Source organism: Bradyrhizobium sp. AZCC 1721 (assembly GCF_036924715.1).
In the GTDB taxonomy this organism is placed as follows: Bacteria; Pseudomonadota; Alphaproteobacteria; order Rhizobiales; family Xanthobacteraceae; genus Bradyrhizobium.
On sequence record NZ_JAZHSB010000001.1, the window covers coordinates 6,488,424 to 6,602,708 of the forward strand.

Annotated in this window: 105 protein-coding genes and 1 pseudogene (2 of these 106 running past the window's edge); 46 read left to right on the forward strand and 60 right to left on the reverse strand. The window is 62.9% G+C overall.

What is annotated here, in order from left to right:
- The 5 genes in view from V1273_RS31005 to cysG are tightly spaced (at most 13 nt apart) and all read right to left on the reverse strand, a layout consistent with a single transcriptional unit that may run on beyond the window.
- Positions 1-6: the 5' end (the start) of a phosphoadenylyl-sulfate reductase gene (locus tag V1273_RS31005; RefSeq protein WP_442893781.1), read on the reverse strand. It extends 717 nt beyond the left edge of the window; the window shows 6 of its 723 coding nt (coding positions 1-6); the start codon lies at positions 4-6; the stop codon falls past the left edge of the window.
- Between the two features lie 5 nt (positions 7-11).
- A complete protein-coding gene (locus V1273_RS31010; protein WP_334365167.1) occupies positions 12-527 on the reverse strand; it encodes a DUF934 domain-containing protein in 516 nt (171 codons plus the stop codon).
- A complete protein-coding gene (locus V1273_RS31015) occupies positions 514-2,169 on the reverse strand; it encodes a nitrite/sulfite reductase (protein ID WP_334411829.1) in 1,656 nt (551 codons plus the stop codon). The genes V1273_RS31010 and V1273_RS31015 overlap by 14 nt, the downstream gene beginning before the upstream one ends.
- Positions 2,170-2,182: 13 nt before the next feature.
- Positions 2,183-2,494, reverse strand: coding sequence for a DUF2849 domain-containing protein (locus V1273_RS31020; protein WP_065747452.1), 312 nt, complete (start codon positions 2,492-2,494; stop codon positions 2,183-2,185).
- Positions 2,491-3,927 (reverse strand): siroheme synthase CysG, encoded by a 1,437-nt coding sequence (gene cysG / locus V1273_RS31025; protein ID WP_334411830.1) that lies wholly within the window; start codon positions 3,925-3,927, stop codon positions 2,491-2,493. Before cysG ends, V1273_RS31020 begins: the two co-directional genes overlap by 4 nt.
- Before the next feature lie 253 nt (positions 3,928-4,180).
- On the opposite strand from cysG, the gene cysD reads away from it, so the two are divergent.
- From cysD to V1273_RS31045, 4 genes are all read left to right on the forward strand, one after another.
- The gene (cysD, locus tag V1273_RS31030) at positions 4,181-4,975 is read left to right on the forward strand and encodes a sulfate adenylyltransferase subunit CysD (protein WP_028349295.1); all 795 of its coding nucleotides are present in this window, start codon (positions 4,181-4,183) and stop codon (positions 4,973-4,975) included.
- A 24-nt stretch (positions 4,976-4,999) separates the two neighbouring features.
- Positions 5,000-6,916, forward strand: coding sequence for an adenylyl-sulfate kinase (gene cysC, locus V1273_RS31035; RefSeq protein ID WP_334411831.1), 1,917 nt, complete (start codon positions 5,000-5,002; stop codon positions 6,914-6,916).
- Positions 6,917-7,115: 199 nt separating this feature from the next.
- Positions 7,116-9,278 (forward strand): malate synthase G, encoded by a 2,163-nt coding sequence (locus V1273_RS31040; RefSeq protein WP_334411832.1) that lies wholly within the window; start codon positions 7,116-7,118, stop codon positions 9,276-9,278.
- 95 nt (positions 9,279-9,373) lie between these two features.
- Positions 9,374-9,574, forward strand: coding sequence for a CsbD family protein (locus V1273_RS31045; RefSeq protein WP_028349298.1), 201 nt, complete (start codon positions 9,374-9,376; stop codon positions 9,572-9,574).
- Positions 9,575-9,636: 62 nt separating this feature from the next.
- Here the strand turns inward: V1273_RS31045 and V1273_RS31050 are convergent, their stop codons facing one another.
- Complete coding sequence (locus V1273_RS31050; protein WP_334411833.1) at positions 9,637-9,792, reverse strand: Thivi_2564 family membrane protein; 156 nt, start codon at positions 9,790-9,792, stop codon at positions 9,637-9,639.
- 208 nt (positions 9,793-10,000) lie between these two features.
- Here V1273_RS31050 and V1273_RS31055 point away from each other — a divergent pair, with 208 nt between their 5' ends.
- On the forward strand, positions 10,001-12,094 hold the full coding sequence (locus tag V1273_RS31055) for a methyl-accepting chemotaxis protein (RefSeq protein ID WP_334411834.1): 2,094 nt from the start codon (positions 10,001-10,003) through the stop codon (positions 12,092-12,094).
- 46 nt (positions 12,095-12,140) lie between these two features.
- On the opposite strand, the gene V1273_RS31060 is transcribed toward V1273_RS31055, so the two are convergent.
- Both V1273_RS31060 and V1273_RS31065 read right to left on the reverse strand, forming a co-directional pair.
- Complete coding sequence (locus V1273_RS31060) at positions 12,141-12,785, reverse strand: DUF2865 domain-containing protein (RefSeq protein WP_334411835.1); 645 nt, start codon at positions 12,783-12,785, stop codon at positions 12,141-12,143.
- A gap of 35 nt (positions 12,786-12,820) precedes the next feature.
- Positions 12,821-13,588: a L,D-transpeptidase gene (locus V1273_RS31065; RefSeq protein WP_334411836.1), complete on the reverse strand. Its 768-nt coding sequence runs from the start codon at positions 13,586-13,588 to the stop codon at positions 12,821-12,823.
- 296 nt (positions 13,589-13,884) lie between these two features.
- On the opposite strand from V1273_RS31065, the gene V1273_RS31070 reads away from it, so the two are divergent.
- From V1273_RS31070 to V1273_RS31080, 3 genes are all read left to right on the forward strand, one after another.
- A complete protein-coding gene (locus V1273_RS31070; RefSeq protein ID WP_334412294.1) occupies positions 13,885-14,988 on the forward strand; it encodes an AI-2E family transporter in 1,104 nt (367 codons plus the stop codon).
- Positions 14,989-15,054: 66 nt separating this feature from the next.
- Positions 15,055-15,414: a DUF883 family protein gene (locus V1273_RS31075; RefSeq protein WP_334411837.1), complete on the forward strand. Its 360-nt coding sequence runs from the start codon at positions 15,055-15,057 to the stop codon at positions 15,412-15,414.
- A 133-nt stretch (positions 15,415-15,547) separates the two neighbouring features.
- On the forward strand, positions 15,548-15,997 hold the full coding sequence (locus V1273_RS31080) for a hypothetical protein (RefSeq protein WP_334365177.1): 450 nt from the start codon (positions 15,548-15,550) through the stop codon (positions 15,995-15,997).
- A 134-nt stretch (positions 15,998-16,131) separates the two neighbouring features.
- Here V1273_RS31080 and V1273_RS31085 read toward each other — a convergent pair whose 3' ends face one another.
- The 5 genes from V1273_RS31085 to V1273_RS31105 all read right to left on the reverse strand — a co-directional run bounded on the left by V1273_RS31085 (position 16,132) and on the right by V1273_RS31105 (position 21,348).
- Positions 16,132-16,548, reverse strand: a complete 417-nt coding sequence (locus tag V1273_RS31085; RefSeq protein WP_334365178.1) for a hypothetical protein — start codon at positions 16,546-16,548, stop codon at positions 16,132-16,134.
- Positions 16,549-16,776: 228 nt separating this feature from the next.
- On the reverse strand, positions 16,777-18,051 hold the full coding sequence (locus V1273_RS31090) for an MFS transporter (RefSeq protein WP_334411838.1): 1,275 nt from the start codon (positions 18,049-18,051) through the stop codon (positions 16,777-16,779).
- A 450-nt stretch (positions 18,052-18,501) separates the two neighbouring features.
- Positions 18,502-19,113 carry a LabA-like NYN domain-containing protein gene (locus V1273_RS31095; RefSeq protein ID WP_334411839.1) on the reverse strand — a complete coding sequence of 204 codons (612 nt, stop codon included), beginning with the start codon at positions 19,111-19,113 and terminating at the stop codon, positions 18,502-18,504.
- 336 nt (positions 19,114-19,449) lie between these two features.
- A complete protein-coding gene (locus tag V1273_RS31100; RefSeq protein ID WP_334411840.1) occupies positions 19,450-20,409 on the reverse strand; it encodes a DUF808 domain-containing protein in 960 nt (319 codons plus the stop codon).
- A gap of 132 nt (positions 20,410-20,541) precedes the next feature.
- A complete protein-coding gene (locus V1273_RS31105; RefSeq protein ID WP_334365182.1) occupies positions 20,542-21,348 on the reverse strand; it encodes a response regulator in 807 nt (268 codons plus the stop codon).
- Between the two features lie 313 nt (positions 21,349-21,661).
- On the opposite strand from V1273_RS31105, the gene V1273_RS31110 reads away from it, so the two are divergent.
- Both V1273_RS31110 and V1273_RS31115 read left to right on the forward strand, forming a co-directional pair.
- A complete protein-coding gene (locus V1273_RS31110) occupies positions 21,662-21,853 on the forward strand; it encodes a NepR family anti-sigma factor (protein WP_028349309.1) in 192 nt (63 codons plus the stop codon).
- Positions 21,853-22,401, forward strand: a complete 549-nt coding sequence (locus V1273_RS31115; RefSeq protein WP_028349310.1) for a sigma-70 family RNA polymerase sigma factor — start codon at positions 21,853-21,855, stop codon at positions 22,399-22,401. Before V1273_RS31110 ends, V1273_RS31115 begins: the two co-directional genes overlap by 1 nt.
- Positions 22,402-22,534: 133 nt before the next feature.
- On the opposite strand, the gene V1273_RS31120 is transcribed toward V1273_RS31115, so the two are convergent.
- From V1273_RS31120 to urtA, 15 genes are all read right to left on the reverse strand, one after another.
- Positions 22,535-24,193 carry a CHASE domain-containing protein gene (locus V1273_RS31120; RefSeq protein WP_334365183.1) on the reverse strand — a complete coding sequence of 553 codons (1,659 nt, stop codon included), beginning with the start codon at positions 24,191-24,193 and terminating at the stop codon, positions 22,535-22,537.
- 355 nt (positions 24,194-24,548) lie between these two features.
- Positions 24,549-25,181 (reverse strand): urease accessory protein UreG, encoded by a 633-nt coding sequence (gene ureG, locus V1273_RS31125; protein WP_334411841.1) that lies wholly within the window; start codon positions 25,179-25,181, stop codon positions 24,549-24,551.
- A gap of 165 nt (positions 25,182-25,346) precedes the next feature.
- A complete protein-coding gene (locus V1273_RS31130) occupies positions 25,347-26,084 on the reverse strand; it encodes an urease accessory protein UreF (protein WP_334412295.1) in 738 nt (245 codons plus the stop codon).
- Positions 26,065-26,619, reverse strand: a complete 555-nt coding sequence (gene ureE / locus V1273_RS31135; protein ID WP_334365185.1) for an urease accessory protein UreE — start codon at positions 26,617-26,619, stop codon at positions 26,065-26,067. The genes V1273_RS31130 and ureE overlap by 20 nt, the downstream gene beginning before the upstream one ends.
- A gap of 51 nt (positions 26,620-26,670) precedes the next feature.
- Complete coding sequence (locus V1273_RS31140) at positions 26,671-26,970, reverse strand: putative quinol monooxygenase (RefSeq protein ID WP_028349315.1); 300 nt, start codon at positions 26,968-26,970, stop codon at positions 26,671-26,673.
- A 46-nt stretch (positions 26,971-27,016) separates the two neighbouring features.
- Entirely contained in the window at positions 27,017-28,732 is a 1,716-nt protein-coding gene (gene ureC, locus V1273_RS31145) for an urease subunit alpha (RefSeq protein ID WP_334411842.1), read from the reverse strand.
- Positions 28,733-28,881: 149 nt separating this feature from the next.
- Positions 28,882-29,337, reverse strand: coding sequence for an endonuclease domain-containing protein (locus V1273_RS31150; RefSeq protein ID WP_334411843.1), 456 nt, complete (start codon positions 29,335-29,337; stop codon positions 28,882-28,884).
- Positions 29,338-29,715: 378 nt separating this feature from the next.
- Complete coding sequence (locus tag V1273_RS31155) at positions 29,716-30,021, reverse strand: urease subunit beta (RefSeq protein WP_334380086.1); 306 nt, start codon at positions 30,019-30,021, stop codon at positions 29,716-29,718.
- Between the two features lie 9 nt (positions 30,022-30,030).
- Positions 30,031-30,333, reverse strand: a complete 303-nt coding sequence (locus V1273_RS31160; RefSeq protein ID WP_028349318.1) for an urease subunit gamma — start codon at positions 30,331-30,333, stop codon at positions 30,031-30,033.
- Positions 30,334-30,373: 40 nt separating this feature from the next.
- A complete protein-coding gene (locus V1273_RS31165; protein WP_334411844.1) occupies positions 30,374-31,210 on the reverse strand; it encodes an urease accessory protein UreD in 837 nt (278 codons plus the stop codon).
- Between the two features lie 36 nt (positions 31,211-31,246).
- Positions 31,247-31,942: an urea ABC transporter ATP-binding subunit UrtE gene (gene urtE / locus V1273_RS31170; protein WP_334365189.1), complete on the reverse strand. Its 696-nt coding sequence runs from the start codon at positions 31,940-31,942 to the stop codon at positions 31,247-31,249.
- Between the two features lie 161 nt (positions 31,943-32,103).
- Positions 32,104-32,865 carry an urea ABC transporter ATP-binding protein UrtD gene (gene urtD, locus V1273_RS31175; protein WP_334365190.1) on the reverse strand — a complete coding sequence of 254 codons (762 nt, stop codon included), beginning with the start codon at positions 32,863-32,865 and terminating at the stop codon, positions 32,104-32,106.
- Between the two features lie 4 nt (positions 32,866-32,869).
- Positions 32,870-34,036: an urea ABC transporter permease subunit UrtC gene (gene urtC / locus V1273_RS31180; protein ID WP_334365191.1), complete on the reverse strand. Its 1,167-nt coding sequence runs from the start codon at positions 34,034-34,036 to the stop codon at positions 32,870-32,872.
- Positions 34,033-35,646 (reverse strand): urea ABC transporter permease subunit UrtB, encoded by a 1,614-nt coding sequence (gene urtB / locus V1273_RS31185; RefSeq protein ID WP_334411845.1) that lies wholly within the window; start codon positions 35,644-35,646, stop codon positions 34,033-34,035. The genes urtC and urtB overlap by 4 nt, the downstream gene beginning before the upstream one ends.
- Before the next feature lie 186 nt (positions 35,647-35,832).
- A complete protein-coding gene (gene urtA / locus V1273_RS31190; protein WP_334365194.1) occupies positions 35,833-37,149 on the reverse strand; it encodes an urea ABC transporter substrate-binding protein in 1,317 nt (438 codons plus the stop codon).
- Between the two features lie 543 nt (positions 37,150-37,692).
- Between urtA and V1273_RS31195 the strand changes: the two genes are divergently transcribed.
- The 3 genes from V1273_RS31195 to V1273_RS31205 all read left to right on the forward strand — a co-directional run bounded on the left by V1273_RS31195 (position 37,693) and on the right by V1273_RS31205 (position 39,928).
- Entirely contained in the window at positions 37,693-39,135 is a 1,443-nt protein-coding gene (locus V1273_RS31195) for a DEAD/DEAH box helicase (protein ID WP_334365195.1), read from the forward strand.
- A gap of 23 nt (positions 39,136-39,158) precedes the next feature.
- A complete protein-coding gene (gene infA, locus V1273_RS31200; protein WP_334365196.1) occupies positions 39,159-39,446 on the forward strand; it encodes a translation initiation factor IF-1 in 288 nt (95 codons plus the stop codon).
- Between the two features lie 269 nt (positions 39,447-39,715).
- Positions 39,716-39,928, forward strand: a complete 213-nt coding sequence (locus V1273_RS31205; protein WP_002714433.1) for a cold-shock protein — start codon at positions 39,716-39,718, stop codon at positions 39,926-39,928.
- 128 nt (positions 39,929-40,056) lie between these two features.
- Here the strand turns inward: V1273_RS31205 and V1273_RS31210 are convergent, their stop codons facing one another.
- Positions 40,057-40,629 (reverse strand): TadE/TadG family type IV pilus assembly protein, encoded by a 573-nt coding sequence (locus tag V1273_RS31210; RefSeq protein ID WP_334365197.1) that lies wholly within the window; start codon positions 40,627-40,629, stop codon positions 40,057-40,059.
- Between the two features lie 19 nt (positions 40,630-40,648).
- Complete coding sequence (locus V1273_RS31215) at positions 40,649-41,188, reverse strand: TadE/TadG family type IV pilus assembly protein (protein ID WP_334411846.1); 540 nt, start codon at positions 41,186-41,188, stop codon at positions 40,649-40,651.
- On the opposite strand from V1273_RS31215, the gene V1273_RS31220 reads away from it, so the two are divergent.
- A complete protein-coding gene (locus V1273_RS31220) occupies positions 41,178-41,312 on the forward strand; it encodes a hypothetical protein (protein ID WP_334365200.1) in 135 nt (44 codons plus the stop codon). The genes V1273_RS31215 and V1273_RS31220 overlap by 11 nt on opposite strands.
- A gap of 72 nt (positions 41,313-41,384) precedes the next feature.
- Here V1273_RS31220 and V1273_RS31225 read toward each other — a convergent pair whose 3' ends face one another.
- From V1273_RS31225 to V1273_RS31235, 3 genes are all read right to left on the reverse strand, one after another.
- Positions 41,385-41,888 (reverse strand): pilus assembly protein N-terminal domain-containing protein, encoded by a 504-nt coding sequence (locus V1273_RS31225; RefSeq protein ID WP_334365201.1) that lies wholly within the window; start codon positions 41,886-41,888, stop codon positions 41,385-41,387.
- A gap of 136 nt (positions 41,889-42,024) precedes the next feature.
- Positions 42,025-42,855: a sterol desaturase family protein gene (locus V1273_RS31230; protein WP_334365202.1), complete on the reverse strand. Its 831-nt coding sequence runs from the start codon at positions 42,853-42,855 to the stop codon at positions 42,025-42,027.
- Positions 42,856-43,002: 147 nt separating this feature from the next.
- Positions 43,003-44,448: a hypothetical protein gene (locus V1273_RS31235; RefSeq protein WP_334411847.1), complete on the reverse strand. Its 1,446-nt coding sequence runs from the start codon at positions 44,446-44,448 to the stop codon at positions 43,003-43,005.
- 383 nt (positions 44,449-44,831) lie between these two features.
- Here V1273_RS31235 and V1273_RS31240 point away from each other — a divergent pair, with 383 nt between their 5' ends.
- The 10 genes and pseudogenes from V1273_RS31240 (at position 44,832) to V1273_RS31285 (ending at position 54,898) form a co-directional block, all read left to right on the forward strand.
- Positions 44,832-45,002 (forward strand): Flp family type IVb pilin, encoded by a 171-nt coding sequence (locus V1273_RS31240; protein ID WP_334380079.1) that lies wholly within the window; start codon positions 44,832-44,834, stop codon positions 45,000-45,002.
- A gap of 310 nt (positions 45,003-45,312) precedes the next feature.
- Positions 45,313-45,837, forward strand: a complete 525-nt coding sequence (locus V1273_RS31245) for an A24 family peptidase (protein ID WP_334365205.1) — start codon at positions 45,313-45,315, stop codon at positions 45,835-45,837.
- A 126-nt stretch (positions 45,838-45,963) separates the two neighbouring features.
- Positions 45,964-46,755, forward strand: a complete 792-nt coding sequence (cpaB, locus tag V1273_RS31250) for a Flp pilus assembly protein CpaB (protein WP_334365206.1) — start codon at positions 45,964-45,966, stop codon at positions 46,753-46,755.
- A gap of 17 nt (positions 46,756-46,772) precedes the next feature.
- Complete coding sequence (locus V1273_RS31255; protein ID WP_334369043.1) at positions 46,773-48,236, forward strand: type II and III secretion system protein family protein; 1,464 nt, start codon at positions 46,773-46,775, stop codon at positions 48,234-48,236.
- Positions 48,237-48,245: 9 nt separating this feature from the next.
- Positions 48,246-48,998: a CpaD family pilus assembly protein gene (locus V1273_RS31260; protein ID WP_334411848.1), complete on the forward strand. Its 753-nt coding sequence runs from the start codon at positions 48,246-48,248 to the stop codon at positions 48,996-48,998.
- A complete protein-coding gene (locus V1273_RS31265; protein ID WP_334411849.1) occupies positions 48,995-50,266 on the forward strand; it encodes an AAA family ATPase in 1,272 nt (423 codons plus the stop codon). Before V1273_RS31260 ends, V1273_RS31265 begins: the two co-directional genes overlap by 4 nt.
- Before the next feature lie 22 nt (positions 50,267-50,288).
- Entirely contained in the window at positions 50,289-51,755 is a 1,467-nt protein-coding gene (locus V1273_RS31270) for a CpaF family protein (RefSeq protein WP_334365209.1), read from the forward strand.
- Positions 51,756-51,762: 7 nt separating this feature from the next.
- A pseudogene (locus V1273_RS31275) lies at positions 51,763-52,742 on the forward strand (type II secretion system F family protein).
- 10 nt (positions 52,743-52,752) lie between these two features.
- Positions 52,753-53,727, forward strand: a complete 975-nt coding sequence (locus V1273_RS31280) for a type II secretion system F family protein (RefSeq protein ID WP_334365211.1) — start codon at positions 52,753-52,755, stop codon at positions 53,725-53,727.
- Between the two features lie 454 nt (positions 53,728-54,181).
- Positions 54,182-54,898 carry a hypothetical protein gene (locus V1273_RS31285; RefSeq protein WP_334365213.1) on the forward strand — a complete coding sequence of 239 codons (717 nt, stop codon included), beginning with the start codon at positions 54,182-54,184 and terminating at the stop codon, positions 54,896-54,898.
- A 41-nt stretch (positions 54,899-54,939) separates the two neighbouring features.
- Here the strand turns inward: V1273_RS31285 and V1273_RS31290 are convergent, their stop codons facing one another.
- Positions 54,940-55,776, reverse strand: coding sequence for a tetratricopeptide repeat protein (locus tag V1273_RS31290; RefSeq protein ID WP_334365214.1), 837 nt, complete (start codon positions 55,774-55,776; stop codon positions 54,940-54,942).
- A gap of 129 nt (positions 55,777-55,905) precedes the next feature.
- Between V1273_RS31290 and V1273_RS31295 the strand changes: the two genes are divergently transcribed.
- Entirely contained in the window at positions 55,906-57,288 is a 1,383-nt protein-coding gene (locus V1273_RS31295; protein WP_334411850.1) for a leucyl aminopeptidase family protein, read from the forward strand.
- Positions 57,281-58,123 (forward strand): C40 family peptidase, encoded by an 843-nt coding sequence (locus tag V1273_RS31300; protein ID WP_334411851.1) that lies wholly within the window; start codon positions 57,281-57,283, stop codon positions 58,121-58,123. The genes V1273_RS31295 and V1273_RS31300 overlap by 8 nt, the downstream gene beginning before the upstream one ends.
- A gap of 31 nt (positions 58,124-58,154) precedes the next feature.
- Here the strand turns inward: V1273_RS31300 and V1273_RS31305 are convergent, their stop codons facing one another.
- From V1273_RS31305 to V1273_RS31330, 6 genes are all read right to left on the reverse strand, one after another.
- Positions 58,155-59,780, reverse strand: a complete 1,626-nt coding sequence (locus V1273_RS31305) for an ABC transporter ATP-binding protein (protein ID WP_334369044.1) — start codon at positions 59,778-59,780, stop codon at positions 58,155-58,157.
- Positions 59,781-59,786: 6 nt separating this feature from the next.
- Complete coding sequence (locus tag V1273_RS31310) at positions 59,787-60,965, reverse strand: ABC transporter permease (RefSeq protein WP_334380074.1); 1,179 nt, start codon at positions 60,963-60,965, stop codon at positions 59,787-59,789.
- Complete coding sequence (locus V1273_RS31315) at positions 60,965-62,077, reverse strand: microcin C ABC transporter permease YejB (RefSeq protein WP_334380073.1); 1,113 nt, start codon at positions 62,075-62,077, stop codon at positions 60,965-60,967. The genes V1273_RS31310 and V1273_RS31315 overlap by 1 nt, the downstream gene beginning before the upstream one ends.
- The gene (locus tag V1273_RS31320) at positions 62,077-63,960 is read right to left on the reverse strand and encodes an extracellular solute-binding protein (protein ID WP_334411852.1); all 1,884 of its coding nucleotides are present in this window, start codon (positions 63,958-63,960) and stop codon (positions 62,077-62,079) included. The genes V1273_RS31315 and V1273_RS31320 overlap by 1 nt, the downstream gene beginning before the upstream one ends.
- A gap of 14 nt (positions 63,961-63,974) precedes the next feature.
- Positions 63,975-65,870 (reverse strand): extracellular solute-binding protein, encoded by a 1,896-nt coding sequence (locus V1273_RS31325; RefSeq protein ID WP_334411853.1) that lies wholly within the window; start codon positions 65,868-65,870, stop codon positions 63,975-63,977.
- 282 nt (positions 65,871-66,152) lie between these two features.
- On the reverse strand, positions 66,153-66,701 hold the full coding sequence (locus V1273_RS31330) for a c-type cytochrome (protein WP_334411854.1): 549 nt from the start codon (positions 66,699-66,701) through the stop codon (positions 66,153-66,155).
- Between the two features lie 200 nt (positions 66,702-66,901).
- Here V1273_RS31330 and V1273_RS31335 point away from each other — a divergent pair, with 200 nt between their 5' ends.
- Both V1273_RS31335 and V1273_RS31340 read left to right on the forward strand, forming a co-directional pair.
- Complete coding sequence (locus tag V1273_RS31335) at positions 66,902-67,648, forward strand: 3-deoxy-manno-octulosonate cytidylyltransferase (protein WP_334411855.1); 747 nt, start codon at positions 66,902-66,904, stop codon at positions 67,646-67,648.
- 119 nt (positions 67,649-67,767) lie between these two features.
- A complete protein-coding gene (locus tag V1273_RS31340) occupies positions 67,768-68,628 on the forward strand; it encodes a prephenate dehydratase (RefSeq protein WP_334365225.1) in 861 nt (286 codons plus the stop codon).
- Positions 68,629-69,334: 706 nt separating this feature from the next.
- Here the strand turns inward: V1273_RS31340 and V1273_RS31345 are convergent.
- Complete coding sequence (locus V1273_RS31345) at positions 69,335-70,354, reverse strand: LLM class flavin-dependent oxidoreductase (protein WP_334411856.1); 1,020 nt, start codon at positions 70,352-70,354, stop codon at positions 69,335-69,337.
- Positions 70,355-70,735: 381 nt separating this feature from the next.
- On the opposite strand from V1273_RS31345, the gene metF reads away from it, so the two are divergent.
- The 3 genes from metF to maiA all read left to right on the forward strand — a co-directional run bounded on the left by metF (position 70,736) and on the right by maiA (position 76,337).
- On the forward strand, positions 70,736-71,650 hold the full coding sequence (gene metF / locus V1273_RS31350) for a methylenetetrahydrofolate reductase [NAD(P)H] (protein ID WP_334411857.1): 915 nt from the start codon (positions 70,736-70,738) through the stop codon (positions 71,648-71,650).
- Between the two features lie 4 nt (positions 71,651-71,654).
- Complete coding sequence (metH, locus tag V1273_RS31355) at positions 71,655-75,515, forward strand: methionine synthase (protein ID WP_334412296.1); 3,861 nt, start codon at positions 71,655-71,657, stop codon at positions 75,513-75,515.
- A 159-nt stretch (positions 75,516-75,674) separates the two neighbouring features.
- Positions 75,675-76,337: a maleylacetoacetate isomerase gene (gene maiA, locus V1273_RS31360; RefSeq protein WP_334411858.1), complete on the forward strand. Its 663-nt coding sequence runs from the start codon at positions 75,675-75,677 to the stop codon at positions 76,335-76,337.
- Positions 76,338-76,472: 135 nt separating this feature from the next.
- On the opposite strand, the gene V1273_RS31365 is transcribed toward maiA, so the two are convergent.
- Complete coding sequence (locus V1273_RS31365; RefSeq protein ID WP_334411859.1) at positions 76,473-77,105, reverse strand: glutathione S-transferase family protein; 633 nt, start codon at positions 77,103-77,105, stop codon at positions 76,473-76,475.
- Positions 77,106-77,216: 111 nt separating this feature from the next.
- Here V1273_RS31365 and V1273_RS31370 point away from each other — a divergent pair, with 111 nt between their 5' ends.
- Entirely contained in the window at positions 77,217-77,636 is a 420-nt protein-coding gene (locus V1273_RS31370) for a DUF6636 domain-containing protein (RefSeq protein WP_334380064.1), read from the forward strand.
- 155 nt (positions 77,637-77,791) lie between these two features.
- Here the strand turns inward: V1273_RS31370 and V1273_RS31375 are convergent, their stop codons facing one another.
- The 7 genes from V1273_RS31375 to V1273_RS31405 form a co-directional block, all read right to left on the reverse strand.
- A complete protein-coding gene (locus V1273_RS31375) occupies positions 77,792-78,385 on the reverse strand; it encodes a GNAT family N-acetyltransferase (protein WP_334411860.1) in 594 nt (197 codons plus the stop codon).
- 6 nt (positions 78,386-78,391) lie between these two features.
- Positions 78,392-79,894, reverse strand: coding sequence for a glycerol kinase GlpK (gene glpK / locus V1273_RS31380; RefSeq protein ID WP_334411861.1), 1,503 nt, complete (start codon positions 79,892-79,894; stop codon positions 78,392-78,394).
- Between the two features lie 203 nt (positions 79,895-80,097).
- Positions 80,098-80,871 (reverse strand): SDR family NAD(P)-dependent oxidoreductase, encoded by a 774-nt coding sequence (locus tag V1273_RS31385; RefSeq protein ID WP_334411862.1) that lies wholly within the window; start codon positions 80,869-80,871, stop codon positions 80,098-80,100.
- Positions 80,872-81,043: 172 nt separating this feature from the next.
- Positions 81,044-82,183, reverse strand: coding sequence for a pimeloyl-CoA dehydrogenase small subunit (gene pimD / locus V1273_RS31390; protein ID WP_334411863.1), 1,140 nt, complete (start codon positions 82,181-82,183; stop codon positions 81,044-81,046).
- Between the two features lie 186 nt (positions 82,184-82,369).
- Positions 82,370-83,560 (reverse strand): pimeloyl-CoA dehydrogenase large subunit, encoded by a 1,191-nt coding sequence (gene pimC, locus V1273_RS31395; protein ID WP_334380059.1) that lies wholly within the window; start codon positions 83,558-83,560, stop codon positions 82,370-82,372.
- A gap of 179 nt (positions 83,561-83,739) precedes the next feature.
- Positions 83,740-85,431 (reverse strand): dicarboxylate--CoA ligase PimA, encoded by a 1,692-nt coding sequence (pimA, locus tag V1273_RS31400; protein ID WP_334411864.1) that lies wholly within the window; start codon positions 85,429-85,431, stop codon positions 83,740-83,742.
- Positions 85,432-85,629: 198 nt separating this feature from the next.
- Entirely contained in the window at positions 85,630-87,726 is a 2,097-nt protein-coding gene (locus V1273_RS31405) for a 3-hydroxyacyl-CoA dehydrogenase NAD-binding domain-containing protein (RefSeq protein ID WP_334365237.1), read from the reverse strand.
- Positions 87,727-87,893: 167 nt separating this feature from the next.
- On the opposite strand from V1273_RS31405, the gene V1273_RS31410 reads away from it, so the two are divergent.
- The 9 genes from V1273_RS31410 (at position 87,894) to V1273_RS31450 (ending at position 98,833) form a co-directional block, all read left to right on the forward strand.
- Positions 87,894-88,757: an IclR family transcriptional regulator gene (locus V1273_RS31410; protein ID WP_334365238.1), complete on the forward strand. Its 864-nt coding sequence runs from the start codon at positions 87,894-87,896 to the stop codon at positions 88,755-88,757.
- A gap of 69 nt (positions 88,758-88,826) precedes the next feature.
- Positions 88,827-89,624 (forward strand): ABC transporter ATP-binding protein, encoded by a 798-nt coding sequence (locus V1273_RS31415; protein WP_334411865.1) that lies wholly within the window; start codon positions 88,827-88,829, stop codon positions 89,622-89,624.
- A complete protein-coding gene (locus tag V1273_RS31420; RefSeq protein ID WP_334365240.1) occupies positions 89,621-90,334 on the forward strand; it encodes an ABC transporter ATP-binding protein in 714 nt (237 codons plus the stop codon). Before V1273_RS31415 ends, V1273_RS31420 begins: the two co-directional genes overlap by 4 nt.
- Before the next feature lie 11 nt (positions 90,335-90,345).
- Entirely contained in the window at positions 90,346-91,224 is an 879-nt protein-coding gene (locus V1273_RS31425; RefSeq protein WP_334365242.1) for a branched-chain amino acid ABC transporter permease, read from the forward strand.
- A 2-nt stretch (positions 91,225-91,226) separates the two neighbouring features.
- Entirely contained in the window at positions 91,227-92,240 is a 1,014-nt protein-coding gene (locus V1273_RS31430) for a branched-chain amino acid ABC transporter permease (protein WP_334365243.1), read from the forward strand.
- 236 nt (positions 92,241-92,476) lie between these two features.
- Positions 92,477-93,706 (forward strand): ABC transporter substrate-binding protein, encoded by a 1,230-nt coding sequence (locus tag V1273_RS31435; RefSeq protein ID WP_334365244.1) that lies wholly within the window; start codon positions 92,477-92,479, stop codon positions 93,704-93,706.
- 161 nt (positions 93,707-93,867) lie between these two features.
- Positions 93,868-95,094: an ABC transporter substrate-binding protein gene (locus V1273_RS31440; protein WP_334365245.1), complete on the forward strand. Its 1,227-nt coding sequence runs from the start codon at positions 93,868-93,870 to the stop codon at positions 95,092-95,094.
- A gap of 124 nt (positions 95,095-95,218) precedes the next feature.
- Positions 95,219-96,508: a glycerate kinase type-2 family protein gene (locus V1273_RS31445; RefSeq protein WP_334411866.1), complete on the forward strand. Its 1,290-nt coding sequence runs from the start codon at positions 95,219-95,221 to the stop codon at positions 96,506-96,508.
- 177 nt (positions 96,509-96,685) lie between these two features.
- Positions 96,686-98,833, forward strand: coding sequence for an EAL domain-containing protein (locus V1273_RS31450; protein WP_334411867.1), 2,148 nt, complete (start codon positions 96,686-96,688; stop codon positions 98,831-98,833).
- A 61-nt stretch (positions 98,834-98,894) separates the two neighbouring features.
- Here the strand turns inward: V1273_RS31450 and V1273_RS31455 are convergent, their stop codons facing one another.
- On the reverse strand, positions 98,895-99,413 hold the full coding sequence (locus V1273_RS31455; protein ID WP_334365247.1) for a MarR family winged helix-turn-helix transcriptional regulator: 519 nt from the start codon (positions 99,411-99,413) through the stop codon (positions 98,895-98,897).
- A 174-nt stretch (positions 99,414-99,587) separates the two neighbouring features.
- On the opposite strand from V1273_RS31455, the gene V1273_RS31460 reads away from it, so the two are divergent.
- Genes V1273_RS31460 through V1273_RS31470 form a run of 3 tightly spaced genes read left to right on the forward strand, consistent with a single transcriptional unit; the run spans position 99,588 to position 103,131 of the window.
- On the forward strand, positions 99,588-100,628 hold the full coding sequence (locus V1273_RS31460) for a branched-chain amino acid ABC transporter permease (protein WP_334380052.1): 1,041 nt from the start codon (positions 99,588-99,590) through the stop codon (positions 100,626-100,628).
- A 5-nt stretch (positions 100,629-100,633) separates the two neighbouring features.
- Entirely contained in the window at positions 100,634-102,403 is a 1,770-nt protein-coding gene (locus V1273_RS31465) for a branched-chain amino acid ABC transporter ATP-binding protein/permease (protein ID WP_334411868.1), read from the forward strand.
- A complete protein-coding gene (locus V1273_RS31470) occupies positions 102,400-103,131 on the forward strand; it encodes an ABC transporter ATP-binding protein (protein WP_334411869.1) in 732 nt (243 codons plus the stop codon). Before V1273_RS31465 ends, V1273_RS31470 begins: the two co-directional genes overlap by 4 nt.
- A gap of 68 nt (positions 103,132-103,199) precedes the next feature.
- Here V1273_RS31470 and V1273_RS31475 read toward each other — a convergent pair whose 3' ends face one another.
- The 9 genes from V1273_RS31475 to V1273_RS31515 all read right to left on the reverse strand — a co-directional run bounded on the left by V1273_RS31475 (position 103,200) and on the right by V1273_RS31515 (position 111,876).
- A complete protein-coding gene (locus V1273_RS31475; protein ID WP_334365252.1) occupies positions 103,200-104,351 on the reverse strand; it encodes an ABC transporter substrate-binding protein in 1,152 nt (383 codons plus the stop codon).
- A gap of 88 nt (positions 104,352-104,439) precedes the next feature.
- The gene (locus V1273_RS31480; RefSeq protein WP_065747528.1) at positions 104,440-104,859 is read right to left on the reverse strand and encodes an acyl-CoA thioesterase; all 420 of its coding nucleotides are present in this window, start codon (positions 104,857-104,859) and stop codon (positions 104,440-104,442) included.
- Between the two features lie 13 nt (positions 104,860-104,872).
- On the reverse strand, positions 104,873-105,634 hold the full coding sequence (locus tag V1273_RS31485) for an SDR family NAD(P)-dependent oxidoreductase (protein WP_213248619.1): 762 nt from the start codon (positions 105,632-105,634) through the stop codon (positions 104,873-104,875).
- A gap of 34 nt (positions 105,635-105,668) precedes the next feature.
- Positions 105,669-107,558 carry a feruloyl-CoA synthase gene (locus V1273_RS31490; protein ID WP_334411870.1) on the reverse strand — a complete coding sequence of 630 codons (1,890 nt, stop codon included), beginning with the start codon at positions 107,556-107,558 and terminating at the stop codon, positions 105,669-105,671.
- A gap of 1 nt (position 107,559) precedes the next feature.
- Positions 107,560-108,360 (reverse strand): crotonase/enoyl-CoA hydratase family protein, encoded by an 801-nt coding sequence (locus V1273_RS31495; protein WP_334365256.1) that lies wholly within the window; start codon positions 108,358-108,360, stop codon positions 107,560-107,562.
- Positions 108,361-108,470: 110 nt separating this feature from the next.
- A complete protein-coding gene (locus tag V1273_RS31500; protein ID WP_334411871.1) occupies positions 108,471-108,932 on the reverse strand; it encodes a DUF3237 domain-containing protein in 462 nt (153 codons plus the stop codon).
- Between the two features lie 16 nt (positions 108,933-108,948).
- Complete coding sequence (locus V1273_RS31505) at positions 108,949-110,265, reverse strand: TRAP transporter large permease (protein WP_334380045.1); 1,317 nt, start codon at positions 110,263-110,265, stop codon at positions 108,949-108,951.
- A 6-nt stretch (positions 110,266-110,271) separates the two neighbouring features.
- Entirely contained in the window at positions 110,272-110,781 is a 510-nt protein-coding gene (locus V1273_RS31510; protein WP_334380044.1) for a TRAP transporter small permease, read from the reverse strand.
- A gap of 78 nt (positions 110,782-110,859) precedes the next feature.
- Positions 110,860-111,876 (reverse strand): TRAP transporter substrate-binding protein, encoded by a 1,017-nt coding sequence (locus V1273_RS31515; RefSeq protein ID WP_334365261.1) that lies wholly within the window; start codon positions 111,874-111,876, stop codon positions 110,860-110,862.
- Positions 111,877-112,155: 279 nt separating this feature from the next.
- On the opposite strand from V1273_RS31515, the gene pobA reads away from it, so the two are divergent.
- Together pobA and V1273_RS31525 are read left to right on the forward strand one after the other, a co-directional pair.
- The gene (gene pobA, locus V1273_RS31520; RefSeq protein WP_334411872.1) at positions 112,156-113,325 is read left to right on the forward strand and encodes a 4-hydroxybenzoate 3-monooxygenase; all 1,170 of its coding nucleotides are present in this window, start codon (positions 112,156-112,158) and stop codon (positions 113,323-113,325) included.
- Positions 113,326-113,555: 230 nt separating this feature from the next.
- Positions 113,556-113,981 carry a PaaI family thioesterase gene (locus V1273_RS31525; protein ID WP_334411873.1) on the forward strand — a complete coding sequence of 142 codons (426 nt, stop codon included), beginning with the start codon at positions 113,556-113,558 and terminating at the stop codon, positions 113,979-113,981.
- A gap of 22 nt (positions 113,982-114,003) precedes the next feature.
- Here the strand turns inward: V1273_RS31525 and V1273_RS31530 are convergent, their stop codons facing one another.
- On the reverse strand, positions 114,004-114,285 hold the final stretch of the coding sequence (locus V1273_RS31530) for a LysR family transcriptional regulator (protein WP_334365265.1). Its footprint extends 612 nt past the window's final position; only the last 282 of its 894 coding nucleotides appear in the window; its start codon lies beyond the right edge, outside the window; the stop codon is at positions 114,004-114,006.

A 114,285-nucleotide genomic window follows, 5' to 3' on the forward strand; every position in this document is an offset into this window, starting at 1 on the left:
TGAAATCGTGCTCACTGGCCGGCACTCTCCGAATGACGCAACTGCATCCGCCGATTGAGCGCCGTGACGCGGCCATCGCCGGTCGGCTGGTAGAACACCGAATAGCGCTTCACGGTCTCGGCGAAGGCATCGGCGTCGGCATCCTTCTTCACCTCGAACGCGTCGAAGCCGGCACGCGACATGAACACGAACTGGTCGCGCAGCACCTGGCCGGTGGCGCGCAGCTCGCCGTCATAGCCATGCCGCTCGCGCAACAGGCGCGCCTGGCTGTAGGCACGGCCGTCGCGGAAGGTCGGGAATACCAGCGCGACGGCGGCCAAGCGATCGAGATGGGGCACGAGGTCGTCGACGGCACGGCTGTTCGGCCAGATCACGCCGGTTTTGCCGGCGCGCTTGAGAATGGCTTCCGGATCTTCGAGGAACCGCGCCGACGAAATGAGCACCGCTCCGTCGCCCGGCAATTCGGCGCCATCGGCAACATGGACGAACAGGTCGGTGGTGATTCTTCCGTTCTTAACGAGTGGCATAGACCCGCTCCTTGAATGGCTCGACGCCCAGACGCTTGACCGTATCGACGAACAGTTCTTCGGGACGGTCGCGGAGCGCGAGATAGGCTTCGACAATGTCTTCGATCACGTCGGCAACTTCCGCATAAGGGACAGCCGGGCCGATCAGCGCGCCCATCTGCGCGTTCTCGTCGGCGCGACCGCCGATCGTGATCTGGTAAAACTCCTCGCCGTTCTTCTCGACGCCGAGGATGCCGATGTGGCCGACGTGGTGATGGCCGCACGCGTTGATGCAGCCGGAGATGTTGATGTGCAGCCGGCCGATCATGTCGGCGGTGTCGTGGTTGGCAAAACGCCGGGTCAATTCCTGTGCGATCGGAATCGAGCGCGCGTTGGCGAGCGAGCAGTAGTCGAGCCCTGGGCAGGCGATGATATCGGTGACCAGATTGACGTTCGGCGTGGCGAGCCCGAGACGGTCGAGCGCCTTCCACAATTGCGGCAGGTCGCGCTTGGCAACATGCGGCAACGCCAGGTTCTGCTCGTGGCCGACGCGGATTTCGCCGAAGGAGTATTTGTCGGCGAGATCGGCGATCGCGTCCATCTGGTCGGCGGTGGCATCGCCGGGCGGGCCGCCCACCGGCTTCAGCGACAGCGTCACGATCGAGTAACCCTGCACCTTGTGCGGGGCCACCGAGTTCTTGCGCCAGCGCTCGAACAGCGGATCATGCGCGGCCTGCTTCAGCTCGTCCGGCATGTGCGGAAGCTTCTCGTAAGCCGGATAGGAGAAGCGCGAACGCACCTCCTCGATGACGGAATGGTCGAGGGTCAGGGCGCCGTGGCCCATCTGCCTCCATTCCTCGTCGACCTCACGTGCGAACTTCTCGATGCCGAGCTCATGCACCAGGATCTTGATGCGCGCCTTGTAGATGTTGTCGCGGCGGCCGTACTGGTTGTAGACGCGCAGGATCGCCTCGACATAGCTGAGAATGTCGCGGCCGGCTACGAACGGCTTGATGGTCTTGGCGATGAACGGCGTGCGGCCGAGGCCGCCGCCGACCAGCACCGCGAAGCCGGTCTCGCCGTCGGCGTTCTTGTGCAGGCGCAAGCCGATGTCATGGATCTTGATCGCGGCACGGTCGTGCTCGGATGCGGTGATCGCAATCTTGAACTTGCGCGGCAGGAACGAGAATTCCGGATGCAGCGTGGTGTGCTGACGCAGGATCTCCGACCAGATGCGGGGATCCTCGACCTCGCCGGGCGCGACGCCCGCCCATTGGTCCGAGGTGACGTTGCGCATGTTATTGCCCGAGGTCTGCATCGCGTGGATACCGACCTCGGCAAGCTCGGCCAGCGCATCGGGCAACTCGGCAAGCTTGATCCAGTTGAACTGGATGTTCTGCCGCGTGGTGAAATGGCCGTAACCGCGGTCGTAGCGGCGGGCAATATGGGCGAGCCGGCGCAACTGCTTCGACGACAACGTGCCATAGGGGATCGCGACGCGGAACATGTAGGCGTGCAATTGCAGGTACACGCCGTTCTGCAGCCGCAGCATCTTGAATTCGTCCTCGGTGAGTTCGCCCGAGAGGCGGCGCTTCACCTGATCGCGGAATTCCGAAACACGCTCGTTGATAAGCGTGCGGTCGAGTTCGTCATATGCATACATGATGGATCAGCCTTTAGGCCGGAAGAAGGTCGATGGTGAGACCCTTCGACCGGATGTGTTCGCGGAGATTGCCGGGCTTGACCACCCCGCCCTTGAGCTCGACCGGCGCGATATAGGCACCGACTGCGCCGACGTCATCAGCAGCGCTTTCGGCGAGCAACGCACGCGCATCGTCCGATGTGCTCACGATCGCAGCGTCGGACAGAGCGGTCGACCAACCCTGTTGTGCGGTCCGGTAGACCACGGCGCCATCCCAGGTGCGGTTGGCGGTCACTACCGACGGCCCGGTGATTCTGATTTTCTTTTGTTCGAGCGGAGAGGTCATTCGGCAGCATCCAATAGTTTTGAGATGACTTGATTGAGGTTGGACTGGCGCCACGGCGCGGAATGCGCGACGACGTCGCCGATGATGAGGACGGCGGGGCCGCCATCGATTTTTTCGACCAGCGCGGGAAGGTTTTCGAGCGTCCCGACCACGGCCTGCGCATCCGGCCGCGTTACGCGCGCGAACACGCCGACGGGCGTTTGCGGCAACCGGCCGGCAGCCAACAGGCCCGCGCGGACCGCCGGCGCGGCGGTCATGCCCATATAGACCACGATGGTCATCTTCTTGTCTGTCAGCACCGACCAGTCGACGTTCTCGGCATCCTTTGCCTTGTGCGCGGTCAGGAAAGTGATGCGCAGCGCTTCATGCCGATAGGTCAGCGGCACCTCGAACTGCGCGGCAGCGCCGAGGCCTGCGGTAATGCCCGGCACCACCGAATAGGCGACGCCTGCGGCGCGCAACACTTCGATCTCCTCGCCACCACGGCCGAAGATATAGGGATCGCCGCCCTTCAGCCGTACCGCGCGCTGTCCAGATTTTGCAGCCTCGATCAGCAGTTTGTTGATCGCATCCTGGCCGATGCCCGGCTTGCCGACACGGCGGCCAACGGGAATGCGCGAGGCGTCGCGGCGCACGCGATCGAGAATTTCCGGCGACACCAGCTCGTCGTAGAAAACCACGTCGGCATCCTGCAGCGCACGCAGCGCCTTGATGGTCAGCAGATCCGGATCGCCCGGCCCCGCACCGACCAGCGTCACCCTGCCCTCGGCCTTGCCGTCCTTGCTCGCGCCGGCGAAGACGGAGGGATCGGCGATTTCATTCAGCGCGGCTTCCGCCTCGGCCTTGCGCCCGGCCAGAACCAGCGCACCGATCGGACCGTCGATCACGCGCTCCCAGAAGCGGCGGCGCAGCGCAAATTCGGGAATGCGCGCATGCATCGATTTACGAAAGCTGCCGATGAGGGCGGCGAGATCGCCGATGCGCGCCGGCAGCACCGCTTCGATGCGCTCGCGCACGCGACGCGCAACCACCGGCGACGCGCCGCCGGTGCCGACGGCGACGACGACGTCGCCGCGATCGACGATCGCGGGAAAGATGAAAGTGGAATGAGCGAGATCGTCCATCACGTTGACGGGCAGACCGACCGCCTTCGCGCGCACTGACATCGCAACGCCGATATCACCAGCACCGGCGCAGAGCACTGCGATGACGCCTGAGAGATCGGCCGTGAGCGGATCGCCGGCTGCGCGTTCGATCCGTGCGGCAGCGGCCGCATCGAGTCCCGAAACGTCATGGCTGCCGTCGGTCGCATACCAGCGAATGTTTGCACCGGCCGATGCCAAGAGGCGCAGCTTCGCGCGCACGAGTTCGCCGGCTCCAACGAGCAGCACCACGCCGCTTTGCAGATCGAGAAACACGGGCAGAAATCGCATGCGAAACTCGCTTCCCCCACTTCGGGGTTGACTGGAATTATTTTCTATATATGTGTCGTTCAGCGCCCGCAAAGAGAAAATTTTTTCTTCTCTGTTGCATCGCGACTATAGAATTTTCGCCCACCAAGGCCAAGGCCCAGAGATGCATCTTCTCAACTCCGACTCCGCCAATGACCGGTTGCGTGGCGCCGACCGCAAAAGCGGCGCCACCGTCGAACAAATTTTCACCGATCGACGGCTGCCGCCGCCCTCGATGGATCATCTCGACGAGCTCGAGGCACAGAGCATCTACATTCTGCGCGAGGCGTTCGCGCGGTTGAAAAAACTCGCGCTGCTGTGGTCGCTCGGGAAAGATTCCAACGTGATGATCTGGCTGGCGCGCAAGGCCTTCTTCGGCCGCGTGCCGTTTCCGGCGCTTCACGTCGATACCGGCAAGAAATTTGCCGAGATGTACGCCTTCCGCGATCGCTTCGGAAAAGAGTGGGACCTCGATCTGAAGGTCGAACCCTGCCCGTCGATCGATGCCGTCGATCCAACGCTGCCGCCGGCCGCACGTTCGGCTGCCCGCAAGACCGAAGGGCTGAAGTGGGCACTGACCAAATATGGTTTCGACGGATTGATTGCCGGCATCCGCCGCGATGAGGAGGCCACGCGCGCCAAGGAGCGCGTGTTCTCGCCGCGCGGACTCGAAGGCGGCTGGGACGTGCGCGACCAGCCCCCGGAGTTCTGGGACCAGTTCAACGCATCAGTGCCGCAAGGCGCACATTTACGCGTCCATCCGATCCTGCATTGGACCGAGGCCGACATCTGGGCCTACACCAAGCGCGAAAACATTCCGATCATTCCGCTCTATCTCTCGAAGGACGGCAAGCGCTATCGCTCGCTGGGCGATCAGGACATCACCAATCCGGTAGCGTCGACCGCCTCCAGCATCGACGAGATCCTCGCCGAGCTCGACGGCACCAAGGTGCCGGAGCGCGCCGGCCGCGCGCTGGATCATGAAACCGAAGATGCTTTCGAGCGGCTGCGTGTCGCCGGCTATCTCTAACGGACATTTGCTGTGAGCGTTGCAATGAACATGATCCTGCCTGCCAGCGTTTCGGCAACACCGAACGGCACCACCCGCCCGCAAGTCCGCATCGTCATCGTCGGTCACGTCGATCACGGCAAATCCACGCTGGTCGGCCGCCTGCTGCACGAAACCGGCAGCCTGCCCGAGGGCAAGCTGGAGATGCTCAAAGCCGTCAGCGCACGACGCGGCATGCCGTTCGAATGGTCGTTCCTGCTCGATGCGCTGCAGACCGAACGCGACCAGGGCATCACCATCGACACCACGCAAATCCGCTTCCGCACCCGCTCGCGCGACGTCGTACTGATCGACGCGCCCGGCCATGCCGAATTCCTGCGCAACATGATCACCGGCGCCTCGCAGGCCGACGGTGCGGTGCTGATCATCGACGCGCTGGAAGGCGTACGCGACCAGACCCGGCGGCACGGCTATCTGCTGCATCTGTTGGGCATCAAGCAGGTCGCGATCGTCGTCAACAAGATGGACCGCGTCGATTTCAGCGCTGATCGCTTCAAGGAGATCAGCGACGAAATTTCGACCCATCTCATCGACCTTGGCGTGACGCCCTCGGCTGTGATTCCGATTTCCGCACGCGACGGCGACGGCGTTGCGGAGCAGACGCCACGGATCGGCTGGTACCAGGGACCAACCGTCGTCGAAGCGCTTGACGCGCTCGAGCCGGCGCGGCCGCTGGAGCAACTGGCGCTGCGGCTGCCGGTGCAGGCGATCTACAAGTTCGACGACCGCCGCATTGTTGCGGGCCGCATCGAGTCCGGACATCTGAGTGCCGGCGATGAAATCGTCATCATGCCCGCCGGCAAGATCGCGAAGATCAAGACGGTGGAGAGCTGGCCGGTGACGCCGCTGAAGGGCAGTCATGGCGCCGGTCGTTCGGTCGGCATCACGCTCGACCGCGAATTGTTCGTCGAGCGCGGCGATGTCATCGCCCATGCGGGAGCTACCCCGCGCGACACGCGGCGGATTCGCGCGCGCATTTTCTGGCTGCACGACAAGCCGCTGTCGAAGGGCGACCAGATCCTGATCCGCCTCGGCACGCGGGAAACCCGCGCCAGCGTGGTAGCGATCGAGAAGGCAGTCGATCCCGGTGAACTCTCCAACGAGGAGACCACGGCGATCGCGCGCAATCATGTCGGCGAAATCGACATCTCGCTGGCGCAGCCGATCGCGGCCGATCCCTATCAGGAAAATTCGCGCACCGGTCGGCTGGTAATCGAGGTCAATGGCCGCATCGCCGGCGGCGGCCTCGTGCTGTCGGTCGACGCCGGACAGCGCGCCGTTCCGATCGACATCGTGCCGGTGGAATCCGCATTGCGCCCCGAAGAGCGCTCAGCGCGCTACCGCCACAACGGCGCGGTGATTTGGCTGACCGGCTTGCCGGGTTCGGGCAAATCGACGCTGGCGCGCGCACTCGAGCGACGGCTGTTTTCGCGCGGCGGCTCGCCCATCCTGCTCGATGGCGACACGCTGCGCGCCGGCCTCAACGGCGATCTCGGCTTCTCGGCGCAGGACCGCACCGAGAACATCCGCCGGCTGGCGGAAGTTGCGACCCATCTGGCGCGCAACGGGCACATTGCCGTCGTCGCGGCGGTCTCGCCGTCGGCGGACGATCGCGCAGCCGCGCGCCGCATCGCCGACGCTTCGTTCCGCGAGATCTACGTCGCGACGCCTGCCGAAGTCTGCGAGAGCCGCGACCCCAAGGGCCACTACGCCAAGGCGCGCGCCGGCACGCTGCAGGCGTTCACCGGGATCGGCAACGACTACCAGCCGCCGGCCCAGGCGGAGCTGCGCATCGACACCTCTGCGCGCTCAGTTTCGGACGCAACCGACGAGATCGAGCGAATGCTGGCGGAGACCGGCATTCTGTTCGACGAATTGGTGGATCTGGCGGCGAACATCTAAAAGCGTTTTCGAGCGAAGTGGACACCGGTTCGCGTGAAGAAAACGCGTCCAAATAAGGCCTTCCACTTCTTTTTGGGGCCTTCTCATCGACCCGGCTTTAGGGCTAAAAGGGCGGCCAATGCCGCCCCTTTGGCGCGTTTTCTGCTGCTTTTCACCGGAAAGCAGCCTGTAAACGCCATTTCTTTTGAGAAAGCCCGTCATGAATCGTGTCGATGCCCACGGATTGAAGATCGCCCCTGTCCTGTTCGACTTCATCGCTAAGGAGGCGACCCCCAAGACCGGGATTGCGCCCGATGCATTCTGGGCCGGCGTCGCCGCCATCGTCAAAAAGCTCGGGCCGAAAAATCGCGAGCTGCTCGCCCTCCGCGACGCGCTGCAGGTCAAAATCGACGGCTGGCATCGCGCCAACAAGGGCAAGGCGTTCGACATGAACGCCTATACGGCGTTCCTGAAGGAGATCGGTTATCTCCTGCCCGAGCCGGCTACGCAGAAGGTCGAGACATCAGATGTCGACGAGGAGATCGGCAAGATCTGCGGACCGCAGCTCGTCGTTCCCCTGACCAACGCCCGCTACGCGCTGAACGCGGCGAATGCGCGCTGGGGCTCGCTCTATGACGCCTTCTACGGCACCGACGCGATTCCGCACGATCCGAGCGAGGCTGGCCGCGGCTACAGCAAGGCGCGCGGCGACAAGGTGATCGCCAAGGCCAAGGCGTTCCTCGATTCCGCCGTGCCGCTCGCGACCGGCAGCCACACCGATGTGACGTCGTACAGCGTCATCGCCGGGCAGCTTGCGGTGAAACTGAAGAGCGGCAATGCCACCGCGCTAAAATCTGCTTCGCAGTTCGCCGGCTACCAGGGCGACGCCGCTCAGCCTTCCGCGGTCCTGCTCGTCAACAACGGCATGCATGTCGAAGTCAAGATCGACCGCAATCATGCGATCGGCAAGGACGATCCGGCCGGTGTCGCCGACATGATTCTGGAATCGGCGGTCTCGACCATTCTCGACATGGAAGACTCGGTTGCCGCGGTCGACGCCGAAGACAAGGTGCTGGTCTATCGCAACACGCTCGGCCTGATGAACGGCACGCTTTCGGCCGACTTCGAAAAGGGCGGCAAGACGGTTCAACGATCTCTCAACCCTGACCGCGTCTACAAGACGCCCGACGGCAAGGAGCTGACGCTGCACGGACGCAGCCTGCTGCTGATGCGCAATGTCGGCCATCACATGTTCACCGACGCCGTGCTCGATGAAAAGGGCGAGGAGATTCCGGAAGGGCTGCTCGATGCTGCGGTGGCCGGTCTGCTCGCGATCCACGATCTCAAGGGCAATTCGAAGGTCAGGAATAGCCGCACCGGCTCGGTCTATATCGTCAAGCCGAAGATGCACGGCCCCGATGAAGTCGCGCTGACCTGTGAATTGTTCGGCGAGGTGGAAAAGCTGCTCGGACTGCCCGAGAACACCATGAAGGTCGGCATCATGGACGAGGAGCGCCGCACCACGGTGAACCTGAAGGCCTGCATCCAGAACGCCTCGAAGCGCATCTGCTTCATCAACACCGGCTTCCTCGACCGCACCGGCGACGAGATTCACACTTCGATGGAAGCGGGTCCGATGATCCGCAAGAACGACATGAAGGCGCAGCCCTGGATCAAGGCCTATGAGGACTGGAACGTCGACATGGGCCTGATCGACGGCCTGCCCGGCCATGCCCAGATCGGCAAGGGCATGTGGGCGGCACCCGACAAGATGGCCGACATGCTCAGCCAGAAGCTCGGCCATCCACAGGCCGGTGCGACCACGGCATGGGTGCCGTCGCCGACGGCGGCCACGCTGCACGCGCTGCATTATCACCAGATCAACGTGATCGCGCGACAGGAAGAGCTCGCCAAGGGCGGCCAGCGCGCAAAACTCTCCGACATCCTCACCATTCCGGTTTCGCAGTCGAACTGGGCGCCCGACGACGTGAAGCAGGAGATCGACAACAACTGTCAGGGCATCCTCGGCTATGTCGTGCGCTGGATCGACCAGGGCGTCGGCTGCTCCAAGGTGCCCGACATCCATGATGTCGGCCTGATGGAAGACCGCGCGACGTTGCGGATTTCCAGCCAGCATCTGGCGAACTGGCTGGCGCATGGCGTCGTCAGCAAGGATCAGGTGATGGAATCGCTGAAGCGCATGGCCGTCGTAGTGGACAAGCAGAATGCCGGCGACCCGCTCTACAAGCCGATGGCGCCTTCGTTCGACGGCGTTGCCTTCCAGGCCGCCTGCGATCTCGTCTTCAAGGGCCGCGAGCAGCCGAACGGCTACACCGAATACATCCTCACCGCGCGCCGCCGCGAGGCAAAGGCGGCAGGCTGATCCCGCCGCGACACGTCACGATGCCGCATTGGTTCTGGCGGAACGCCTGAGCTTTTTGTCCGTTGATCGCCATATCAACAGAGGAGGAGATGGCGATGGATTGGAACAGGGTTGAAGGCAACTGGAAACAGTTCAAGGGCTCCGCCAAGGAGAAGTGGGGCAAGCTTACCGATGACGATCTGAACGTCATCGAGGGCCGCCGCGAACAACTCGAAGGCAAGCTGCAGCAGCGCTACGGCTTCGCCAAGGACCAGATCCGCAAGGACGTGGACGACTGGTTCAGGACCTTGAAATAGGAACACGCTTTCGAGCGAAAGAGCCCCGGCCCACGCCGGGGCTTTTTCGTTGGTGGCTGCGGCTAAATCACCGAGATGTATCTCAGCAGCGAGATCACGCCCAGAATGATCACCACGACGCGGGCGATCTGCTTGGCGCGGCCGTCGATCGGCAGGAGGTTGATGAGATAGAGGACGAGGATAACGACCAGGAACGTGATGAGTATACTGACAAGCATGCGAAGCCCCCCTTCGGCGTTGGCCGGAAAATGCGCTGGTAGCGTTTTGTTAACGTGAACAAGCGCGCCGGGTTCCGCGCGACGGAACCGACCCCGCTTGGAAAAATCGCAGCCATTTCAAGGAATCCTCGTAGTACTACGCGGCTCTCACTCGATAAGTCTTTACCGTTTGCCCCCCAAATGGCCCACGACGCCTCGGGGGAGCATCATGTTGAACCGTCTGACCGTATCCGCGCTGCTGAAAACCGTCATCCTCGTCACCTCATTCTGCGTGGTGGTCGGATTTTCGCTCAACGCCTGCGACTCCTGGGGCCGCTTGCAGGCGGCGAGCCGCATTGCGGTCATCGCCGACGCCTCCGCAAACATGTTCAAGGCGATGCACAATCTGCGCACCGATCGCTCCACGACCAACCGGCTCTTGAATTCCGATGCGCCGATGGATGCCGATATCGAGAAGTATCTGCGCAACATCCGCGACACCGAAATGCCGGCGATGGGCAATGCGCTCGGCCTGCTCGGCAGCATCGAATTCGCCCAGAAGCAGACGCTGGTGCCCGAGTTCGACCGCCTGCTCAAGGCGATGACCTCGCTGCAGAAGGAGTTCTGGGAAGCCATGGGCAAGCCGAAGGCCTCGCGCCGCCCGACGCTCGCCAAGGAATACTTTGATAGTGCAAGCGCGATGCTGGAAACGCTCGACAAGCTGTCCGGCTCGGTTGCCGCCGCCATCAATCACCAGGACGCGACGATCGACCAGTTGCTGGCGATCAAGCAGATCGCCTGGCTGTTGCGCAACACCGCCGGCGAAGCCTCGCTGATCGTCTCGACCGGGCTCAGCACCGGGAAGGTCTCGCCCGAGGGGAGGCTCGCCTACACGAAATATACTGGCGGCATCGACGCCGCCTGGAGCGCGCTGGAATTGACCGCAGCGGGGATGCAGTTGCCTCCAGCGATCTCGAGCGCCATGGCCGCAACCAAAACCGCCTATTTCGAGCCGCAATATCTTGCTCTGCGCGACCGGCTGCTGACGCAGGTTGCGGCCGGCGAGAAGTCGGAACTGACCGCCAACCAGTGGACCCCGGTCACGGTCGGGCGTCTCGCTGCCGCCGTCACCGTGGCCGAGGCCGCACTTGACGCCGCCAAGGATCACGCCGCGCACCTGCGCTCCACCGCCCAGCGCTCGCTGACGATGCAGCTCGCATTGCTGACCGGCGCGCTGGCGCTGGCGTTCGGTGCCATGGCAATCGTTACCCGCCGCGTCATCAAGCCGCTGCACGTCATGCGCGACGCCATGCTGAAGGTCGCCGCCGGCGACCTCGGCGTCGATACCGGCTACGCCGCGCGCCACGACGAAATCGGTGCGCTGGTCGGCGCGCTGGAGACGTTCAAGCAGCAGGCCGCCGACAAGGCGCGGATCGAGGCGCAGGAGCGCGAGCGCAACGCCGGCGCGATGGCGCGGCAGCAGGCGATCGAGAGCTATGTCGGCGAGTTCGAGGGCATGGTGAGCGAGACCCTCACCCAGCTCGGCCATGCTTCCGGCCAGATGCGGACCACCTCGACTGGCCTCTCGACGATTTCGCGCCAGACCAACGAGCGCGTCCAGGTCGCCGAGAAGGCCTCCGGCGACGCCTCGATGAGCGTCGAGACGGTCGCTGCGGCTTCCGAAGAGCTCAGCGCCTCGATCAACGACATCAGCCAGCAGGCGGCGCATGCCGCCAGCATCGCCAGCCGCGCCGTTGGCCAGGCGCGCAATACCGACGGCACCGTTCAGGGGCTGGCGCAATCGGCAGGGCGGATCGGCGAAGTCGTCGGCCTGATCAATACCATCGCCGCGCAGACCAACCTCTTGGCACTCAACGCCACCATCGAGGCCGCGCGCGCCGGCGAGGCCGGCCGCGGATTTGCGGTGGTCGCCTCCGAGGTCAAGTCGCTGGCGAGCCAGACCGCGAAGGCGACCGAGGAGATTTCCGAACAGATCTCGGACATCCAGCGGGTGGCAGGCGAAGCCATCGACGCCATCAAGGGCATCGGCAGCATCATCGGCGAGGTCAACGAGGTCGCGACCGCGATTGCCGCCGCCGTGCAGCAACAGGGTGCCGCGACGCAGGAGATCACCCGCAGCACCCAGTTTGCCGCGCAGGGCACCAAGAACGTGTCCGACAACATCACCGGCGTGAAGGCCGATGCCGACGCGGCAGCGGCCGCCGCCGAGGACGTCAAGCAGGCTTCCCAGACGCTGGAGACGCAGAGCCAGCAACTCGGCAATCAGGTGACCGCGTTCCTCGGCAAGATCCGCGCGGCGTAATTCACCTATACTCGTCAAGCCCGGCCATGACGGCCGGCAATCATTCTCAATCCCGCGCCACCACGGGCACGCGCCCATACTTGGCGCGGACCTTGCCGGAGGCGGGTGAGAAGTTCAGCTCAGTGCCGCGCCTGTCGCCGCTGCGGCCCGCGACCAGGAGCCCGTTCTCGCCGGCGACGATGTCGCCCTTGCGCAGCGTCGGGTCGTCCTCGATCTTGACCTGCGCCAGCCCGACCTGGTCCTTGCCGTTGCAGGTGCAGCCGCTGACGAGTTCGTTGCGATAGCGGAACGCGTTCGGCAATTCCGAATAGGCCTTTCCGTTCTCGGCGGCCGCATCGTCGATGCTGCTGCCATAGAACACCTTGGTCTCGCTCGCCGGGCATAGCTTGTTGCAGGAGGTCCCTCGGCTTGCGTTGTCGGACGCTGTGAGTGGGAAGTAGCGCCCGTCACAGGTTCGCACGCAATAGGCCTGGCTGCCGCCACCGCCGTAACGGGTGCGCCCCTCGCCGCGCGGCGCATACACCTGGCCGTCGTCATTGGGAAACGGCATCTGGATTTGTGGCTGATGACGCGGGCGGGCGAATCCACCGAATAGTTGCGAGAAGAAGTCCTGCGCCTGGGCGGCAGGCGCCAGCGCCGACGCGCACGCCAGCGCGGCTGCTCCCCATACCGCCCATTTTCCCGATCGCATCAACGCTCTCCTCTCACGCAATACCAGGCATCACTTCAGTTGAGCTGCGGCGTCAGGTTCATCGCCTGGCGGCCCGACGGAGCAATTGCGACCGGGCGCGGATGCGCGGCGGCCGGACGAGCCGTGATGCCGGTCCTGGAATCCCCGCCGCGCGCCATGACCGGGGCGTTCTTCGGCAGCACCACGACCCTGGTGCCGACATCGACACGGTTGAACAGGTCGATGACGTCCTCATTGAGCAGGCGGATGCAGCCGGACGAGACGAATTTCCCGATCGTCGAGGGATCGTTGGTGCCGTGAATGCGGTACTGGCTAGTGCCGAGATACATCGCCCGCGCGCCGAGCGGATTGCCGGGACCGCCGGCCATGAAGCGCGGCAGATAGGGCTGGCGCGCGATCATCTGGGCCGGCGGATGCCAGTCCGGCCATTCCGCCTTGCGGCTGATGGTCTGCACTCCGGCCCAGGTAAAGCCTTCGCGGCCGACGCCGACGCCATACCTGACGGCGCGGCCCTGGCCGAGCACGTAATAGAGCGTGGTGTTGCCGGTATCGATGACGATGGTGCCCGGCGCCTCCGTCGTACCGAAGGGGACGACGGTCCGGCGAAGCCGTTCGGGCGTCGCGCCCTCGTCGGACGCAATCACTTCATCGGCGGGATAGCCATTCGGCTGGGTGGACGCGTAGCCGAGCGTCTGCGCGTTCGCAGCGCTCGAGAGTGCCGAGGGCGTCAGCAAGACGGCGGCGACGAGGACAAATGCGCTCGCCACGCGCGACGAAGGCCGGCGATCGGAGGACTGTGTCATGGGACCTGCCCCGTGGGATGTGTGCATCATTGGATGCTCTGCACCAACAAACGCGGCCACAAGCCGGCGGTTCCGAACCGCCGATGTCGCGTCGCATCACGTCAAGTGCGACACCGCTCACGCCTGCGCGATTGGAACTCGCACCTTGGCGTCACGTTATGATCGCAGTCCGGTTCGCGACGTCGCTTTTGCCGCGTCACCGCCGCTTCGGGCGAGGGAAAACTATTGTGAGCGTCATTCCCACCAGGCCTTCGCCCACCAAGCCTTCGTCCGCCAAATCCCCGCAGGCAAAGCCGTTGCCCGGTGAACGCCAGCCTCCCCACGAGCAGGAAGGTACGCCGTTCCCCGAGAGCAAGCTCGATTTGGCGCCGGTCATCCGTCGCACGGAAGTAGTTGCGATCTGCCTCGTGGGCCTTCTGACCATCTGCATCATCACCGGCCTCTATCTTGCCAAGGCGTTCTTTCTGCCGATCACGTTGGCTTTCATCGTCGGCACCATGCTGTCGCCGGCCGCCAGCTTCCTGGAACGCTACCGCATTCCGCGCGCGGTCGCCGCGGTGCTGATCGTGGCGGCCGCCAGCGCCGCGACCGCTTTCATGGTCGGCCTGATCGCCTCGCCCGCGATCGAATGGAGCGGCAAGCTTCCGGAGTTGGGAGCGCTTTTGAAGGACAAGCTGCACGTGTTCGACCGGCCGCTCGCGCAGTGGCAGGAGCTGCAGAGCATGCTCGGCGGGCCCGATACGCTGACGACGTTGTATCTGCCCAAGGTCGACTGGGTGCAGCCGACGCTGGAATTCCTGTCGCCGACGTTTGCCGAATTCCTGCTGTTCATCGCAACGCTGATCCTGTTCATCGCGAGCTGGCGGGACCTGCGCCGGGCCCTGATCCTGAATTTCGGCGAGCGGACGTGGCGGCTGCGGGCGCTGCGGATCCTCAACGAGATCGAGGAGCATCTCGGCAACTATCTGTTGGTGGTGACCACGATCAATGCCGGCGTCGGCATCGCCACCGGGCTGATCTGTGCGGTCACGGGCATGCCCAACCCGGCCAGTCTCGGCGCACTGGCGGCGATCCTGAATTTCATTCCGATCATCGGACCGGTGGCGATGTTTGCTGTGCTGGTCGTGGTCGGCCTTGTCGCATTCCCGACCATCGTCGCCGGGCTGCTGGCGCCGGCCATGTTCGCCGTGATGACTTTCCTGGAAGGCCATTTCCTGACGCCGACGATCGTCGGCCGCCGGCTGGCGCTGAACGCGCTTGCAGTATTCCTGGCGGTGGCGTTCTGGACCTGGTTGTGGGGCCCGATGGGCGCGTTCCTGTCGTCGCCGCTTCTGATCGTCGCGCTGATCGTGAAGGAGCACCTGATGCCGCCGGCTTCGCCGCAACTGCCAGAGGACTAGGGCGAGGAACTTCCCATTCGGCGGAGCGTTTGTTCCGCGAATGAACTCAGTACCCGGGAGCTTTCGATGTCTGACGCCACAATGAAGAATTTGACGGACAAAGCGACCTACGAGCGCCTGCAGAAGGACGTGACCGCTGTGAAAAACGATATCGCAGCCCTGACCGAGCAGATCACCGACGCGCTGAGCAGTTTTGCCGGCACCGCCGGCAAGCAGGCGCGGCATGGCTACAGGCAGGCGCGCGCCAATGCAGAACAGGTGGTCGACGACGTGTCGGAGCGCGGCAGCGCGATGATGGACGCCGCCCAGGACGCCGCCTCTTCGATCGAGGAGACGCTGGAAGACGCCATCACGCAGCGTCCGCTGGCAACCGTCGCCGTGGCGCTGGGGATCGGCTTTCTGATCGGTGTGGCGTGGCGTAGGTAGGTTTGGCGACGGCAGCCATGCCTCGCATCGCCTCTTGGATTCCCGTGGCGACGGAGCGCTGCGGCGTGTTTCGTTGACGCGATTTTCAGATCGAGGCTTTTCAGATCGAGGCTTTTCAGATCGAGGCTTGGCCATGTTTCAGCGACTGATCGACGACTTCAAGGAATCGACCGGCACCGCGTTACGGCTGACTTCGCTGGCGGCAGCGGCGGGGATGGCATTGCTGGTCACGGCTGCTTTTCTGTGCGCGGCGGCCTTCGTGTTCGTGCTGGAGCGGTACGGTCCCGTGCAGGCTTGCCTCACTGGTGCCGCCATCTTCTTCGTGGTCGCGCTCATCGCGGCCGGCTGGTACATGGTGCGCAAGAAGCAGATCGAGGCGCGCGCCAAACAGGCGGCAAAGGCGAAATCCACCGCGCAGGCCGTGCTGTCCGATCCGGTGCTGGTTGCGACCGGCATCCAGGTAATCCGCGCCATCGGCGTCAGAAAGCTGATTCCGATTCTCGCAATCGGCGGACTGGCGCTGGGATTTCTTGCGAGCCGCGCCAACGCCAGCAGCGGCGAGAGCGAAGCGCCGGCGGAGTAGGCGAGCTCCATCCACTCGTCGTCAATCCACCCGTCGTCCCTGCGAACGCAGGGGACCCATAACCACGGTCGCCAATTATCGATGGAAAGTCGTCGCCCATCGCAGCAAGACAACATCCGCCGGGATACGATACCTCAGGTCACGCAGCGGCCGGGCTGAAGCAGTTTTGCGACTTCGGTCAACACGCTGACCGGCGGTTCGCAGGCGATCGTGGTCTGGGATTTGCCGGGCTTGTTGTCTGGCTTGGCCGGTGGCGCCGGGCGGTTCCGCGCCTCCTCTTGCACCACGGGAACACGTACCACCACGGATGTGTCCTCGAGGCCGACGGTCCGGATCGTAATCGTCTCGGTCTGACCCGCCGCGGCTTTGACCGCCGCGCGGTCGGCCTTGGCGGCACGGTTGATGTCTGCTCCGCGGTTGATGTCTGTTCCGGGTGAGGTCGCGGCGAGTTTCAGCCGGCTGGCGAGGTCGTGACCGGAAGCAAACTGAACGGCGCCAAACGTGGCGAAGACGGCAAGAAGGGCAAAAATTGCTTTGAAAATCTGTGACATGGCTCTGTGTCCCTCGCCCCATGGCGATCACGGACACAACCCGAACCGAGTAACCATAGGTCCGGCGCTTATCGATCACTTAACCGTGTATGAAAAATATTTGCGGCACCATGGAACGACTCCGGGGGGCTTGGAGTCATCTCGACAGCCGGTTATTCCCCCTGCCCCATTGACCGGCGACGTAGGGTGCGACCGTGGTGATGCCGGTCGCACCCTGCTTTTTTGTAACTACCGCCCAGCCGCCTTCATCTCCTCGCTTGGCTTCACATCCTGCGAGCGGCTGTAGATCGCAACCGCGACGATCAGCACCAGCGTCAGCGTGCCGAACAGTGCGCGATAGGCCTCCTCCGTGCGCGCGCCGTTCGCCAGCGGCTCGAACGCGCCGATGATGATGCCGGAGAGCGTCTGCATGCAGGCGACGCCGAGCATCACTGAGGTGTTCATGGTCGAGATACCGCGGCCGATCAGGCGGTCGGGGAAGATGCCGCGGCCGTGGGTCATCACCATGGTGCTGGAGGCGGAGAAGAAGCCCATGGCGACGATGACGCCGACCGGTAGCCAAGCGGGCGGGTGGGAGAACAGCGCCAGAATCGCGAGCAGCAGAATGATCGCCGAGGTGCCGCCAATCGCGATCCATTTGCGGGTGTCGAGCCGGCGGTCGAGCGGGCCGAAGGCGAGCATGCCGGCCTGGTAGGCGATCACGGCGCAGAGCAGGACATTACCGGCCGCGATCGGGCTCAAGCCATGCACCTCGCGCAGGAACGCGCCGCCCCACAGGCCCTGCACGGTGAAGGTGCAGGCATAGTTGCAGAAGTTCAGCGCCAGGATCGGCTTCAGGTGCGGATTGCGCAGCACCTCGATCAGCCCGTTGAGCATCTCGCCGGGCGGCTCCGCCTTTCGGCTCAGGAAGGGATGGCCGGGCGGCGCGTCGCGCACCACCAGAAAGATCGCGACCGTAGCGAACGCGGTGAATACGACGACGGCGCCGAATACCGGACGCCAGCCGACCGCCTGCGATGCCCAGGCGAGCGGCGTGGTGGCGGCGAGGTTGCCGAGCAGGCCGATCGACAGCACGAGCGCGGTCAGCGTGGAGAAACGATCCGGCGGAAACCAGCGCGAGATCACCACCATGCTGCCGATCAGCATCACGCCGCAGCCGGCCCCCATCAGCGCGCGGCCGGTGAGTAGCACAGGCCAGCTCGGCGCCAGCGTGAACATCGCGCCGCCGATGCAGGCGACGATCAGCATGCCGACCACGGTATAGCGCGGCCCGAAACGGTCGAAGAAGAAGCCGCACGGGATCTGCATCGCGGCGAAGCCGAAGAAGAACGCGCCGGTCAGCGCCCCCAGCGCTTCCGGCCCGATCGCAAGATCGCGCATCAGGTCGAGGCCGATGGTGACGTTGGAGGCGCGGAAAAAATGGCTGGCGACATAGGCGGTCGCCAATGTCGCAACGATGATGAGGCCCCGGCGGTGGGGGAAAGGCCGCTCGGCGGACTGCATCAGTGAAGGGACGTTTCCGTTTGTTTTCTCGTTGCAACGAGCCTATGCGGGCGCGGCGCGCAGTTCAACCAGCAATCGATCCGATTGCTAGCCTCTATGTCAGTGCGCGCATGGCCCCTTGCCCGAAAAAAAATCCGGCGCGCTGGTGGCGCGCCGGATAGTCCGACCAGCTTTCACATCGAAGCTGGTGGCCCTAGCCAGGGGGAGGTGCCTGGCCGAGAACACGGTAAACGCCAGCGATCGCCGATCCCCGCGTGTGGAATTCCGGGATCGGCGGCGTGTCAGGAGAAGCAATCATACCGCCGGCCTCGCAAGCCGGAGGTGAACTGCTTCACAGACCGCGTGCACAAAAAGACAGGCCGTGCAGCGGGCACGCCGAATCCATTTCAACTCTACGCAACAACAACTCGGATCAGTCCGCAGCCCGCGGTCCAACAGACCAATCAGAAATCATCCCGCAATGCCACCGCCATTGATCGCTCCGCGCGTCGCGAACGGCGGCACTTGCTGGCGGATGTCGCGTGCCGGCGGCCGCTCGGACGGATCGCGCCCGATCGTTGCCCTCAATTCCGCAAGGTCGAGAAAAGCGTCGGCCTGCCGCCGCAGTTCGTCAGCCACCATCGGAGGCTGGCTGGTCAGGGTCGAGACAACAGTAACGTGCACGCCGCGGCGCTGCACCGCCTCCAGCAGCGGGCGAAAATCCCCATCGCCGGAGAACAGAAACATCCTGTCGATACGCTCGGCGAGTTCCATCGCATTGACGGCAAGCTCGATATGCATGCTGCCCTTCACCTTGCGGCGACCGCTGGCGTCAGTAAATTCCTTGGTGAGCTTGGTGACGACGGTGTAGCCGTTATAATCGAGCCAATCGATGAGGGGACGGATCGATGTATATTCCTGATCCTCGATAACGGTCGTGTAGTAGAACGCGCGCAATAACGCGCCACGGCTCTGGAACTCCTTAAGCAGACGCCGGTAGTCGATATCGAATCCGAGTGTCCTGGCGGTCGCGTATAGATTGGCGCCATCGATAAAGAGCGCAATTCTGTCGGACGGCATCATCAGACACGGGCCTCTCATTTAGGGGACGCCGATCGAGCGAGCATTCGCTAAAGGCTTGCCCGCACGCTCTAGGTACCGAAGCTGACCGAGGTGACGAGGCAGGTGGCGCCGACGACCGGGAGGAACAATCGTGCGCTGCGCCAAAAGTTCAATCGATACGCATCCTGCCTCGACGCGCCAACGTTAAGGTGCGTGCGCGCCGAGCTCAATTGTACCGAGGTAAGCCGCCGGTATCGAAACGGATGGACCGACTATACGAAGGTTTAACGTCTCCCTCCCGCAAACCGGCGGCTCTTCACTGCGCCGGCCTATTCTGACTGCGTTGCAGAAGATGCTTCAGCGCCATTTCCACGCCGGCGCGATGACAAATCCGACGACCGGAATCGATGCAGCGCCGATCAGCAATCCGATGACACCGGAGATGGCGGCCTCAACCACCCACTCGAGAATCGCGGCGACGGGCGGCACCGCGTGCGCCGCGGCCTCCGCCGCCGCCTTGACGGCGTGTTCGATCGCGGGCGGGCCGTAGACCTCGAGGCCATGCAGGATGATGCCGCCGCCCACCCAGATCATGGCGGCGGTGCCGATCACGCTGAGGAGTTTCAGCAGCACGGGCATGCTGCGAACAATGCCGCGTCCGAGGGCGCGGCCAACAGCCGAGGCGCGGTCGCTCCGCGCCAGACCCACGCCGACATCGTCGGCCTTCACGATCAGCGCGACCACGCCGTACACGGCGACGGTAATTCCGATTCCGACGAGCGCCAGCACGAGCGCTTGCTTCCAAATGCTCCCCGCTGGGAGCGCCGCCAGGGTAATCGCCATGATCTCGGCCGAGAGGATGAAGTCGGTCTTGATCGCGCTTGCGACCTTCTCGTCTTCCACCGACTGAGCGTTCAAGGCAACCGTGCCGAGCTGGGCCTCATGCTGATGCGCGCTGTGCGGCATGATAGCCTCTAGCACTTTCTCCACCCCTTCGTAGCAGAGATAGGCTCCGCCCAGCATGAGGAGCGGCGTAATCGTCCAGGGAACGAAGTAGCTCAGGAGCAAAGCCGCTGGCAGCAGCACCAACAGTTTGTTGCGAAGCGATCCCGCCGCGATCTTGCCAACCATCGGCAGTTCGCGCGCCGGGGAGAACCCGATCACGTAACCGGGCGTGACCGCGGTATCGTCGATTACGACGCCTGCGGCCTTTGCGCCCGCCCTCGCGGCCTGGCTGGCGACGTCATCGAGGGAGGCTGCAGCTACCTTCGCGATACCAGCGACATCGTCGAGAAGGCCGATCAGCCCGATACTCATCGATTTCCAACCCGCACCATTTGATTCGCCGCCCCAAGCCTTGGTCCCAAGCCTTGCGGTTTATGACCGCAAAAAATCCGGCGCGCTAGTTGAGCGCGCCGGATCATTACTGCTCTCGCTACAAGGCTCCCGTCAGCCGGTGGCTGCGCGCGGGGCGCGATTGCGCGAGTTGCGCTGGAAGAACAGCGCCTGGCTCGCCACCGCCGAAACCATCGCGGGCTGGAACGGCTTTGAGATCAGGAACGCAGGCTCGGGGCGTTCGCCGGTCAGGAAGCGCTCGGGGTAAGCGGTGATGAACACCACCGGCACCTCGAACGCGCGCAGCAATTCGTTGACGGCATCGAGGCCCGACGAGCCGTCGGCGAGCTGGATGTCGGCGAGGATCAGGCCGGGCTTTTTGTTCTTGGCGAGCGCGACCGCGTCGGCATGGGTGCGGGCGACGCCGATGACGTTGTGACCGAGGTTCTTCACCAGGCTCTCGAGATCCATCGCGATGAAGGTCTCGTCCTCGATGATCAGCACGTCGGTGGCGATTTCCGCCGCCATCTCGCGGCCGGCAGTATCCGTCAACTGCCGGGTCTCGGCGATGTCGGTATTGAGAATGAACGCCACCTCTTCCTCGGAGAAGCCCTCGAGCGACAGCAAGAGGAACGCCTGCCGCGGTAGCGGCGTGATGTTCGACAGCCGCCGCTCCGGCGGCAGCGCCAACGTCGCGACATCCGGATTGTCGTTGAGCGAGACCGAATTCCAGATCTGGGTGAACAGCTTGAACAGCCCGGCGCGCGGGCCGTACCGTTCATCCAGCAGCGAGGCATCCTGCAGCAGGGCCTCCAGCATGGCGCCCACATAAGCATCGCCCGAGGCCTGGTTTCCGGTGAGCGCACGGGCATAGCGCCGCAACAGCGGCAGATGTTCAGCAACGAGCTGTGATCGGGACATCCCCATTCATCCTTGTCTTGGGCCGTATCCTTGGCCGTTACTTAGGGTCGCATCTGGGCGGACGTAACCTCGAGCGCCGCGTCCGGCGCCATTTAAGACTTTTTAAACCATTTGAGTCGGGGGGACCCGGTTCCCCTGTCACCCCGACTACTCGCGGAAGCCAAAAAAGTTCCAAAAAAGGTTCCCAGATTTCGGAACCATCCGCAGATATTCGCATTAGCCTCTGACCTATAACGCGGCGGCCTAGGCCCAATTTCGAGGTAACCTCTTGAAACCACAGAGAATTAACTCTCGGGGAAGCGTGGATCAGACCATGAAGGAAGCAAAAAAGCAGGGCGGGCTCAATGCCGAGATTCAATCGAGGATCGGCCACCAGCTCCGTGCCATGTACGACGATGTGGTCCGACAGGGCGTGCCGGACCGCTTTGCGGAGCTGATCCGGAAGCTCGATGGGCCGGAGGCGGCGGCGGCCCAAATCGACAAACAAGAAGACGGGAGGGACTAATGCCTCTCACAGACTCTCTTCGCGACGACATTTTGGCGTCGGTACCAAGCCTGCGCGCGTTTGCGATCTCACTCTCGGGTAATGGTGACCGTGCGGACGACCTGGTGCAGGAGACGTTGCTGCGCGCCATTGCCAACATTGACTCGTTCCAGCCCGGCTCGAACCTGCCGGCCTGGTTGTTCACCATCCTGCGCAACCTGTTTCGCTCGGACTATCGCAAGCGGCGGCGCGAGGTGGAGGACGCCGAGGGCAATTACGCGAAAACTTTGAAGACCCAGCCTTCGCAAAACGCGCATCTGGAGTTTGAGGAGTTTCGCACAGCACTCGACAAGCTGCCGCAGGACCAGCGCGAAGCGTTGATCCTGGTCGGCGCCTCCGGCTTCTCCTACGAGGACGCCGCCGCCATCTGCGGCTGCGCGGTCGGCACCATCAAGAGCCGCGTCAACCGCGCGCGCTCGAAACTCTCCGCGTTGCTCTATGTCGAGGGCGCCGAGGATTTCGGACCTGACGAGACCGTGCGCGCCGTGATCGGCGGCAATGGCGGCTGATGACGCGATCGAGACGACACGGAAGAGGCGGCCCGAGCGGGCCGCCCTTTTTGTCGCTATCGTAACCTGGACGTGATGCCTTCAACGTTGTCGTCCCTGCGTGCGCAGGGACGACGGGCGGATGGGACGAGTCCTACCGCGCGGGCCGTACCGGCGCGGAAATCTCGCCCGTGCGGTCGCGCTCGGTCATGTCGACCACCGTGGCCATCGGCGCGATGAGTTCGTAGACATAGCTGACATCGGTGAAGTAGCGCTTTGCGGTGCCGCCGAGCGCTTCGGGGGCGACGCGGTCGAGCAGGATGAGGCCGAAATCCGAGTCTTCGCGCCGTGTCGCCGCGCTGGTGTTGAACTCTTCCCAGCGGAAATGAAAGATCGTGTCGGGCTCCTCGCCGGTCACTTCCCAGTTCGCGACGATATGCGGATGCTTGCCGACCAGCGACAGGCCCTCGTCGGAGTGCGAGGCCAGCTCGAAGAACAACAGCGAGAGCGACTGCGCGGCGCGCGCGCTGACGGCGATATCTGGGCCGTTGACGACGATGCGGTCGGCATGCGGGATCGCGCGCGACTCGAACAGGCCCTTGAGCTTGACGCCCTGCCACTGGCTTTCGCTGAGCAGCGTCACCACGTTCGACATCGCGTGAATGCGGCCGATCAACAGCTCGCGTGCTACATCCATGTCGGAGCCGTGACGCAGCGTGCGCGTCACGATCGACTGGATCACGGCCAGGATGTTCTTGACCCGGTGGTTGAGCTCGTCGATGACGGCGGTCAAGCGCCGCTCGAAGCCGATCCGCACCTGGATCTCGCGGCTGAGCCGCAGATTGTTGTAGGCGACGTAGCCGAACAGGCCGCAAACGATTCCGGTGAGCGCCAGCCCAATGGCCGCGACGACGATCGCGGTCTGCTGCGCACGCTGCGCGGCGTTGTTCTTGGCGTAATAGCCGAGCGACCAGTCGCGGCCGCCGAACGTTACCGTCCGCACCACCGACGGCAGCGGATCGCCCTGCCTCACCGCCCGCAGCGTGACGACGCCCTGGTCGTTGGCGACATATTCGTCGTTGGCGTCATCAGGGTCCTTCAACACCACCGAGAACAACGAGCGGTCGTCATCGGTCAGCATCAGCGGCGCCAGCTCGTAGGAAAAGGTGACGAAGCCGGCCGGCTCCGAACTGCCCTCCAGCAGAATCGGAGACGCCAGCACGAGACCGATCGGCCCGTTCTGGCGCAACAGCGGGATCGGGTCCGAGGCCAGCGGCTTGCCGGTTGCCGCCGCCTGCGCCAGCATCGGCCCGATCACCGAGTGCCGGTCGTAGGCGCGGCCGGGAAAACCGAGCGTGTCCGGACTGCGCGGCTCAAGATCCATCAGCACGTCGATCGGCTTGTTGATGGTCCGTAGATCCAGCGGCTTGTCGTCGAAATCCCTGATCGTCGGATTGGTGAAGCCGGCCCCCTTCAGCTCCGCCTGCGCCGCCGCCAGATCGCCCGGCTTGAGCCGCGCGATCCAGAATGCGCTCACGAAATCGGTCTTGAAGGCATAGATCGCCGAGCGCAGCGGCTGCAGCATGTTGGCCTTCACTACCGAAGGTGAACGAAACAAACCGGATGCAACGCGTGCGAGCAATTCGCGCTCGGTCAGCCGGTCCTGCGCCAGGCTGGCATGAACGTCGATGGCGCGCGACAGCGCGATGCCGTCGATCGCCAGTTCCTGCTCGTGGACGCGATAGGCTGCGAGACCGGAGAGCAAAACTCCGATCAGGGCAATAAAGCCGATAATGAAGCCCAGCCGAACCACTCGCTTACTCAGGAATGACGTGTTGGCGAAGACGTATTGGAAGCATTTCGGGGTCTGCCGGGGCAGAGACACGTGGCAAAAGCGCGAAGGCCAAGCGCGGCAAATATGACGGAGCGATCATCAGCACGCAACTGACAGCTTGGCAGCGGGCAAACAACACGGCAGCCGTTAACGCTGATTTGGCGGCGCCAGAAGTTGATAATCTGACAGCGTCGATTTGGTTCCGGCGCGGACGGACAAATCCGCGGGCTGCGGCGGCGGACCGGATATTAATCTTAATACGGGACTCACCGGGCCGCTGGGCCTGCCCCTTATCCGCCCCGCCCGGCTGGACCGTTCATCTAGCTTACATGACCTACTTGGCCTTCGCTGCCGGGCGCAGGCCGCCCTTGGTCTCGATGAAGCCGATGATGCGATCGAGCCCCTCGCTCTTCTTCAAATTGGTCATCACGAACGGCCGCTCGCCGCGCATCCGCTTGGCGTCCACCTCCATCTTCTCCAGCGACGCGCCGACATAAGGCGCCAGGTCGATCTTGTTGATGACGAGCAGGTCCGATCGGGTGATGCCGGGACCGCCCTTGGAGGGAATCTTGTCGCCGGCGGCAACGTCGATCACGTAGATCGTGAGATCGGCGAGTTCGGGAGAAAACGTCGCCGCAAGATTGTCGCCGCCGGATTCGATCAGCACCAGATCGAGATCGGGAAATTTCGCGCGCATGTCGGCGACCGCCGCGAGATTCATCGAGGCGTCCTCGCGGATCGCGGTGTGGGGGCAGCCGCCGGTCTCGACGCCGGCGATGCGGTCCGGTGTCAGCGAGCCCGAGCGCACCAGGAATTCGGCGTCCCATTTGGTGTAGATGTCGTTGGTGATGGCGGCGATGTCGTAGTGCTCGCGCATCGACTTGCAGAGCAGGTCCATCAGCGCAGTCTTGCCGGAGCCGACAGGACCGCCGACGCCGATCCGAAGCGGGCCGTGAGAGGTTGCCATGTTATGCACTCTTTCGGTTTCGTCGTCCCTGTGAACGCAGGGACCCATAGCCACTGAATTTGATTGTTGTAGCAGGCTGGAGCTCCAACCCGGCATAGCCACGAACATTTGTGGTTATGGGTCCCCGCGTTCGCGGGGACGACGGGTGGAGAGCGGGGCGCGCAGTCACGACCGGAACAGCCGCGTATACTGCGCCTCGTGGCGGAGGCTGGCGAGGTCGGCGCGGAAGGTGGCGCTGCCGAGATCGTCGAGTGAGCCGGCGAGCGCGCGCTTCGCCGTTGCCGCGACCTCAGTCTCCAGGCTCGCGAGAATGCGCTGGCTGTCGGTTTGCCCGAGCGGCACGAGGCGCGCACCGGCGGAAATCCAGTTCGACACCACGGCATGCAGGAAGGCATGCATTGCCGGCGGAAGCGGAACGGCATGGGTGGCGCTGACGACGCCAACCGCGACGGGATAAACGATCGCGCTGCCGCTCGCAGCAACCATGCTGTCGAGCCCGTCGCGGGTCCAGGCGGCGCGCGCGATATCGATGAAGGCGCGGCCCTGCGTCGTCGTCTCGAGCTGACGCTCGCGCGAGGGCACGAAAGCAGCCGCGAGCTCGGCGATGTCGCGCAGCGCAGCGGCGTCCCGCATGGACGCGGCGCGATACGCCTGCGCCAGAAACACGGCGTCGCAGAAGCCAGAACCGTCAACCAGCATCGCGGCCAGCCAGTCGCGCAGCGATGCGGCGTCGGTGATATCGCCCGCCTCCACCGCCCATTCGATGCCGCTGGAATAGGAGAATGCACCGACCGGGAAGGACGGCGACAGCCAGGTCATCAGCCGGTACAGCGCCGCTGACTCCTCCGCACTCATTCCGCTGCTCGCGTCGGCGGGCGCAGGCTCACTTGTGGTCATGAGCATGGGAATGATCGTGGTCGCAATGTTCGTCGTGATGGTGATGGTGCGCATGATCATCATGATGGTGATGATCATGGCCGTGGTGGTGCGCGGCATGATCATGCGAAGCCTGAGCATAGGCGCCGCCTTCGGGATCGAACGGCGCCTCGATCTCGATGATGCGCGCACCCAGCCCCTTCACCATCGCCTCGATGACGTGATCGCGGCGGATGCGCAAGCCCTTCGGCATGATCTGCGTCGGCAGGTGGCGGTTGCCGAGATGCCAGGCGATGCGGACCAGATGCAAGGGATCGACACCCCGGATCTCGATCAGGGGCTCGGCGGCCGCGACCACCTCGATCAGCCTGCCGTCCTCCAGCACCAGCGCGTCACCGCCGCGCAGCGCCACCGCACTCTCCAGGTCGAGTAGGAACTCGAGCCCGCGCGTTCCCGTCATCGCCATCCGCCGCCGGTGCCGGTCGTCGAAATCGAGCACGACGGTGTCGGCGGCTGCTTGCGTCCAGCGATGCTGGCCCAGCACTTTGGTCGCGCGGATCATGACGTGGGCCTCAAAGCTTCTCCACAATTTGTCTCCCGTTGGCTTTTCTTGCTAGCGGGTCTCGACCTTTTCGGGCGTGATCACTTCGATCTTCGGCGGAGCCGACATGCATTTCACGGCGACGCGACCGAAGGTCTTCATGTGCTCGGCGCCACGATGCGGCACCAGCGCCTCGGCATTTTCCCACTGCTCGACGAACACCATTTTTGAGGGGTCCGTGACGCTCTCGTGCAGGTCGTAGGCGATGTTGCCCGGCTCTTTTCGGGTTTCCTTGATGCAGGCGGTGGCGGCGGCGATGAAATCGGCGCGCGTTTCGGGCTTGATGGTCAGCGTGGCAACGACGTAGATCACTAGATCCTCCCGGACTTTTGTTCAGACTAACGTTTCGGGCCAGACCTTAGAACATGAAATACCTCTGCGCCATGGGCAGGACCTCGGCGGGCGCGCATGTCAGAAGCTCGCCGTCTGCGCGCACCTCATAGGTCTCGGCATCGACCTCGATCTTGGGCGTCGCGCCGTTGTGGATCATGCTCTTCTTGGAAATGCCGCCGCGGGTGTTTTTCACCGGGTAGAGCGTCTTGGCAATGCCGAGCTTGCGCGCCAGCCCGCCGGTAATGGCGGCCTTCGAGGTGAACACCACTGAAGATGCGGTCAGCGACTTGCCGAAGGCGGCGAACATCGGCTGGTAATGCACCGGCTGCGGCGTCGGGATCGAGGCGTTCGGATCGCCCATCGGCGCCGCCACGATCGACCCGCCCTTGATGATGCAATCCGGCTTGACGCCAAAGAAGGCCGGCTGCCACAGCACGAGGTCGGCCAGCTTGCCCTTCTCCACCGAGCCGATCAGTTTCGAGACGCCATGCGCGATCGCGGGGTTGATGGTGTATTTGGCGATGTAGCGCTTGACGCGGAAATTGTCGTTGTCGTTGCCCTTGTCCTCGGCCAGCGCGCCGCGCTGCTTCTTCATCTTGTCGGCGGTCTGCCAGGTGCGGATGATGACTTCGCCGAGCCGACCCATCGCCTGCGAATCCGACGACATCATCGAGAGCGCGCCGAGATCGTGCAGGATATCTTCCGCCGCAATGGTTTCCTTCCGGATGCGGCTCTCGGCGAAGGCCAGGTCTTCGGCGATCGAAGGATCGAGATGGTGGCACACCATCAGCATGTCCAAATGCTCGTCGATCGTGTTGCGCGTAAAAGGGCGCGTCGGGTTGGTCGAGGACGGCAGCACGTTCTTCAAGCCGGCAATCTTGATGATGTCAGGCGCATGACCGCCGCCGGCGCCTTCGGTGTGGAAGGCATGGATCGTGCGGCCCTTGAAGGCTTTCATCGTGTCCTCAACGAAGCCGGATTCGTTCAGCGTGTCCGAATGCAGCATCACCTGGACGTCGTAATCGTCGGCGACGGCGAGACAATTGTCGATCGCCGCCGGCGTGGTACCCCAATCCTCGTGCAGCTTCAGCGCGCAGGCGCCGGCCCTGATCATCTCGACCAGCGCAGCGGGACGCGCGGCATTGCCCTTGCCTGATATGCCGAGATTGACCGGGAAGGCGTCGAACGACTGGATCATCCGCGCCATGTGCCAGGGGCCGGGCGTGCAGGTGGTCGCAAAGGTGCCGTGCGAGGGCCCGGTGCCGCCGCCGAGCATCGAGGTGACGCCACTCATCAACGCATGCTCGATCTGCTGCGGGCAGATGAAATGGATGTGGCTGTCGAAGCCGCCCGCGGTGAGAATTTTCCCTTCGCCGGCGATGACGTCGGTGCCGGGACCGATGATGATGGTGACGCCGGGCTGGATATCGGGATTGCCGGCCTTGCCGATCGCCGCGATCATGCCCTCCTTGATCGCGACGTCGGCTTTCACGATACCCCAGTGGTCGACGATCAGCGCATTGGTGATGACGGTATCGGCCACACCCTGCCGGTTGGTGACTTGCGATTGTCCCATGCCGTCGCGGATCACCTTGCCGCCGCCGAACTTCACCTCCTCGCCATAAGTGGTGAAGTCTTTTTCAACCTCGATGATGAGATCGGTATCGGCCAGCCGCACTCTGTCGCCGGTGGTCGGCCCGAACATGTCGGCATAGACGCTACGTTTGATTTTCACGGACATGACGGACTCCAGGCTCTAGATCTGAATTGGTGCCAATTGCAGGCATGGCGACTCGGGGCCACCCCTCTCCCCAACCCTCTCCCGCAAGGGGAGAGGGAGCCTGAAGAGTGTGCTCACCTCACTTCGAGTCGAAGGTCCCACACAGTGCATCACTCCTCCTCCCGGAAATCAGGAGCACGAGTGAGGGACCCATCGGCGGAAGGGTTCCCTCTCCCCTTGCGGGAGAGGGTTAGGGAGCGGGGTGCCGCTTGCTCCGCTGCCTCCGCGATCGTGAGAACCACGCCCTCAAGATTTTTCATCACGTCGTCGTTCGTGAAACGCAGCACACGATAGCCGCGCGACTCAAACCATCGATCGCGTGCGGCATCGTGTCGAATGCGCTCCTCAAAATCGTGGCTCTCGCCATCGACCTCAATGACGAGCTTGCAAGAGTGAGCAGCGAAATCCGCGATGTAATTGCCCATCGGGACTTGGCGGCGAAATCCTAGCCCTGCGAGCCGTTTCGCTTTTAGATGGCGCCATAGCAACGTCTCCGCACGAGTCATCTCGCGCCTTAAACGCTTGGCGCGATCGCGCTGAACCTTGCTTACCTCGTCGTGTGGCATACCCCTCTCCCCAGCCTCGAGAGCGAGCTTCGCTCGCCTCGGACCCCGCAAGGGGGGAGGGAGCCCGGTTAGCGTGCTCTCCTCACGTCGCATCATGGCTATCCCCGATGTGATTGGCACGAGTCAGGGAGGCACCGGCGGATGGGTTCCCTCTCCCCTTGCGGGAGAGGGTTAGGGAGAGGGGTGCCGCTTGCTCCGCTGCCTGCCGAATCGCGGCAGCGAGGCTGTCGACCGCGTTTCGAGTTTGGTTCGCACCGCGACGACTCTCTCCGGTCCGAGCCCGCGGCATACCCCCTCTCCCCAACCCTCCCCCGCAAGGGGGGAGGGAGCCCTACCCACGTGCTCACCTCACGAGCGATCACAGCGTGTCCCTGCAAATCACAGCTTCCCCATCACCTCACCGCGGAAGCCGTAGATGGTGCGTTTGCCGGCAAGCGCCACGAGTTGCACATCACGCGTTTGCCCCGGCTCGAAGCGCACCGCGGTGCCGGCGGCGATGTCGAGGCGCATGCCGCGGGATTTCTTGCGGTCGAATTTCAGTGCGGGGTTGGTTTCGAAGAAGTGATAGTGCGAGCCGACCTGGATCGGGCGGTCGCCGGTATTGGCGACGGTGAGCGTCACCGTCTTGCGGCCGGCGTTGAGTTCGATCTCGCCGTCCTTGATGAAGCGTTCGCCGGGGATCATGCGGTGCTCCTATCTGATCGGTTCATGCACGGTGACGAGCTTGGTACCATCCGGAAATGTCGCTTCGACCTGGATGTCGTGGATCATTTCGGGAATGCCATCCATCACCTGCGCGCGGGTCAGGACCTGGGCGCCGGCCTGCATCAGTTCGGCGACGGTGCGGCCGTCGCGGGCGCCTTCGACGATGAAGTCGGAGATGATGGCCACCGCCTCGGGGTGGTTGAGCTTGACGCCGCGCTCCAGCCTGCGGCGCGCCACCATGGCCGCCATCGAGATCAAGAGCTTGTCCTTTTCGCGGGGGGAGAGATTCATGCGGGCACTCTGGTGATTGTCTCTAATTGAGCCACAGCGGTTAATTAAGCCAAAGTCTTGGTAGCGCTGCGGCGCTGGCGCGGCCGAGCACCGTCATCATGTCGGCGCGGAGCCGGGCGGCATCTTGGGCACAGAAGCGCGCCATTGCAAATCCATTCCAGCAGGAGATGCCGACCTCGCCGACGAACGTTTCCGAGGCTTCGCGGATGCGCTCCACGACTGCCTCATCGCCGGGCACGATCAGCGCGGTGCCGATGGCAACGCCGCCATTGGCCACGGCCGGCCGCGCCAGCTTTGCGCCGATGTCGCCGTCCAGCCGGATGGTCTCCGCGAACACCAGCTTGCCGCCGCGGCGCAGGCGCCAGCGGTCGACGAACTCGCCGTGCCGCATCGTTTCACCCATCGCGGCGCGGCCGAACACGACGATTTCGCAGAGCAGAAGCGAGGCGTCTTCGGCCAGGTCGATGTCGATGCGGCGGATAATCCGAGCACGGTCAAACAGGATGGTCTCCTGCGGCAGCCAGGCGAGCTGCGCGCCCGCTTCCGCCTTCAGGGCGATGCCGAGCTGCGCGGCGGGACCGGGCGCGCGATAGACCTTTTCGGCCGCCGCCGTCGTCAGCGTCAGCCGGGTGCCCTCGCCTGCCCTGATGTCGATGTCGAAACGGTCGCCGCCGGCAATACCGCCGGCGGTGTTGACGAACACGCCCGACAGGCCCTCTGTTTCAGGTGAAGGAAAGCGCACGCGCAGCGAGCCGGATTCATGCAAGTCGCCGCGGCGGGTGACGCCATCCTGCAGATGCACGCCGAACCGCACCGCGCCCTGGGCCCGGTTGGCAGCGAACGTTGCTGAAGCCGTGCGCGTGATATCGGTCCGCATCCGTCCCCCAAACGGTGTATGCCGCGCTCGAAAACGTTACAGCGCCATCTGGCGACTGATCTCCGCGGGATCGAGATTGGCGCGGTCGCAGGCATATTTCACGGCGCCGCGGTCCATGACCGCGAAATTGTCGCCGAGCTCGCAGGCAAAGTCGAGATATTGTTCGACCAGCACGATCGCGATGTTGCCGAGGCTGCGCAGGTAAGAGATCGCGCGGCCGATGTCCTTGATGATCGAGGGCTGAATGCCTTCGGTCGGCTCGTCCAATAGCAACAGTCTCGGCCGCATCACCAGCGCACGGCCGATCGCGAGCTGCTGCTGTTGGCCGCCGGAGAGATCGCCGCCGCGCCGCCCCAGCATCGTATTGAGCACCGGAAACAGTGAAAACACGTCGTCGGGGATATGGCGATCCTCGCGCTTGAGCGGCCCGAAACCGGTCTTGAGATTTTCCTCAACCGTGAGCAGCGGAAAAATTTCGCGGCCCTGCGGCACGAAGCCGATGCCGCGCCGGGCGCGTTCATAAGGTTTCAGACCGGTGATATCGTGACCATCAAGCGCGATCGAGCCACTGGCGATCGGATACTGGCCGACCATCGCGCGCAGCAGCGAGGTCTTGCCGACGCCGTTGCGGCCCAGCACGCACGTCACTTTGCCGGGCTCGGCGGACAGCGAGACGCCGCGCAGGGCTTGCGCCGCGCCGTAGTAGAGATTGATGTTGTCGACCTTCAGCATGCCCTCGGCCTTCCCCATCTCGTGTCCCGCGCGCGGTGCAGCACGCAGTGATGCACCGCAGATGCGGGACCCAGAGTGGGTCCCGGGTCTACAGCGCACCATTTCGCTGCGCTCATGCTGCGCTGTGCCCGGGACACGAAACTGAGTATTTGCTTCCACGCCTATCTTCCCAGATACACTTCGATCACGCGCTCATTCGATGAGACTTGATCGATGCTCCCCTCCGCCAGCACCGTGCCTTCGTGCAGGCAGGTGACCTTGACGCCGAGTTCGCGCACGAAGGTCATGTCGTGCTCGACGACCATAACGGTCTTTTCCTTGTTGATTTCCTTCAGAAGCTCGGCGGTCTGATGCGTCTCGACGTCGGTCATGCCCGCGACCGGCTCGTCGACCAGCAGCAGTTTTGGGTCCTGTGCCAGCAGCATGCCGATCTCCAGCCACTGCTTCTGGCCATGTGACAGGCTGCCCGCAAGACGGTTGCGTGCATCGGTCAGGCGGATGGTCTCGAGCACGCGGTCGATCCGCTCGGATTCGTCTCTGCTGCCGCGCCAGAACAGCGTGCCCCTGACGCTGTGATCGACATTGAGCGCCAGCAACAGATTGTCCTCGATGGTCTGGCTCTCGAACACCGTCGGCTTCTGGAATTTGCGGCCAATGCCGAGTTCGGCGATATGGGTCTCATCCAGCCGCGTCAGGTCGGTCATGCCATCGAACAGCACTGTGCCTTCGTCCGGCTTGGTCTTGCCGGTGATGATGTCCATCATCGTGGTCTTGCCGGCGCCGTTCGGGCCGATGATGGCGCGCATCTCGCCTGGCTCCAGGGTGAGCGACAGATTGTTGATGGCGTGAAAGCCGTCGAACGAGACATGCACGCCGTCGAGGTAGAGCAGCGCCGAAGTGGTCCTTCCCTCCATGACACTCATGCGCTCACTCCGCCGGCTTCGGTTCGCCGACGCCGTCTTCGAGGGCAGCGCTTTCGGCATTGGCTTTCTCGGCTGCCTTCCGGGACTCCCGCCAGGCGTTGAAGGTGCCGACGATCCCCTTTGGCAGCAGCAGCGTCACCAGGATGAACAGCGCGCCCAGCATGAACAGCCAGTACGGCGCCAGCGGGCCTGAGGTGAAGTAGGTTTTTGCGTAGTTGACGACGACCGCGCCAAGCGCGGCGCCCACCAGCGTGCCGCGGCCGCCGACGGCGACCCAGATCACCGCTTCGATGGAGTTGCCCGGTGCAAATTCGCTCGGATTGATGATGCCGACCTGCGGCACGTAGAGCGCGCCGGCGACGCCGGCCATGCAGGCCGACAGCGTGAACACGAACAGCTTGTAGGACTCGACGCGGTAGCCGAGGAAACGGGTACGGGACTCGGCGTCGCGGATTGCAATCAAGACCTTGCCGAGCTTCGACGTCACGACCGCCCGGCAGATCAGGAAGGCCACGATCAGCGCCAGGCAGCTCAGCGCGAACAGAGCGGCGCGGGTGCCGTCGGCCTGCACGTTGAAGCCGAGGATGTCCTTGAAGTCGGTCAGGCCGTTATTGCCGCCGAAGCCGAAATCGTTGCGGAAGAACGCCAGCAGCAGCGCATAGGTCATGGCCTGGGTGATGATCGAGAGATAGACGCCGGTGACGCGTGAGCGGAACGCCAGCCAGCCGAAGCAGAACGCGAGCAGGCCGGGAACAAGAACGACCATCAGCGCCGCAAACCAGAACATATCGAAGCCGTGCCAGTACCAGGGCAGCGCCGGATAGTTCAGAAACACCATGAAGTCGGGCAGGATCGGATTGCCGTAGACGCCGCGGCTGCCGATCTGGCGCATCAGGTACATGCCCATGGCGTAGCCGCCGAGCGCGAAGAACGCGCCGTGGCCGAGCGAGAGAATGCCGCAATAGCCCCAGATCAGGTCGATTGAGAGCGCCAAAATGGCGTAGCAGGCGTATTTGCCGAACAGCGCGACCAGATAGGTCGGCACTTGCAGCGCCGAGCCTGCAGGCAGCAGGAGATTGGAGAGCGGGATCAGCACGCCGAGGCCGGCGACCACCACCAGGAAGACGGTGGCGCTGCGATCGAGCGAGCGCGTGAGGATATGCGGCGTCATGCTTCCACCGCCCGGCCCTTCAGCGCGAACAGGCCGCGCGGACGCTTCTGGATGAACAGGATGATCAGCACCAGGATGGCGATCTTGCCGAGCACGGCGCCGGCCACCGGCTCCAGGAACTTGTTGGCGATGCCGAGCGTGAAGGCGCCGACCAGCGTGCCCCAGAGATTGCCGACGCCGCCGAACACGACGACCATGAAGCTGTCGATGATGTAGCTCTGGCCGAGATTGGGGCTGACATTGTCGATCTGCGACAGCGCCACGCCGGCAATCCCGGCGATCCCCGAGCCGAGGCCGAAGGTCAGCGCATCGACGCGCGAGGTGGCGATGCCCATCGAAGCCGCCATGCGCCGGTTCTGCGTCACCGCGCGCATCTCGAGCCCGAGCGCGGTGTAACGCAGCATCGCGAGCAGGATGACGAACACCGCGAGCGTGAAGCAGAGGATCCAGAGCCGGTTATAGGTGATGGTGATCTGCCCGAGCTCGAACGCGCCGCTCATCCAGGAGGGATTGCCGACCTCGCGGTTGGTGGGGCCGAACGCGGTGCGCACGGCCTGCTGCAATACCAGCGACAGACCCCAGGTCGCGAGCAGCGTTTCCAGCGGACGGCCATAGAGGAAGCGGATGATGCCGCGCTCGATCGCTACGCCGACGGCGCCCGCGACGAGGAACGCCAGCGGCACCGCGATCAAGAGCGAATAATCGAACAGGCCGGAATAATTGCTGCGAATGACTTCCTGCACCACGAAGGTGGTGTAGGCGCCCAGCATCACCATCTCGCCATGGGCCATGTTGATGACGCCCATGACGCCGAAGGTAATGGCGAGGCCGATCGCGGCCAGCAACAGCACCGATCCCAGCGACAGGCCGTACCAGGCGTTCTGCACCATCGACCACATCGCAAGATTGCTCTGGATCGAGGCGATCGCGCTGGCTGCGGCGCGCGCGACATTGGGCGGCAGGTCGTTGCCCAAGCCCGTCAGCAGCGCCATCGCCTCCTGATCGCCGCGCGCCTTGACGACGGCAACCGCCTCGAGCTTCTCGACCTCGGTCGCGTCAGACTTGTAAAGCAGGATGGCGGCGCGGGCTTCCGCGAAGGCGGCCTTGACGGACTTGTTGGTCTCTTTCGCCAGGGCGCCGTCGATTACGGGCAGCGCGCTCTCCTCATGGCTCTTGAACACCGATTGCGCCGCCGCAATCCGTTTGGCCGGATCGGGTGACAACAGCGTCAGCCCACCGAGCGCGGCCTCGACGGCGCGGCGCAAGCGGTTGTTGAGCCGGACGGCAGCCGCATTGTCCGGCAGCTTGTCTACGGCAGCGCCGGTTGCGGCATCGATGACCTTGCCGTCGGTCTGCGTGATGAAAACCTTCTTGGTATCCGGATCGGCGGACAGCCTTCCGTCCTGCAGCGCACTGATGATCGGAAAGGCGAGCGCATTGCCCGAGGTCGCGACCGCGCCGATCGCTTCATCGGTGTCGGAAAAATCGTCGTTGGCGAACTTGGCGACCGCGTCTTCGAACGGGCCCGCCAGCGCCGGCGCCGCAAAGGCTGCAGCCAAAAGGATCGCGAGCAAAAGCGCGCGAAGGCGATCAAGGAAATTGGCAGACACAATACGACCCCGGCAGGAGTATGGGGAGAAGGCGGCGGCAGCGCCGCCTTCTCCCATCGTTCTCTTCGAAGAACTCTTGGAAGTTCTTTATTGCAACTCAGGCGATCCTGATTCTGTCGGATCAGATCGGGGTCATGATCCTGTCGGATCAGACCGGGATCATGATCCAATCGGATCAGATCGGGATCAGGAGCCCTGACCGCCGCACTTGTTGGTCTTGGTGTTGTAGTTGCCGCACTTCTTGCCAACCCAGTCGCCGATCAGGTCCTTGGAGCCCTCGAGCTCCTTCGACCAGGCGTCGCCAGCGACAAGGCCCGGGGTCTTCCACACCACGTCGAACTGGCCGTTGGCTTTGATTTCGCCGATGAACACCGGCTTGGTGATGTGATGGTTAGGCAGCATCTTGGAGGTGCCGCCGGTCAGGTTCTTGGCTTCGATGCCGGGCAGCGCGTCGATCACCTTGTCCGGATCGGTCGACTTCACCTTCTCGACCGCCTTGACCCACATGTCGAAGCCGATGACGTGCGCTTCCATCGGATCGTTGGTCACGCGCTTCGGATTCTTGGTGTAGGCCTGCCAGGCCTTGATGAACTTCTCGTTCTCGGGCGACTTGATCGACTGGAAGTAGTTCCAGGCGGCGAGATGGCCGAGCAGCGGCTTGGTGTCGATGCCGGCGAGTTCTTCTTCACCGACCGAGAACGCGACCACCGGAATGTCGGTCGCCTTGATGCCCTGGTTGCCGAGCTCCTTGTAGAAGGGAACGTTGGCGTCGCCGTTGATGGTGGAGACCACGGCGGTCTTCTTGCCGGCGGAGCCGAACTTCTTGATGTCGGCCACGATGGTCTGCCAGTCACTATGACCAAACGGCGTGTAGTTGATCATGATGTCTTCCTGCTTGACGCCCTTCGACTTCAAGTAGGCTTCGAGGATCTTGTTGGTGGTGCGCGGATAGACGTAGTCGGTGCCGGCCAGAACCCAGCGCTTCACCTTCTCGTCCTTCATCAAATAGTCGACGGCGGGAATCGCCTGCTGGTTCGGCGCAGCACCGGTGTAGAACACGTTGCGCTCGCTCTCCTCGCCCTCGTATTGCACGGGGTAGAACAGGATCGAGTTCAGTTCCTTGAATACCGGGAGCACGGACTTGCGCGACACCGAGGTCCAGCAGCCGAACACGACCGAAACCTTGTCCTTGGTGATCAGCTCGCGCGCCTTTTCGGCAAACAGCGGCCAGTTCGAGGCGGGGTCGACGACGACAGGCTCAAGCTTTTTGCCGAGCACGCCGCCCTTCTTGTTCTGCTCCTCGATCAGGAAGAGAATGGTGTCCTTCAGCGTGGTTTCGCTGATGGCCATGGTGCCGGAAAGAGAATGCAGGACGCCGACCTTGATGGTCTCCTGCGCCTTGGCGTTCGAGAACGCAGCCAGACCCAAAACCAGGCCGGCAGTGGCCGCTAGCCAGCGGCGGCGGCTCAGCGTCGCTATATCGTGAGTCAATTTTGTAAGCATGAAATGTCATCTCCCTGACGCAGGCGTTGAACGCTGCGAACGGCCCCACGGCCGCCTGCGTTTAAGGGAATCGCAAGAACCATGCCATCGCTCGATGGCCGGATAAACTCCTATAATCGCTTGGAAATTCCGGCTATGCGAAAACCGCCGGCGAGAAATCTGCCTACTTATTAGACAGCGTAAATGTATGCTTTGGCGGCAAACCATCTACTTTTTGTGCAAATGCCGCAATTTGGCTAAATTTCTTGCACGAATTTTGATCGTTTGGGCTGGCCGCGCGGCACGGCGCGATCTGGCCGATCGGTTTCTTTTAACCGAGCTGGCGAGGCGTGCCGAATTCACCTTGAAAGCGGCGCACAGGTGCTCCATATGACTGTCGTGACCTAGAGAATCATCAGGTCCCTGCGAGCCGCGTGTTCTGATCCCGTTTTGCGGTTTCTGGCTTGCCCCCTTCAGCTAGCAAAACCGACGCCCCAAACACGCGGGTGTCTCTGACACACTCGCGCGCTCCTGGCTGACATCGCCGGGCGCCTGCCCTTTTTAATGGAAAGAACCACCCTTTTGACCTCCTTTCAGGATTTCGGCCTTGCCGATCCCATCTCGCGTGCGCTCAAGGAAGAAAATTACCACACGCCCACGCCCATCCAGGCCCAGACCATTCCCATCGCATTGACCGGCCGTGACGTCGTCGGCATCGCCCAGACCGGCACCGGCAAGACCGCGGCGTTTGCGCTGCCGATCCTGCACCGGATCCTGGAGAACCGCATCCGGCCACAGCCGAAGAGCTGCCGCGTGCTGGTGCTGTCGCCAACCCGCGAGCTGTCAGGCCAGATCCTCGACAGCTTCAACGCCTATGGCCGCCACATCCGCCTGACCTCAGCGCTGGCGATCGGCGGCGTGCCGATGGGCCGCCAGGTCCGCTCGGTCATGCAGGGTGTCGAAGTAATGGTGGCGACCCCCGGCCGTCTGCTCGATCTCGTCCAGAGCAACGGGCTGAAGCTGAACCAGGTCGAGTTCCTGGTGCTCGACGAAGCCGACCGTATGCTCGACATGGGCTTCATCAACGACATCCGCAAAGTCGTCGCGAAACTCCCGATCAAGCGGCAAACGCTGTTCTTCTCGGCCACCATGCCGAAGGATATCGCGGAACTCGCCGAATCCATGCTGCGCGACCCCGCGCGGGTGGCGGTGACGCCGGTGGCCTCGACGGCCGACCGGATCACCCAGCGCATCATCCAGGTCGATTTCGCGGCCAAGCCGGCGGTGCTGGCGCAGCTTTTGAAGCAGGAACCAGTCGACCGCGCGCTGGTCTTCACCCGCACCAAGCACGGCGCCGACAAGGTGGTGAAGGTGCTGGCCAAGGCCGGTATCGAAGCCAATGCCATTCATGGCAACAAATCGCAGAACCACCGGGAACGCGTGCTGGCGGCGTTCCGCTCCGGCGAGATCCGCACGTTGGTCGCCACCGACATTGCCGCCCGCGGCATCGATGTCGACGGCATCAGCCATGTCGTGAATTTCGACCTGCCCAACGTTCCCGAAACCTACGTCCACCGCATCGGCCGCACCGCGCGCGCCGGCGCCGAGGGCGTGGCGATCTCGCTGATCGCGGGCGCCGAGGAAATGGGCTATCTGCGCGACATCGAGCGGCTGATTCGCATCGCGCTGCCGCGGGAAGACCGCAGGACGCCGGGCCACCGTGATGCGGCGCCGGCCCCCGCCCAGCACCGGGGCGGACGGCCTGGAACACGCGTCCATGCTAGCCGTTCTCATGAACCGGCCCCAAGCGCAAAAGGCCCTCGCCGACGCCGCCGCGGTGGTGGTAATAATGCGCAGCAGCCGAACAGGCACGAAGCGCCGCGTCCGGCCCAGCAGGCCGGCAAGAGCCAGGCCGGCCAAAGCGAGGGCATTCAGGGCGTCGCCTTCTTGCATCGCGAGAGCCGTCCGAATAATCAACCGAACCGTAACCACCGACCGCAGCGCTAGCCTCGATCGACCTGGAGACCACCATGGCTAAAGAAGAGCTGATCCAGTTCGAAGGACTGGTGACCGAAATTCTCCCCGACGCGCGCTATCGCGTGCAGCTCGATGCCGGACACGAGATTGTTGCCTATACCGCAGGCAAGATGAAGAAGAACCGGATCAAGACGCTGGCAGGCGATCGCGTGACGATCGAGATGTCGCCGTATGATCTGGAGAAGGGTCGCCTGATCTTCCGACACAAGGACGAGCGTCCGTCGACATCGGGCGCCCCGCGTGGTGCGCCGCCGCGCGGCGGCCAGTTCCGCCGCCGGTAAACAGATCGTAAACGCCCTCGAAATCGCGCCCGACGCGACCGCGTCGCGCGCGAGCGAGGGCGGCTGGCCGCCCCGAATCAAAAAATCGCACGTCAGGATTGTTTTGAACCCTACTATCGAATAATATTAGGTATCGATTTTCGGCCGGACGACATTAGCTATCCACCGGTACAGCCGGTTTAGACGCTGACGACCCTTCCAAAAATTCGATCTCACCAGCCCATCGAAAGGTGGGCTACGACTTGTCTATCTGAGAAGGGACTACCCCCGTGAGCATGGGAACCGTGAAGTGGTTTAACGCTACCAAGGGCTATGGCTTCATCCAGCCGGATGACGGCGGCAATGACGTGTTCGTGCACATCAGCGCTGTCGAGCGTGCCGGCCTCGGAACGTTGCGTGAAGGCCAGAAGATCTCCTACGAAATCGTGGCAGATCGCCGCTCTGGCAAATCTTCGGCCGACAATCTGCGCGCCGCCGGGTAAGCGATTTTCGGGCGCACGCGACAGCGTCCCGAAGACCGCTCCTGAATAAATCAAAAGGCCGCGCCAATGGCGCGGCCTTTTTCTTTGCGATCCTTTTCGATGCAGCCATCCGATCGGGCGCAGCCGCCTCACGTCTGGGTGCAGACCGAGGTCTTGTACATCACGCAAAGTCCCTGGCGCGGACGGGTGAGGCTGTAGTCTTTCAGCTCCATGCCGTCCTGCTTATTGATGAACCAGGCGACGCTCGGGATGTAGTTATAGCTGACCTCGCTTAGGATCAGGTAGGTGCCGGGGATCCGGAGCGCCTCCGGGATGTCGATGATGTCTCCTGCCTTATGCGGTTCGATACCCTCGCTCCACTGCACCCGCGCCTTCTTGGTATCGGGATCGAAGTACAGCTCCGTGATCTTCCCCTTCACCTCCGCCGACGAATAGGGAGTCATGATCGCCTTGCTGGCTTTGAAGAAGTTGGTCAATTGCGTATCGCTCACCGTGGTGTTCTGGGACGTCAGGTCCGATAGCGTGCGCGCCATCAGCGTCACCTTGCGTTTGATGGCGAAGCCGGCCGAGAACTCGTAGGTGCCAATGAACAGCGCTGCCATGAGCGGGATGATCATCGCGAACTCGACGGCCGCAAGACCGCTGTTGTCGCCAAGCAGTTCGAACGCCCGGCGGCGCATGCGAAGCCAGATTGTGCTCATCGGTTCATCGCCTTTGGTCCTAGTAAGGTTCGTTCTGGAATGCGGCGGTCGCCGTCAACAGCCGCTTGCTACCGTCGATATTCGAGATATCGAAGCCGAGGCTGGTGACGAACAGCGGCCATTTGTAGAACAGCCGCACCATGACGATGTCGCCGGGGCCGCCGGGGAGATAATTGTTCGGAGGAACGAATTTTTTCTTCCCGTCTTTCGGGTCGGTGACGATCGGGGCGGAGACGTCGACGATGTCAAACGCGGGGTAATTTTGCACGTCGATCGAGATTCCGTTCTCGCAATCGAACATCACGACGAGCTTGGCGCAAACGGCGTCCTTGAACTGGCTCTGGGTGAATTTCGCATTTTGTGCCTGGCCGGTCATGATCAGACGCGCCGAGTCCTGCGTCACGGTCTCGAGAATCTGGCTGGCAAAGAATACCAGCGCCAGCTCGATGATCGCGAACAGAACGGCAAAGAATATCGGTCCAACCAGCGCAAACTCGACGGCGGCCGAGCCCCTTCGGTTGTGATGAAACCGGCGCAGGATATTTTTCTTGGGAACCATGGAAGGCGGCATCGAAGAGACCTCAGAGCGCGAGGGAATTGCCGCAAAAACCTATCCGAAACTGATTGTTGAATTGTTTCGGCCGTTCCAGACAGAACGACCCGCGCCGTTAACCGAATCTTGACCGTGCCGGGAGACCGGCGCCGAGAGCCCGGTTCTGATTCAATCAGAACCGGAAGGCTCTGGCGCAAACGGCTCAGTCCGCCTTGCCGCCGGCCGCCGCGCCAGCGGCCTGGCTGGAGAGCGAGCCGGCCTGATCGATGGCGGTCTTGAAGTAGCCGACGCCGTCGCCAAGGGTGATGCGGCGCTGGCAGACCGGCATGCAGCTATAGGATTCCCGTTCGACGCCGCGGTAGACGGTGACGAGCTGATCGGTCGGGCCTTCGACCTGGATCTGGCGGTCCACCAGTACTTCGCCATTGCGGTCCATTGCGATGAAATTGGTCGCGCCGTAGCCCTTGCCTGTAACGACGACGATGCCGCCGCTCTGCAGCGTAACGTCCGCAATCAGCGGGTTTCCGACCACGATGGTCGAGACCTTGGCAGGAAGCTTCACGAGCTTTGCCTGGTCGACATAAACGGCGATTCGGTCTGGATCGGGCGAGGCCAGACCGACGGCCGGCCACAGCAGGATTCCTGCAGCGAGGGAACGCAATCCAAAACGCGCGCGTGCGCGAATACGCGGAAACTTGAACGACATACTTTACCCCGGGGCATCAACAAGCCGGCGATGGGCCATACCCAGCGGAACCGGCGCCCGACAAGGTGAATCTGACGACAATTCATGAACAAACGGCAAATAGGCCCCGCCATGCGGCAAGAAATCCGACGCCGGCCTATTTGCGGAATGGATAAGCCAGTTGCCCAATGATTTCACGCGGGAACGAGGACTGATCGTCCACGCCGTACTGCTCCGGCAGGCGATCCGATGGCATTCGGAAGGTCCCAAACAGCAGGTCCCAGAGTGGAAAGGTGCCGGCAAAATTGGTGTCCCCGCCCTCCTCGCGGGAGGTGTGGTGCCAGCGGTGAAACACCGGCGTCGCCACGACATATTTGAACGGGCCGAGCGTCCAGTTGAGGTTGGCGTGGACGAACGCCGAGTGGAAGATGTTGAACGGGCCGAGCCACAGCATCACGCCCGGCGAAATGCCGGCCATCAGCAACACGACGTCGACCCCGATGGTACCCAACAGCAGGTTGATGGGGTGAAAGCGCGCCGCCGAGATCCAGTCCACATCTTCCGACGAATGGTGGATGGCGTGGTATTTCCAGAACCCGCCGCCGTGAAACATGCGGTGCAGCCAGTACATCATGAAATCGGCTGCGACCAGGAACAGGATCGTCTGCAGCCACAATGGCAGCCTCGACAACGGACCGTGGCCGTTGTCGTAGAAGGCGATCAGTTCGTCGGCGTCGTGAATTCCAACCAGCAAAGCAGCGCCGAGCACCAATAGTCCGATGCGGAATACCCGCGCAAACAGCGGCACCAGGAACCAGTAGCAGATGTCGGTGACGAGTTCGCGCTTGCGCCACCAGGGCCTGCCGGGATTGCAGGCCCAGAAATGCGCCAGCAGCGAGAACACCAACGCCAGCGCGACCGTGACCGGCACCACCTTGGCCATGGTCTGGCCCAGCATCTCGAGGACTTCGATCGGCAGGTTGGACATGTCGGCTGCTTGCGGTCTGATCGGCGACCGTCAACCGCCGCTCGGGTGCATTCAACTGGTTCCCCGTAGCAGAATCCCCGGCCGCCCGCCAGTTCACGTGCCCCTCAAAGCATCCAGGCGGACGTCGCGACAGCCATCGGGCAGCGCTCAATTGGCGGTACGAACGTGCAGCACGGCGTTCTCGTCGGAATACACGCGCTTCCAGCCACTGACTTGATCGAGCAGCCCAACGGCCGGCGTCGACGGCTTCAACAGCACGGCATCGATTTCCCAGGTCTTTAGAATATCGAGGAAATGGTTGGCGTCCTTGAGCGTCAGCGCGCGGTAATAGGCCATTTCGAAGGCTTCGCCGTAGAGTTCGGCGCGCCCGTCGATGAACACGGGAATCTGGCGCCAGATCAGGTATCCGCCGAACGGAAGGTCGTTGAGAACCCGCTTGGGATTATGCGCCTGCAAGGCATCGACGGCCGCGGCGGGCGATTGCCCTTCGGGTGGCGCAATCCTCGCATTGGCTGCAAACACCCATGTCAAGCCGCCGAGCAAGACGGCCAGCATCGCCACGGAGGGCGCACTTATCCGGACGAGCCGGGCCGGCTGCAGCGCGAATTGCGACGCCACCGGCGCGAGCAACACGATCGGCAGCAGCAGCGCAAAGATCTCGAGGTTCCTGATATGCGACAGCGCCATGTGCAGGAGGCCCAGCGCCAGTGCGATCCGCGGCGGCGACAGCTTTACGCCGCTGTAAAGTCCGCCCCCGATCAGGGCAAGCATCGACAACTCGAACGGACCGAGACTGCTGAAGTCCGCCGGCCTCCATTCATTGATGAGATGCAGCAACTCCCCCAAATCGAGAATCTTGAATGAAGTGAGGATCGAACCCCATCCGTACGGCGTAACGCAGCATGCGGCCACGGCTCCCACCCCGAACGCGATCCAGCGCACAGTCAATGGCTCTCGTTGCGAAGGCTTCGCGTTCCATACGGCATCAAACGCGAATGCTCCGATCAAGACGAGGCCAAAGATGAATCCGCCGTGCAGGTTCGCCCAAAGCAAGATCAGCGGCAGCAACCATAATGACGGCGGCTCCCGGCGCTCGCTTGCCGACATCAGGCCGTACGACCACGCAACCATGACCGGCAGCGCGAGTACGTGAGGGCGCGCAAAAAAATGTGGCCATGAAAGCACCATTGCCGCCAGCGCGATCAGGATCGCGTAGGTTGACGGAATGCGGCAACCCAGGACATAGGTGAGAAGCGCAAACGTTGCGGCGATCGAAATTGCCGCAAGTACGATTGGTCCGCTCCAGCCGGCCAGATGATAGCTCGCAGCGTACAGAACCTGCGCGAACCAGGACGATGACGTCCATGGCTCGCCAATTCGCGTGAAGGAATACAGGTCGACGCGCGGCAAGGCGGCATGCTCGAGGATCGATCGACCCACGACGATTTGCCAATAGGTGTCTGAGTCGCGCAGCAACGTGCTTCCGACGATCAGGAGAAGCGCATACACGCCGGCGCCAAGCCAGAGCCAGGCGGGGATCCTGCCAAGGCTCAAGGCTTTCTCCTGGGAGATCATTCCGACGTTTGCGGTCATGTCGTCACGCTCGTGCCCGGACGCTATTTTTCGTCATCGTTCGGCCGGTGAGTTTCGATGACTTTCGGAGGCCGGCTGGACATGGCGCCTCTGATCGGAGAACTCGTGTGTAACCCCTCGCGCTTAAAGAGCCGTGAATTCGGGCGCCCCGCTCCGGCAGGCGGAGACCAGAGACCGCATGCGCGGCAATCTCGAATCTTACGCAATTGCTTAGTGCCAAATTTACTCTGCTTCGGAACCGTCCGGTTCCTCGGGCTTTTCGGCAATCGAATTAACCGCCTCGCAATTCTCGGGGCCCTAGGGTCATGCCATGGTCGCGGTGCTGAGAACGCCGGTGAGACCAACGTTAGTTTGACCAGCCACGTGTACATGGAGCTTATCTGATGAAGAATCTCGTTTCGCGTTTCTTGAAGGACGAATCCGGCGCGACCGCTATCGAATACGGCCTGATTGCGGCGGGTATTGCTATCGCGATCATCACCGCAGTTAACGGCGTCGGCAGCGGTCTGAACACCAAGTTCCAAGCGGTATCCACCGAGCTTGCCAAGCCGTAAGCGTCACCGCCGAAGCACAGCAAAGGCCTCGGGTATTCCGGGGCCTTTGTAGTTTTCGCCTGAGATAAGTTTCGTAAGACAGTGCGCAAATCCGCTTTCACATTCCTGGCCGCAAGAACGCGCTTCGCCGGTGACGGGGACGACGCGTCCGTGAGAGCGGTCTGTCTTGCACTGACGCTGGCGCTTCTTACGCTTTCGTGTCGAATTGCAAGCGTCTGGTGATGAGCGAAGCCGTTTTCTGCTTGTTCATCTCTCGTGTGTAGTCTCGACGCTTCGACGTCGCGATTAGCAGCACGGGCTTCGTAAATCCATGATCCTCGACATAGCACGACTCCTGCTCTTTCCCGCACTGATGGCGTTCGCAGCCGCGAGCGACCTCTTCACCATGACGATTTCGAACCGATTGTCGCTGGCGCTTATCGCGGGCTTCCTGGCTCTTGCATTGCTGGGCGGCATGGCCCTGCATGACATGCTCATGCACATCGGCGCCGGCGCAGCCGTCCTGGCGGTGGCCTTTGCCTGCTTCGCGATGGGCTGGGTTGGCGGCGGCGACGCCAAGGTCGCAGCCAGCGTGGCGCTCTGGTTCGGCTTCGACCACCTCCTCAACTACCTGGTCTACGCCTCACTGTTCGGCGGGGCTCTGACGTTGTTGCTGCTCCAGTTCCGGCGGTGGCCGCTGCCTTATCCGCTTGCGGCGCAAGCCTGGCTGAACCGGCTGCACGACAAGCAGAGCGGAATCCCCTACGGCATCGCGCTCGCGCTTGGCGCGCTGATGGTCTATCCGGAGACCGAATGGATCAAGGCGATCGACCTGACCCACCTCGCCATGCGTTGATCCAGCACCGCTAACTTTCCGTTAAGGCAATTTACACACGCCTCATTAACCATGCTTTGACGAATAGCTGGTCAACTCCCATCACGGCGGCGGAAGCGTCGCGGCGTAATGTGGAAAGTGAAGCGTATGAATAAGCCACGCATTGTGGTCTTGACCATCGCCATCGGCGCTGGCGGCGTTGCCGCATATCTCGCCAGCGGGTCCGGCGACAGGCCTGCCCCGGCCCAGCCGGTCGCGCAGCTTCAGACCGTCGATATTCTCGTCGCGAAATCGGATATCGGCCTCGGCAAGTCGGTCAAGCCCGACGATCTGCAATGGCAGACCTGGCCGGCCACGTCGGCCAGCAGTAACTTCATCAGCCGCGCCAGCAAGGCCGACGCCGTCAAGGAGATCACCGGCTCGATCGCGCGCGCGCCGTTCATCGCGGGCGAGCCGATTCGCGAGCAGAAGCTGGTGAAAGCCGACGGCTCCGGCTTCATGGCGGCGATCCTGCCCGCGGGCTACCGGGCCATTTCCACCGAGATTTCGCCGGAAACCGGCGCCGGCGGCTTCATCCTGCCGAACGACCGCGTCGACGTAATTCTTACCAAGCGCGACAAGAACCCGGACAGCAAGGGCCCGGATATCTCCAGCTCGGAGATCATCCTGACCAACGTTCGCGTTCTCGCGATCGACCAGGCGCCGAAGGAGAAAGAAGGCGCCAGCTCGCTGGTCGGCAGGACGGTCACCCTCGAACTGAAGCCCGAGCAGGCCGAGACGCTGGCGCGATCGCGCCAGAGCGGCACGCTGACGCTGGCGCTGCGCAGCATTGCCGACGTCAACGCAGTCGAGAAGCCGGACGAACAATTCAACAAGCGTGGCGAAAGCCTCAACGTCATTCGTTATGGCGTTGCCAGCCAGCAGACGATGCAGAAGTGACCGAAAGGACGCACGATATGAAGTGCAGGGAAATTCAGCCGATGATGCGAACGTTCATCGTCCGCGCCCTGTCGTTTTCGGCCGTGACTGCTCTCACGCTCAATCCGGCGCTGACGCCGGTGATGGCGAGCGACTATCGCGTCGCGCCGGTGGCCGCCGACGGGCAGATGAACGCCCGCTTCGTTTCGCTCGGGATCGGCAAGTCTTTCGTGATCGACCTGCCGCGCGAGATCAAGGACGTGCTGGTTGCGGATCCGAAGGTCGCCAACGCCGTGGTGCGTTCGACCCAGCGCGCCTATATCATCGGCGCCGCGGTCGGCCAGACCAATATCGTTTTCTTCGATTCCACCGGTGCGCAGATCGCGGCCTATGACATCGCGGTCAAGCGCGACCTCAACGGCGTGCGCGCGGCGCTGAAGCAGTCGCTGCCGAATTCGGACATCCTGATCGAAGGCGTCGGTGACGGCGTGGTGCTGAGCGGCACCGCGGCAACCCCGATCGAGGCGCAGCAGGCCGCCGAAATCGCCGCCCGCCTGGTGGGCGGCACTGAAAAGGTCGTCAATTCGATCGCAGTTCGCGGCCGTGACCAGGTGATGTTGAAAGTCACGCTCGCTGAAGTCCAGCGCTCGGTCATCAAGCAGCTCGGCATTGATCTCAGCGCCAGCATGTCGTACGGCACATCCGTTGTTAGGTTCACCAACAACAACCCGTTCACCGCAAACAGTGCGCCGCTCGTGGCCAACAACGCCCTTACCGGGAGTTTCGGCTCGACGCCATCCGTGCAGGCGACGCTACGCGCGATGGAAAGCGCCGGTGTCGTGCGAACCATTGCCGAACCTAACCTCACGGCCATTTCCGGCGAGTCCGCAACCTTTATCTCCGGCGGCGAATTTCCAATTCCGACCGGCGTGACCTGCCAAACCACAGTGGGTGGTGCCGTCGGACAATGCGTCCAGACAGTCAGCTTCAAGAAATTCGGCATCTCTCTCAACTTTACGCCGGTCGTGCTGACCGAGGGACGGATCAGCCTTCGGGTGATGACCGAGGTGTCGGAAGTCTCGACCGAAAACGCTCTGACCGGCGGTGCCGGTGGAACGACCATTCCCTCGATCAAGACCCGCCGCGCCGAGACGACACTGGAAATTCCGTCCGGCGGCGCGATGGCGATGGCCGGCCTGATCCAGGAACAGACCAAGCAGGCGATCAACGGTCTGCCGGGGCTGGCGCAACTGCCGGTTCTCGGCACGCTGTTCCGCAGCCGCGACTTCGTCAACAACCAGAGCGAATTGATGGTTCTGGTCACGCCTTATGTGGTGCGCGCGGTGGCACAGAAGGATCTGTCGCGCCCCGACGACGGCTTTGCCAGCGCGTCGGATCCGCAGGCCGACCTCCTCGGCAGCATCAATCGCATCTACGGCGTTCCGGGCCGCGTCGAAAAGGCACGGAATTATCGCGGCACCTACGGCTTTATTACGGACTGAGGCGGGACGATGACACCGAAGACGAAATCCACGAAGCCCGCCGATCCAAGGCGCACGCTTGGCCTGGCAGGAGCGCTGATCGGACTTTCCGTGGCGCTCAGCGCCTGCAAGCACACCACCGATGTCGTGACGACGGCGGCCGTGCCTGACGACTATCGCCAGCGCCATCCGATCGCGGTCCAGGAAGCCGACCGCTCGATCGTCGTTTTCGTCGGCCGCGGACGCGGCGGCCTTTCCGCCTCGCAGCGCGCCGACGTCATGGACCTGGCCCAAACCTGGCTTCGCGAAGGTACCGGCGCTATCAGCGTCGACGTGCCCGTCAATACCCCGAACGCACGGGCAGCCGAGGATTCATTGCGCGAGATCCAGGCGACCTTCTCCGCCGCCGGCGTGCCGCCGCGCGCGGTCAATGTCCGCCAGTATCGCCCCGAAGATCCCAGGCACATGGCCGCGATCCGCCTCAACTATCCGAAGATTTCGGCGGTGGCCGGCCCGTGCGGGCTGTGGCCGGAGGATCTCGGACCGTCGATCCACAACAAGGGCTATTTCGACAACAAGCAGTATTACAATTTCGGCTGCTCCAATCAGCGCAATCTGGCAGCGATGGTCGACAACCCGTCGGACCTCGTGCAGCCGCGTCCCGAAACCCCAGCCTATACGCCGCGCCGTGGCATGGCCCTCGAGAAATATCGCAAGGGCACTTCCACCGCGACAACCTATCCCGAGAGCGACAAGGCCAAACTCAGCGATACCGGCAAATGATCAGTTACGCGCGCCAGAGTACAGAACCGCAGCCTGACGGCACCGCGCCGTCAACGGACGATCATATCGCGCCAGCGCCGCGGGTGTCGGTGCAGGCTTTCTGCGAGACGCTGGAAACCGCGGCTGCCGTGCAGTCGGCCGGCGAAGACCGCCGCCTCGGCAAGGCTCATCTCAAGATCCAGATGGGCGGCATGGCCGCTGCCATCGAGGCCTACCGCTCGGCGCCGACGCCGAACGTGATCATCCTGGAGACCGAAGGCCGCAACGATATCCTTGTCGGCCTCGACCAGCTCGCCACCGTGTGCGACGCCGGAACACGCGTGATTGTGATCGGGCGCATCAACGACGTCATGCTCTATCGCGAACTGGTCCGCCGTGGCGTCAGCGACTACGTCATCGCGCCGGTCAGCGCCATCGACGTCGTGCGCTCGGTCTGCAACCTGTTCTCCTCGCCGGAAGCCAAGGCCGTCGGCCGCATCATCGCCGTCGTCGGCGCCAAGGGCGGCGTCGGTGCGTCGACCGTCGCCCACAACGTCGCCTGGGCGATCGCGCGCGACCTGTCGCTGGATTCCGTGGTCGCCGATCTCGACCTCGCTTTCGGCACCGCGGGCCTCGACTACAACCAGGACCCGCCGCAGGGTATCGCGGATGCGGTGTTCTCGCCTGACCGGGTCGATACCGCGTTCCTCGATCGCCTGCTGTCGAAATGCACCGACCATCTCAGCCTGCTGGCGGCGCCGGCCACGCTGGACCGGGTCTACGATTTCGGCGCGGAAGCCTTCGATTCGATCTTCGATACGCTTCGTACCACGATGCCCTGCATCGTGCTCGACGTTCCCCATCAATGGTCGGGATGGACCAAGCGCGCTTTGATCGCGGCCGACGACATCCTGATCGTCGCCGCGCCCGATCTCGCCAACCTGCGCAACACCAAGAATATCTTCGACCTCCTCAAGGCATCGCGGCCGAACGATCGTGCGCCGCTCTACTGCCTCAATCAGGTCGGTATCCCGAAGCGGCCGGAGATCCCCGCCGCCGAGTTCGCCAAGGCGATCGAAAACCACCCGATCGCCACGATCCCGTTCGAGCCACAAATCTTCGGCTCGGCCGCCAACAACGGCCAGATGATTGCGGAAATATCCGCAACGCATCGCACCACCGAGATGTTCGTGCAGATTGCGCAACGGCTCACCGGCCGCGGCGAGACCAAGAAGCCGAAGAGTTCGTTGCTGTCGCCTTTGATCGAGAAGTTACGGGCCAAGAAGTAGACAGCCCGCGTGGAGTGCCATCGTGTTCGGTAAGCGTAGCGGAAATGATAGTGATACGCGGGTACTCAAGCCCGCCATTCAGGCGCCTGAGCCGGCGTCTGCGCCGGCCGTTTCGCGCGAGATGGCCGCGCCGGCCGTCGCTTCGCCTCCAATAGCGCCCATGAAGGCGCCACCGCCCGCCCCCACCATGGAGGCGCGGCGGTCGGATAACTACTACCAAGTCAAGGCGACCATCTTCGGCGCGCTGATCGAGGCGATCGACCTTGCCCAGCTCGCCAAACTCGACGGCGAGTCCGCGCGCGAGGAAATCCGCGACATCGTCAACGAGATCATCGCGATCAAGAACATCGTGATGTCGATCGCCGAGCAGGAAGAGCTGCTCGACGACATCTGCAACGACGTGCTCGGCTACGGCCCGCTCGAGCCGCTGCTGTCGCGCGACGACATCGCCGACATCATGGTCAACGGCGCCGGCACGGTGTTCATCGAAGTCGCCGGCAAGATCCAGAAGACCGGCATCCGCTTCCGCGACAACCAGCAGCTTCTCAACATCTGCCAGCGCATCGTCAGCCAGGTCGGCCGCCGCGTCGACGAATCCTCGCCGATCTGCGACGCCCGCCTCGCCGACGGCTCACGCGTCAACGCCATCGTTCCGCCGCTGGCGATCGACGGGCCTGCCCTCACCATTCGTAAGTTCAAGAAGGACAAGCTGACGCTCGACCAACTGGTCAAGTTCGGCGCGATCTCGCCGGAAGGCGCGGAAATCCTGCAGATCATCGGCCGGGTTCGCTGCAACGTGCTGATTTCCGGCGGCACCGGCTCCGGCAAGACCACGCTGTTGAACTGCCTAACCCAGTTCATCGAGCATGACGAGCGCGTCATCACGTGCGAGGACGCCGCCGAACTTCAACTGCAGCAGCCTCACGTGGTGCGGCTTGAAACCCGCCCGCCCAATATCGAGGGCGAAGGCCAGGTCACCATGCGCGAGCTGGTCCGCAACTGCCTGCGTATGCGCCCCGAACGCATCATCGTCGGCGAAGTCCGCGGACCCGAGGCGTTCGACCTCCTACAGGCCATGAATACCGGCCACGACGGCTCGATGGGAACGTTGCACGCCAACAACCCGCGCGAAGCCATGTCGCGCTGCGAATCCATGATCACGATGGGCGGCTTCTCGCTGCCCTCGCGCACTATTCGCGAGATGATCTGCGCCTCGATCGACGTCATCGTGCAGGCCGCGCGCCTGCGCGACGGTTCACGCCGCATTACCCACATCACCGAGGTGATGGGCATGGAAGGCGATACCATCATTACCCAGGACCTGTTCGTCTACGAATTGCTCGGCGAGGACGCCAACGGCAAGATCATCGGGCGGCACCGCTCGACCGGCATCGGTCGCCCGAAGTTCTGGGAACGCGCGCGATATTACAACGAAGAAAAGCGGCTCGCGGCAGCGCTCGATGCCGCCGAAGTCGTCGACAAGACGTGAGGAGGCGATGAGCATGCAAGCGCTCGCACTGGCGTTTCTCGCCGCCACCGCCATCGGCGGCCTGGCATGGGTATTCATCTATCCGGCCCTGTCGGGCGAGAAGAAAGCCGAGTCCCGGCGCGCCTCGATCGCACGCACCGACGTTCCGGCGCGCCAGGCCGAGAAGAGCCAGCGCTCGCGCCGCGAGCAGGTCGAGGGCTATCTCTGAAGGAACTCGAGGCCCGCCGCAAGAAGGAAAAGTCCGTCTCGCTCAGCATCCGCCTGGTTCAGGCCGGCTTGACGACCTGGACGCCTCAGAAATTCTGGATCGTTTCCGCCGTTCTCGCGGCGGTGGGCTTCGGTGTCGCATTCATCGTCGGCGGCTCGCTATTGGGCGCTGCCGTGATGGCGTTCGCCACCGGCCTCGGCCTGCCACGCTGGCTGCTCAGCTATCTCAAAAAGCGCCGCGAGAAGGCGTTTCTGAAAGCGCTGCCTGACGCCGTCGACGTCATCGTGCGCGGCATCAAGGCCGGCCTGCCGCTGTTCGAATCGATCAAGGTGGTCGCCGCCGACGCGCCGGAACCACTCAAGGGCGAGTTCATGGCTATCATCGAGACCCAGACGATCGGCATGCCGCTGGGTGAGGCCTGCGCAAGGCTGTATGAGCGGATGCCGCTGCCGGAAGCCAACTTCTTCGGCATCGTGATCGCGATTCAGCAAAAATCGGGCGGCAACCTGTCGGAAGCGCTCGGCAATCTCTCCAAGGTGCTGCGCGACCGCAAGAAGATGGCGGAGAAGATTCAGGCGATGTCGATGGAAGCCAAGGCTTCCGCAGGCATCATCGGCTCGTTGCCGCCGGTCGTGATGCTGCTGGTCTGGATTACGACCCCCGACTACATCGCGCTGCTTTGGACCCATCATATCGGCCAGTTCATGCTGGTCGCTTGCGTTACCTGGATGACGATCGGCGTCCTGGTGATGAAGAAAATGATCAACTTCGACTTCTGACGGTGCGCCTATGATTGAGTTTCTGATCGCCAAGATGCACGACGCGCGGTTCATGACCATGCTGCTTGCCGCCATCGCGGCGAGTGCGACGGCCTATACGCTGATCATGCCGCTGTTTGCCGGCGAAGGCCTTGCCAAGCGCATGAAGGCGGTCGCCAACGAGCGCGAACGGCTCCGCCAGCGCGAGCGCGACCGCCTCAACAAATCGGAGAAGGTGTCGCTGCGCCAGACTCCGAAGCAGCTCGTTTCCAAGGTTGTGGAAGACCTGAACCTGACCAAATGGCTGGCGCAGGAAGCCGCGCGCGACAAGCTGATCATGGCCGGCTACCGCGGCCACGCGCCCTACGTCACGTTCCTGTTTGCCCGCGCGGTGACGCCGGTCGTGCTGTTTCTCGGCGCGGCCCTCTACGTGTTCGTGATCACCAACATGGACAAGTCGTTGACGGTCAAGCTCGGCATCTGCATCGGCGCCGCCTATCTCGGACTGCAGGCGCCGATGCTGTTCCTGAAGAACGCCATCAGCAAGCGCCAGCTCTCCATCAGGCGCGCCTTTCCCGACGCGCTCGACCTGCTCTTGATCTGCATCGAGTCCGGCATGTCGGTCGAAGTCGCCTTCCGCAAGGTCTCCACCGAGATCGTGTCGCAATCAGTGGCGCTGTCGGAGGAATTCGCGCTGACCACGGCGGAATTGTCCTATCTGCAGGACCGCAAAATGGCCTACGAGAACCTCGCCAAGCGCACCGGGCTGGAGGGCGTGAAATCGGTCTGTCTGGCGCTGATGCAGTCGGAACGCTACGGCACCCCGCTCGGCCAGAGCCTGCGCGTGATGGCGCAGGAAAACCGCGACATGCGGATGAACGAGGCCGAGAAGAAGGCGGCGGCGCTGCCGCCGAAACTGACCGTGCCGATGATCCTGTTCTTCCTGCCATGCCTGTTCATCGTCATTCTCGGACCGACCTACATCAAGATCCAGGCGTTGCACTGAGGCGAGCGGCCTGGCGGGCCGGCGCCATTTGACCTTCTTCCTCGCGCGGGCTCCCTCGAAGCTTCGACAAGCCGGCACGGGAACAGCGCATTTGCTAGTCTCCTTTGGCGTTCGTAAGCGGGCTTATCGGCTGACCCGCCGCGGATTTCCGCTTGCTGCGAGCGTTGGGCCGTCGTCGCTCTATCTTCGTCTTTTGCCGAATTGGCTACGGCTCGCACAAAAGGGACTGCCATGGGCTTGTATGTCGCGGTTCTCTATACTGGCCTTGCAGCCAGCCCCGCGTTCTTTGGACGAATTATCGGAGCCAAGGGCTTTGGCAGCGGGTTCCTTTGCTGTGCCGCAACCGCTGCTAGCCTCGCGATCGTTGCGCTAGCTCTTTGGCGTTACGAAGCTCAGGGGGCAAATCAAGGAGTCAAATCAAGGTGAAGGATTCGATTAAAGCAATGGGCGTTCCTTGAGCGCGGACATCCCATCGCTCGCAATGTTGCGGTTCTGGGGTCTGCGGACCGTCGCGACGGCTTCGTTGCGGCTTTCCGGGAGACGAGGACAAATCCACGCACTGCCGCCGATGGGATCTGCGGCGCATTTCACGCTGATTGCGCGCATGCCGGCCGTCGCCGATACGCAGGTCGGTCAGATCTTGGCCGAGCTTCAACGTGTTTCTCCGAGCCACCACTACTATCCGGCAGATACCGTCCACGTGACGATCAGGAACCTCGACGAAGCGGCACGGGAGGAATGCGATCGACCATCACTTTTCAGGAGGATACGGGGCCTTGTTGCGGATAGCGGATCGTTTGCGTTGAAAGGAAAGGGCCTCGGTGTTTCACCGAACTCGGTCTTTCTCCAACTGTATCCGGAAGATCAAGGTTTGGCGGATCTTCGGCGCAAGCTTTCGATAGCAACCAGCGATGGCGATCATCGCCGCCGTGAAGGCTTAGGCATATTGGACGACTTGGCGCGTCGCTATCTATTCGACAAAATGGCGTTTGCGACCCTCATCCGATTTTCAGGTCCGGTCACGCCGGCGTTCCTCGCTGAGATCGCCCGTCATCGCGAAACAGATTTCGGCACCTTCCCGATCGACGCATTTGAAATCGTCAGAACCGATAAGTTCCTGTCGAGCACTGGAACCGAAATAATTGCTCGCATAGTTGTTGGGCCCGACTAATGGACTCGTTGACCCGCAGTCGCGCGTGACCGCTGTGATGCTCAGTCCGGCCGGTTGAGGGCGGCGACCGGGACGGTCGCCTTGTTGCCGGGGGGACGCGAATGGTCCTTGTCCTTGCGGCTCAGCATTTCCCGCAGGTAAGCCACGTTGGCAGCCGCCTCGTCGGCCGGCAGATCGCCCTTGGCGATGGTCTCGGCTTCCGCGAAGCGGCCCTGCAGGCCGACGACGAGAGCGAGATTCTGCCGCACCCTTGCGTCGGCACGCGGATTGGAATAGGCGCGCCGCAGCGTTTCCTCGGCTTGCGGCAGCTCCCGCGTCAGCATGTAGGAGAGACCGAGATTGGACAGCACCGACGGCTCTTCCGGCGTGATCTTCAGCGCGCTCGCGTAATAGCGGCGGGCCTCTTCGTGCTTGCCCATCTTGTCGAGCGTGGTGCCCTGCACCGAAAGAATGCGCCAGTCGGGATTGGCGGGCGTATGGGCGCGGCTGAGCACGTCGAAGGCAGCCTGCGAACTGCCGTTGTCGGCGAGCGCGCGGCCGTAAGCAGCGAGCAGCGTCTTGTTGCCGGGATGAGCGATGGTGGCCTGTTCGAGCACGGCAGCGGCCTGTGCCCGCTGGCCGGTAGCGCGGAGCGCCTGGCCATACCCCAGCGCCGCCTCGGCATCCTTGGGATTGGCCCGATAGCGTTCGCCATATATCTCGGCCGCGCGGCGCGGATCGTCGGGAACGCTCTGTGCCTTGGGTGACGATGAGCTCAGCGATCCCGTTATGTCGGACATGGTCTGGCAGCCGCCAAGGCCCGCGGCCAAAACCGCGGTTACCGCGGCTGAGGTCAGGAACCGGGCAAGGGACCCGGCGTAGCTGGACGATCGACGCATGGCACTTCAACTCACGGGAATGGCGGACAAATAGAGCCGTATGAGAAAGCAATAGACTGTTAACCCTAACGGCCGGTTAATTGGCCGTGCTATGCCAGCCAGACACGCCCCGATCCCCGCGAGACATGCATGCAATCGCCGTTCGAGACCGCGCCCATCGCCCCCGCCATTCCGATTACGTTCGCCACCAAAACGACCTGGAGCGCGATCGCCAAAGACCTTCCCGAACCGGCCCGGCAGTTTGCGCTCGCCAATGATTTTACCGCCAAGCCCGGCAAGTGCCTGACGCTGCCCGCCCCCGACGGGAAGATTGCGCAGGTCGTGTTCGGGCTTGATGAAGAGACCGCCAAGTCGCACGACCTGTTCCGGCCCGGCGCGCTGCCCGGCCTGCTGCCGCCGGGCGTCTATCGCTTCGCCAACGTGCCGCACGACCCGCGCCTGGCGACGCTCGCCTTTGCGCTGGGGAGCTACCGCTTCGGCCGCTACCGCAAAGCCGAAAAGCCCGAGGTCCGGCTGGTGCCGCCCGATGGCGTCGATATCGCTGACATCGCGCGGATGGCGGAAGCGGCGGCGCTGGCGCGCGACCTGATCAATACGCCGTCGAACGACATGGGGCCGGAGCAACTGGCGGACGCCGCACAAGCGCTCGCGGCGCGTTTCGGCGCCAGCTTCGACTGCATCGTCGGCGACGAACTCGTGAAGCAGAACTTTCCGCTGATCCACGCGGTTGGCATGGCCTCGGCGCGTGCCCCGCGCCTGATCGACCTGAGCTGGGGCGATCCCGCCCACCCCAAAGTGACGCTGGTCGGCAAGGGCGTCTGCTTCGACACCGGCGGGCTCGACCTAAAGCCGTCCAGCGGCATGCTGATCATGAAAAAGGACATGGGCGGCGCCGCCAACGTGCTGGCGCTGGCGCAGATGGTGATGGACGCGAAGCTGAAGGTCCGCCTGCGCGTCCTGCTCCCCGCGGTCGAGAACGCGGTCGCCGGCAACGCCTTCCGTCCGCTCGACATCTTCAAGTCGCGCAAGGGACTTAACGTGGAGATCGGCAACACCGATGCCGAGGGACGGCTGGTCCTGGCGGATGCGCTCGCCTTGGCGGACGAAGACAAACCGGATCTGTTGATTGACTTGGGCACACTGACCGGCGCGGCGCGGGTGGCGCTGGGGCCGGATTTACCGCCCTTTTACACCCATGATGAGACGCTGGCCGAAAGCGTCGCAGAACATGCAAAGCGGGAGAACGATCCGTTGTGGCGAATGCCGCTGTGGCCACCCTATGATTCGTGGCTGGATTCGAAGGTCGCCGACATCAACAACGCGCCGTCGGGCGGCTTTGCCGGCTCGATCACCTGCGCGCTGTTCCTGCACCGCTTCGTCACCGATGCCAAAAGCTGGCTGCATGTCGATATCTACGGCTGGACGCCTTCCGCAAAACCTGCGCGTCCCGAAGGCGGCGAATGCCAGGCCGCACGCGCGATCTACAAACTGTTGAGCGAACGCTATGCATGATCCGCGCCTGACGCCGGCACGGCCCGAAATCGCCGCGAAATATCTCGAAGGCAAGGTGAAGGCCGCGCGCTATGTGTCCGGCGAGGAATTTTGCGTGTGTGAGGCGATCGCGCCGCTGTGGAAGCGACCTGCCGCGGGCGCCATGATGCTGACGCAGGCGCTGAAGGGCGAACGCGTCACGATCTACGACCGCAATGACGAAGGGTTTGCGTGGGGCCAACTCGCGAGCGACGGCTATGTCGGCTGGATTCCGGATGCCGCGCTGGCAAAGCCTGCGGCCGCACCGACGCACAAGGTCACGACGCTGCGGACCTTCGCGTTTCCGGGCCCCTCGATCAAGCTGCCGCCGGTCGAGACGCTGACGACGGGAGCAAGGGTGACGGTCATCCGCGAAGACAGCGCGTTCGCCATTACAAGCGACGGCTGGTATCTGCCGCGCCATCATCTTGGCAGCCTCGACGCGGTGGAAAAGGATTTCGTCGCGGTTGCCGAGCGCTTTATCGGCACGCCCTATCTCTGGGGCGGCAAGAGCTCGCTCGGTATCGATTGTTCCGGCCTCATCCAGGTATCGCTGGCCGCCGCCGGCACCGGCTGCCCGCGCGACAGCGACATGCAAGAGGGAGGCCTCGGCCGGGCATTGAGTCCCGCCGAGATGACGAAGCTCCAGCGCGGCGATCTGATCTTCTGGAAGGGCCACGTCGCGATCGTGCGGGACGCCGACAGCATCGTACACGCCAACGCGCACCACATGGCGACGGTGGTGGAGAACACACATGACGCGATTGCGCGGATCAAGGCCGTCGGCAGCGAGGTGACGGCGATCAAGCGGCTGTAGCCACAAACTTCATCGTCATCACCAGCGCAAGCTATAGGTCCGGAACCGCCTCGATCCGGAACGCGGCAGCGAACAGGGCGCGGGTGTAGTCGCTCTTCGGGTTCTTGAAGAGCTCCGCGGCCGGGCCCTCCTCCACCACCTTGCCGTGACGCATCACGATCAGATGGCTGGCCAGCGAGGCCACGACGCGCAAATCGTGCGAGATGAACATGTAGGTCAGATCGCGCTTGCGCTGCAGCTCGCGCAGCAGGTCGACCATCTGCGCCTGGAACAGCATGTCGAGCGCGCTGGTCGGCTCGTCCAGCACGACGAAATTCGGCTCCAGCACCACCGCGCGCGCAATCGAGATACGCTGGCGCTGGCCGCCGGAAAATTCATGCGGATAGCGGAAGCGCGTCGCCGGATCGAGACCGACGTCTGTGAGCGCCTTGACGACGCGCGCCTCGCGCTCTTGATGCGACAGCGACTTCTGATGCACGCTCAGGCCTTCGGCAACGATATCGCCGACCGACATTCGCGGGCTGAGCGCGCCGAACGGATCCTGAAACACGATCTGCATGTCGCGACGGTGCGGCAGCATGGCCTTGAAGCGCAGGCCCTGGATGTTGTTGCCGAGGAACACGATTGGGCCGTCGGAGGAAATCAGCCGGAGCAGTGCGAGACCCAGCGTGGTCTTGCCGGAGCCGGATTCGCCGACGACGCCGAGCGTCTCGCCCTTGCGCACCGCGACGCTGACGCCATCCACCGCCTTGATGTGGCCGACGGTCGAGCGCAACAACCCGCGCTTGATCGGAAACCAGACCTTGAGATTGTCGGCCGACATCACCACCGGCTCGTTGGGCCGCGGCGGCGCCGGGTCGGGCTTGGGCTCGGCCGCGAGCAGCGCGCGGGTATAGGCATGTTTCGGCGCGGTGAAGACCTGTTCGACCGGGCCGTGCTCGACGATCTTGCCCGAGTTCATGACGCAGACCACGTCGGCGATGCGGCGGACGATGCCGAGGTCATGGGTGATGAACAGCATGCTCATGCCGAGCCGGGACCTGATCTCGGCAAGCAGCGCCAGGATCTGGGCCTGCACCGTGACGTCGAGCGCGGTGGTCGGCTCGTCCGCGATCAGAAGATCCGGCTCGTTGGCGAGCGCCATCGCGATCATGACACGCTGACGCTGGCCGCCGGATAGTTGGTGCGGATAGCTTTGTAGCCTCGTTTCCGGATCGGGAATGCCGACCTGCGTCAAGAGCTCGAGTGTGCGCGCCCGCGCCATCTGCCCGCCGATGCCGCTGTGCAGCGAAAGAATCTCGCCGATCTGCGCCTCGACCGTGTGCAGCGGATTGAGCGAGGTCATCGGCTCCTGGAAAATGATCGAGATGTCGTTGCCGCGGATCTCGCGCATCTCGCGTTCCGAGGCATTGAGCAGCTCTCGGCCCTTGAAATGGATGGTGCCGGAGGGATGCGACGCGGTCGGATAGGGCAGCAGTCTTAGCACCGACAGCGCGCTGACCGATTTGCCGGAACCGGACTCGCCGACCAGGGCCACGCACTCGCCGCGCTTGATGGAAAACGAGACGCGGTCGACCGCAATCGTGGCGCCGCTCGGCTGGTGAAACGCCACCGAGAGATCGCGCACATCGAGCAAGGGCTGGTTGACGGCGTCCATCATGCTCTACCGGAACGTTTTGCGCGGATCGAAGGCGTCGCGCACGCCCTCGCCGATGAAGATCAAAAGCGACAGCATGATCGCGACCGAGAAGAAGCCGGTAAAACCGAGCCAGGGCGCCTGCACGTTGGACTTGCCCTGCGACAGCAGCTCGCCGAGTGATGGCGAACCCGGCGGCAGGCCGAAGCCGAGGAAGTCGAGCGCGGTCAGCGTCATCACCGAGGACGACACGATGAATGGCAGAAAGGTCATGGTCGCCACCATCGCGTTCGGCAGCAGATGCCGGAACATGATCACGCCGTTGGAGACGCCGAGCGCGCGCGCCGCCTGAATGTATTCGAAATTGCGCCCGCGTAAGAACTCCGCGCGAACCAGGCCAACCAACGAGGTCCAGGAGAACAGCAGGAGAATGCCGAGCAGCACGAAGAAGCCGGGCACCAGCACCGATGACAGGATCAGCAGCAGATAGAGCGAGGGAATCGCGCTCCAGATTTCGATGATGCGCTGGAAGATCAGATCGGTCCAGCCGCCGAAATAGCCTTGCACGCCGCCGGCGATGACGCCGATGATCGAGGACAGGATGGTCAGCGTCAGTCCGAACAGCACCGAGATGCGAAAACCGTAGATCAGTCGCGCCACCACGTCGCGGCCCTGGTCGTCGGTACCGAGCCAGTTGTATTCGAGGTCGCTACAGCTCTTCAGGCCCTTCTTCTCCACCACGGGCTTGCACTGCTCTTCCGTCAGCATCCATGTCGGCTTCGACGGCGCCGGCGTCGGCAAATCGAGATTGTGGGTGGAGTAGGAATAGCGGATCAAGGGCCAGATGATGGTGCCGCCCTTTTCGGCGATCAGCTTTTGCAAATAGGGATCGCGGTAGTCGGCCGCGGTTTCGAAATCGCCGCCGAAAGTGGTCTCGGAATAGCTGACGAAAGCCGGCCAATACAGTTTTCCGTCATACTTGATAAGGAACGGCCGATCGTTGGCGATCAGTTCGGCAAACAGCGAGATCAGAAACAGAGCAAGGAATATCCAGAGCGACCAGTAGCCGCGGCGGTTCGCCTTGAAGTTCCGCCAGCGCCGGCGGTTCAGCGGCGATGGCGCGAACACGTGCTGCGTGGCCGGGACGACCTCGCCAAGCGGCGACCTCGCGGTGGTTTCGACCGGTTGTGGAGCGAGCAGCGCCATCAGACTTCCCTCGCCTCAAAATCGATCCGGGGATCGATCCACATGTAGGCGAGGTCGGAGATCAGACCCACCACAAGGCCCACGAGGGAGAAGATGAACAGCGTGCCGAACACGACCGGATAGTCGCGGTTCAGCACGCTTTCGAAGCCGAGCAGCCCGAGCCCGTCGAGCGAGAAGATGGTCTCGATCAGCAGTGAGCCGGAGAAGAATGCACCAATGAACGCACCGGGAAAGCCTGCGATTACGATCAGCATGGCGTTGCGGAAGATATGCCCGTAGAGCACCTGCCCCTCGCTGCAACCCTTTGCACGCGCGGTCATGACGTACTGCTTCCTGATCTCATCGAGAAACGAGTTCTTGGTCAGCAGCGTCATGGTGGCGAAGGCGCCGAGACCCATCGCGATCAAAGGCAGGGTGAGGTGCCAGAAGTAGTCGATGATCTTCCAGTACCAGGGGAATTGCGACCAGCCGTCCGAGGTCAATCCGCGCAGCGGGAACCAGTTGAAGAACGAGCCGCCGGCAAACAGGATGATCAGCAGGATCGCGAACAGAAAACCGGGGATCGCAAAGCCGACGATGATAGCGGCGGAAGTCCAGGTATCGAATCGCGTTCCGTCCGCCACCGCCTTGCGGATGCCGAGCGGGATCGAGATCAAATAGGTCAGCAGCGTCAACCAGAGGCCGAGCGATATCGAGACCGGCAGCTTCTCCTTGATCAGCTGCAACACGGTGGTGTCGCGAAAGTAGCTCTTGCCGAAATCGAAGCGAGCGAAATTCCATACCATCAGAGCAAAGCGCTCATGCGCCGGCTTGTCGAAGCCGAACTGCTTTTCCAGGTTCTTGATGAACTCCGGATCGAGCCCCTGCGCGCCGCGGTATTTCGAATTGACAGCATCGGCGGAGGCGCCCGCCTGGGGCGTACTGCCGGCAAAGTCACCGGTGGAAGAGCCAGAGATGCGCGAGGAGCCGCCGGTATCGGCGCCGGAAAGCTGTGCGATCACACGTTCGACCGGGCCGCCCGGCGCGAACTGCACGACCACGAAGGAAATGAAGAGGATGCCGAGCAAGGTCGGAAACATCAAAAGGATGCGGCGGGCGATATAGGCGGTCATTATTGCTTCGCCTGCTCAAGTTTGCCGGCCTTGGCAGCGTCATACCACCAGATAACTCGCTCGCCGGAGCCCGATGCGTCGATCTGATAACGCGGCAGGTTCTTCGGGCGGTCGAAGATGTCCCAATAGGCCAGCCGATGCGTCTTGTTGTACCACTGCGGCACCCAGTAGCGGCCGGCGCGGAAAACGCGGTCGAAGGCATGACAGGCAACCGTCAGCTCGGCGCGGGTATCCGCCGCAATGATCTTTTCGATCAGCGCGTCGATGGCGGGATTCTCTATACCGGCCAGGTTGTAGGAGCCCTTGGTTTTGGCAGCGTGCGAGGAGAAGAAGGCACGCATTGCGTCGCCCGGCGTCGTCGACATCGAGAAGCGCGTGATAGTCATGTCGAAATCGAAATCTTCCACCCTCGCGCGGTACTGCACGGCATCGACCATACGCGGACTCGCCTCGATGCCGAGCGTTCCCAGATTCTTGATATAGGGCGCGTGATGCGGATTCAGCGAAGGCTCATCGTACAGGAATTCGATGCGAAACACTTCGCCGCTCGGCGTCATCCGCTTGCCGTCCTTGATGACGAAGCCGGCTTCGTTGAGCAATTGCTGCGCCTTGCGCAGCATGGTGCGATCCTGCCCCGAGCCATCCGAAACCGGGGGCACGTAGGGCTGGGCGAACACTTCGTCGGGCACTTGGCCGCGGAATGGCTCGAGCAGCTTCAGCTCCTCCGGTGAGGGCGGCCCCTTCGCCATCATGTCTGAATTCTGGAACGGCGAATGCGTACGCGCATAGGCGTCGTACATAATGGTCTTGTTGGTCCACTCGAAATCGAAGGCGTTGATCAGCGCCTCGCGCACGCGGGGGTCCTTGAACTTGTCGCGGCGGGTATTGATGAACCAGCCCTGCGCGCCGGACGGCCTTTCGTCCGGTACCTGCTCGCGCTTGACGCGGCCGTCCTTGATGGCGGGGAAGTCGTAGCGCGTCGCCCAGATGCGCGCGGTGAACTCTTCGCGGAACAGATAGTTCTTGCCGGTAAAGCCTTCGAAGGCGACGTCGCGGTCGCGATAGAATTCGTAGCGGACCACATCGTAATTGTAATAACCGCGGCAGACCGGGAGGTTCGCCCCCCACCAGTCCTTGACGCGTTCGTACTCGATGAAACGGTTGACCTCGAACTTGCCGACCTTATAGGGCCCCGAGCCCAGCGGCGTGTCCAGCGTTGATTCATCGAAGGGCCGCGTCTCATAATATCTCTTCGAGAAGATCGGCAGGCCCGCGACGAAGAGCGGCACATCGCGCGCGCGCTTCTCGGCGAAGGTGACGATCACGGTCGCATCGTCGAGCGCCTCGGCCCCCTTGACGTCACGCATCTGCACCTGGATCAGCGGATGGCCCTTGGCCTTCAGCGTGTTGATGGACCAGGCGACGTCATGCGCCGTGATCCTCGAGCCGTCGTGAAACTTGGCCTCGGGGCGCAGCGTAAAGCGGTAGATCAGCTTGTCCGGCGAGATTCGCACCGACTTTGCGACGAGCCCGTACATCGCATCCGGCTCGTCGCCGGCCCGCACCATCAGCGCTGAGAAGGTCAGGTCCATGCCCTGCGCGCCCTCGCCCTTGAGGATGTAGGCGTTGAGCGAATTGAAGGTGTGGTAGGACTGATTGTAGGAGCGCGTCGAGGGGATGGTCGAGAACACGCCGCCCTTGGGGGCAGAGACGTTCACATAGTCGAAATTCTTGAAGTCGGCCGGATACTTCAGATCGCCGAACGCCGAGATGCCGTGCATCTCAGCGCCGTTTTCCTCTGTGGCGCGAACGGGGCCAAGCCGCAGAACGCTCAGCGCGCCGACACCGAGACCGAGTACATGCCGGCGAGAGAATTGCGCCATGCGCAGGATATCCTTCAAGACCGTCTTCCGATCTTTGCCGCCTTGTCGGCATCATACCACCAGATCGCGGGGAAGCCGGACAGGCCGTATTTGGGCAGTTCGGTCGGACGGCCGAAACGGTCCCAACGCGCCGTCCGGACCTTGGGATAATTCCACTGCGGCACGACATAGTGATTCCACAGCAGCACGCGGTCCAGCGCCTTGGTCGCTGCAACAAGGTCTTCCCGGCCCTTCGCATAGATCACCCGCTCGATCAATTTGTCGATCGCGGGATTCTTGATGCCGATGATATTGCGCGAACCCGCCATGTCCGCCGCCTGCGAACCCCAATATTCGCGCTGCTCGTTTCCGGGCGACAACGATTCCGCCCACGACGAGACGACGACATCGAAATCCCAGCTACGAAGGCGGTTTTCATACTGTGTCGGATCGATCGTGCGCACGCTGACCGCGATACCTAGCCGCTCCAGAGAAGGTTTGAAAAACAGCATGACCCGTTCGAAGGTCGGCTCTGCACCAAGCAATTCGAGCGCAAATGGCGCTCCCGTCTTACTATCGACCAGCTTGCGCTCGCGCACCTCATAGCCGGCTTCCTTCAGTAGACGCAGCCCCTCACGAAGATTTTCGCGAACCGCTTCGGGACTGCCGCCGACCGGATTGGTAAAGGGCTTGGCGAATACCTCGGGTGGCACTTCCGCGCGGACGGCCTCGAGTATTTCCAACTCTTTGCCTTGCGGCAGGCCGCTTGAAGCCAGTTCTGTGCCGTCGAAATAGCTGCTGATGCGCTTGTACTGACCGAAGAATATCTGCTTGTTCATTTCCTCGAAGTCGAACGCATAATTCAGTGCGCGACGCACCCGCGGATCCTTGAACTGGTCACGCCGGATATTCAGCGCGAACGCCTGCATGATTCCGGAACTACGGTTCGGAAACTCCTCGAGCAGCACGCGCTTGTCATTGACGGCCGGAAAGTCATAGGCCGTTGCCCAGTTCTTGGCGCTGTTTTCGGTACGCCAATCAACCTGGTCGCCCTTGAACGCCTCGAGCGCGACCGTCGAGTCCCGGAAATATTCCAGGCGCAGCTCGTCGAAATTGTTGCGGCCGACATACGTGCTGTGATCGCGTCCCCAATGGTCCTTCACCCGCTCCAGCGTCAGCGTCCTTCCCGGGACAAACTCCTTGATGCGGTAGGGGCCCGAGCCTAGCGGCTTCTCCAGCGTTGTCGCGGAGACGTCGCGCTTGCGGCCTTCGCTGTCGGTGCCCTCCCACCAATGCTTCGGCAAGATCGTGAGTTGTCCGACGATCAGCGGGAGTTCGCGATTGCCGGGCGCGTCGAAGCTGAATTTTATGTCGCGATCACCGACCTTTTCAGCTTTCACCACATGGCGATAGTAGGCCGAGTACTGCGGATGATGTTGCTTGAACGAATTGAGGGAGAAGATCACGTCGTCAGGCGTGACGGGATTTCCATCATGCCATTTGGCCTCTCGCCGGAGGCGATAGGTCACCCAGGAGAAATCCTCGGGGTGGCTTACGGCTTCGGCCAATTCGCCGTACTCGGTCGAGACCTCGTCCAGCGACTGCGTCATGAGAGATTCGTAGATCAACTGAACGCCGGCTGCCAGCGAGCCTTTGACGCCGGCAACCACAAGGTTGAAGTTGTCAAACGTACCGATCTGGATCTGGCGTACGGTGCCTCCCTTCGGAGCCTCCGGATTGACATAGTCAAAGCGCTTGAAGTCGGCCGGGTATTTGATCTCGCCGAACAGCGACAGCGCGTGCCGAAAGACCAGTTCGCCCGCGTCCGATTGCGCGTGAGCCGGCGAAATTTCGGGGATGCCTAGCCCCAATGCGGGTGCCATGGCGGCAACTGCGCTGCCCTGGAGAAGATGTCGTCGGGTAATGGCCAAATGCAGAATTCCTGTTGCTGACGCCAGTATCCGTTGTTTCGAAGTTCGCCGCCCCTGCCACGAACCACGCAAACAACAAGGCCGAGCTAGTGAGGACCTAATATAAGGCAAGGGTTCGACGAATTACGTTGCTTTTTCCTCATGATAGCAGCTTGGGAACACCGCCGCTGCGGCGAAAAGTCCCGGTAACAACTCCGATAGCAACAATGCGATCCCTCATATGCAAACGGCCAGGCAATGCCTGGCCGTCATGTCGTGGCGAAGTCCCGGACTGACGAAATATTACTTCGCCGCCGTCGGAAGCGGAGCCGGGTTTTCCGAGAGGCTGCGCAGATAGGCGATCACGTCGGCGCGCTCGCTGTCCTTCGGGATACCGGCAAAGCCCATCGCCGTGCCCGGAACGAAGGCCTTGGGATTGGCGAGGAACTTGTTGAGGTCATCATAGGTCCAGGTGCCGCCCTTGCCCTTCAAGGCGGCCGAGAAGTTGAACCCGCCGCGACCCTGACCCTTCGGCTCGTTCAAGACGCCGTATAAATTGGGTCCGACGCGGTTGGGGCCGCCCTTTTCGAACGTATGGCAGGCGGCGCATTTCTTGGCCGCAGCCGTGCCCTTCTCGACGGACGCGGTCTGCAAAAGCTTCTCGATCGGCTCGGAGGGAGCTGCCGCTTCCTTGGCTGCGTGAGAGGTGTCTTCCTTCACGGCGATCTCGAAGCCCGGCTTTTCCGGCTTCGCGGGCGCAAAAATCGCCTGGGCGGCAAAGCTCGTCACCAGAAGAAGAATGCAGGTGCCAAGGACGGCACCAAGAATCTTGTTGAGTTCGAAGGAGTCCATAACGGATCAGGCTCCAGGCCGGAAAGGTCGACTGAAGGCCGGCAAAACGGCCGCGGGTGGGCGTGAGGAATCAGCCTTTCGCGCCGCACCCTCAGCAGGGGTTGAGATATCGGTTTGCCCGGGCTCTGGCAACCCGTATAAACGCGCCGAATTTCGTCCCATCCCCATCAAAACCAGCTATCCCGCCGGGCCTTCAGACGATGACCGATTCCCGTATTTTGGTGCTGATTCCCGCCCGGATGGCGGCGACCCGGCTACCGGGCAAGCCGCTGCTGGATATCGCCGGCCTGCCGATGATCGTGCATGTGCTGCGGCGGGCGGAAGAAGCCAAAATCGGCCGGGTCGCGGTTGCGGCCGACACGCCGGAGATCGCCGACGCGGTGCGAGCTGCCGGCGGCGAGGCGGTGATGACCCGTGCCTCCCACGCTTCCGGCTCCGACCGCATCCACGAGGCCATGCTGGCGCTCGACCCGGCCGGCAAGGCGGAGATCGTGGTCAATTTGCAGGGCGATTTCCCGACGATCATGCCGGACACCATCCGCGCCGCGCTGCCGCCGCTCGACGACCCCGCGGTCGACATCGCGACGCTGGCCTCGCAGATCCACACCGAGGAGGAGGACCGGGCGCCGAGTGTGGTGAAGGCGATCGGCTCGCCGATCGGTCCAAACCGGCTGCGCGCGCTGTATTTCACCCGCGCCACCGCGCCTCACGGTGACGGACCGCGCTACCACCATATCGGCCTCTATGCTTACCGCCGCGCCGCGCTGCAGCGGTTCGTGACCTTGGCTCCCTCCCCGCTGGAGCAGCAGGAAAAGCTCGAACAGCTCCGCGCGCTGGAAGCCGGGATGCGGATCGACATCACCATCGTCGATAGCGTGCCGCGCGGCGTCGATACCCCGGCCGACCTCGAAACCGCCCGTGAGCTACTAAAGCCTCATTCTGATTGAACGAGGCTTTATCCTTTTGTTTTGACGCGTTTTCTTCACGCGAACCGGTATCCACTTCGCTTGAAAACGCTATAGCCAAGGCCTGGTCGGCTGCTAAAAGGCCCGCCAGGAAAGACAACATGACCAAAAAGCTGAAAATCGCATTCCAGGGCGAGCCTGGCGCCAATTCCCATATCGCCATCGTCGAGGCCTATCCCGACGCCGAGCCGATGCCGTGTGCGACCTTCGAGGACGCGCTGTCGGCGATCGCTTCGGGCGAGGCCGATCTCGGCATGATCCCGATCGAGAATTCGGTGGCGGGGCGCGTCGCCGACATCCATCATTTGCTGCCGGCGTCCGGTCTGTTCATCGTCGGAGAATGGTTTTTGCCGATCCGCCATCAATTGATGGCGCCGAAGGGGACAAAGCTCGCCGACATCAAGACGGTGGAGAGCCACGTCCATGCGCTCGGCCAATGCCGCCGCATCATCCGCAAGCTCGGCATCAAGCCGATCGTCGCCGCCGACACCGCCGGCAGCGCGCGCGACGTTTCCGAACGCAACGACAGAAGCGTGGCCGCGATCGCGTCCCGGCTGGCGGCGCAAATCTACGGCCTCGATATCCTGGCCGAAGACGTCGAGGACGAAGCGCACAACACCACGCGCTTCGTGGTGCTGGCGCGCGAGGCCGACTGGGCGAAACAAGGCTCGGGCCCGCTGGTCACCACTTTTGTTTTTCGGGTGCGCAACCTGCCCGCTGCGCTCTACAAGGCGCTCGGCGGCTTTGCTACCAACGGCGTCAACATGACCAAGCTGGAAAGCTACATGGTCGACGGCAATTTCTTTGCGACGCAGTTCTATGCCGACGTCGACGGCCATCCCGAGGACAAGGGCCTCGCCTTCGCGCTGGAAGAACTAAAGTTCTTCTCGCGCGAATTCCGCATCGTCGGCGTCTATCCCGGCCACCCGTTCCGCGCGACCTTTAGCGAGAAGCAGGATTAAGGAACGCACAGGCATCTGTTCGCGTCTCCCGGCGCGACTGCTGCCGTGGGCGCGGAGAGCGCAGATTCGTGACGTGCAGCGGCCAGACGCTTACCAGCGAGCGGCGAGTTGCGCGGCATTAGCGGTGCAGCGGATACGGATATATTATGAAAGCGGTACTCGCGGCGTTATCAGCCGGCGTGCGCCCCCTCTCCGATCACCACCGGCCGTTCCAGCCCCACCCTGGACGCGGCCCCCATCCTGGACGCGGACCCCACACCGGCCGCGGGCGCCAAACTGGCCCGCCCCAAGCATAGGCGCCGCGCCATCCCGGGCGCCACACGGGGCGCGGGCCCCAAGCGCCATAGGCGCCGCCGTACCATCTCGGACCCGGACGCCACCAGCAGCGACCCCAGGCATTGCAGACCCAGCGGACCTGCTCGACATCAGCGGCCTGGCGTGAGATCTGGTCGGCATGCGGAAGCCCGTTCGGCATCGCGGCGGAAGCTGAGCCGGCGGCGAGCATAACGCCGCCGAGGGCGGCCAACCCAACAACTACAGATTTCAGTTCCATGGCTTGTCTCCTTCTGGAGACTTCAACAACTTCCTTGACAACGCTTGGTTGCTTTTGAGGCTCGAACAAACGCAGGCATGCAGATCAGGAATGCTGAAAAAGCAGGAATGCTCAAGAGAATGAGATACAGATTCGCAGAAAAGTCATCACGATCTAGGCGGCGGCTTTCTTGCTCGGCCCGAACGCTTCCGCGAGCAGGCTGTACGACTTCTTCCGCGCGTCGTGGTCGTACACCGCCGTGATGATCATCAGTTCATCCGGCTGGCTGGCGGTAATCATTGGCTGCAGCTTCGCCATGATGGTTGCGGGGCTGCCGACAAACAGGCGCGAACGGTTGCGCATGACCGAGGCGCGCTCGGCGTCGGTGTAATCATAGGCCAGCGCTTCCTCGACGCTCGGCAATGGCAGGTATTGCCCGCGATCGCGGCGCAGGCGGTTGAGGTCCATCGAGGAGGCAAGCTTCTCAGCCTCCGCATCGGTCTCGGCGGCGACCGCCGCAACGGCGAGAATGCCGTGTGGGGTTTCCCGCCAGCCGGACGACTTGAAGTGGCTGCGGTAGTTCGTCATCGCCGCAATCGCGTCGTAGGAAGCAAAATGATGCGCGAACGCGAAGCCCATGCCGACTTGCGCCGCCAATTCCGAACTGTAGTCGGAGGAGCCGAGCAGCCAGATCGGCGGCAGCGGCGTGTCGTCCGGCATCGCCACCACATTGTTGTAGGGATGGCCGGCCGGAAACCCGCGGGTCTCCCACAACACCAGTTCGCTCAGCCGTTCGAGAAAATCGTCGCCCTCGCGGCGGTCGAGCCGGCTGCGCAGCGCATGGGCGGTCGCGCCATCGGTGCCGGGCGCGCGGCCGAGCCCGAGATCGATGCGGCCGGGAAACAGCGCTTCCAACATCTTGAAGCGCTCGGCCACCACCAGCGGCGCGTGGTTGGGCAGCATCACGCCGCCGGAGCCGACGCGGATGTTTTTGGTCACCGCGGCGATCTGCCCGATCATCAAATCAGGCGCGGGGCTCGCCACCGACGCCAGATTGTGATGCTCGGCGAGCCAGTAGCGGACATAGCCGAGCCCATCGACATGGCGCGCGAGATCAATGCTGTTCTGCAGCGCGGCGGCGGGTTTTGTGCCTGTGGTGACGACGGAGAGGTCGAGAACGGAAAGCGGAATCATGGCGCTAAGCTAATGCGGCAAGCGAAGCCGACAAAGGCCTGGCCGGCGCAGATCAGGCCCGCGCTTGTGGGGAAAGGAGCGCCACATCGCAACACCGGAGTGGGATGAAATGTGACAAATTCGACAATTACGCCACTGCCCACCGCCAAATACACCTCCTCCACAACCAACCTTTTTCTTATTAATTGTTTTTGCTATATAATTTATTATAATCACAGCCCACTCACCCCTTCTACCAAGACCAAAATTTCGTGTATTTTGCACATATTGGGCTACTTCCCATCCACAATGGGCTGTTTGGCCCGCCCTGCTTCGCTTATTTTAGCCCATCGTCGCTACGGCTGACGTCCGGCCCATTGTTTCGGAGCTTTGTGAAGTGCCATGACCGAGGTTACGCCCCCCGCTTTCGACGGCCATCGCGCGCTGCATTCGCCAAAGATCTCCTTTGAGTTCTTTCCGCCCAAGACCGAAGAGATGGAGCGGAGCCTGTGGGAGACCATCAACCGGCTGGCGCCGCTTGCCCCCAATTTCGTCTCGGTGACCTATGGCGCCGGAGGATCGACCCGCGAGCGGACCCATTCGACCATTGCCCGCATCCTGAAAGAGACGCGGCTAACGCCTGCCGCGCATCTGACCTGCGTCGGCGCGCCCAAGGGCGAGATCGACGACGTGGTGGCGCGCTATCACGAGATCGGCGTCCGCCATATCGTAGCGCTGCGCGGCGATCCCACCACCGGCATCGGCACCGCCTATCGTGCACATCCGGACGGCTACCAGAGCTCGCCTGATCTCATCGCAGGCATCAAGAAGCGTTATCCAGATATCGAAATCTCGGTGTCCGCCTATCCGGAAAAACATCCGGAGAGCCCGACCATCGACGCCGACATCGACACGCTGAAGGCCAAGGTCGACGCCGGCGCGGCGCGAGCCATTACGCAAGTATTCTTCGATAACGATCTCTACTTCCGCTACCTCGATCGCGTCCGCGCCCGCGGCATCGATATTCCGATCGTCCCCGGCATCATGCCGATGCACAATTTCAAGCAGGCGCGGAGTTTTGTGACCCGCGCCGGCACCACGGTGCCGGCCTGGCTGGCGGACAAATTCGAAGGCCTGGATGACGACGCCGAGACCCGCAAGCTCGTTGCCGCCACCGTGGCCGCCGGCCAGGTGCAAAAGCTCGCCAAGCACGGCGTCGACACCTTTCACTTCTACACCATGAACCGCGCGGACCTCGTGTTCGCGATCAGCCATTTGCTGGGCATTCGCCCCAATGGCGCACAGAAAGCCGCCTGATCCGATGAGTGTTTCGATTCCGAAGGTTTCGCCGAAGCGAACTGCCCTGCTCGCCGCCGCCCGCGAACGCATCCTGGTGCTCGACGGCGCCATGGGCACCATGATCCAGGGCCTGCAGTTCGACGAAACAGCGTTTCGCGGCGAGCGTTTCAAGGACTTCCATCGCGACGTCCGAGGCAACAACGACCTGTTGATTCTGACGCAGCCGGAGGCGATCGAGGACATCCACGCCGCTTACTTGCGCGCCGGCGCCGACATCGTCGCGACCAACACGTTTTCGTCCACCTCGATCGCGCAGGCCGACTACGACATGTCGGACCTCGCCTATGAGCTGAACCGTGACGGCGCAAAACTCGCCCGCGCCGCAGCGATGCGCGTCTCGGCCGAGGACGGCAAGCCGCGCTTCGTTGCCGGCGCGCTCGGCCCGACCAACCGCACCGCCTCGATCTCGCCCGACGTTTCCAACCCCGGCTATCGCGCCGTCACCTTCGACGATTTGCGCAAGGCCTATGGCGAGCAGGTCAATGGCCTGCTCGACGGTGGCGCCGACCTGCTGCTGGTCGAAACCATTTTCGACACGCTGAATGCCAAGGCGGCGCTTTACGCGATTTCGGAAATCACGGAGGAACGCGGCATAGACGTGCCCGTGATGATCTCCGGCACCATCACCGACAAATCCGGCCGCCTGCTCTCCGGCCAATTGCCGGAAGCATTCTGGAATTCGATCCGCCACGCCAAGCCGATCACCGTCGGCTTCAACTGCGCGCTCGGCGCGGAAGACCTTCGCGCCCATATCGCCGATATCGGCCGCGTGGCCGACACGCTGGTTTGCGCCTATCCGAACGCCGGCCTGCCCAACGAGTTCGGCCAGTACGACGAGACGCCGGAATACATGGCGCGGCTGATCGGCGAGTTCGCGGAAGCCGGCCTCGTCAACATCGTCGGCGGCTGCTGCGGCACCACGCCGGACCATATCGCCGCGATTGCGGCTGCGGTCGCTCCGCACAAGCCGCGTATCGTGCCCGTGATCGAGCCGCGGCTGCGGCTGTCAGGGCTGGAGCCGTTCGAACTGACGCCGGCGATTCCGTTCGTGAACGTCGGCGAGCGCACCAATGTCACGGGCTCAGCGAGATTCCGCAAGCTGATCACCGCGGGCGATTACGCCGCGGCACTTCAGGTGGCGCGCGACCAGGTCGAGAACGGCGCGCAGATCATCGACGTCAACATGGACGAGGGATTGCTGGATTCGGAAGCCGCGATGGTGACGTTCCTCAACCTCGTTGCCGCCGAACCGGATATCGCGCGCGTCCCTGTGATGGTCGATTCCTCGAAATTCCATGTGATCGAGGCCGGCCTGAAATGCGTTCAGGGCAAGCCGGTGGTGAACTCGATCTCGATGAAGGAAGGCGTGGAGAAATTCATCCACGAGGCCCGCATCGCGCGCCGCCATGGCGCGGCCGTCGTGGTGATGGCGTTCGACGAGATCGGCCAGGCCGACACGTTCGCGCGCAAGACCGAAATCTGCAAGCGCGCCTATGACATCCTGGTTAACGAGGTCGGCTTTGCGCCCGAGGACATCATCTTCGACCCCAATATCTTTGCGATCGCGACGGGCCTCGACGAGCATAACAATTACGGCGTCGACTTCATCGAGGCAACGCGCTGGATCCGGACGAACCTGCCGGGAGCGCATGTCTCCGGCGGCGTCTCGAACCTGTCGTTCTCGTTCCGGGGCAACGAGCCGGTGCGCGAAGCGATGCACTCGGTATTTCTGTATCACGCCATCCACGCCGGCATGGACATGGGCATCGTCAATGCCGGGCAGATGATCGTTTATGACGATATCGATCCCGAGCTGCGCCAGGTGTGCGAGGACGTGATCCTCAACCGCGACCCCGGCGCGTCCGAGCGCTTGCTGGCGCTGGCGGAAAAGTTCCGCGGCAAGGAGAAGCAGACAAAAGAGCAGGACCTCGCCTGGCGCGAATGGCCGGTCGAAAAGCGGCTGAGCCACGCGCTGGTGCATGGCATCACCGAATTCATCGAGGAAGACACCGAGGCCGCGCGGCTGACGGTCGAACGCCCGCTGAACGTCATCGAGGGCCCGCTGATGGCGGGCATGAACATCGTCGGCGACCTCTTCGGCGACGGCAAAATGTTCTTGCCGCAGGTGGTGAAGTCGGCGCGCGTGATGAAGCAGGCGGTCGCCTATCTGATGCCGTTCATGGAAGAAGAGAAGGCGCGCAACCTCGCCAATGGCGTGACCGGCGACGGCCGCAATGCCGCCGGCAAGATCGTGCTCGCTACCGTGAAGGGCGACGTCCACGACATCGGCAAGAACATCGTCGGCATCGTGCTGCAATGTAACAATTTCGAGGTGATCGACCTCGGCGTCATGGTGCCGGCGACCAAGATCATCGAGACGGCGAAAGCCGAAGGCGCCGACATCATCGGGCTATCGGGCCTGATCACGCCTTCGCTCGACGAAATGAGCTTTCTGGCCGGCGAGATGGAGCGGCAGGGCATGAAGATGCCGCTGCTGATCGGCGGCGCGACGACGAGCCGCGTCCACACCGCGGTCAAGATCGACCCAAACTATCCGGGCGGACCGGTGGTGCATGTCAACGACGCCAGCCGCGCCGTCGGCGTCGCGTCGTCGCTGCTCTCGCCGGACAGGCGCGAGGCCTATGCCGCCGACATCCGCGCCGAATACGCCAAGATTTCGGCCGCGCATCTGCGCGCACAGGCCGACAAGAAGCGGCTTAAGTTGGCGGATGCCCGCGCCAATGCGGTCAAGGCGGACTTTGTGAAAACGCCGCCGAAGAAGCCGTCATTCCTGGGGCTCAAGACTTTTGACGCCTATAATCTGGCCGAGCTTGCCGAATACATCGACTGGACGCCGTTCTTCCAGACCTGGGAATTGACCGGGCGCTTCCCGGCCATTCTCGACGATCCCAAGATCGGCGAGGTCGCACGCTCGCTCTATGACGACGCACGCAAAATGCTCGAGCGGATCATCAAGGAGAAGTGGTTCACGGCGCGTGCAACGATCGGCTTCTGGCCGGCCAATGCGGAAGGAGACGATATCGCGGTTTATGCCGACGACAGCCGCAAGCGGAAGATCGCGACCTTCCATACGCTGCGTCAGCAGTTGGAGAAGCGCGAGGGCCGCTTCAACGCCGCATTGTCGGATTTCATCGCGCCTGCGTCGTCCGGCGTATCGGATTATGTCGGCGGCTTTGTCGTCACGGCAGGAATCGGCGAGGACGCGGTTGCTGACCGCTTCAAGAATGCCAATGACGATTACTCCTCGATCCTGTGCAAGGCACTGGCCGATCGCCTCGCCGAAGCCTTTGCCGAGCGGATGCACCAGCGCGTCCGCAAGGAATTCTGGGGTTATGCGCCGGACGAGGCGCTGACCTCCGACCAGTTGATCCTCGAGCAATATACCGGCATTCGCCCGGCGCCCGGCTATCCCGCGCAGCCCGACCACACCGAGAAGGCGACGCTGTTCCGCCTGCTCGATGCGGAAAAGACTGCCGGCGTGAAGCTGACCGAGAGCTTTGCGATGTGGCCGGGCTCGTCGGTATCAGGGCTTTACTTCTCCCATCCCGAAAGCTTCTATTTCGGCGTCGGCAAGATCGAGCGCGACCAGGTCGAGGACTATGCCGCGCGCAAGGGCATGAGCGTCGCCGAGACCGAGCGCTGGCTGGCCCCGGTGCTGAACTACATCCCTTCGCAGCAGCAGACGGCGACGAAGGCACCGGTGGCGGAGATCGTCCCCGCCAACGACGTCGCCTCGCATCCCCCCGGCTGCACCTGCGCCGTGCACCTCGCCTGGCGGAAGAAGGCCGTGGGAGCTGGATAACTCGCTTTCTTCCCTTCTCCCCTTGTGGGAGAAGGTGGCGCGAAGCGCCGGATGAGGGGTTCTATCCGCGGAGAGAACCCCTCACCCGTCTCAATCGTGCTTCGCACGATTGATCCACCCTCTCCCACAAGGGGAGAGGGGAAGAGAGACGGAGGCCCCATGAAATTCTTTTCCTTCTGGCGATCGCTGGCGAGCTTTCGCGTTCGCATCGCGCTCAATCTGAAAAATGTTCCGGTCGAAGTGATCTTCGTCGACCTCGACGCCAACGCGCATCGCGATCCCGAGTATCGCCGGATCAACCCGCAGATGGCGTTGCCGGCGCTGGTGGAAGATGACGGCACCACGCTGTTCCAGTCGCTCGCCATCCTCGAATATCTCGACCAGAAATATCCCTCCCCGCCGCTATTGCCCTCCGACCTCGCCGGCCGCGCCCGCGTCCGCGCACTGGCGCTGATGGTGGCGTGCGAGGGCCACCCGCTGCTGACGCCGCGGGTGCGGCGCTACCTCGACCACGAGCTGAATCTGCGCGACACGCAGCAGGCGGCGTGGCGGCGGCACTGGATCGCCGAGACGCTGGCAGCGCTGGAGGGACATCTTGCCGACCACAAGGGCACCGGCAAATTCTGCCATGGCGATGCGCCGACCATCGCCGACATCTGCATGGTCGGCCATGTCACTGCTGCGCTGAACCAGCAGGTCAATCTGGCGACCTATCCGACCGTGAAGCGCATTTTCGAGACGGCGATGGCGCTGCCGGAATTTGAAAAAGCCCATCCGCTGGCGCAGCCGGATACGCCGGAGGCGATGCGGCCTAAGGTGTGAAAGCGAGGCTGGCCGCCCGGCGGTGCGATTCCCCGGACGCGCCGCACCCCGGCCTGAAAAAATCGCGAAAACAACCCCATGCAAAGTAGGATTGGGCTGGCTCCGCGGCCGTGGCCGGGCGCGGCCCCGTCCAGCTCAATCGCCGCTCGGCGGCGCCAGCGGCTGCACGATTTCCTTGAACGGCGGCAGCGCCTCGCACCGCTCGGAATGCGCCTTCAGCGCCGGATAGCGCGCGTCAAACAGCGCGGGATGCGCCTCGCCGGTGAAGCGCAGCACGCAGGCGACTGCGATATCGGCGTGGCCGATGTTTTCGCCGAACCAATACGGCGTCTTGACCGCGGCGCGCTCCTTTTCCAGCACGTCGAGCACGCCTGATATCTGCGACTTGCAACGCTCGACCCAGAGATCGAGCTGCTTCTCCTTTCGCAGCACGCGCTCGTACAGCAGGCTGACGCCCTTGTCGCCGAGTCCCATCGCCAGCGCCGCGATCCGCAAATGCCGCCGCCGCGTCTCGCCGCGCGAGGCGATCATTGCTTTCTCGGGGCCGACGCGATCGTCGAGATGATCCAGGATCATCGCGCTTTCGATCAGCGCCTCGCCATCGTCAAGCACCAGCGTCGGCACCCGCCGCAGCGGATTATAGGGCGCGATCTTGTCGGCGTCGCCGAAGGTCGACCACGGCTTGTGTTCGAAAGAGATGTCATACAGCCGCATGGCGATGGCGACGCGGCGGACGAAGGGGGAGTCGTATTGGCCGATCAGGATCATGGTTGTTGTGCTCTCCGCTCGTCATGGCCGGGCTTGACGAGGTTGCTTTGGGTTGCGCCGCACGTCATCCTAAGTACGTTTAAGCCTATTGCAACCCACGAGTCACACATCATGCTTCGCTTGCGGCCGATCTTTCCCGCGCTCTCGCTATTGGTTCTCGCCGCACCAGCGCACGCCCAATCCGCCGTCACCGGCTTCCAGTCGCCATCCAAAAACATCGCCTGCCAGTATTTCGACTACGACAAGCAGAACGTGCTCCGCTGCGACCTCAGCGTCATGGAAACCAAGCCGCGGAGGCCTACCGATTGCGACCTCGATTACGGCCAAGCCTTCGAGATGAACGCCAAAGGCCCCGCCGCCCGCATCTGCCATGGTGACACCGTGATGGACAAATCACTGCCGGTGCTGGCCTACGGCGAGGTCTGGCAGCGCGGGGGATTTACGTGCACGTCGGAGCAGGCCGGCGTGACCTGCTTCAACACCGACCGGCGCGGGTTCTCACTGGCGCGGGTCAAGCAGGAGATGTTTTGAGAGTGTTCTGACGACGCCCCCACACACGTCGTCATACTCCGCGAAGGCCGAATATCCAGTACGCCGCGGCGGCTCGGTTCTGCCGAAACGTCTCTGGAATACTGGATGCCCGCCTCCGCGGGGATGACGACCGAGGATGAGGATGCGCGACAGATTCACTCGATTACAGGCACATGCTTCGCCACATCGCGCGGTGCGGTGCCGTCGAGCCGCGGATCGTCGACGACCTCGACCTGCCGTCGGAACGCGCGAAACCCCGAGCGCTGGTAGAAGGCGAGCGCGGCGGGGTGATCGAAGGTGCAGGTGTGCAGCCAAACGCGGTTAATCGGCCGCGACCATGCGAGCTCCAGCGCGCGGTTCATCAGCCAGCGGCCGGCGCCGGTGCCGATCAGTTTTGCGGTGACACCGAACATACCGATCTCGCATTGGCCGGGCTCGCGAAAATCCAGTTCCAGCAGGCCCTCGTCGCTGTTGTCATCGACCAGCACGTAGACTTCGAACTGCGGCGAATGAAGCCGTGCCGCGAGTTCGGCGTCGGGCATCTGCATTCGCGAGAACCACAGCCATTCCTCGCCGACGCGACGATAGAGATCGCGAAACCAATCGAGCGGCGGCATCTCCACCCGACGCAGCGACCAGGCTCGGGGCGGATCGGAACGCGGCGCGGGCCGTTCGGTCATCTCCAGATGCGTGACGACGGCCGCGATCTTGCCGGCGGGAACGTCCGAATAGCCATCGGGCACGATCAACTGAAGTCACTCCCCTTCATCGCTTGCCAGCACGCCTTTCACCGCCCTCGCCCAACCCGCCAGTTTCCGCTCGCGCGTCGCCTTGCTCATCGCCGGCTTGAAGCGGTGTTCGAGCCGCCAGTTGTCGGCGAATTTTGCGGGCTCGGGGTAGACGCCGGCGTTCAACCCGGCGAGATAGGCGGCGCCTAACGCTGTGGTCTCCTGGATCTTCGGCCGGTCGACCGGTGCATCCAGCAAGTCGGCGAGGCGCTGCATGGTCCAGTCGGAAGCGGTCATGCCGCCGTCGACCCGGAGCACGATGTTGGCGGCGGTGGCGTCCGGCCAGTCGGCGCGCATCGCGGCCCAGAGGTCGAAGGTCTGGTAGCAGACGCTTTCGAGGGCGGCATGCGCGAGTTCGGCCGGACCGGTGTTGCGGGTCAGGCCGAACAGCGCGCCACGCACGCGCGGATTCCAGTAAGGCGCGCCGAGCCCGACAAAGGCCGGGACCAGATAGACGCTTTGCATGGAATCGGACTTGTCGGCGAGTGGGCCGGTTTCGGATGCCTGCTTGATGATGCCGAGGCCGTCGCGCAGCCATTGCACCGCCGAGCCCGCGACGAAGATCGAGCCTTCGAGCGCATAGGTGCGTTTGCCGTTCAATTGATAGGCGATGGTGGTGAGCAGCTTGTTCTTCGAGGCGACCGGCGTGGTGCCGGTGTTGAGCAGGGCAAAGCAGCCGGTGCCGTAGGTCGACTTGATCATGCCGGGCGTGAAGCAGGCTTGGCCGATGGTTGCGGCCTGCTGGTCGCCGGCGATGCCGGAGATGGCGATCGCGCCGCCGAACAGGTCGGGTACGGTTTCGCCGAACTTGGCGGAGGAATCCTTGACCTCGGGCAGCATCGAGCGCGGCACGCGCAGGATTTTCAAGAGCTCGTCGTCCCAGTCGCCGGTGTGGATGTTGAACAGCAGCGTGCGCGAGGCGTTGGTGGCGTCGGTGACGTGCACCTTGCCGCCGGTCAGTCGCCATAGCAGATAGCAATCGACGGTGCCGAACATCAGTTCGCCGCGCCCGGCGCGTTCGCGCGCGCCCGGGACGTGATCGAGCATCCATGCGACTTTGGTGCCGGAGAAATAGGGATCGATGATCAGGCCGGTCTTGGCCGAGATCGCGGGCTCGTGGCCTTCGCTCTTCAACCTGGCGCAGATATCCGCAGTGCGGCGGTCCTGCCAGACGATGGCGCGGTGTACCGCCTGCCCCGTGGCGCGATCCCACACCACCGTGGTCTCGCGTTGGTTGGTGATGCCGATCGCGGCGATGTCCTGCGCTTTAAGGCCAGCCTTTTCCAGCGCCTCGCGGCAGACCTGTAACGTCGAGGTCCAGATGTCCTCCGGCTCGTGCTCGACCCAGCCCGACGCCGGAAAATGCTGCGGGAATTCCTGCTGCGCCGTGGCGGCGATGGAAATATCGCTGCGGAACACCATGGCGCGCGAGGACGTGGTGCCCTGATCGATGGCCAGCACAAAGGACATGACGCTGCTTCCCCGAAGGATTGTTGGTTGCGGAGAGGCAATCCGATTGGGAGGCGAAGGTCAATAATATCTCCGTCGTCGTCCCTGCGAAAGCAGGGACCCATAACCACCGGCTTTGGTTTGACGAAGAACGTCTGCCATCTCGTGCTAACCGAGGGCACAACGCGGTATGGGTCCCTGCGTTCGCAGGGCGACGGTGGAAACTACGTCGCCGCCGTGGTCACGCCGCCGTCCACCACGATGGTCTGGCCGGTCATGAAGGTGGATGCATCGGAGGCGAGGTACGCCACGGCGCCTGCGATTTCATCCGGCTCGCCGATCCGGCGCAGCGGCGTGGTGGCGGTGCGGCGTTTTAGGTTTTCGGCGTCTTCCCACAGCGCGCGGGCGAAATCGGTTTTAACGAGGCCCGGCGCGACGCAATTGACGCGGACGCCCTTTGGGCCCCATTCGCCGGCAAGGCTGCGGCAGAGCGCGAAATCCGCCGCTTTCGAAATGCCGTAGGCGCCGATCACAGTCGAGCCGCGCATGCCGCCGATGGACGAGATGATCACCACCGAGCCGTTGCCGCGCTCCGCCATCTGCGGGATCGCCAGCGCGCAGAGCCAGATGTTGCTCTTGACGTTACTGCCCATGATCTTGTCGAAGGCCTCGTCCTTGATATCGAGCAGCGGGCCGTAATAGGGGTTCACCGCGGCGTTGCAGACGAGGATATCGACCTTGCCGTAATGCTTTGTCGTGCCCGATATCAGCGCCTCGACCTCCTCGCGGCGCGAGATGTTGCAGGGGATGACATGGGCGTCGCCGCCGGCCTTTTTGATGCCTTCGGCCACTTCCTCGCAGGCATCCGCCTTGCGGCTGGAGATCACGACCTTGGCCCCGAGCTTTGCCAACAGTTCGGCGGAGGAACGGCCGATGCCACGGCTGGAGCCGGTGACGACGGCGACTTTTCCGGTGAGATCGAACGGGGTATTTTTCATTGTTGTTTTCTCTCCCTAACTCTCTCCCCGTCATTGCCTGCGACAAACGCGAAGCGTTTGCGCAAGGGAGCGCAGCGACGAAGCAATCCATCTATCCCAGCGCGGCACTATGGATTGCTTCGCTTCGCTCGCAATGACGGGGCAACACAGTGCCCCGCAATGACAATTTGGCTTACACCAGCCCACCTTCCGCGACGCGGCGGAGGTGGTAATCGGTGTCGCCAAACATATTCTCGATCATGGCCAGGCGCTTGAAGTAGTGGCCGATCTTGGCTTCCTGGGTCATGCCGATGCCGCCGTGGAGCTGGATCGACTGCTGGCCGATGAATTTTCCGGACTTCCCGATCTGCACCTTGGCAGCGGCAACCGCGGTCGCACGCTCCCTGGCGTCTTCGAAATCGGCCGCCATGGTCGCGAACATCGACATGCTGCGGGCCTGTTCGAGGGCGACGAACATGTCGGCGGCGCGATGCTGCAGAGTCTGAAAGCTGCCGATCGGAACGCCGAACTGTTTTCGCGTCTTGAGATACTCGACGGTCGTCTTCAGCGATTCATCCATCGCACCGACGGCTTCCGCGCACATCGCGGTGCGGGCTTCATCGACCACGCGCTCGATCAGCGGCAAGCCGTTCTCGGGATCGCCGATCGCGGCGTCGCTGCCAACCTCGACGCCGGTGAAGGTAATGTCGGCGGCATGCAGCCCGTCCTGGGTCGGATAGCCCTTGCGGGTGACACCCTTGGCGTTGGCTGGCACGAGGAACACACCGATGCCGGTCTTGTCGTGCCGGCTGCCCTTGGTACGCGCGGTCACGATCAGCGTGTCGGCATTCTCGCCGTTGAGCACGACGAATTTTTCACCGTCGATCACGTAAGCCCCGCCCTTCTGCTTGGCCGTGGTCGAGACGTCGGCGAGATCATAGCGCGAGTTCTTCTCGAGCTGCGCGAAGGCAAAGGTCTTGCTGCCGTCGATGATGCCGGGGATGTGCGCAGCCTTCTGCTCGGCCGAGCCGCCATGGCGCAGGAAGCCGCCGCCGATCACGACGGTGGCGAGATACGGCTCCAGCACCAGCGCCTTGCCGAGCGCTTCCATCACGATCATGGTCTCGACCGCGCCGGCGCCGAAGCCACCGTCGGCTTCCGCGAACGGCAGGCCCAGCAGGCCCTGCTCGGCGAGCTTGCCCCAGACAGCCTTGCTCCAGCCGCCCTTCTCCTTCTGGTACTTCTTGCGCGCATCGAAATCGTAGGAATCGGTCAACAGACCGTCGATGCTTTCCTTGAGAAGCCGCTGCTCCTCGGACAAATCAAAATCCATGTTGTTTTCTTTCTCCGGCTAACCAAATTCGTCGTCATGCGCGGGCATCCGCGCCCCCCACAGTCGTCATCCCCGCGAATGCGAGGATCCAGTATTCACCGGCGTTCTTCGTAAATCACGACCGCCGCGGCGTACTGGGTCCCCGCTTTCGCGGGGACGACGTGCGTTGTTCTGGCGCTATCTTGCCTACAGTCCCAGCACCGCCTTGGTGATGATGTTGCGCTGGATCTCGTTGGAACCACCGTAGATCGAGACCTTGCGGTTGTTGAAGTAGCTTGGCGCGATCTGGGCGGTCCAATCCATGGTTTCGTTGGAGGCGTCGTCGCCATGCTCGTCGTAAGGCGCGGCGAACGGGCCGATCACTTCCATCAGAAGTTCGGTGGTGGTCTGCTGGATTTCCGAACCCTTGATCTTCAACACCGAAGACGCCGGGTTGGGCTTGCCCTTGCCGTGCTTGCCCTCGTCGGCGACGACGCGGAGCTGCGTCAATTCGAGCGCCTTCAGCTCGATCTCGCAGGCCGCCAGCTTCTCGCGGAAACCCTGGTCTTCGATCACGGGCTTGCCGTTCTGTTCGACCTTGGAGGCGAGCTCCTTGATGCGGCGCAGCCGCTCCTTGGAGACACCGACGCGGGCGATGCCGGTGCGCTCGTTGCCGAGCAGGAATTTTGCGTAATCCCAGCCCTTGTTTTCCTCGCCGATCAGGTTCTCGACCGGCACCTCGACGTCGTCGAAGAACACTTCATTGACCTCGTGGCCGCCGTCGATGGTCTCGATCGGCCGCACCGTGACGCCCTTCGACTTCATGCTGAACACGATGAAGGAGATGCCCATCTGCTTCTTCGCTGACGTGTCGGTGCGGCACAGGCAAAAGATCATGTCGGCGTGCTGGGCCAGCGTGGTCCAGGTCTTCTGGCCGTTGATGATGTACTTGTCGCCCTTGCGCTCGGCCTTGGTCTTGAGCGAGGCGAGGTCCGATCCCGAGCCGGGCTCCGAAAAGCCCTGGCACCACCAGTCGTCGACATTGGCGATGCGCGGCAGGTATTGCTGCTTCTGCTTCTCATTGCCGAAGGTGTAGATGACCGGGCCGACCATGCTGACGCCGAAGGCGAGCGGCGCCGGCGCCGGATGCATCTGCAGCTCTTCGTTGAAAATGTACTGCTGCACCGAGCTCCAGCCGGTGCCGCCATATTCCTTCGGCCAGTGCGAGACGCCCCAGCCCTTCTTGTTCAGGATGCGCCACCAGGCGACCATCTCATCCTTGGAGAGATGACGGCCCTCGACCATCTTGCGCCGCGTTTCCGGCGGTACGTTATCCCGGAAGAAGGCTCTCACTTCTTCACGAAACGCGATTTCTTCCTTGCTGAAAGCGAGATCCATCGGATCCTCCTGTGAGCGAATTAGACTCTTTGGTAACGTGAACTCTCTTTTCCGTCGTCCCTGCGAACGCAGGGACCCATAACCACCGGCTTCTGTGATTGGCAAAGCCGTCTCCCCATGTGCCCCAAGCAAGGCCGCGGCGTATGGGTCCCGGCTCGAGGCCGGGACGACGGCGGAGTTTAGGAACGACCTCCTGATGCGGCTTGTTGTTTCGATGGCGCAGCCTGCGACGGCTGCTGCTGCATCCGCAATTCGTGGCGCGACAACTTTCCGACCGGCGTGCGCGGCAGTTCGCTGACGAAATCGAGCGCGGCGGGCAGTTCGTGCTTGCCGAGCTTGCCGGTGAGGAAGGCACGCAGTTCATCCAGCGTGAAAGGCTTGGCGTCCGCGCGCAGCTTGATGAACGCCTTTGCGGCCTCGCCGCGGTAATCATCGGGAATGCCGATCACGATCACTTCCTGCACGGCAGGATGCGTATAGATCGCCTGCTCGATCATCTGCGGATAGACGTTGAAGCCGCCTGAGATGATCATGTCCTTCTTGCGGTCGACCAGATAGAAATAGCCATCGGCGTCCATGTAGCCGATATCACCGGTAAGAAAACGGTCGCCGACAAAGGCTTCCGCGGTTTCCTTCGGCCGGTTCCAGTATCCCTTGAAGACGTTCGGGCCGCGGATGCGGATTTCGCCGGTTTCGCCCACCGGCATCAACTTGGTCGGATCCTCCAGCGACACCACGTCCATCTCGATGCCGGGCAGCATCAGGCCAATCGAGCCTGGCTTATCGGGCCCCTCCTTCGGGTGTGCGGTGCCGGGCGAGCAGGTCTCGGTCATGCCCCAACCGCTCTTCAGCTTCATGCCGACCCTCTGCTCCAGGATCCGTGCGACTTCGACCGGCAGCGGTGCACCGCCCGAGCCAACGCTGACCAGCGAAGACAGATCGCGCTTGTCGAGGTCCGGCAGCGCTGCGATCGCGATCCACATGGTCGGCACGCCGGGGAAAAAGGTGGCGCGCTTGATCTCGATATCGCGCATCACGGCCTCGACGTCGAAACGCTGATGCAGCGAGATCAGATGACCGCGCCGGATCGCCGACAGTAGCACCACCGTCAGCGCATAGATATGAAACAGCGGCAGCACGCAGATCATGCGCTCGACCGCGTTGCGCTCGGCGCGCGACGGCCTGCCCCAGACGTCGTAGATCGACACCGCCGACGTCAGATTGCCGTGGCTGAGCATCGCGCCCTTCGGCAATCCGGTAGTGCCGCCGGTATATTGCAGCAACGCGACGTCGTCGGCCGAGATCGCGGGCCATTGCGCCGGTTTTGCTGCACCGTCAGTGAATTTTTTGTGGGTGAGGATCTTCGGATTATCGGGCAATGCCGTCTGCGGCGTCCCGACCTTGCCCCAATGATCGTCCTCGCAAACGATCAGGCGATCGAGCAGTCCGTGAGCGAGAAATTTCAGCGCAGTCGGCAACAGCGCCGACAGATTGCTGGTAACCAGTACCCGCGCGCCCGAGTCAGTAAGCTTGTGCGACAGCGCGATCTCGCCATCGAGCGGCGACAGATGCACGACGCGGGCGCCGGCCTTCAGTGCACCGAAGAAATTGATCGGGTGATCGGGCGAATTGCCGAGGAACAGCGCGACCGAACTGTTCTTGCCGTAGCCCGCGCGGAGGAAGGCGCTGGCGGCGGTTTCCACCAACGCTCCGAGTTCGCCGTAACTGATCGGCCGGTCGCGGAATTCGATGGCCGGCCGCGAAGCGAACTCGGCGGCGGCCGTCGACAATAGATCCGGCAGCGTACCGCGCGCGATCTGATCGTCCCAGCGGACGCCTTCCGGATAGAACTGCTCGCCGGGATGGGTCATCGGCGTTCGTGCAAACGAGGCGCGGCACCATCTCTCCGCACGTCGTCCCTGCGAACGCAGGGACCCATAACCCCCGACGTCGGTCTTGAAGAAAGGTCTCTACCCGAGTGCCAAATCGCGGGTCCCCGGCGTATGGGTCCCTGCGTTCGCAGGGACGACGCGTTGAGGAGCGTGACGGACCACATGCGCTTCATCAACTCAAGCCGCTTTCGACTGCTGGGCCAGCGACGCAAACGTCTTGCCTTCCGCGGCAAGACGCTTGAGCAGCGGAGCCGGCTCGAGCGACGGATCGTTGGTCTCCTTGGCATAGTACGACAGCCGGTCGGCAATATGCTTCAGCCCGACCTGGTCGGCATAGAACATCGGGCCGCCGCGATAGATCGGCCAGCCATAGCCATAGAGCCAGATCACGTCGATGTCGCTCGGCCGCGCCGCGATGCCTTCCTCCAGAATGCGCGCACCCTCGTTGATCATCGGGTACATCATGCGCTCGAGGATCTCGTCATCGCTGACGACGCGCTTCTTGCGGCCGAGACGCTGCAGCGTCTCGTCGATCAGCTTCTCGACGTCCGGATCGGGCAGCGGCGCGCGCGAGCCGCCTTCATACTTGTAATAGCCCTTGCCGGTCTTCTGGCCGAAGCGGCCGGCCTCGCACAGCGCGTCGGCGATTTCCGACTTGATGCCGCGGTCTTTTCGCGAACGCCAGCCGATATCGAGGCCGGCGAGATCGCTCATCGCGAACGGGCCCATCGGCATGCCGAACTTCGTCACCACGGCGTCGACCTGCTGCGGCAACGCGCCTTCGAACAACAGCTTCTCCGACTGCTTGCCGCGCTGGGCCAGCATGCGGTTACCGACAAAGCCGTCGCAGACGCCGACCACGGCCGGCACCTTTGCGATCTTGCGCGCAATCGACACTGCAGTCGTCAGCGCATCCGGCGCGGTCTTGTCGGCACGGACGATCTCACACAGCTTCATCACGTTGGCGGGCGAAAAGAAATGCATGCCGAGCACGTCCTGCGGACGTTTCGTCACTTTCGCGATCTCGTCGATGTTGAGATAGGAGGTGTTGGAAGCGAGCACCGCGCCGGGCTTGGCGTATTTATCGAGCGCCTCGAACACCTCCTTCTTGACCGCCATGGTCTCGAACACGGCTTCGATCACAAGGTCAGCATCCTTGACGTGCTCGAGACCGACCTTGCCATCGATCAAGCCCATGCGCTTGGCCGGCGCATCCGCTGGGATGCCACCGCGCGCGGCGGTCGCCTCATAATTCTTCTGCATCACGCCCATGCCGCGCTTGAGCTGCTCTTCCCCAGTCTCGATCAGCGTCACCGGAATACCGGCATTGGCAAAGGACATCGCGATCCCGCCGCCCATGGTGCCGGCGCCGATGATGGCGACGCGTTCGACCGGGCGCGGCTTGGTGCCATCAGGCACGCCGGCGATCTTGGCGGCTTCGCGCTCGGCGAAGAAGGCGTAACGCTGGGCCTTGGACTGGTCGCTGGAGACCAGCTTGAGGAAACCTTCACGCTCCTTCTTCAACCCTTCATCGAACGGCAGCTCGATCGCGGCGCGCACCGCATCGGCCGCGGCGAACGGCGCTTCCAGCCCGCGCGCCTTCTTGGTCAATGCGGCGACTGCGTTGGTAAAGATCGAGATGTCGGCCTTGGCGGCAGCGAGCTTTGAGTCATCGTCGCGCAGCTTGCGCAGCGGGCGCTTCTCCGCCAGCACCTTCAGCGCAAAGGATTCGCCACCTGACGCCGGCTCCTCGACGATCTCCTCGATCAGGCCGTTCTTGAGCGCCTCCGCCGCGCTGATCGGGTCCCCGCTGACGATCATCTTGACCGCCAGCTCGGGCCCGACCGCGCGCGGCAGGCGCTGGGTGCCGCCGGCGCCCGGCAACAGGCCGAGCTTCACCTCGGGCAGGCCGAGGCGAGCGTCCTTGGTGGCGACGCGATAGTGGCATGCCAGCGCGACTTCGAGACCGCCGCCGAGCGCCGTGCCGTGAATGGCAGCAATGATCGGCTTCGGCGACTTCTCCATGAGATCAAGCACCTCGGCGAGGCCCGGCGGCTTCGGCGGCTTGCCAAATTCGGTGATGTCGGCGCCGGCGATGAAGGTGCGGCCGGCGCAGGTCAGCACGATCGCCTTCACTTCCGAATCCGCGATCGCGCTCTTCATGCATTCGAAGATGCCGCCGCGCACCGCGGCACTCAGCGCGTTGACGGGAGGACTGTTGACCGTGACGATGGCGATGACGTCATGACGCTCGAGTTTTACCACTTCGCTCACGGGACTCTCCCTGGATCGTTTGTTCTTGGATGCCGCCCAACTTGCGTTGAGTAGCTACGGCCATTTCACCAATTTCGCACTGCGAAATTTAATTCCACATCTTGACAGGGAGGGTTATTTTGAAGCACGTCCCTTGTCAACGAGCTCATCAGCAGCAGTAGCGGGTAATGAAACGTCCAGGGAAAAAAGCGGCGACCGATCGCAGCTTCGTCGTCGCACTCTCCCGCGGACTGGATGTGTTGCGCGCATTCCAACCCAATGACGGGCTTCTTGGCAATCAAGAACTCGCCGCCCGTACCAAATTGCCGAAGCCAACCATTTCCCGGCTGACTTACACCCTGACCAAACTCGGTTATCTTACACCCGTTCCGCGCTTCGAAAAGTATCAGCTCGCGCCATCAGCCATGGCGCTGGGGTATGCCGCCCTTGCCAATCTCGGCGTTCGGCATTTGTCCGAGCCTTATCGCGAAGCGCTGATGCGCGAGACCGGCGGTGCCGTAGCCGTCGGCGGACGCGACCGTCACAGCATGATCTATTTCGGCCAGAGCCGCACCGGGCTGCTCGGCGTGCAGCTTGACGTCGGCTCACGCGTTCCGATCGCGACCACCGCGATGGGACGGGCCTATCTCTGGGCCCTGCCCGACGACGAGCGTGCCTCCTTGTTGCGCGAACTGCGCGACCACTACGGCAATCGCTGGCCCAAAATGCGTGACGGCATCGAGCGCGCGGGCGAAATGCTCGCGCGTCACGGATTTACTATCTCTGCCGGCGAATGGCAGGACGATGTGCACGCCGTAGGTGTGCCGCTGAAGCTCAGTGACGGAACCGGACCGTATGCCTTCAATTGCGGCGCGCCTGCTTTCCGTTTCACGGAAGACCGTTTGATCAACGACATTGGACCTCGCCTTGTCACGATGGTAAGGAACATCGAAGCAGCGCTGGGCGGCGCAGCACCACAATCAAAAAAATCAGAGAACAAGAAGTCGAAAGCAGGAGGAAGAGTTGCACGTTTGGCCGAGGGGATCAGATAGCCTTCACCATGACCGGCAAAAACATTTGCGCGGTCATTCCCGCTCCGTGATCAGGGCGGGCGGGACGCGATGACGCAGGCACAGCTCGCGCAGGGCAATGCTCCCCTGCTCGCGGTCCGCGACGTCAGCGTCGTGTTCGGCGGCATCATCGCGCTCAACGGTGTGTCCTTTGACATGCACAAGGGAAACATCCTCGGGCTGATCGGGCCAAACGGCGCCGGCAAGACGACGCTGTTCAATTGCCTCTCCAGACTCTATCAGCCGTCTTCCGGCGACATCCTGATGGAAGGCGCGAGCATCCTGACGCGCCCGCCGCACCGGATCGCCGAGATCGGCATCGGGCGCACCTTCCAGAACGTCGCGCTGTTTCCCAATCTCTCGGTGCTCGACAACGTTCGCGTCGGCACCCACGCCCGCACCTCCAGCGACATCATCTCGGACTCGCTGAAGCTCGCCTGGGTTCGCCGCGGCGAGGCCGAGGTCAACAGGAAGGTTCACGAGATTCTGGACTACCTGGATCTCAATGACGTCGCCCATACCGTGGTCTCGGGCTTGCCGTTCGGCACGCAGAAGCGGGTCGAGCTGGCGCGCGCGCTGGCCGCCGATCCGAAGATCCTGCTGCTTGACGAACCCGCCGGCGGCCTCAACCACGAGGAAGTGTATGTGCTCGGCGATTTGATCCGTCGCATCCGCGACGAGCGCCACATGACCGTGCTGCTGGTCGAACATCACATGGGCCTGGTGATGTCGATCGCCGACCACGTCGTCGCTCTCAACTTCGGCCGCAAGCTCGCCGAGGGAACGCCGGCCCAGGTCCAGGCCGACCCGGATGTCATTAAAGCCTATCTGGGGAGCAAGGACCAATGACCTCGATGCTCAACGTCAAGGACCTCCGCGCCTATTACGGCCAGGTCCAGGCACTTCACGGCCTCTCCTTCGCCCTCAACGAGGGCTCGCTGACTACCCTGCTAGGGGCCAACGGTGCCGGCAAGACCACCACCTTGCGCGCGATCTGCAACATGGTGCGCTCGACCGGAGCGATCGAGTTCGAGGGCAAGCCGCTCTCCGGCCAATCGACCGAAAACGTCGTTCGCCTCGGCATCGCCCATGTACCTCAGGGCCGCGGCACCTTCACCACCATGACGGTGGAGGAAAACCTGCAGCTTGGGGCCATCACCCGCAACGACAGGAAGAACATCGTCTCCGATATCGAGCGCATGTACGACCACTTCCCGGTGCTGAAGGAACGGCATACCCAGCAGGCCGGAACGCTATCCGGCGGCGAGCAGCAAATGCTCGCGGTCGCGCGCGCGCTGATGCTGCGTCCGCGGCTGATGCTGTTGGACGAGCCGTCGTTCGGTCTCGCCCCCTTGATCGTGCGCGACCTGTTCAAGATTCTCGGCAAGATCAACCGCGAAGACAAGGTCACGATCCTGGTGGTCGAGCAGAACGCGCAATTGGCGCTGGAACTCGCCGACCAGGCGTACGTGATCGAAACCGGACGGATTGTGATGTCGGGCAACGCCAAGGACATCGCGACCAACGAAGACGTCCGTAAATCTTATCTCGGCTACTGAGGAGCGCGGCCATGGAGCTATTTACCAACCAAGTCCTGGCCGGCATCGCCACGGGCGCGATCTATGCCTGTATGGCGCTCGCGGTCGTGATGATCTACCAGGCGATCGACCATCTGAATTTCGCTCAGGGCGAAATGGCGATGTTCTCGACGTTCATTTCCTGGCAACTCATGCAGTGGGGCATACCCTACTGGTGGGCGTTCCTGCTCACGCTGGTGATCTCCTTCGCCGGCGGCATCATCATCGAGCGGTTGCTGTTCAAGCCGCTCGCCAAGGCGCCGATCCTCACCAACGTCGCGGGCTTCATCGCGCTATATGGAATCATCAACTCGTTCGCCGGCCTGATCTGGGATTTTACCATCAAGCAATATCCGACGCCATTCGGATCATCACCATTCCTCGGCAGCCAGCTCATCTCGACCCACCAGGCCGGCATGATCGGGGTGACCGTTTTGTTGCTGATCGCCCTTTATCTCTTCTTCCAGTTCACGCGGATCGGGCTTGCGATGCGGGCGGCCGCCGCGCTGCCTGAATCGGCTCGCCTGGTCGGCATCAACACGTCCTGGATGATTGCGTTGGGCTGGGGCATGGCTTCCGCGATTGGAGCGATCGCCGGCATCCTGATCGCACCCGTCGTGTTCCTGGAGCCGAACATGATGTTAGGCGTGCTGCTCTATGGCTTCGCCGCGGCCGTGCTCGGCGGCTTGACCTCACCGCTCGGTGCTGTCGTCGGCGGGTTCCTGGTCGGCATCTTTGAAAATCTCGCCGGGACCTACATTCCCGGCGTCGGTAACGAGCTGAAACTGCCGATCGCGCTTGCGCTGATCATCACCGTATTGGTCTTCAAACCGGCTGGGCTGTTGGGCCGGCCCATCGTGAAGCGAGTTTGATCATGAGCGCTGCTGAAGAAGTCGTCGCAGAAGCCCCGGCCGTCGAGGCCGTTCCAAAGCGAGCCATGACGCTCGGCCTGGGGACCTCGCTCGTGGTACTCGCCGCGCTCGTGCTCGCGCCGCTGTTCGTCAAGAATTTCATCGTCTTTCAGTTGACCCAGTTGCTGTATTTAGGGCTCGCTGTGCTGGCGTTGAACATCCTGACCGGCGGAAGCGGCCAGTTCTCGCTCGGTCAAAGCGCGTTTTACGCCATCGGCGCCTACACCTCGGCGATCCTGATGGAATACGCCGGCATGAACTATGCGCTGACGCTGCCCATCGCGGCGCTGATATGCTTCGCCTTCGGCTTCCTGTTCGGGCAGCCGGCGCTGCGGCTTTCCGGCGTCTATCTCGCACTGGCGACGTTTGCGCTCGCCACCGCCATGCCGCAGTTGCTCAAGCTTGGATTTTTCGAGCATTGGACCGGCGGCGTGCAGGGACTGGTCGTGACCAAACCCGATGCGCCGTTCGGACTGCCGATAGGACAGGACAAGTGGCTATATTACTTCACGCTGGTGATCACGATCGGGATCTACGTCGCCTCGGTCAACCTGCTGCGGTCGCGCTCGGGTCGCGCCTTCATGGCGATCCGCGACAACGAGATCGCGGCTTCCGCCATGGGCATCAACGTCGCGCTGTACAAGACGCTGGCGTTCGGCGTCTCCGCCGCCATCACCGGCGTGGCCGGCGGCCTCGGGGCCATCGCCGTGCAGTTCGTGGCGCCGGATAGCTTCACCATCGTGCTCGCGATCCAGCTATTCCTCGGCATGGTCGTCGGCGGCGTCGGCTGGCTGCCGGGATCGATCGTCGGCTCCGCCTTTATCATCTTCGTGCCGAATATCGCGGAGAGCATCTCCAAGGGCCTCTCCGGCGCGGTGTTCGGCGTGCTCTTGTTTATTGTCATCTTCCTCGTGCCGCATGGCGCAAGGCAGGTCGCAATTGTCGCGCAGCAGATGCTCGGTAAATTGAAGAACTAACTTCACGCCACGGGATCTGTTCGGCGACATCATCAGCGGCGAACTCGGCCGTTAACCAATATTCCGCCGGGCGGTAGTTTCCCGGAGCGTCCGACTAAATATCGCTCTCCGCGACGCCGTCGCGGGGGGCTTTTTGTTGCTGGACGCAGCCGAAAGGTATTCAATGAAGCCCAAGAGCCGCCAAGCGCTCCAATCAAAAACAATGACACAGTCACCGATCCCAGGGAGATCAAAAAATGTCCGCCATCAACTTGCGACTGGGAGCCTTTGCGGCCGCCCTCGCATTGCTTGCCGCGACCAGCAGCGGCGCATTTGCACAAAAGAAATACGACACCGGCGCCACCGACACCGAAATCAAAATCGGCAACATCATGCCCTACAGCGGACCAGCTTCCGCTTACGGCGTGATCGGAAAAACCGAAGAGGCCTATTTCAGGAAGATCAACGCCGAGGGCGGCATCAACGGCCGCAAGGTCAACTTCATCAGCTATGACGACGCCTACTCTCCGCCGAAGACGGTGGAGCAGGCGCGCAAGCTGGTCGAGAGCGACGAAGTGCTGCTCGTGTTCAATCCGCTGGGCACGCCGCCGAACACGGCGATCCAGAAATACCTGAACACCAAGAAGGTACCGCAACTGTTCGTGGCCACCGGCGCCACCAAGTGGAATGATCCGAAGGAATTTCCGTGGACGATGGGCTGGCAGCCCAATTACCAGAGCGAGGGGCGCGTGTACGCGCAACACGTCCTCAAGGAGAAGCCGGACGGCAAGATCGCCGTTCTCTACCAGAACGACGACTACGGCAAAGACTACTTAAAAGGCTTCAAGGACGGCCTCGGCGCCAAGGCCACATCGATGATCATCATCGAGGAGAGCTACGAGGTAACGCAGCCGACCATCGACTCCAACATCGTCAAGCTGAAGTCGCTGAATGCCGACGTATTCTTCAACGTCACCACGCCGAAGTTCGCCGCCCAGGCGATCAAGAAGATGAACGAAATCGGCTGGAAGCCGCTGCACATCCTCAATAGCGTCTCCGCCTCGATCGGCAGCGTCATGAAGCCGGCCGGCTTTGAGAATTCGCAGGGCATCATCTCCTCGCAGTACCTCAAGGATCCGGCAGATGCGGAGTGGAAGAACGATGCGGGCATGAAGGCCTGGACTGAATTCCTGGACAAGTATTACCCTGAGGCTAATCGTGTAGACGCATTCGTGATGTATGGTTACACGGTGGCACAAACCCTCGAGCATGTGTTGAGGTCCAGCGGCGACAATCTCACACGCGAGAACGTCATGAAGCAGGCCGCGAGCATCAAGAACCTCGAGCTCGGAGGCCTGCTGCCGGGCATCAAGGTCAACACGTCGGCGACCGACTTTGCTCCAATCTCGCAAGTGCAACTGATAAGGTTCAAGGGCGACACTTGGGAACGCTTTGGCGAGATTCTCTCGGGAGACGTCGGCGGCTGAGCGCCGCTGCGAGCTCTGCTGAAGATGCAGCCCCCGCGGCTTTTGCCGCAGGGGATTTTTGTTTGTGAGGCTTCCGGCAAGATGCTAATCACGACGCTGTCAAAAGAGCCTCGTTAAGCGGCACGGCTGTTACATTAAGAAATGAAAAGGGAGAGACAGAAATGTCCACAATGAAAAAACTTGCGGTTGCTTCGACCGCGTTTGGATTGCTCGCTGCATCATCGAGCGGCGTTCTCGCGCAGAAGAAATATGATCCCGGCGCGAGCGACACCGAGATCAAGATCGGCAATATCATGCCCTACAGCGGACCGGCTTCGGCCTATGGCGTGATTGCCAAGACCGAGGAAGCCTATTTCAGGAAGATCAACGCGGAAGGCGGCATCAACGGGCGCAAGATCAACTTCATCAGTTATGACGACGCCTACTCTCCGCCGAAAACGGTGGAGCAGGCGCGCAAGCTGGTCGAAAGCGATGAAGTGCTGCTGGTCTTCAATCCGCTGGGCACCCCACCGAACACGGCGATCCAGAAGTACCTGAACAGCAAGAAGGTGCCGCAACTATTCGTCGCCACCGGGGCCACCAAATGGAACGATCCGAAGAGTTTCCCATGGACGATGGGCTGGCAGCCGAACTACCAGAGCGAAACGCAGATTTATGCCAAGTACATCCTGAAGAACAAGCCGGACGCCAAGATCGGGATTCTCTACCAAAACGACGATTACGGTAAGGACTATCTGAAGGGCTTCAAGGACGGGCTCGGCGCCAAGGGCGCATCGATGATCGTGCTGGAGGAAAGCTACGAAGTTTCCGCACCGACGATCGACTCCCACATCGTGAAGCTGAAGGCGAGTGGCGCCGACGTGTTCATCAACATCACCACGCCGAAATTCGCGGCGCAGGCGATCAAGAAGAACGCCGAGATCGGCTGGAAGCCGCTGCACTTTCTCAACAACGTCTCGGCCTCGATCGGCAGCGTGATGAAACCGGCCGGCTTCGAGAACGCGCAGGATATCATCTCGTCCAATTACCTTAAGGATACTTCCGATCCGGAGTGGAAGAACGACCCCGGCATGAAAGCTTTCGACGAATTTCTCGCCAAATACTACCCCGAGGCCAACAGGATCGATAGCTTTGTGATGTACGGCTACACGGTCGCGCAGGGCCTCGTACATGTGCTCAAAGCCAGCGGCGACAATCTCACCCGCGAGAACGTCATGAAGCAAGCAGCCAGCATCAAGAACCTCGAGATCGGCAGCTTGCTGCCGGGTATTCGGGTCAACACCAGCGCTACCGACTTTGCCCCCATTTCGGCGGTCCAGCTTCAGAAGTTCAAAGGCGAGACCTGGGAGCGCTTCGGCGAAGTGATTGATGCCGAGGTCGGCGGCTAATCGCAAAATGCTATCGACCGATTGTTAGCCAGCAACGCCCCCGCGGCCCGTCCGCGGGGGTTTTCTTTTGTAGCGATTGGAGGGATAACCAGACCTCCCGCCCCGTAACAGCCCCGTGCAGACCATGACCGACCGACGTTCCCTCTTGCGTGCGATCTTTGATGCGGCCGTTGCGGCCGCGCATCCCGACGTCGTGCTCTCGGCGCATCTGCGTCCCGCGCCCAAGGGCAAGGTGATCTGCCTCGCCGCAGGCAAGGGCGCTGCAGCGATGGCGGCCGCGGCCGAACGGCACTACCTCGATGCACTCGGCCTCGATCCGTCGCGGCTGACCGGCCTTGCCACCACGCGCCACGGCCACGGCGTGCCAACGCGGCGCATCAGGGTTGTCGAAGCCGGCCATCCCGTGCCCGACGAAGCCGGGCTGAAGGCCGCCGACGAGACGCTGCGTCTCGCCGCGGAGGCGACTGCGGATGACCTTTTGCTGGTGCTGTTGTCCGGCGGCGGCTCGGCAAACTGGATCGCACCCGCAGATGGCGTTTCGTTCGCACAGAAGCAGCAGGTAAACCGCGCGCTGCTGCGGTCGGGCGCTCCGATCGGCGAGATGAACGTCGTGCGCAAGCATCTGTCGCGGATCAAGGGCGGCCGGCTGGCCCGCGCCGGGCAGCGCGCCGCCGAGATCGTGACGCTTGCGATCTCCGACGTACCGCACGACGATCCGTCCGCGATTGCATCGGGACCGACGGTACCCGATTCCTCCACGCTGGCCGACGCCCGCGCCCTGGTCGCAAAGTATAATCTCACAGTCGACGATGCCGTCAGGCGCGCGCTCGACGATCCCAGGAACGAGAGCTGCAAGCCCGGCGATCCCGCCTTTGCCCGCGCGCAATTCGAGATGATCGCAAAACCGAAGGCTTCTCTCGACGCGGCGATCAAGGTCGCGAAGGACGCAGGGTATGAGGTTGTCGGCCTCGGCGCGGATCTCGAAGGCGAGGCGCGCGAGGTGGCGGCCGATCATGCGCGACTGGCGCTGAAAGCACAGAGCGAGGGCAAACGAACCGCGATCCTGTCGGGCGGCGAGCTCACGGTGACCGTGCGTGGCAATGGCCGCGGCGGTCCCAACCAGGAATATGCGCTGGCGCTGGCGGATCTTCTGAAGGATACGTCCGGCATTGTGGCACTGGCCGCAGACACCGACGGGGCCGACGGTGGCGCCGGTAGCGCGACCGACCCGGCCGGCGCCTTGATCGATCAGGCGACGTTCGCGAAGATGAAGTCGCTCGGCCTCGATCCTGCGGCCTATCTTGCCAACAATGATGCGACCGCGTTCTTTTCGGCCACCGGCGATCTCCTGCTGATCGGCCCGACCCTCACCAACGTCAATGACGTCCGGGTGATCTTGGTGGACCCAGCGTAGATCTCCGGGCAGTCCCGGAACCTCGCACGTACCTTAGCGGCATTAACGCTTTGTTGAGCAGTTTGCGAAGAACCCGCGCGCGGTTTGCCTATCTCGAAGGTGCGATTCACCAGCCTGGCATCTAATGGCCGTTCTCCTGGAGGAGGAGAGCCGCCAGTGGCGGCTGGGGAACGCTCGATGACGGATCACATCCCGACAACCGCGCCGCAGTCAGCGCATTTGAGTGCGCGCCTCGAGGACGCGATCAACCATATGTCGCTCGGAATCGTCGTATTCGACGAGAAGCGCGAGGTCGTTTTCTGCAACCGCCGCTACAGGGAGATGTACGGGCTCTCGCCTGAACAGGTGAAGCCGGGAACACCGACCCAGGAACTGATCCGGCACCGGCTGAAACTCGGGCTGAAGGTGCAGGTCGCGGTCGATGATTATATCCGTGAGCGCGTCGGTCGCGACATCGCACTCGACACCACGGTGCAGGAGTTCACCGACGGCAGGATCGTCGCCTACACCGTCTACCCGATGCCGGACGGCGGCGGGATGGCGACCCACGAGGACATCACCGAGCGCGAAGCGCTCAATGCCCGGCTGAAGAAACAATACGAGCTCGGCAAGGAGCAGGAAGAAGCCCTGCGCGTCAGGAACTTCCAGTTCGACACCGCAATCAACAACATGTCGCAGGGGCTTTGCTTCTTCGATTCCGACCATCGCCTGATCGTCTGCAACGATCGCTTCGTGGAGATGTACGACATTGCGCCCGAGCGCGTCAGCCCCGGCATGTCGCTGGTCGAGATCGTCGACCTGCGCTTCGAAGCCGGCAGCTTCCCCGCCATGACGCGCGACGAATATCTGCAATGGCGCACCAACGTGGCGGTTTCCAATGAAGCGAAAGACAGCATCGTCGAACTGAAGAACGGGCGTACCTTCAAGATCCGCCACCGCCCGATGCCCGGCGGCGGCTGGGTCGCGACGCATGAGGACATCACCGAGCAGCGCCAGTCCGAGGTCAAGATCGAATACATGGCGCATCACGATGCGCTGACCGATCTTGCCAATCGGGTGTTGTTGAACGATCGGCTCGAACATGCGCTGGGCAGGGTTTCGGACGGGGAAATGGTGGCCGTCCATCACCTCGATCTCGATCAGTTCAAGGCCGTGAACGATACGTTCGGCCACCCCTGCGGCGACAAATTGCTCAGGAGCGTCGCCGAACGGTTGCGCCGGCTCGTTGGCGATTCCGACACGATCGCGCGGATGGGCGGCGATGAGTTCGTCATCGTGCAGGCCACGATCTCGGACCCCGCCGATGCCACTTCGCTGGCGCAGGGCGTCATCGATGCGTTGAGCGAGCCCTATGAAATCGACGGCCAGCAGGCCGTGATCGGCGTCAGCATCGGCATTTCGGTCGGTCCCGGCGACGGATCGAACCCCGACAAATTGCTGCGCAATGCCGATCTCGCACTCTACCGCGCCAAGAGCGACGGCCGCAGCACGTTCCGCTTCTTCGAGCCTGCGATGGACCTGCAGATGCAGACCCGCCGCATCCTGGAGCAGGATCTGCGCAAGGCGCTGCCGGCGGGCGAGTTCGAGTTGCATTACCAGCCGGTCGTCAACTTGGCGAGCAAGGAAATCAGCGGCTTCGAGGCGCTGATACGCTGGAATCATCCAACCAAGGGAATGATCTCGCCGGCGGCCTTCATCCCGCTGGCCGAAGAGATCGGCTTCATCGTGCCGATGGGCGAGTGGGTCATCAGGCAGGCTTGTGCCACCGCCGCGCTATGGCCCGACAACCTTCACGTCGCCGTCAATATTTCAGCGATCCAGTTTCGCAGTCCCGGCCTGATGCAGGTGATCGTCGGCGCGCTCGCCGCCTCCGGTCTCGCGCCGACGCGGCTGGAGATCGAAATCACCGAGAGCGTGTTGCTCCACAACAAGGAAGCGACGCTCGCGCTGCTGCATCAGTTGCGCGCGCTCGGAATCCGGATCGCCATGGACGATTTCGGCACCGGATATTCGTCGCTGACTTATTTGCAAAGCTTTCCGTTCGACAAGATCAAGATCGACCGCTCGTTCGTCAAGAACATCACCGAGAATTCGAGCTCGCTAAACATCGTGCGCGCGGTTGCCGCGCTCGCCAATGGAATGGGCATGACGGCGACCGCCGAGGGTGTCGAAACCGCGGAGCAACTCCACAGCATCGCATCCGAGGGATGCACGGAAATGCAAGGCTTCCTGTTCAGCAAGCCGCTTCCCGCCGCCGAGATCGAGCGGCAGTTTCTGTCGGGGCGGGGGCCGCGAGGGGCTCAAGGCCGCATCGTCGCGGCGTGATTGCACGGTTCGTCATTCCGGAGCGCGCGAAGCGCGAATCCGAAATGACGGTGTTAGTCCCTCAAAACTCCGCCGCGATCTTCGACAGCATTTCGAGCAGCGCGACGCGGTTGGCGGGACCCAGCAACTCGTTGAGACGCGCCTCGTGCTTGCTGGCAACGAGCTTTTTGGCGCGCGCCAGCACCGCCCTTCCCTTGTCCGTCAGAACCAGGATGTGCGAGCGACGGTCGTTGGTCGAGCGCATCCGGGCGCAGAGGCCGCGGCTCTCCAGCGCATCCAGCATCGAGACGAAATTCGGCCTGAGGATGCCGAGCGTGTTGGCGATTTCAGTCTGGTTGCGCCCGGGATTGCGATCGAGCAACAATAGCACCGAGAATTGCGCCGGCGTCAGTTGCAGCGGCGCGACGCAGCGCAGGAAGTCCTCGAATACCTTGAGCTGCGCGCGCTTGAGCGAATAGCCGAGCAGGTCGGCCAGCTCGCCCAGTTGCAGCCCGGCATTCTCCGCGGCGCCATCGGCGATTTCCTTGCCGTTGCCGCGCGACGACTTGACGACATCGGTCGCTGCCTTGGAAACTGTCATGGCGTGAGGCTCGCCCCCGAAAAAGGCTCGGCCGGGTGACCGGGCCTTGATGTTATATTTGATAATTGTTATTGGATATATCAAATATCGGCACCTTTCAACTGCCGAGATGTGGGACGGCCGGCGGACCGTGCGAGGTCAGGACCGGCGACGCTTTTAGGGGGAGCGCCAGTCTTGAATACGACGATCATGCTGTTCCTGCTGCAGGACGGCATCACCAATGGCGCGATCTATGCGCTGCTCGGGCTTGCGCTGGTGCTGGTGTTTGCCGTCACCCGCGTCATCCTGATTCCGCAGGGCGAATTCGTGACCTTCGGCGCGCTGAGCTACGCCATGCTGGCAACCGGTCAGGTGCCGGGCACCGCAAAGCTGGCGATGGCCATGGGCGTGGTCGCCTTCGGCCTCGACCTGTTTGAGGCGCGGCGATCGCTACGGCCCAAGCGGGTCGCGCGCGCCTTTGCCCTCAACATCGCTCTCCCCGCCGCGATCCTGGCCCTGACCTACGGCCTTGCCGGTCCCAAGACCCCGATTGCGGTCAACATCGCGCTGTCGCTTTTGATCGTCGCGGCGATCGGGCTGTTCCTCTACCGCATCGCGTTTCAACCGATCGCCCATACCTCGGTGCTGGTGCTGCTCATCGCCTCCGTCGGCTGTCATCTGGCGCTGCAGGGCCTGGGCCTCGTGTTCTTCGGTGCCGAGGGCCTGCGCGGGCCGGCGCTGTCGAATGCCGCGCTGACGATCGGCCCACTGCGCTTCACCGGCCAGAGCCTTGCGGTGTACGGTCTAACCGTCGCCTTCATCGCCGCGCTCTGGCTGTTCTTCGGCTTCACGCTGATGGGCAAGGCGTTGCGCGCTACCGCCGTCAACCGCCTCGGCGCCCGCCTCGTCGGCATCCGCACCACACTATCGGGGCAGATTGCTTTCCTGCTGGCATCCCTGATCGGCGCGATTTCCGGGATCCTGATCGTGCCGATCACCACGCTCTATTACGACACCGGCTTCCTGATCGGCCTGAAAGGTTTTATTGCCGCGATCATCGGCGGACTCGTCAGCTATCCGCTTACGGCCGTCGCAGCCTTGCTGGTCGGCAGCGTCGAGGCATTCTCATCGTTCTACGCCAGCAATTTCAAGGAGGTCATCGTCTTTACGCTGATCCTTCCCGTGCTGGTGCTGCGTTCGCTTGCGGCGCCCGCGGTCGAGGAAGAGAAGGATTGACGGCGATGAACCAGCGCACCCCTCTCATCATCTTCGCGCTCGTGATGGCAGCGATCCCGTTTATTCCGGGCATCCCGCCATTCTGGATCGTGCTGCTCAACAATATCGGCCTCGCCGCACTGGTGGCGATGGGCCTCGTGCTCTTGACCGGCGTCGGCGGCCTCACCTCTTTCGGCCAAGCCGCCTTCTGCGGTTTCGGCGCCTACACCACGGCGGTATTGGCCACGGCCTATGGTGTCTCGCCATGGCTGACGCTGCCTCTCTCGCTGGTGGTCAGCGGCATCGCCGCGGTCCTGCTAGGCATCGTCACGGTACGGCTGTCCGGCCATTATCTGCCGCTCGGCACCATCGCCTGGGGCATCGGCCTGTTTTACCTGTTCAGCAAGCTGGAATTCCTCGGCCGCAATGACGGCATCTCCGGCATCCCGCCGCTCTCGATCGGCAATTTCCGGATGCTCGATCCCGGCACGATCTATTTCGCGATCTGGATCGCGGTGCTGGTCTCGGCGCTCCTCACCATCAACCTCCTGGACTCCCGCACCGGCCGCGCGATCCGCGCGCTGCGGCGCGGGCATATCGCCGGCGAAGCGTTCGGCGTGCAGACGCCGCGCGCCAAGCTTCTGGTATTCATCTATGCGGCGGTGCTCGCGGGCTTGTCCGGCTGGCTCTATGCGCATTTCCAGCGCGCCGCCAATCCGACGCCGTTCGGCGCGCAGGCCGGCATCGAATATCTGTTCATCGCCGTGGTCGGCGGCGCCGGCTATGTCTGGGGCGCGGTGCTCGGCGCCGGCATCGTCGTGATCCTCAAGGAGATCCTGCAAAGCTATCTGCCCTATATCTTCGGCGGCCAGAGCCAGCTCGAGACCATCGTGTTCGGCATCCTGCTGGTCGTTCTGCTGCAGCTCGCGCCGACCGGCGTCTGGCCCTGGCTGATGTCGCGACTGCCGATCCAACCGGGCCGCAGGATGCCCGATGCGTCGCTTCCGCTTGCCACGCCCGTGCGCGCACAGGCTTCGTCCGCCGTCCTGCTGCAGATCGAGAAGGCGCGCAAGCAGTTCGGCGGCGTGATTGCCGTTAACGACGTCTCCTTCGACGTCCAGGCCCGCGAGATCGTTGCCCTGATCGGCCCCAACGGCGCCGGCAAGAGCACGACCTTCAACTTGATCACGGGCGTGCTGACGACCACCGGCGGCACCATCTCGGTGCTCGGCAACAAGGTCGACAACGCTCCGCCGCAGGAGGTTGTAAAACTCGGCGTCGCGCGCACCTTCCAGCATGTCAAGCTGGTCCCTGACATGACCGTGCTGGAGAACGTCGCGATCGGTGCGCATTTGCGGGGGTCTGCGGGAGCGATCTCCAGCATGCTCCGGCTCGACCGGGCCGACGAGGCGAAATTGCTGGCGGAAGCCGCCCGCCAGATCGAGCGCGTCGGCTTGGGCGACCAGATCGACCAGTTGGCGGGAAGCCTGTCGCTCGGCCAGCAGCGCATTGTCGAGATTGCACGCGCGCTGTGCGTCGATCCATTGCTGCTGCTGCTCGACGAGCCGGCCGCGGGACTGCGCCATATGGAAAAGCAGCGGCTCGCTGCCCTGCTCCGTCAACTGCGCGACGGCGGCATGTCAGTGCTGCTGGTCGAGCACGACATGGGTTTTGTGATGGATCTCGCCGACCGCGTCGTGGTGCTGGATTTCGGCACCAAGATCGCCGAGGGCACGCCGGATGCGATCAAGACCAATCCCGATGTGATCAAGGCCTATCTCGGAGCTACCGCATGAGTGCGCTGTTATCGGTCTCCGACGCTCACGTTTCCTACGGCAAGGTCGAAGCCGTGCGCTCGGTTTCGCTCGAGGTCGCCGACGATGAGATCGTCACCATCATCGGCGCCAACGGCGCCGGCAAGACCACGCTGCTGAATGCCATCATGGGCGTGCTGCCGCTCAAGGGCGCCACCGCCTTCGCCAGCACCGACATGACCCCGCTCGACATCGAAGATCGCGTCGCAGCGGGCCTCTGTCTCGTGCCGGAGCACCGCGAATTGTTCGGCACCATGAACGTCGAGGACAATCTGCAGCTCGGTGCCTTCCGGATTCCGAAGGCAACCGCGGCAAGGTCGTTCGAGCGGGTCTACACGCTGTTTCCGCGGCTCAAGGAGCGGCGCAAGCAATTGGCCGGCACGCTCTCCGGCGGCGAGCAGCAGATGCTGGCGATGGGTCGCGCCCTGATGGGCGCGCCAAAACTGTTGATGCTCGACGAACCGAGCCTTGGTCTCGCGCCGATCATCGTGGCCGACATCTTCCGCACCATCGGTGAGTTGCGGGCGGCCGGCGTCTCGGTGCTGCTGGTCGAACAGAATGCGCAAGCGGCGCTTAAAATCGCCGACCGCGCCTACGTCATGGAACTCGGCGAATTCATCCTGTCCGGATCGGCCAAGGATATCGCCAGCAACCAGCGCGTCGCGGCGAGCTATCTCGGCTTCCAGCACGAGGGCGTAAGCGGGATTTAGGGACTAGATGGGCGCGCTTCCGCGCAGCCCATCTAGCCTGTCAGACCTCATCTATGAGGGTCACGATCTCACTTCGCCGGGACGTACTTGCCGTCCTTCACGGTCAGGATGATGCGCGAGCGGTCGTCGAGGCCGTAGCGATCCTTTTCGGTGAAGTTGTAGACGCCCTGGCTTGCCGCGATTTCCTTCTCCGAGATCAGCGCCAGACGGATCGCCTCGCGGAATTCCGGCGTGCCCGGCTTGGCCTTCTTCAGCGCCACCGGTATCACGCGCTTGAGCACCTCAAAGGCGTCGTAGGAATGGCCGGCGAACTGGCTGCGGCTGTTGGCACCATACTTGGCTTCGTAGGCGGTGTTGAGCGCGAGACCCGGCTTCTTGGTCAGCGCGCTGTCGGGCTGGGACTCCGGCGACATCACCGGACCGGAAGCCATGATCACGCCTTCCGCCGCAGGACCCGCGATGCGGATGAAGTCCATGCTGGCGGCGCCGTGGGTCTGGTAGATCAGGCCCTTGTAGCCGCGCTCGCGCAGCGTGGTCTGCGGCAGCGCCGCTGCGGTGCCGGAAGCGCCGATGAGAACGGCGTCGGGATTGGCGGCGACCAGCTTCAGCACCTGGCCGGCGACCGACGTATCCGGACGGGCAAAGCGCTCTTCGGTCGCCATGGTCAGGCCCATGGGCACGGCCTGGGTCTTGAAGTCGTTGACCCAGAGATCACCGTAGGAATCGGAGTAGCCGATGTAGCCCACGGTCTTGATGCCGTGCGCCTTCATGTGCTCGTACAGCACCTTGCCCATGATCGGGATCGGCTGCGGCATCGCGACCGACCACTTCATGCGCGCCTCGTTGATCGGGAGCGGCGCCAGGCCGAAATGCGGAATCCCCGCCTCGTTCGCTACCGTGGAAACCGCAACCGTCGGAGGTGTCGTCGAGGAGCCCATGATGATGTCGGCCTTCGATTCGGTGACGAAGCGCCGTGCATTGGTGGTCGCCGTGGTCGGATCGCCGCCGTCATCGAGCACGATGATCTTGATCGGCACGCCGCCGATTTCCTTCGGCACGAAATCGAGCGAGTTGCGTTCGGGAATGCCCAGCGCCGCCGCGGGCCCGGTCGTGGTGACGGTGATGCCGATCGTGATTTCATTGGTCTGTGCAATGACCGGCGCCCCCGGCAGGGCGAGGGCCGCGATGACGGCCGCCGCGGACAGAAAAGCCTTCTTCATTCATTCCTCCCTTGGATTATTATCTGCAGTCTTAAGCAAAACCGGGCCCTTAATTCAGCCCCTTCTTTAGGTCATGCCGGATAGTAAGTCAGCCCCGCATGAAACGCTCGATGATCTCCGGCGGCATCGGCGCCGATTTCAGCTTCGCGGGATCGTCCGGATGCTTGCCGACCAGCACGCGGGTTTCGAACGCCTCGATCGCCAATGCCTCGCCCTTGAACACGTTGTGGACCACCTCGAAGCTGGAGCGCTTGAAACTCTCGATCCGGCTTTCGATCCGGATCCAGTCGCCATGGGTGGACGGGATATGAAATTTGGCCCTCGTGTCGACCATGGGAATGCCGACGAGGCCATATTTGCGGATGAGATCCTGTTTCGAAAAGCCGGCGGCTTCGAACATGATCGAGGTGGAATCGTCGAACATCGCGAAATAACGCGGATAGTAAACGATGTTGGCGGGGTCGCAATCGCCCCACTGGATCTGCACGTCGCGCCGGTTGACGAACATGGGATGAAATATCCTAGCGCGGCGCCATGCGAAGCGCGGCATCGAGCCGCACCACTTCGCCGTTCAAATAGGGGTTGTCGATCATGTGCAGCGCGAGCGAGGCAAACTCGTCGGCTTGGCCGAGGCGGCGCGGGAACGGGATCGAGGCGGCAAGCGAGTCCTGAGCTTCCTGCGGCAGGTTGGCCAGCAGCGGCGTGAGGAACAGGCCCGGCGCGATCGTCAGCACGCGAATCCCGAACTGCGCCAGTTCGCGCGCGATCGGCAGCGTCATGGCGACGATGCCGCCCTTGGAAGCCGAATAGGCCGACTGACCGATCTGGCCGTCATAGGCCGCGACCGAGGCGGTCGAGATCACCACGCCGCGCTCGCCGGTCGCAAGCGGCTCGAGCTTCGACATCGGAGCGGTTGCCAACCGCAGCATGTTGAACGAGCCGATCAGATTGACCTTGATCACCTTGTCGAAATCGCCGAGCGCCATCGGGCCGTCCTTGCCGATCACGCGCTTGGCGACGCCGATGCCGGCGCAGTTCACCAGCACGCGCGCCGGACCATGGGCAGCCGCCGCCTTCGCGATCGCGGCTTCCGCGGAGGCGGCATCGGAAACGTCGCAGATCACGGCGACGCCGCCGATCTCGGCCGCGACGGCCTCTGCCAGGCTGGCGTTGAGATCGCAGACTGCGACCTTGGCGCCCTGCGCCGCGAGGCGGCGCGCGGTCGCCGCGCCCAATCCCGATGCGCCGCCGGTGACGATGGCGGCCTGGTCCTTCAACTGCATGGTGCTCTCCCTGACAAGCTTTGCACGAATTCGGTTACAGCGCGATCACCTGCGCTGGTGGCGCGGGCGAATAGATCTCCTCGATCAGCGCACTGCGGTTCTCCAGAACCGCGCGCTGGTTGATCGAACCCTTGTCGGTGACCTCGCCGCGATCGATCGACAGCGGCGTATCGAGCAGCACCGCGCGCGTGATCCTGGTCGATGAACCCGTTGCGCCCGCGACGAGCTTCTCAAAGCGTTCGCGGAAGGCCGCGACGATCAGCGGATCGGACGCCGCAGCAGCGAGGTCGTCTTGCGGAAGCGTCGGATTGATCAGGCGGCACCCGTCGAGGTCGAGCACCACCAGCGCCGATATTTCGTCGCGGTTAATGCCGGTAATGACGACGTCTCGCACCAGCGGCGCGCAGCCCGCGACGAAGCGCGCCCGTAACGGGCCGACGCTGACCCAGGTGCCGCTGGCAAGCTTGAAGTCCTCACCGATGCGGCCGTCGAAATCGAAGCCGGCGTCGAAATCATCTGCAACGGCCGGCTTGAGCGCATCGCCCATCTTGTAGAAGCCTTCCTCATCGAAGGACTTCGCCGTGATATCAGGCTGACGCCAATAGCCGGGCATCACGTTCGGCCCCTTGGCGCGAACCTCCAGCTTGCCATTATTGGGCACGAGTTTCGCATCATTGCCCAAAACCGGCAGCCCAACATGGCCGGAGCGGCTGGTCACCGGATTGACCGACATGAAGAACGGCGCAGTCTCGGTGGCACCAAGCCCGGTCAGCATCGGCACGCGATAGCCGGTTTCCTGGACCGACAATTCGTCGAGGCTGTTCCAGACGAAGGCCGACAGCGCCGCGCCCGAAAAGAACATCGCATGCAGCCGCGCAAAGAACTTTTTGCGCAAGGCCGCATCGTCGCGCAGATAGGGCAACAGCGATTCATAGCCCTTGGGCACGTTGAAATAGACCGTCGGCGAAATCTCCCGGAGATTGCGCACGGTCTCCTCGATGCCGCCGGGCATCGGCTTGCCCTCGTCGAGATACATCGAGCCGCCATTATAGAGCGTCAGCCCGATGTTGTGATTGCCGCCGAAGGTGTGATTCCACGGCAGCCAATCGACGATGACCGGCGGCTCGTCCTTCAGGAACGCCAGCGTCTCGCGCAGCATCACCTGATTGGCGCAGATCATGCGTTGCGTGTTGATCACGGCCTTCGGGTTGCCGGTCGAGCCCGACGTCAGCAGGAACTTTGCGATCGTGTCCGGGCCGATCGCCTCGTGCGCCGCGTCGAGCCGCGGATGCAGTGGCGTCGCCATCAGATCTGCAAGCGTCGTGACATCGCGGCCGGGAACCACCGCACCGCGCGAGGCGGCGATCTCGGTCCCGAACGACACATTGGCGGCGAGCGCATCGGCGAATTTCGTCGCGTCGTCGACGAACACGAGGCCGGGAGTCAACAGCTTCATCAGATAGCTGAGCTTGCCGTAGTCGCGCGATACCAGCGAATAGGCCGGCGATACCGGACAGAAGGGAATGCCGGCATAGAGCGCGCCGAACGCTATGAGCGCATGATCGACCGAGTTGCCGGACAGGATGACGACTGGCCTTTCTGCCGAAAGGCCGCGCGCCAGCAGCGCAGACGCGATATGCCGCGACGACGTCAACAGCTCCGCATAGGTGATCTGCCGCCAGCCCCGTGCCGCGTTGCGCTCCGCCATGAAGACCCGATCGGGCGCCGCTGCGGCCCAATGATGCAGCCGATCGGTGATGCGCGCCGGATAGTCCCGCAACTGCGCTTTCGGGCGCAGATAGATGGTGCCGTCGTCGCGGCGCTCGACATGCACCGCGGGCGTGCCGAACGAGATCGGGCGCAGCGGATGACCGGCGCGCGCGGCTGAATCGGTCGAGGCGGACATGCTGGGCTTGGCGCTCATGTCAGGTCGGCTTCACCTTTGCGGTCTTGTGGTCGAGAAACGCACGAATGCGGCGCTTGGCCTCTTTGTCGCTTTGCGCCACGGTTGCCATCAGGGATTCCATCAGCAGACCAGTTTGCGGGTTGGCCTCCGCGATCATCGGCAGCGCCTGCAGCACCGCAAAATTGGTCAGCGGCGCGTTCGCCGCCACGCGTTCCGCCAGTTCCAGCGCCTTCGGCAGTGCGCCGCCGGCCTCGGTGAGGTATTGCGAGAAGCCGTAGGCCGAGCCTTCGGTCGCCGAATAGACCCGCCCCGTGAGCATCATGTCGATCATCCGCGCCACCCCGATCAGCCGCGGCAGCCGCACCGATCCGCCGCCGCCGACGAAGATGCCGCGCTGGCCTTCGGGCAGCGCGAAATAGGCCGATGGTTCGGCGACGCGGATATGCGCGGCGCAGGCCAGCTCCAGCCCGCCGCCGATCACCGCGCCCCTCAGCGCCGCGATTACGGGGACCCGGCTATACTGGATGCGATCGAACACCCGGTGCCACATCTGCGAATGGCGCAGGCCCTCAGTGGCGTCGTGCTCGGTCAGTTCGGACAGGTCAAGGCCGGAAGAAAAATGGTCGCCGACGCCATGGATGACCACCGCGCCTGTGCCATCGGGGAGATTGGAGAAGCAATCCTGGATCGCGAGGATGATGCCGTCGTTCAGTGCATTGCGCTTGGCCGGACGGTTGAGGCCCACGGTCAGCACCGCGCCCTTCTGCTCGATCTTGAGCAGGTCGGATTGACCCGCGGTGGCGGTGGAAGCGTTTCCCATGGGGTTATATTGTTTCCTCTCGAGAATAGTTATGTTTTATAACGATTTTGGCGCGAGTCAATATGGCGTTTGCTTACCCTCCCCTGGAGGGGGAGGGTAAGCAACCCCGCTCACAGCACCTGATGCACGTCGATGACGACGCGGTCGGCGTGGCGGGCGGCGGAGGCGATGAAGAGGTTTTGCATCAGCCAGCGATATTTCTCTGCACCCGTCTCGAATTTCGGCACGGTGCGGAAATAGATCAGCTTTGGATCGACCGGCTCGCCGCGCTTGAGCTTCTGCAGGAGTTCGACCGGACCGAAGCGCAGGCCCTTGTTCTCGACATAGACCACCGCACCGTCGTCGGTCTCGAAGGCGTATTTGGCTTCCAGCTCGATCAATTCGTTCGGGCGGATGATCTGGAAGTCCGCCCCGAAGGGAAGAACCTTGCCGTTGATCCTCTCCCCCTTCACCTCGCCGCCGATGATCGGAATGATCCGGCGCACGCCGGTGCCGATCTCGCCGACCGAAGTCACCTCGCCGATCCGGGCCGTGATGGTGAAGACGTATCTGGTCTCAAGCTGCGGGCTCATCGGCGCCACCCATGCTCTATCCGGCCATGCGCTGCGGCAGCCACAGTGCCAGTAGTGGAAATGCGATCAGGATCACCAGCCGGATCAAGTCCGTCACCACGAAAGGCATCACGCCACGGAAGATCGTGGAGAACGACACGTCCTTGACGACGCTCTTGATGACAAAGACATTCATGCCGATCGGCGGAGAGATGAGGCCAAGTTCTACCGTCATCACGATGATGACGCCGAACCAGATCGGATCAAAACCGAGGTGCACGATCACTGGAAAGATGATCGGCACCGTCAGGATGATCATGGCCATGGCATCCATCAGGCAGCCCAGCACCAAATACATCACCATGATCAGCGCCAGGATGCCGTAGGGACCGAGCCCGAGGCCGGTGAGCAGTTCCGTCACCTTCTGCGGAGTCTGCGTCACCGTCAGGAAATAACCGAAGATCAGCGCGCCAATGAGCACCGTGAACACCGCGGCTGCGGTGCGGGTCGCCTGCAGTAACGAGCCCAGGATCTTTTGCTTGTCCAGCCTTCCCGTCACTATGCCAATCAGGAACGCACCGGTGGCGCCGACGCCGCCTGCCTCCGTCGGCGTAAAGCGCGGCAGAAATGGCAGGCCGTACAGCCCACCGATCACGAAGATGAACAGCAGCACCGGCGCCCAGATGTTCTTCAGGCCGGCCAAGCGATCGCGCCATTTGGTTCGCGGACCCGCCGGCAGAAAGTCCGGCCGGAACCAGCCGATCAGCGAAATCGTAAGCATGTACATGGCAATGGCGAGCAGGCCGGGGATGATGCCGGCGATGAACAGCTTGCCGATATCCTGTTCGGTAATGATGCCGTAGACGGCGAGCACCGTCGATGGCGGTAACATGGCGCCCAACGTGCCGCCGGCCGCGATCACGCCGGTGGCAAAGGATTGCGGATAGCCATAGCGCCGCATTTCCGGATAGGCGACGGCCGAGAACGTCGCGGCAGTCGCCACCGACGAGCCGCAGATCGCGGCAAAACCGCCGCAGGCCCCGACGGTAGCAATGCCAAGCCCGCCGCGCAGATGGCCGACAAAGCCGTTGGCGGCGCGGAACAGTTCGCGGCTCATGCCGGAATTGCTGACGAATGCTCCCATCAAGAGGAACATCGGAATCACGCCGAAGGTGTAGTCGGTCACCGTGCGCATCGAGGTCTGGCCGACCATCTTGAGCGCCGGCGTGAAGCCGACCAGATAACCGAAGCCACAGACGCCGACGAGGCCCATCGCCATGCCGACCGGCACGCGCAGCAGCATCAGCACGAAGAGCGCGACAAATCCCAGAACCGCGACGGTATCGGTGTTCATCCCGTCCTACTCCACGGTCTTGATCTTGGCGTCATGGATGTCTTCCGGATGGAAGACCAGCCGCCAGGTGCGGATCGCAATCAGGAGCACAGCGGCGGCGTCGCCGGCCCACGCGATCGCGAAGAACGGCCAGGTTGGCATATGCACTTCATACGTCAGGACATTGTCGTTGTAGGTGCCGCGCACCTTGTCGAACAGGGTATAGGTCTGCGCGGTGACGACGAACAGCAGCACCAGCGTCGCGAACACGTCGATCATGCGCTGGTATTTCGGGCCGACATTGGCCCAGATCAGATCGACCGTGATGTGGCCGCCGCGATAGCTGGTCGCGGCGATGCCCCAGAAGATCAGGATGCCGAGCAGCATGCGCCCGATGTCGAACGAATCCGGGATCGCGTAGTTGAAGGTGTTGCGCAGCAGGACGCCGATGAAGATGTTGAGCGCAACGATGCCGACAAAGCCGGCCGCGATCCATTCGATCGTATCGATGAAACGATCCATCCACGCGCGATTCATGTCCGCTCCGAACGGCTGGCAATGGCGGGAGTAACGGCGGCAGGAGAATTCCTGCCGCCGGCAAGAGCGCTTGCGTTTCTACTGCGCGAGCGCGTTGTACTTGGTGAGCGAGGCCTTGAGTTCGGCCAGCGCCGCGTCCGGATCGCCGCCATTCTTCTTGACGCCCTCGCCCCAGGTCTTGACCAGCGGCTCGGCCGCCTTCTTCCATTGCGCGGTCTGCTCCGGCGTCAGCTTGTAGACCTCGTGACCGGTCATCGCCTTGATCTTTTCGACGCCGGCATCCTCGTACTTGCCCCAGGGTTCGCCGACGCGGCCGGCGGCTTCCGTGTTGCAATTGTTGTCGACCGCCTTCTTTTGTTTGTCGGACATCTGGTTGTACTTGTCCTTGTTCATCACGAAGGCAAAGGTCGTGACGTAGATCGGCGCTTCGATGTGATACTTCGTCACCTTGTCGATGCCGAACAGCACCACCGACCCCCATGGGAAGGTAACAGAGTCGGCGACGCCGCGTTCGATGATGTCGCGCACCTCAGGCGCCGAGGACTGCACGTTGGTGCCGCCGAGCTGGGTGACGAAATTCGCCATTGTGGCGTGGGCGGGCCGGATCTTCATGCCCTTGATGTCCTCGGGCGTGACGATTTTCTTCGTCCGGGAATGGAAGGTCGACGGCGAATGGATGAAGGCCAGGCAGAACTTGACGTCCTTCATCTCCTTCTCGGCATATTTGCGATACCAGGCGTCGAGCGCCATCGAGCCGCCCTTGGCGTCCGACATCAGGAAGGGCAATTCACCGGCGCCGATGAGTGGAAACCGCCCCGGCTGATAGCCCGGGTTGATGTAGGTGACATCGGCGATGCCGTCGCGCGCCATGTCGTAATGATCGAATGCCTTGCCGAGCTGCTGCGCCGGGAACACCTTGTATTTGATGGTGCCGCCGGATTCCTTCTCGACCGCCGCGCCCCATTCCTCCAGCGCCTTCTGCAGCGGATGCGACGCCGGCACCCAATGCGACAGTTTCAGTTCGAAGGTTTTTTCCTGCGCCAGCGCAGGTGTCACGCTGGCGGCCAGCAGCATCGCCAGAAATGCTTTCCTCATCGGCATCCTCTCCCTTGGCACGCGGGCTGTTCGATCGCCCGACCTCGTTAATTAACATGTTATCTAACCCGCCCGCCTTTTCAAGGCGAACGTTCAGCCGCGGCGTCTCCTCTTCTCCTGGTCGCCATGTGCACCGCCGCGAAGTACACTCATACTGCTTCGCGCCAATGTCCTTTGCCAAAACCGTTATATGATATAACTACCATTGCAAGATAACTACCATTGCAAGCCTGGGGGCAACCGCCGGCTTGAAACCTATAATACCGGGAGGAGCGGGTATTGAGGACAAAAGTCGCAATCATAGGTGCAGGTCCGGCAGGATTGTTGCTTGGGCAACTACTTCACGGCTACAGCATCGATAACGTCATTCTCGAGCGCCAGACAGGCGAATACGTGCTCGGCCGCATCCGCGCCGGCCTGCTCGAGGAAGGCACGGTGGCGCTGCTCGACGAGGTCGGCGCCGGCGAGCGCGCCCATCGCGAGGGGCTGGTCCACCACGGTCTGGAATTGGCGTTTGGCGGCGCGCGGCACCGCATCGACTTGCATGGCGCCACCGGCAAGACCGTCATGATCTACGGCCAGACCGAGGTGACGCTCGACCTGATGAACGCGCGCAAGGCGGCTGGCCTCACCACCATCTACCAGGCCGCCGACGTCAAACCGCTCGATTTCGAGACCGACCGCCCGCGCGTCAGCTACGTCAAGGATGGCGTCACCCACGAGATCGAATGCGACTTCATCGCCGGCTGCGACGGCTTTCATGGCGTCAGCCGCGCCAGCGTAAAGCCGTCCGCGATCCAGACCTTTGAACGGATCTATCCATTCGGCTGGCTCGGCATCCTCTCGGAGACGCCGCCGGTCAGCCCGGAGCTGATCTACTCGAACCATGCGCGCGGCTTTGCGCTCTGCACCATGCGCTCGACCCGGCGCAGCCGCTATTACGTGCAGTGTCCGCTCGAAGATCATATCGACCAGTGGCCGGACGAGCGCTTCTGGGACGAGCTGAAGCGCCGGATCGACCAGAAGGCGGCCGACGAACTCGTCACCGGCCCCTCGATTGAAAAGAGCATTGCACCGCTGCGCAGCTTCGTCGCCGAGCCGATGCGGTTCGGCCGGATGTTTTTGGCCGGCGACGCCTCCCACATCGTGCCGCCGACCGGCGCCAAGGGCCTGAACCTCGCCGCCAGCGATGTGCATTACCTCTCGCAGGCGTTGCGCGAATATTACGAGGAAAAATCCTCCGCCGGCATCGATGGCTATTCGGCGAAGGCCTTGTCGCGCATCTGGAAGGCCGTGCGCTTCTCCTGGTGGATGACCTCGATGCTGCACAAATTCCCCGACCAGGGCGAATTCGGCGCACGGATTCAGCTCGCCGAGCTGGATTACGTCGTCAACTCGAAGGCGGCGTCCGCGTCGCTGTCGGAGAATTATGTCGGGCTGCCGTTTTAGACGTTTGCGCGCAATATTTTCTCCGTCATTGCGAGGAGCGAAGCGACGAAGCAATCCATGCACCCGCGTATGCGGGACGATGGATTGCTTCGCTCCGCTCGCAATGACGAATGAAGAGCCCCGTGCATTTCAAACACCCGTCGTAATCCCGTTTAAAACTTTGTAGGTGGTGACTTCGATTGGCGCCTTGCGTTCAATGATTGAAAACATCGTCACACCGCGAGCCGCCAATGACCGCATCCGACATTCCCCAAGGCTTCGAGCCGCACACCCGCAAGAGCCCGCTTACCGATCCCTGGGAGCCGCTGTATTCGAAGAAGACCGACAAGGCCATCATCATCGGCCTGCGGCTGGCAAAACCGCACACCAACGGCCGGGGGCTGATTCACGGCGGACTGATTGCGGCGCTGGCCGATAATGCCATGGGCCATAGCTGCGCGCATGTGATGGGCGGGGTGTCGTCGCTGGTGACGATCGGGCTGGCGGTCGATTTCGTCGGCACCGCGGAGGTCGGGCAGTGGCTCGCGGTCGAGAGCGAGGTAGTCAAGACTGGCAGGACGATCTGTTTCGCGCAGAGCCTGATCAAGGCCGACGAGGTCGTGATCGCGCGGGCCAATGCGACGTTTCGCGTGGTGCCGAAGAAGGAGCCGGTGTAGCGCCGCGTCCGGGGCACGGTACCTACCCGAAATGCCAGTCGGCTATTTCAGTCACCAGATCGACGAAGGTACGCACCTTCGCCGACAATAGCCGCGAGGTCGGATAGACGATGTGGATCGGCATCGCGGGCTGTTCGAACGGCGTGAGCACGATTCTGAGGCGCCGCGCTTTCAGCGATTCGGCGGCCTGATAGGCCATCACCCGCGTCAGCCCGCCGTCCTGCTCGGCATACTGGATCGCGGCATCCGAGCTATTGGTGGCGAACCGCGGCGTGCTGGCGACACGTATTTCGCGGCCGTCCTC

What these genes read in the sequence shown, in the direction of transcription:
- V1273_RS31010 (WP_334365167.1), bottom strand. Translation starts at nt 527, where the DNA reads ATGCCACTCGTTAAGAACGGAAGAATCACCACCGACCTGTTCGTCCAT.
- V1273_RS31015 (WP_334411829.1), bottom strand. Translation starts at nt 2,169, where the DNA reads ATGTATGCATATGACGAACTCGACCGCACGCTTATCAACGAGCGTGTT.
- V1273_RS31020 (WP_065747452.1), bottom strand. Translation starts at nt 2,494, where the DNA reads ATGACCTCTCCGCTCGAACAAAAGAAAATCAGAATCACCGGGCCGTCG.
- cysG (WP_334411830.1), bottom strand. Translation starts at nt 3,927, where the DNA reads ATGCGATTTCTGCCCGTGTTTCTCGATCTGCAAAGCGGCGTGGTGCTG.
- cysD (WP_028349295.1), top strand. Translation starts at nt 4,181, where the DNA reads ATGGATCATCTCGACGAGCTCGAGGCACAGAGCATCTACATTCTGCGC.
- cysC (WP_334411831.1), top strand. Translation starts at nt 5,000, where the DNA reads ATGAACATGATCCTGCCTGCCAGCGTTTCGGCAACACCGAACGGCACC.
- V1273_RS31040 (WP_334411832.1), top strand. Translation starts at nt 7,116, where the DNA reads ATGAATCGTGTCGATGCCCACGGATTGAAGATCGCCCCTGTCCTGTTC.
- V1273_RS31045 (WP_028349298.1), top strand. Translation starts at nt 9,374, where the DNA reads ATGGATTGGAACAGGGTTGAAGGCAACTGGAAACAGTTCAAGGGCTCC.
- V1273_RS31050 (WP_334411833.1), bottom strand. Translation starts at nt 9,792, where the DNA reads ATGCTTGTCAGTATACTCATCACGTTCCTGGTCGTTATCCTCGTCCTC.
- V1273_RS31055 (WP_334411834.1), top strand. Translation starts at nt 10,001, where the DNA reads ATGTTGAACCGTCTGACCGTATCCGCGCTGCTGAAAACCGTCATCCTC.
- V1273_RS31060 (WP_334411835.1), bottom strand. Translation starts at nt 12,785, where the DNA reads ATGCGATCGGGAAAATGGGCGGTATGGGGAGCAGCCGCGCTGGCGTGC.
- V1273_RS31065 (WP_334411836.1), bottom strand. Translation starts at nt 13,588, where the DNA reads ATGACACAGTCCTCCGATCGCCGGCCTTCGTCGCGCGTGGCGAGCGCA.
- V1273_RS31075 (WP_334411837.1), top strand. Translation starts at nt 15,055, where the DNA reads ATGTCTGACGCCACAATGAAGAATTTGACGGACAAAGCGACCTACGAG.
- V1273_RS31080 (WP_334365177.1), top strand. Translation starts at nt 15,548, where the DNA reads ATGTTTCAGCGACTGATCGACGACTTCAAGGAATCGACCGGCACCGCG.
- V1273_RS31085 (WP_334365178.1), bottom strand. Translation starts at nt 16,548, where the DNA reads ATGTCACAGATTTTCAAAGCAATTTTTGCCCTTCTTGCCGTCTTCGCC.
- V1273_RS31090 (WP_334411838.1), bottom strand. Translation starts at nt 18,051, where the DNA reads ATGCAGTCCGCCGAGCGGCCTTTCCCCCACCGCCGGGGCCTCATCATC.
- V1273_RS31095 (WP_334411839.1), bottom strand. Translation starts at nt 19,113, where the DNA reads ATGATGCCGTCCGACAGAATTGCGCTCTTTATCGATGGCGCCAATCTA.
- V1273_RS31100 (WP_334411840.1), bottom strand. Translation starts at nt 20,409, where the DNA reads ATGAGTATCGGGCTGATCGGCCTTCTCGACGATGTCGCTGGTATCGCG.
- V1273_RS31105 (WP_334365182.1), bottom strand. Translation starts at nt 21,348, where the DNA reads ATGTCCCGATCACAGCTCGTTGCTGAACATCTGCCGCTGTTGCGGCGC.
- V1273_RS31110 (WP_028349309.1), top strand. Translation starts at nt 21,662, where the DNA reads ATGAAGGAAGCAAAAAAGCAGGGCGGGCTCAATGCCGAGATTCAATCG.
- V1273_RS31115 (WP_028349310.1), top strand. Translation starts at nt 21,853, where the DNA reads ATGCCTCTCACAGACTCTCTTCGCGACGACATTTTGGCGTCGGTACCA.
- ureG (WP_334411841.1), bottom strand. Translation starts at nt 25,181, where the DNA reads ATGGCAACCTCTCACGGCCCGCTTCGGATCGGCGTCGGCGGTCCTGTC.
- V1273_RS31130 (WP_334412295.1), bottom strand. Translation starts at nt 26,084, where the DNA reads ATGCTCATGACCACAAGTGAGCCTGCGCCCGCCGACGCGAGCAGCGGA.
- ureE (WP_334365185.1), bottom strand. Translation starts at nt 26,619, where the DNA reads ATGATCCGCGCGACCAAAGTGCTGGGCCAGCATCGCTGGACGCAAGCA.
- ureC (WP_334411842.1), bottom strand. Translation starts at nt 28,732, where the DNA reads ATGTCCGTGAAAATCAAACGTAGCGTCTATGCCGACATGTTCGGGCCG.
- V1273_RS31150 (WP_334411843.1), bottom strand. Translation starts at nt 29,337, where the DNA reads ATGCCACACGACGAGGTAAGCAAGGTTCAGCGCGATCGCGCCAAGCGT.
- V1273_RS31155 (WP_334380086.1), bottom strand. Translation starts at nt 30,021, where the DNA reads ATGATCCCCGGCGAACGCTTCATCAAGGACGGCGAGATCGAACTCAAC.
- V1273_RS31160 (WP_028349318.1), bottom strand. Translation starts at nt 30,333, where the DNA reads ATGAATCTCTCCCCCCGCGAAAAGGACAAGCTCTTGATCTCGATGGCG.
- V1273_RS31165 (WP_334411844.1), bottom strand. Translation starts at nt 31,210, where the DNA reads ATGCGGACCGATATCACGCGCACGGCTTCAGCAACGTTCGCTGCCAAC.
- urtE (WP_334365189.1), bottom strand. Translation starts at nt 31,942, where the DNA reads ATGCTGAAGGTCGACAACATCAATCTCTACTACGGCGCGGCGCAAGCC.
- urtD (WP_334365190.1), bottom strand. Translation starts at nt 32,865, where the DNA reads ATGAGTGTCATGGAGGGAAGGACCACTTCGGCGCTGCTCTACCTCGAC.
- urtC (WP_334365191.1), bottom strand. Translation starts at nt 34,036, where the DNA reads ATGACGCCGCATATCCTCACGCGCTCGCTCGATCGCAGCGCCACCGTC.
- urtA (WP_334365194.1), bottom strand. Translation starts at nt 37,149, where the DNA reads ATGCTTACAAAATTGACTCACGATATAGCGACGCTGAGCCGCCGCCGC.
- V1273_RS31195 (WP_334365195.1), top strand. Translation starts at nt 37,693, where the DNA reads ATGGAAAGAACCACCCTTTTGACCTCCTTTCAGGATTTCGGCCTTGCC.
- infA (WP_334365196.1), top strand. Translation starts at nt 39,159, where the DNA reads ATGGCTAAAGAAGAGCTGATCCAGTTCGAAGGACTGGTGACCGAAATT.
- V1273_RS31210 (WP_334365197.1), bottom strand. Translation starts at nt 40,629, where the DNA reads ATGAGCACAATCTGGCTTCGCATGCGCCGCCGGGCGTTCGAACTGCTT.
- V1273_RS31215 (WP_334411846.1), bottom strand. Translation starts at nt 41,188, where the DNA reads ATGGTTCCCAAGAAAAATATCCTGCGCCGGTTTCATCACAACCGAAGG.
- V1273_RS31225 (WP_334365201.1), bottom strand. Translation starts at nt 41,888, where the DNA reads ATGTCGTTCAAGTTTCCGCGTATTCGCGCACGCGCGCGTTTTGGATTG.
- V1273_RS31230 (WP_334365202.1), bottom strand. Translation starts at nt 42,855, where the DNA reads ATGTCCAACCTGCCGATCGAAGTCCTCGAGATGCTGGGCCAGACCATG.
- V1273_RS31235 (WP_334411847.1), bottom strand. Translation starts at nt 44,448, where the DNA reads ATGACCGCAAACGTCGGAATGATCTCCCAGGAGAAAGCCTTGAGCCTT.
- V1273_RS31240 (WP_334380079.1), top strand. Translation starts at nt 44,832, where the DNA reads ATGAAGAATCTCGTTTCGCGTTTCTTGAAGGACGAATCCGGCGCGACC.
- V1273_RS31245 (WP_334365205.1), top strand. Translation starts at nt 45,313, where the DNA reads ATGATCCTCGACATAGCACGACTCCTGCTCTTTCCCGCACTGATGGCG.
- cpaB (WP_334365206.1), top strand. Translation starts at nt 45,964, where the DNA reads ATGAATAAGCCACGCATTGTGGTCTTGACCATCGCCATCGGCGCTGGC.
- V1273_RS31255 (WP_334369043.1), top strand. Translation starts at nt 46,773, where the DNA reads ATGAAGTGCAGGGAAATTCAGCCGATGATGCGAACGTTCATCGTCCGC.
- V1273_RS31260 (WP_334411848.1), top strand. Translation starts at nt 48,246, where the DNA reads ATGACACCGAAGACGAAATCCACGAAGCCCGCCGATCCAAGGCGCACG.
- V1273_RS31265 (WP_334411849.1), top strand. Translation starts at nt 48,995, where the DNA reads ATGATCAGTTACGCGCGCCAGAGTACAGAACCGCAGCCTGACGGCACC.
- V1273_RS31280 (WP_334365211.1), top strand. Translation starts at nt 52,753, where the DNA reads ATGATTGAGTTTCTGATCGCCAAGATGCACGACGCGCGGTTCATGACC.
- V1273_RS31290 (WP_334365214.1), bottom strand. Translation starts at nt 55,776, where the DNA reads ATGCGTCGATCGTCCAGCTACGCCGGGTCCCTTGCCCGGTTCCTGACC.
- V1273_RS31295 (WP_334411850.1), top strand. Translation starts at nt 55,906, where the DNA reads ATGCAATCGCCGTTCGAGACCGCGCCCATCGCCCCCGCCATTCCGATT.
- V1273_RS31300 (WP_334411851.1), top strand. Translation starts at nt 57,281, where the DNA reads ATGCATGATCCGCGCCTGACGCCGGCACGGCCCGAAATCGCCGCGAAA.
- V1273_RS31305 (WP_334369044.1), bottom strand. Translation starts at nt 59,780, where the DNA reads ATGGACGCCGTCAACCAGCCCTTGCTCGATGTGCGCGATCTCTCGGTG.
- V1273_RS31310 (WP_334380074.1), bottom strand. Translation starts at nt 60,965, where the DNA reads ATGGCGCTGCTCGCTCCACAACCGGTCGAAACCACCGCGAGGTCGCCG.
- V1273_RS31315 (WP_334380073.1), bottom strand. Translation starts at nt 62,077, where the DNA reads ATGACCGCCTATATCGCCCGCCGCATCCTTTTGATGTTTCCGACCTTG.
- V1273_RS31320 (WP_334411852.1), bottom strand. Translation starts at nt 63,960, where the DNA reads ATGGCGCAATTCTCTCGCCGGCATGTACTCGGTCTCGGTGTCGGCGCG.
- V1273_RS31330 (WP_334411854.1), bottom strand. Translation starts at nt 66,701, where the DNA reads ATGGACTCCTTCGAACTCAACAAGATTCTTGGTGCCGTCCTTGGCACC.
- V1273_RS31335 (WP_334411855.1), top strand. Translation starts at nt 66,902, where the DNA reads ATGACCGATTCCCGTATTTTGGTGCTGATTCCCGCCCGGATGGCGGCG.
- V1273_RS31340 (WP_334365225.1), top strand. Translation starts at nt 67,768, where the DNA reads ATGACCAAAAAGCTGAAAATCGCATTCCAGGGCGAGCCTGGCGCCAAT.
- V1273_RS31345 (WP_334411856.1), bottom strand. Translation starts at nt 70,354, where the DNA reads ATGATTCCGCTTTCCGTTCTCGACCTCTCCGTCGTCACCACAGGCACA.
- metF (WP_334411857.1), top strand. Translation starts at nt 70,736, where the DNA reads ATGACCGAGGTTACGCCCCCCGCTTTCGACGGCCATCGCGCGCTGCAT.
- metH (WP_334412296.1), top strand. Translation starts at nt 71,655, where the DNA reads ATGAGTGTTTCGATTCCGAAGGTTTCGCCGAAGCGAACTGCCCTGCTC.
- maiA (WP_334411858.1), top strand. Translation starts at nt 75,675, where the DNA reads ATGAAATTCTTTTCCTTCTGGCGATCGCTGGCGAGCTTTCGCGTTCGC.
- V1273_RS31365 (WP_334411859.1), bottom strand. Translation starts at nt 77,105, where the DNA reads ATGATCCTGATCGGCCAATACGACTCCCCCTTCGTCCGCCGCGTCGCC.
- V1273_RS31370 (WP_334380064.1), top strand. Translation starts at nt 77,217, where the DNA reads ATGCTTCGCTTGCGGCCGATCTTTCCCGCGCTCTCGCTATTGGTTCTC.
- glpK (WP_334411861.1), bottom strand. Translation starts at nt 79,894, where the DNA reads ATGTCCTTTGTGCTGGCCATCGATCAGGGCACCACGTCCTCGCGCGCC.
- V1273_RS31385 (WP_334411862.1), bottom strand. Translation starts at nt 80,871, where the DNA reads ATGAAAAATACCCCGTTCGATCTCACCGGAAAAGTCGCCGTCGTCACC.
- pimD (WP_334411863.1), bottom strand. Translation starts at nt 82,183, where the DNA reads ATGGATTTTGATTTGTCCGAGGAGCAGCGGCTTCTCAAGGAAAGCATC.
- pimC (WP_334380059.1), bottom strand. Translation starts at nt 83,560, where the DNA reads ATGGATCTCGCTTTCAGCAAGGAAGAAATCGCGTTTCGTGAAGAAGTG.
- pimA (WP_334411864.1), bottom strand. Translation starts at nt 85,431, where the DNA reads ATGACCCATCCCGGCGAGCAGTTCTATCCGGAAGGCGTCCGCTGGGAC.
- V1273_RS31410 (WP_334365238.1), top strand. Translation starts at nt 87,894, where the DNA reads ATGAAACGTCCAGGGAAAAAAGCGGCGACCGATCGCAGCTTCGTCGTC.
- V1273_RS31415 (WP_334411865.1), top strand. Translation starts at nt 88,827, where the DNA reads ATGACGCAGGCACAGCTCGCGCAGGGCAATGCTCCCCTGCTCGCGGTC.
- V1273_RS31420 (WP_334365240.1), top strand. Translation starts at nt 89,621, where the DNA reads ATGACCTCGATGCTCAACGTCAAGGACCTCCGCGCCTATTACGGCCAG.
- V1273_RS31425 (WP_334365242.1), top strand. Translation starts at nt 90,346, where the DNA reads ATGGAGCTATTTACCAACCAAGTCCTGGCCGGCATCGCCACGGGCGCG.
- V1273_RS31430 (WP_334365243.1), top strand. Translation starts at nt 91,227, where the DNA reads ATGAGCGCTGCTGAAGAAGTCGTCGCAGAAGCCCCGGCCGTCGAGGCC.
- V1273_RS31435 (WP_334365244.1), top strand. Translation starts at nt 92,477, where the DNA reads ATGTCCGCCATCAACTTGCGACTGGGAGCCTTTGCGGCCGCCCTCGCA.
- V1273_RS31440 (WP_334365245.1), top strand. Translation starts at nt 93,868, where the DNA reads ATGTCCACAATGAAAAAACTTGCGGTTGCTTCGACCGCGTTTGGATTG.
- V1273_RS31445 (WP_334411866.1), top strand. Translation starts at nt 95,219, where the DNA reads ATGACCGACCGACGTTCCCTCTTGCGTGCGATCTTTGATGCGGCCGTT.
- V1273_RS31450 (WP_334411867.1), top strand. Translation starts at nt 96,686, where the DNA reads ATGACGGATCACATCCCGACAACCGCGCCGCAGTCAGCGCATTTGAGT.
- V1273_RS31455 (WP_334365247.1), bottom strand. Translation starts at nt 99,413, where the DNA reads ATGACAGTTTCCAAGGCAGCGACCGATGTCGTCAAGTCGTCGCGCGGC.
- V1273_RS31465 (WP_334411868.1), top strand. Translation starts at nt 100,634, where the DNA reads ATGAACCAGCGCACCCCTCTCATCATCTTCGCGCTCGTGATGGCAGCG.
- V1273_RS31470 (WP_334411869.1), top strand. Translation starts at nt 102,400, where the DNA reads ATGAGTGCGCTGTTATCGGTCTCCGACGCTCACGTTTCCTACGGCAAG.
- V1273_RS31475 (WP_334365252.1), bottom strand. Translation starts at nt 104,351, where the DNA reads ATGAAGAAGGCTTTTCTGTCCGCGGCGGCCGTCATCGCGGCCCTCGCC.
- V1273_RS31480 (WP_065747528.1), bottom strand. Translation starts at nt 104,859, where the DNA reads ATGTTCGTCAACCGGCGCGACGTGCAGATCCAGTGGGGCGATTGCGAC.
- V1273_RS31485 (WP_213248619.1), bottom strand. Translation starts at nt 105,634, where the DNA reads ATGCAGTTGAAGGACCAGGCCGCCATCGTCACCGGCGGCGCATCGGGA.
- V1273_RS31490 (WP_334411870.1), bottom strand. Translation starts at nt 107,558, where the DNA reads ATGAGCGCCAAGCCCAGCATGTCCGCCTCGACCGATTCAGCCGCGCGC.
- V1273_RS31495 (WP_334365256.1), bottom strand. Translation starts at nt 108,360, where the DNA reads ATGGGAAACGCTTCCACCGCCACCGCGGGTCAATCCGACCTGCTCAAG.
- V1273_RS31500 (WP_334411871.1), bottom strand. Translation starts at nt 108,932, where the DNA reads ATGAGCCCGCAGCTTGAGACCAGATACGTCTTCACCATCACGGCCCGG.
- V1273_RS31505 (WP_334380045.1), bottom strand. Translation starts at nt 110,265, where the DNA reads ATGAACACCGATACCGTCGCGGTTCTGGGATTTGTCGCGCTCTTCGTG.
- V1273_RS31510 (WP_334380044.1), bottom strand. Translation starts at nt 110,781, where the DNA reads ATGAATCGCGCGTGGATGGATCGTTTCATCGATACGATCGAATGGATC.
- V1273_RS31515 (WP_334365261.1), bottom strand. Translation starts at nt 111,876, where the DNA reads ATGAGGAAAGCATTTCTGGCGATGCTGCTGGCCGCCAGCGTGACACCT.
- V1273_RS31525 (WP_334411873.1), top strand. Translation starts at nt 113,556, where the DNA reads ATGACCGCATCCGACATTCCCCAAGGCTTCGAGCCGCACACCCGCAAG.